The 115,343-nt window shown below is 38.7% G+C and carries 113 protein-coding genes and 4 pseudogenes (2 of these 117 running past the window's edge); 61 read left to right on the top strand and 56 right to left on the bottom strand.

What is annotated here, in order from left to right; translation table 11 throughout:
- The 3 genes from FJR09_RS12000 to FJR09_RS11990 all read left to right on the top strand — a co-directional run.
- A protein-coding gene (locus FJR09_RS12000) for a Uma2 family endonuclease (protein WP_015083653.1) crosses the window boundary here: on the top strand, nt 1-636 show its 3' portion. The gene continues 57 nt to the left of window position 1, outside the view; only the last 636 of its 693 coding nucleotides appear in the window; its start codon lies beyond the left edge, outside the window; it ends in the stop codon at nt 634-636.
- Nucleotides 637-710: 74 nt separating this feature from the next.
- The gene (locus FJR09_RS11995; protein ID WP_015083654.1) at nt 711-953 is read left to right on the top strand and encodes a type II toxin-antitoxin system HicB family antitoxin; all 243 of its coding nucleotides are present in this window, start codon (nt 711-713) and stop codon (nt 951-953) included.
- Entirely contained in the window at nt 953-1,171 is a 219-nt protein-coding gene (locus FJR09_RS11990; RefSeq protein ID WP_015083655.1) for a type II toxin-antitoxin system HicA family toxin, read from the top strand. Before FJR09_RS11995 ends, FJR09_RS11990 begins: the two co-directional genes overlap by 1 nt.
- 214 nt (nt 1,172-1,385) lie before the next feature.
- On the opposite strand, the gene FJR09_RS11985 is transcribed toward FJR09_RS11990, so the two are convergent.
- From FJR09_RS11985 to FJR09_RS11975, 3 genes are all read right to left on the bottom strand, one after another.
- Nucleotides 1,386-1,601 (bottom strand): tetratricopeptide repeat protein, encoded by a 216-nt coding sequence (locus tag FJR09_RS11985; RefSeq protein ID WP_051155257.1) that lies wholly within the window; start codon nt 1,599-1,601, stop codon nt 1,386-1,388.
- An 11-nt stretch (nt 1,602-1,612) separates the two neighbouring features.
- Nucleotides 1,613-2,161 (bottom strand): hypothetical protein, encoded by a 549-nt coding sequence (locus FJR09_RS11980; protein WP_051155258.1) that lies wholly within the window; start codon nt 2,159-2,161, stop codon nt 1,613-1,615.
- A gap of 273 nt (nt 2,162-2,434) precedes the next feature.
- Nucleotides 2,435-3,769: a TrkH family potassium uptake protein gene (locus FJR09_RS11975; protein ID WP_168653148.1), complete on the bottom strand. Its 1,335-nt coding sequence runs from the start codon at nt 3,767-3,769 to the stop codon at nt 2,435-2,437.
- Nucleotides 3,770-3,950: 181 nt separating this feature from the next.
- Here FJR09_RS11975 and FJR09_RS11970 point away from each other — a divergent pair, with 181 nt between their 5' ends.
- The 3 genes from FJR09_RS11970 to FJR09_RS11960 all read left to right on the top strand — a co-directional run bounded on the left by FJR09_RS11970 (nt 3,951) and on the right by FJR09_RS11960 (nt 6,366).
- Nucleotides 3,951-4,793, top strand: coding sequence for a methyltransferase domain-containing protein (locus FJR09_RS11970; RefSeq protein WP_041458679.1), 843 nt, complete (start codon nt 3,951-3,953; stop codon nt 4,791-4,793).
- A gap of 165 nt (nt 4,794-4,958) precedes the next feature.
- On the top strand, nt 4,959-5,900 hold the full coding sequence (locus FJR09_RS11965) for a homogentisate phytyltransferase (RefSeq protein WP_168634204.1): 942 nt from the start codon (nt 4,959-4,961) through the stop codon (nt 5,898-5,900).
- A 4-nt stretch (nt 5,901-5,904) separates the two neighbouring features.
- Nucleotides 5,905-6,366, top strand: a complete 462-nt coding sequence (locus FJR09_RS11960) for a M48 family metallopeptidase (protein ID WP_015083659.1) — start codon at nt 5,905-5,907, stop codon at nt 6,364-6,366.
- A 407-nt stretch (nt 6,367-6,773) separates the two neighbouring features.
- On the opposite strand, the gene FJR09_RS11955 is transcribed toward FJR09_RS11960, so the two are convergent.
- The gene (locus FJR09_RS11955; RefSeq protein WP_148760970.1) at nt 6,774-7,148 is read right to left on the bottom strand and encodes a hypothetical protein; all 375 of its coding nucleotides are present in this window, start codon (nt 7,146-7,148) and stop codon (nt 6,774-6,776) included.
- A gap of 119 nt (nt 7,149-7,267) precedes the next feature.
- Nucleotides 7,268-8,131, bottom strand: a complete 864-nt coding sequence (locus FJR09_RS11950; protein ID WP_015083661.1) for a M48 family metalloprotease — start codon at nt 8,129-8,131, stop codon at nt 7,268-7,270.
- Nucleotides 8,132-8,301: 170 nt separating this feature from the next.
- Between FJR09_RS11950 and crcB the strand changes: the two genes are divergently transcribed.
- The 5 genes from crcB to FJR09_RS11925 all read left to right on the top strand — a co-directional run bounded on the left by crcB (nt 8,302) and on the right by FJR09_RS11925 (nt 12,774).
- Nucleotides 8,302-8,700: a fluoride efflux transporter CrcB gene (crcB, locus tag FJR09_RS11945; protein ID WP_168652332.1), complete on the top strand. Its 399-nt coding sequence runs from the start codon at nt 8,302-8,304 to the stop codon at nt 8,698-8,700.
- 29 nt (nt 8,701-8,729) lie between these two features.
- Nucleotides 8,730-10,139, top strand: a complete 1,410-nt coding sequence (locus FJR09_RS11940; RefSeq protein WP_168653149.1) for a Rieske 2Fe-2S domain-containing protein — start codon at nt 8,730-8,732, stop codon at nt 10,137-10,139.
- 130 nt (nt 10,140-10,269) lie between these two features.
- Nucleotides 10,270-11,658, top strand: coding sequence for a serine/threonine-protein kinase (locus tag FJR09_RS11935; protein ID WP_168653150.1), 1,389 nt, complete (start codon nt 10,270-10,272; stop codon nt 11,656-11,658).
- 495 nt (nt 11,659-12,153) lie between these two features.
- Nucleotides 12,154-12,471 carry a nucleotidyltransferase domain-containing protein gene (locus FJR09_RS11930; protein ID WP_168654090.1) on the top strand — a complete coding sequence of 106 codons (318 nt, stop codon included), beginning with the start codon at nt 12,154-12,156 and terminating at the stop codon, nt 12,469-12,471.
- Nucleotides 12,472-12,540: 69 nt separating this feature from the next.
- Nucleotides 12,541-12,774, top strand: coding sequence for a hypothetical protein (locus FJR09_RS11925; protein WP_015083668.1), 234 nt, complete (start codon nt 12,541-12,543; stop codon nt 12,772-12,774).
- Nucleotides 12,775-13,213: 439 nt separating this feature from the next.
- On the opposite strand, the gene FJR09_RS11920 is transcribed toward FJR09_RS11925, so the two are convergent.
- Complete coding sequence (locus FJR09_RS11920; RefSeq protein ID WP_168653152.1) at nt 13,214-14,005, bottom strand: SDR family oxidoreductase; 792 nt, start codon at nt 14,003-14,005, stop codon at nt 13,214-13,216.
- Between the two features lie 532 nt (nt 14,006-14,537).
- Here FJR09_RS11920 and FJR09_RS24445 point away from each other — a divergent pair.
- Nucleotides 14,538-14,675 carry a hypothetical protein gene (locus FJR09_RS24445; protein ID WP_174783290.1) on the top strand — a complete coding sequence of 46 codons (138 nt, stop codon included), beginning with the start codon at nt 14,538-14,540 and terminating at the stop codon, nt 14,673-14,675.
- Between the two features lie 71 nt (nt 14,676-14,746).
- On the opposite strand, the gene FJR09_RS11910 is transcribed toward FJR09_RS24445, so the two are convergent.
- The 5 genes from FJR09_RS11910 to acs all read right to left on the bottom strand — a co-directional run bounded on the left by FJR09_RS11910 (nt 14,747) and on the right by acs (nt 18,935).
- On the bottom strand, nt 14,747-15,334 hold the full coding sequence (locus FJR09_RS11910) for a Uma2 family endonuclease (protein ID WP_015083670.1): 588 nt from the start codon (nt 15,332-15,334) through the stop codon (nt 14,747-14,749).
- Nucleotides 15,335-15,510: 176 nt separating this feature from the next.
- Nucleotides 15,511-15,675, bottom strand: coding sequence for a DUF2281 domain-containing protein (locus tag FJR09_RS25200; RefSeq protein ID WP_235082101.1), 165 nt, complete (start codon nt 15,673-15,675; stop codon nt 15,511-15,513).
- Nucleotides 15,672-16,346 (bottom strand): DUF4365 domain-containing protein, encoded by a 675-nt coding sequence (locus FJR09_RS11905; RefSeq protein WP_015083671.1) that lies wholly within the window; start codon nt 16,344-16,346, stop codon nt 15,672-15,674. The genes FJR09_RS25200 and FJR09_RS11905 overlap by 4 nt, the downstream gene beginning before the upstream one ends.
- A gap of 203 nt (nt 16,347-16,549) precedes the next feature.
- Nucleotides 16,550-16,849, bottom strand: a complete 300-nt coding sequence (locus FJR09_RS25195; protein ID WP_254433100.1) for a DUF4365 domain-containing protein — start codon at nt 16,847-16,849, stop codon at nt 16,550-16,552.
- Nucleotides 16,850-16,964: 115 nt separating this feature from the next.
- Nucleotides 16,965-18,935: an acetate--CoA ligase gene (gene acs / locus FJR09_RS11895; RefSeq protein ID WP_168654089.1), complete on the bottom strand. Its 1,971-nt coding sequence runs from the start codon at nt 18,933-18,935 to the stop codon at nt 16,965-16,967.
- Nucleotides 18,936-19,180: 245 nt separating this feature from the next.
- On the opposite strand from acs, the gene FJR09_RS11890 reads away from it, so the two are divergent.
- From FJR09_RS11890 to FJR09_RS11850, 9 genes are all read left to right on the top strand, one after another.
- Nucleotides 19,181-19,873 carry a hypothetical protein gene (locus FJR09_RS11890; protein ID WP_015083673.1) on the top strand — a complete coding sequence of 231 codons (693 nt, stop codon included), beginning with the start codon at nt 19,181-19,183 and terminating at the stop codon, nt 19,871-19,873.
- 66 nt (nt 19,874-19,939) lie between these two features.
- Complete coding sequence (locus FJR09_RS11885) at nt 19,940-20,398, top strand: hypothetical protein (protein ID WP_168634370.1); 459 nt, start codon at nt 19,940-19,942, stop codon at nt 20,396-20,398.
- Nucleotides 20,399-20,673: 275 nt separating this feature from the next.
- The gene (locus tag FJR09_RS11880; protein WP_041458610.1) at nt 20,674-20,997 is read left to right on the top strand and encodes a hypothetical protein; all 324 of its coding nucleotides are present in this window, start codon (nt 20,674-20,676) and stop codon (nt 20,995-20,997) included.
- The gene (locus FJR09_RS11875) at nt 20,958-21,458 is read left to right on the top strand and encodes a hypothetical protein (RefSeq protein WP_246863061.1); all 501 of its coding nucleotides are present in this window, start codon (nt 20,958-20,960) and stop codon (nt 21,456-21,458) included. The genes FJR09_RS11880 and FJR09_RS11875 overlap by 40 nt, the downstream gene beginning before the upstream one ends.
- A gap of 137 nt (nt 21,459-21,595) precedes the next feature.
- Nucleotides 21,596-24,223, top strand: coding sequence for a DNA polymerase III subunit alpha (locus FJR09_RS11870; protein WP_168653154.1), 2,628 nt, complete (start codon nt 21,596-21,598; stop codon nt 24,221-24,223).
- Between the two features lie 333 nt (nt 24,224-24,556).
- Nucleotides 24,557-26,734, top strand: coding sequence for a DEAD/DEAH box helicase (locus tag FJR09_RS11865; protein ID WP_015083677.1), 2,178 nt, complete (start codon nt 24,557-24,559; stop codon nt 26,732-26,734).
- Nucleotides 26,735-27,143: 409 nt separating this feature from the next.
- A complete protein-coding gene (locus tag FJR09_RS11860) occupies nt 27,144-27,968 on the top strand; it encodes a hypothetical protein (RefSeq protein ID WP_051155259.1) in 825 nt (274 codons plus the stop codon).
- 84 nt (nt 27,969-28,052) lie between these two features.
- Nucleotides 28,053-29,303 carry a hypothetical protein gene (locus tag FJR09_RS11855; protein WP_015083679.1) on the top strand — a complete coding sequence of 417 codons (1,251 nt, stop codon included), beginning with the start codon at nt 28,053-28,055 and terminating at the stop codon, nt 29,301-29,303.
- Between the two features lie 6 nt (nt 29,304-29,309).
- Entirely contained in the window at nt 29,310-29,570 is a 261-nt protein-coding gene (locus FJR09_RS11850) for a hypothetical protein (RefSeq protein ID WP_168654088.1), read from the top strand.
- A 37-nt stretch (nt 29,571-29,607) separates the two neighbouring features.
- On the opposite strand, the gene FJR09_RS25845 is transcribed toward FJR09_RS11850, so the two are convergent.
- The 3 genes from FJR09_RS25845 to FJR09_RS11840 are packed head-to-tail and all read right to left on the bottom strand — an operon-like array spanning nt 29,608 to nt 31,047.
- Nucleotides 29,608-29,739 carry a hypothetical protein gene (locus FJR09_RS25845; RefSeq protein ID WP_256370249.1) on the bottom strand — a complete coding sequence of 44 codons (132 nt, stop codon included), beginning with the start codon at nt 29,737-29,739 and terminating at the stop codon, nt 29,608-29,610.
- Entirely contained in the window at nt 29,721-30,428 is a 708-nt protein-coding gene (locus tag FJR09_RS11845) for a molybdopterin-dependent oxidoreductase (RefSeq protein ID WP_015083681.1), read from the bottom strand. Before FJR09_RS11845 ends, FJR09_RS25845 begins: the two co-directional genes overlap by 19 nt.
- A 25-nt stretch (nt 30,429-30,453) precedes the next feature.
- A complete protein-coding gene (locus FJR09_RS11840) occupies nt 30,454-31,047 on the bottom strand; it encodes a cytochrome b/b6 domain-containing protein (RefSeq protein WP_015083682.1) in 594 nt (197 codons plus the stop codon).
- 345 nt (nt 31,048-31,392) lie between these two features.
- Between FJR09_RS11840 and nblS the strand changes: the two genes are divergently transcribed.
- A complete protein-coding gene (nblS, locus tag FJR09_RS11835; protein ID WP_015083683.1) occupies nt 31,393-33,363 on the top strand; it encodes a two-component system sensor histidine kinase NblS in 1,971 nt (656 codons plus the stop codon).
- A gap of 25 nt (nt 33,364-33,388) precedes the next feature.
- Here the strand turns inward: nblS and FJR09_RS11830 are convergent, their stop codons facing one another.
- A complete protein-coding gene (locus FJR09_RS11830; protein ID WP_168632372.1) occupies nt 33,389-33,760 on the bottom strand; it encodes a zinc ribbon domain-containing protein in 372 nt (123 codons plus the stop codon).
- Between the two features lie 215 nt (nt 33,761-33,975).
- On the opposite strand from FJR09_RS11830, the gene FJR09_RS11825 reads away from it, so the two are divergent.
- Complete coding sequence (locus tag FJR09_RS11825) at nt 33,976-34,488, top strand: hypothetical protein (protein ID WP_015083685.1); 513 nt, start codon at nt 33,976-33,978, stop codon at nt 34,486-34,488.
- Nucleotides 34,489-34,538: 50 nt separating this feature from the next.
- Here FJR09_RS11825 and FJR09_RS11820 read toward each other — a convergent pair whose 3' ends face one another.
- Nucleotides 34,539-35,420 (bottom strand): alpha/beta fold hydrolase, encoded by an 882-nt coding sequence (locus FJR09_RS11820; protein WP_015083686.1) that lies wholly within the window; start codon nt 35,418-35,420, stop codon nt 34,539-34,541.
- A 254-nt stretch (nt 35,421-35,674) separates the two neighbouring features.
- Between FJR09_RS11820 and FJR09_RS11815 the strand changes: the two genes are divergently transcribed.
- From FJR09_RS11815 to FJR09_RS11790, 6 genes and pseudogenes are all read left to right on the top strand, one after another.
- Nucleotides 35,675-35,986 carry a carbon dioxide-concentrating mechanism protein CcmK gene (locus FJR09_RS11815; protein WP_015083687.1) on the top strand — a complete coding sequence of 104 codons (312 nt, stop codon included), beginning with the start codon at nt 35,675-35,677 and terminating at the stop codon, nt 35,984-35,986.
- Nucleotides 35,987-36,075: 89 nt separating this feature from the next.
- Nucleotides 36,076-36,423, top strand: coding sequence for a carbon dioxide-concentrating mechanism protein CcmK (locus tag FJR09_RS11810; RefSeq protein ID WP_015083688.1), 348 nt, complete (start codon nt 36,076-36,078; stop codon nt 36,421-36,423).
- A gap of 305 nt (nt 36,424-36,728) precedes the next feature.
- Nucleotides 36,729-37,862, top strand: a complete 1,134-nt coding sequence (locus FJR09_RS11805; protein WP_168653689.1) for a HetZ-related protein 2 — start codon at nt 36,729-36,731, stop codon at nt 37,860-37,862.
- Between the two features lie 94 nt (nt 37,863-37,956).
- Nucleotides 37,957-38,358, top strand: a pseudogene (locus tag FJR09_RS11800) (methyltransferase domain-containing protein); the annotation flags it as partial.
- Nucleotides 38,351-39,328: a PrsW family glutamic-type intramembrane protease gene (locus FJR09_RS11795; protein ID WP_168653690.1), complete on the top strand. Its 978-nt coding sequence runs from the start codon at nt 38,351-38,353 to the stop codon at nt 39,326-39,328. The pseudogene FJR09_RS11800 and the gene FJR09_RS11795, both read left to right, overlap by 8 nt.
- Nucleotides 39,329-39,360: 32 nt before the next feature.
- On the top strand, nt 39,361-39,591 hold the full coding sequence (locus FJR09_RS11790; RefSeq protein ID WP_041458611.1) for a type II toxin-antitoxin system VapB family antitoxin: 231 nt from the start codon (nt 39,361-39,363) through the stop codon (nt 39,589-39,591).
- A gap of 259 nt (nt 39,592-39,850) precedes the next feature.
- Here FJR09_RS11790 and FJR09_RS26160 read toward each other — a convergent pair.
- The 8 genes and pseudogenes from FJR09_RS26160 to FJR09_RS11745 all read right to left on the bottom strand — a co-directional run.
- A pseudogene (locus FJR09_RS26160) lies at nt 39,851-40,315 on the bottom strand (6-pyruvoyl tetrahydropterin synthase family protein); the annotation flags it as partial.
- 30 nt (nt 40,316-40,345) lie between these two features.
- Nucleotides 40,346-41,119: pseudogene (locus FJR09_RS26155) on the bottom strand (6-carboxytetrahydropterin synthase); the annotation flags it as partial.
- 439 nt (nt 41,120-41,558) lie between these two features.
- Complete coding sequence (locus FJR09_RS11770; protein ID WP_015083692.1) at nt 41,559-42,467, bottom strand: MoxR family ATPase; 909 nt, start codon at nt 42,465-42,467, stop codon at nt 41,559-41,561.
- Between the two features lie 210 nt (nt 42,468-42,677).
- Nucleotides 42,678-43,268 (bottom strand): hypothetical protein, encoded by a 591-nt coding sequence (locus tag FJR09_RS11765; protein WP_015083693.1) that lies wholly within the window; start codon nt 43,266-43,268, stop codon nt 42,678-42,680.
- The gene (locus FJR09_RS11760; RefSeq protein ID WP_015083694.1) at nt 43,265-44,683 is read right to left on the bottom strand and encodes an AAA family ATPase; all 1,419 of its coding nucleotides are present in this window, start codon (nt 44,681-44,683) and stop codon (nt 43,265-43,267) included. Before FJR09_RS11760 ends, FJR09_RS11765 begins: the two co-directional genes overlap by 4 nt.
- Nucleotides 44,684-44,836: 153 nt before the next feature.
- Nucleotides 44,837-45,835: a bifunctional riboflavin kinase/FAD synthetase gene (locus tag FJR09_RS11755; protein WP_015083695.1), complete on the bottom strand. Its 999-nt coding sequence runs from the start codon at nt 45,833-45,835 to the stop codon at nt 44,837-44,839.
- 146 nt (nt 45,836-45,981) lie between these two features.
- A complete protein-coding gene (gene rsmG / locus FJR09_RS11750) occupies nt 45,982-46,737 on the bottom strand; it encodes a 16S rRNA (guanine(527)-N(7))-methyltransferase RsmG (RefSeq protein ID WP_015083696.1) in 756 nt (251 codons plus the stop codon).
- A 235-nt stretch (nt 46,738-46,972) separates the two neighbouring features.
- On the bottom strand, nt 46,973-47,668 hold the full coding sequence (locus FJR09_RS11745; RefSeq protein WP_168632361.1) for an ABC transporter ATP-binding protein: 696 nt from the start codon (nt 47,666-47,668) through the stop codon (nt 46,973-46,975).
- Between the two features lie 121 nt (nt 47,669-47,789).
- On the opposite strand from FJR09_RS11745, the gene FJR09_RS11740 reads away from it, so the two are divergent.
- Genes FJR09_RS11740 through FJR09_RS11730 form a run of 3 tightly spaced genes read left to right on the top strand, consistent with a single transcriptional unit; the run spans nt 47,790 to nt 49,651 of the window.
- Nucleotides 47,790-48,713 carry a Sll0314/Alr1548 family TPR repeat-containing protein gene (locus FJR09_RS11740; protein WP_168654087.1) on the top strand — a complete coding sequence of 308 codons (924 nt, stop codon included), beginning with the start codon at nt 47,790-47,792 and terminating at the stop codon, nt 48,711-48,713.
- A gap of 45 nt (nt 48,714-48,758) precedes the next feature.
- Nucleotides 48,759-49,211, top strand: coding sequence for a DUF3531 family protein (locus FJR09_RS11735; RefSeq protein WP_015083699.1), 453 nt, complete (start codon nt 48,759-48,761; stop codon nt 49,209-49,211).
- 8 nt (nt 49,212-49,219) lie between these two features.
- Nucleotides 49,220-49,651 (top strand): NUDIX hydrolase, encoded by a 432-nt coding sequence (locus FJR09_RS11730; RefSeq protein ID WP_015083700.1) that lies wholly within the window; start codon nt 49,220-49,222, stop codon nt 49,649-49,651.
- A gap of 355 nt (nt 49,652-50,006) precedes the next feature.
- Here the strand turns inward: FJR09_RS11730 and FJR09_RS11725 are convergent, their stop codons facing one another.
- From FJR09_RS11725 to FJR09_RS11715, 3 genes are all read right to left on the bottom strand, one after another.
- Nucleotides 50,007-50,279: a cupin domain-containing protein gene (locus FJR09_RS11725; protein ID WP_168652183.1), complete on the bottom strand. Its 273-nt coding sequence runs from the start codon at nt 50,277-50,279 to the stop codon at nt 50,007-50,009.
- 9 nt (nt 50,280-50,288) lie between these two features.
- Nucleotides 50,289-50,627 carry a Mo-dependent nitrogenase C-terminal domain-containing protein gene (locus tag FJR09_RS11720; RefSeq protein WP_148760798.1) on the bottom strand — a complete coding sequence of 113 codons (339 nt, stop codon included), beginning with the start codon at nt 50,625-50,627 and terminating at the stop codon, nt 50,289-50,291.
- 433 nt (nt 50,628-51,060) lie between these two features.
- Complete coding sequence (locus tag FJR09_RS11715; RefSeq protein WP_168654086.1) at nt 51,061-51,876, bottom strand: HAD family hydrolase; 816 nt, start codon at nt 51,874-51,876, stop codon at nt 51,061-51,063.
- A 105-nt stretch (nt 51,877-51,981) separates the two neighbouring features.
- On the opposite strand from FJR09_RS11715, the gene FJR09_RS11710 reads away from it, so the two are divergent.
- Nucleotides 51,982-52,803 (top strand): hypothetical protein, encoded by an 822-nt coding sequence (locus tag FJR09_RS11710; protein ID WP_015083704.1) that lies wholly within the window; start codon nt 51,982-51,984, stop codon nt 52,801-52,803.
- A gap of 100 nt (nt 52,804-52,903) precedes the next feature.
- Here the strand turns inward: FJR09_RS11710 and FJR09_RS11705 are convergent, their stop codons facing one another.
- Nucleotides 52,904-53,620, bottom strand: a complete 717-nt coding sequence (locus FJR09_RS11705; RefSeq protein WP_015083705.1) for a DevA family ABC transporter ATP-binding protein — start codon at nt 53,618-53,620, stop codon at nt 52,904-52,906.
- On the opposite strand from FJR09_RS11705, the gene FJR09_RS11700 reads away from it, so the two are divergent.
- Entirely contained in the window at nt 53,610-53,753 is a 144-nt protein-coding gene (locus FJR09_RS11700) for a hypothetical protein (RefSeq protein ID WP_158310565.1), read from the top strand. The two genes, FJR09_RS11705 and FJR09_RS11700, sit on opposite strands and share 11 nt — an antisense overlap.
- Here FJR09_RS11700 and devC read toward each other — a convergent pair.
- The 3 genes from devC to FJR09_RS11685 form a co-directional block, all read right to left on the bottom strand.
- Nucleotides 53,750-54,904 (bottom strand): ABC transporter permease DevC, encoded by a 1,155-nt coding sequence (devC, locus tag FJR09_RS11695; RefSeq protein WP_015083706.1) that lies wholly within the window; start codon nt 54,902-54,904, stop codon nt 53,750-53,752. The genes FJR09_RS11700 and devC overlap by 4 nt on opposite strands.
- A gap of 69 nt (nt 54,905-54,973) precedes the next feature.
- The gene (locus FJR09_RS11690) at nt 54,974-56,392 is read right to left on the bottom strand and encodes an HlyD family efflux transporter periplasmic adaptor subunit (protein WP_015083707.1); all 1,419 of its coding nucleotides are present in this window, start codon (nt 56,390-56,392) and stop codon (nt 54,974-54,976) included.
- 561 nt (nt 56,393-56,953) lie between these two features.
- A complete protein-coding gene (locus FJR09_RS11685) occupies nt 56,954-57,694 on the bottom strand; it encodes a phycocyanobilin:ferredoxin oxidoreductase (RefSeq protein WP_015083708.1) in 741 nt (246 codons plus the stop codon).
- Nucleotides 57,695-57,958: 264 nt separating this feature from the next.
- Here FJR09_RS11685 and FJR09_RS11680 point away from each other — a divergent pair, with 264 nt between their 5' ends.
- Together FJR09_RS11680 and FJR09_RS11675 are read left to right on the top strand one after the other, a co-directional pair.
- Nucleotides 57,959-58,372, top strand: a complete 414-nt coding sequence (locus FJR09_RS11680; RefSeq protein ID WP_051155262.1) for a hypothetical protein — start codon at nt 57,959-57,961, stop codon at nt 58,370-58,372.
- Nucleotides 58,373-58,541: 169 nt separating this feature from the next.
- Nucleotides 58,542-58,958 carry a DUF4351 domain-containing protein gene (locus tag FJR09_RS11675; protein WP_051155263.1) on the top strand — a complete coding sequence of 139 codons (417 nt, stop codon included), beginning with the start codon at nt 58,542-58,544 and terminating at the stop codon, nt 58,956-58,958.
- Between the two features lie 20 nt (nt 58,959-58,978).
- Here the strand turns inward: FJR09_RS11675 and FJR09_RS11670 are convergent, their stop codons facing one another.
- Both FJR09_RS11670 and psbP read right to left on the bottom strand, forming a co-directional pair.
- A complete protein-coding gene (locus FJR09_RS11670) occupies nt 58,979-59,572 on the bottom strand; it encodes a nucleoside triphosphate pyrophosphatase (RefSeq protein WP_015083709.1) in 594 nt (197 codons plus the stop codon).
- A gap of 70 nt (nt 59,573-59,642) precedes the next feature.
- Complete coding sequence (psbP, locus tag FJR09_RS11665) at nt 59,643-60,188, bottom strand: photosystem II reaction center PsbP (protein WP_015083710.1); 546 nt, start codon at nt 60,186-60,188, stop codon at nt 59,643-59,645.
- Between the two features lie 211 nt (nt 60,189-60,399).
- On the opposite strand from psbP, the gene mnmA reads away from it, so the two are divergent.
- Entirely contained in the window at nt 60,400-61,452 is a 1,053-nt protein-coding gene (gene mnmA, locus FJR09_RS11660; RefSeq protein ID WP_015083711.1) for a tRNA 2-thiouridine(34) synthase MnmA, read from the top strand.
- Between the two features lie 299 nt (nt 61,453-61,751).
- Here mnmA and FJR09_RS11655 read toward each other — a convergent pair whose 3' ends face one another.
- The 4 genes from FJR09_RS11655 to FJR09_RS11640 all read right to left on the bottom strand — a co-directional run bounded on the left by FJR09_RS11655 (nt 61,752) and on the right by FJR09_RS11640 (nt 66,221).
- The gene (locus tag FJR09_RS11655; RefSeq protein WP_168653693.1) at nt 61,752-62,471 is read right to left on the bottom strand and encodes a class I SAM-dependent methyltransferase; all 720 of its coding nucleotides are present in this window, start codon (nt 62,469-62,471) and stop codon (nt 61,752-61,754) included.
- 576 nt (nt 62,472-63,047) lie between these two features.
- Nucleotides 63,048-64,022, bottom strand: a complete 975-nt coding sequence (arsS, locus tag FJR09_RS11650; RefSeq protein WP_168653119.1) for an arsenosugar biosynthesis radical SAM (seleno)protein ArsS — start codon at nt 64,020-64,022, stop codon at nt 63,048-63,050.
- 422 nt (nt 64,023-64,444) lie between these two features.
- Entirely contained in the window at nt 64,445-65,722 is a 1,278-nt protein-coding gene (locus FJR09_RS26150; RefSeq protein WP_168653120.1) for an SUMF1/EgtB/PvdO family nonheme iron enzyme, read from the bottom strand.
- A 1-nt stretch (nt 65,723) separates the two neighbouring features.
- Complete coding sequence (locus tag FJR09_RS11640) at nt 65,724-66,221, bottom strand: hypothetical protein (RefSeq protein WP_168653121.1); 498 nt, start codon at nt 66,219-66,221, stop codon at nt 65,724-65,726.
- A 210-nt stretch (nt 66,222-66,431) separates the two neighbouring features.
- Here FJR09_RS11640 and FJR09_RS24680 point away from each other — a divergent pair, with 210 nt between their 5' ends.
- Nucleotides 66,432-66,608, top strand: a complete 177-nt coding sequence (locus FJR09_RS24680; protein ID WP_160289948.1) for a hypothetical protein — start codon at nt 66,432-66,434, stop codon at nt 66,606-66,608.
- 357 nt (nt 66,609-66,965) lie between these two features.
- A complete protein-coding gene (locus tag FJR09_RS11635; protein WP_168653122.1) occupies nt 66,966-67,760 on the top strand; it encodes an Rpn family recombination-promoting nuclease/putative transposase in 795 nt (264 codons plus the stop codon).
- An 81-nt stretch (nt 67,761-67,841) separates the two neighbouring features.
- Here the strand turns inward: FJR09_RS11635 and arsM are convergent, their stop codons facing one another.
- Nucleotides 67,842-68,810, bottom strand: coding sequence for an arsenosugar biosynthesis arsenite methyltransferase ArsM (gene arsM, locus FJR09_RS11630; RefSeq protein ID WP_168653123.1), 969 nt, complete (start codon nt 68,808-68,810; stop codon nt 67,842-67,844).
- Between the two features lie 279 nt (nt 68,811-69,089).
- Here arsM and FJR09_RS11625 point away from each other — a divergent pair, with 279 nt between their 5' ends.
- Both FJR09_RS11625 and FJR09_RS11620 read left to right on the top strand, forming a co-directional pair.
- Nucleotides 69,090-69,707, top strand: a complete 618-nt coding sequence (locus FJR09_RS11625) for a TMEM165/GDT1 family protein (RefSeq protein ID WP_168653124.1) — start codon at nt 69,090-69,092, stop codon at nt 69,705-69,707.
- Between the two features lie 132 nt (nt 69,708-69,839).
- Nucleotides 69,840-70,181: a hypothetical protein gene (locus FJR09_RS11620; protein WP_015083718.1), complete on the top strand. Its 342-nt coding sequence runs from the start codon at nt 69,840-69,842 to the stop codon at nt 70,179-70,181.
- A 121-nt stretch (nt 70,182-70,302) separates the two neighbouring features.
- Here FJR09_RS11620 and FJR09_RS11615 read toward each other — a convergent pair whose 3' ends face one another.
- Nucleotides 70,303-71,211, bottom strand: coding sequence for a lipopolysaccharide assembly protein LapB (locus FJR09_RS11615; RefSeq protein WP_015083719.1), 909 nt, complete (start codon nt 71,209-71,211; stop codon nt 70,303-70,305).
- A gap of 391 nt (nt 71,212-71,602) precedes the next feature.
- Between FJR09_RS11615 and FJR09_RS11610 the strand changes: the two genes are divergently transcribed.
- A complete protein-coding gene (locus FJR09_RS11610) occupies nt 71,603-72,592 on the top strand; it encodes a hypothetical protein (RefSeq protein ID WP_015083720.1) in 990 nt (329 codons plus the stop codon).
- Between the two features lie 150 nt (nt 72,593-72,742).
- On the opposite strand, the gene FJR09_RS11605 is transcribed toward FJR09_RS11610, so the two are convergent.
- Both FJR09_RS11605 and hisD read right to left on the bottom strand, forming a co-directional pair.
- Complete coding sequence (locus FJR09_RS11605; protein WP_148764610.1) at nt 72,743-73,912, bottom strand: homocysteine biosynthesis protein; 1,170 nt, start codon at nt 73,910-73,912, stop codon at nt 72,743-72,745.
- Nucleotides 73,913-74,011: 99 nt separating this feature from the next.
- A complete protein-coding gene (gene hisD / locus FJR09_RS11600) occupies nt 74,012-75,307 on the bottom strand; it encodes a histidinol dehydrogenase (RefSeq protein ID WP_168652193.1) in 1,296 nt (431 codons plus the stop codon).
- Between the two features lie 645 nt (nt 75,308-75,952).
- Here hisD and rpsT point away from each other — a divergent pair.
- The 6 genes from rpsT (at nt 75,953) to FJR09_RS11570 (ending at nt 88,259) form a co-directional block, all read left to right on the top strand.
- Nucleotides 75,953-76,240: a 30S ribosomal protein S20 gene (rpsT, locus tag FJR09_RS11595; protein ID WP_168632342.1), complete on the top strand. Its 288-nt coding sequence runs from the start codon at nt 75,953-75,955 to the stop codon at nt 76,238-76,240.
- Nucleotides 76,241-76,354: 114 nt separating this feature from the next.
- A complete protein-coding gene (locus tag FJR09_RS11590; protein WP_015083022.1) occupies nt 76,355-77,140 on the top strand; it encodes a TatD family hydrolase in 786 nt (261 codons plus the stop codon).
- Between the two features lie 727 nt (nt 77,141-77,867).
- A complete protein-coding gene (gene rpoB, locus FJR09_RS11585; protein WP_015083023.1) occupies nt 77,868-81,206 on the top strand; it encodes a DNA-directed RNA polymerase subunit beta in 3,339 nt (1,112 codons plus the stop codon).
- A gap of 327 nt (nt 81,207-81,533) precedes the next feature.
- The gene (locus tag FJR09_RS11580; protein WP_015083024.1) at nt 81,534-83,426 is read left to right on the top strand and encodes a DNA-directed RNA polymerase subunit gamma; all 1,893 of its coding nucleotides are present in this window, start codon (nt 81,534-81,536) and stop codon (nt 83,424-83,426) included.
- A gap of 276 nt (nt 83,427-83,702) precedes the next feature.
- Nucleotides 83,703-87,881: a DNA-directed RNA polymerase subunit beta'' gene (locus FJR09_RS11575; protein WP_015083025.1), complete on the top strand. Its 4,179-nt coding sequence runs from the start codon at nt 83,703-83,705 to the stop codon at nt 87,879-87,881.
- Nucleotides 87,882-88,019: 138 nt separating this feature from the next.
- Nucleotides 88,020-88,259 carry a hypothetical protein gene (locus FJR09_RS11570; protein WP_168654084.1) on the top strand — a complete coding sequence of 80 codons (240 nt, stop codon included), beginning with the start codon at nt 88,020-88,022 and terminating at the stop codon, nt 88,257-88,259.
- A 65-nt stretch (nt 88,260-88,324) separates the two neighbouring features.
- Here the strand turns inward: FJR09_RS11570 and FJR09_RS11565 are convergent, their stop codons facing one another.
- Together FJR09_RS11565 and psbQ are read right to left on the bottom strand one after the other, a co-directional pair.
- Nucleotides 88,325-89,482, bottom strand: coding sequence for an FAD-binding oxidoreductase (locus tag FJR09_RS11565; RefSeq protein WP_168651362.1), 1,158 nt, complete (start codon nt 89,480-89,482; stop codon nt 88,325-88,327).
- 650 nt (nt 89,483-90,132) lie between these two features.
- Nucleotides 90,133-90,585 (bottom strand): photosystem II protein PsbQ, encoded by a 453-nt coding sequence (gene psbQ / locus FJR09_RS11560; RefSeq protein ID WP_015083028.1) that lies wholly within the window; start codon nt 90,583-90,585, stop codon nt 90,133-90,135.
- Nucleotides 90,586-90,723: 138 nt separating this feature from the next.
- On the opposite strand from psbQ, the gene FJR09_RS11555 reads away from it, so the two are divergent.
- Nucleotides 90,724-91,146, top strand: coding sequence for a hypothetical protein (locus tag FJR09_RS11555; protein ID WP_015083029.1), 423 nt, complete (start codon nt 90,724-90,726; stop codon nt 91,144-91,146).
- On the opposite strand, the gene FJR09_RS11550 is transcribed toward FJR09_RS11555, so the two are convergent.
- Nucleotides 91,143-91,553, bottom strand: coding sequence for a thiol-disulfide oxidoreductase DCC family protein (locus tag FJR09_RS11550; protein ID WP_168653528.1), 411 nt, complete (start codon nt 91,551-91,553; stop codon nt 91,143-91,145). The two genes, FJR09_RS11555 and FJR09_RS11550, sit on opposite strands and share 4 nt — an antisense overlap.
- Nucleotides 91,554-92,081: 528 nt before the next feature.
- Between FJR09_RS11550 and FJR09_RS11545 the strand changes: the two genes are divergently transcribed.
- Complete coding sequence (locus tag FJR09_RS11545; protein WP_015083031.1) at nt 92,082-92,798, top strand: pirin family protein; 717 nt, start codon at nt 92,082-92,084, stop codon at nt 92,796-92,798.
- Between the two features lie 109 nt (nt 92,799-92,907).
- On the opposite strand, the gene ureC is transcribed toward FJR09_RS11545, so the two are convergent.
- The 4 genes from ureC to FJR09_RS11525 are packed head-to-tail and all read right to left on the bottom strand — an operon-like array spanning nt 92,908 to nt 96,175.
- Complete coding sequence (gene ureC, locus FJR09_RS11540; protein WP_015083032.1) at nt 92,908-94,614, bottom strand: urease subunit alpha; 1,707 nt, start codon at nt 94,612-94,614, stop codon at nt 92,908-92,910.
- Nucleotides 94,615-94,665: 51 nt separating this feature from the next.
- Complete coding sequence (locus FJR09_RS11535; RefSeq protein ID WP_015083033.1) at nt 94,666-94,971, bottom strand: urease subunit beta; 306 nt, start codon at nt 94,969-94,971, stop codon at nt 94,666-94,668.
- Between the two features lie 22 nt (nt 94,972-94,993).
- Nucleotides 94,994-95,296 carry an urease subunit gamma gene (gene ureA / locus FJR09_RS11530; protein WP_015083034.1) on the bottom strand — a complete coding sequence of 101 codons (303 nt, stop codon included), beginning with the start codon at nt 95,294-95,296 and terminating at the stop codon, nt 94,994-94,996.
- A gap of 39 nt (nt 95,297-95,335) precedes the next feature.
- The gene (locus FJR09_RS11525) at nt 95,336-96,175 is read right to left on the bottom strand and encodes an urease accessory protein UreD (RefSeq protein ID WP_015083035.1); all 840 of its coding nucleotides are present in this window, start codon (nt 96,173-96,175) and stop codon (nt 95,336-95,338) included.
- A 298-nt stretch (nt 96,176-96,473) separates the two neighbouring features.
- On the opposite strand from FJR09_RS11525, the gene FJR09_RS11520 reads away from it, so the two are divergent.
- Nucleotides 96,474-97,346: a ParA family protein gene (locus FJR09_RS11520; protein WP_015083036.1), complete on the top strand. Its 873-nt coding sequence runs from the start codon at nt 96,474-96,476 to the stop codon at nt 97,344-97,346.
- 48 nt (nt 97,347-97,394) lie between these two features.
- On the top strand, nt 97,395-97,685 hold the full coding sequence (locus tag FJR09_RS11515) for a Uma2 family endonuclease (protein WP_015083037.1): 291 nt from the start codon (nt 97,395-97,397) through the stop codon (nt 97,683-97,685).
- Nucleotides 97,686-97,769: 84 nt separating this feature from the next.
- Here the strand turns inward: FJR09_RS11515 and FJR09_RS11510 are convergent, their stop codons facing one another.
- Nucleotides 97,770-98,447: a response regulator transcription factor gene (locus tag FJR09_RS11510; RefSeq protein ID WP_015083038.1), complete on the bottom strand. Its 678-nt coding sequence runs from the start codon at nt 98,445-98,447 to the stop codon at nt 97,770-97,772.
- A gap of 1,045 nt (nt 98,448-99,492) precedes the next feature.
- Here FJR09_RS11510 and groES point away from each other — a divergent pair.
- From groES to FJR09_RS11495, 3 genes are all read left to right on the top strand, one after another.
- Nucleotides 99,493-99,804: a co-chaperone GroES gene (gene groES / locus FJR09_RS11505; RefSeq protein ID WP_015083039.1), complete on the top strand. Its 312-nt coding sequence runs from the start codon at nt 99,493-99,495 to the stop codon at nt 99,802-99,804.
- A gap of 107 nt (nt 99,805-99,911) precedes the next feature.
- Nucleotides 99,912-101,546 (top strand): chaperonin GroEL, encoded by a 1,635-nt coding sequence (gene groL, locus FJR09_RS11500; RefSeq protein ID WP_168654083.1) that lies wholly within the window; start codon nt 99,912-99,914, stop codon nt 101,544-101,546.
- A 165-nt stretch (nt 101,547-101,711) separates the two neighbouring features.
- Nucleotides 101,712-102,413, top strand: a complete 702-nt coding sequence (locus tag FJR09_RS11495; RefSeq protein ID WP_168653529.1) for an NgoBV family restriction endonuclease — start codon at nt 101,712-101,714, stop codon at nt 102,411-102,413.
- A 24-nt stretch (nt 102,414-102,437) separates the two neighbouring features.
- Here FJR09_RS11495 and dcm read toward each other — a convergent pair whose 3' ends face one another.
- The 3 genes from dcm to FJR09_RS11480 form a co-directional block, all read right to left on the bottom strand.
- On the bottom strand, nt 102,438-103,757 hold the full coding sequence (dcm, locus tag FJR09_RS11490) for a DNA (cytosine-5-)-methyltransferase (RefSeq protein WP_168653530.1): 1,320 nt from the start codon (nt 103,755-103,757) through the stop codon (nt 102,438-102,440).
- Between the two features lie 255 nt (nt 103,758-104,012).
- Complete coding sequence (locus FJR09_RS11485; protein ID WP_254433099.1) at nt 104,013-104,486, bottom strand: hypothetical protein; 474 nt, start codon at nt 104,484-104,486, stop codon at nt 104,013-104,015.
- Between the two features lie 19 nt (nt 104,487-104,505).
- Nucleotides 104,506-104,952, bottom strand: a complete 447-nt coding sequence (locus FJR09_RS11480) for a hypothetical protein (RefSeq protein WP_168653531.1) — start codon at nt 104,950-104,952, stop codon at nt 104,506-104,508.
- A 229-nt stretch (nt 104,953-105,181) separates the two neighbouring features.
- Here FJR09_RS11480 and FJR09_RS11475 point away from each other — a divergent pair, with 229 nt between their 5' ends.
- From FJR09_RS11475 to FJR09_RS11465, 3 genes and pseudogenes are all read left to right on the top strand, one after another.
- Nucleotides 105,182-105,613, top strand: coding sequence for a hypothetical protein (locus FJR09_RS11475; RefSeq protein WP_168653532.1), 432 nt, complete (start codon nt 105,182-105,184; stop codon nt 105,611-105,613).
- 12 nt (nt 105,614-105,625) lie between these two features.
- Nucleotides 105,626-108,301, top strand: coding sequence for a P-loop ATPase, Sll1717 family (locus FJR09_RS11470; RefSeq protein WP_015083042.1), 2,676 nt, complete (start codon nt 105,626-105,628; stop codon nt 108,299-108,301).
- An 18-nt stretch (nt 108,302-108,319) separates the two neighbouring features.
- Nucleotides 108,320-108,616 (top strand): annotated as a pseudogene (locus FJR09_RS11465) (DUF4351 domain-containing protein); the annotation flags it as partial.
- A gap of 49 nt (nt 108,617-108,665) precedes the next feature.
- Here FJR09_RS11465 and asnS read toward each other — a convergent pair.
- Both asnS and FJR09_RS11455 read right to left on the bottom strand, forming a co-directional pair.
- Nucleotides 108,666-110,057, bottom strand: a complete 1,392-nt coding sequence (asnS, locus tag FJR09_RS11460; RefSeq protein ID WP_168653533.1) for an asparagine--tRNA ligase — start codon at nt 110,055-110,057, stop codon at nt 108,666-108,668.
- 84 nt (nt 110,058-110,141) lie between these two features.
- Nucleotides 110,142-110,486, bottom strand: coding sequence for a hypothetical protein (locus FJR09_RS11455; RefSeq protein ID WP_015083045.1), 345 nt, complete (start codon nt 110,484-110,486; stop codon nt 110,142-110,144).
- A gap of 66 nt (nt 110,487-110,552) precedes the next feature.
- On the opposite strand from FJR09_RS11455, the gene FJR09_RS11450 reads away from it, so the two are divergent.
- Nucleotides 110,553-110,831, top strand: a complete 279-nt coding sequence (locus FJR09_RS11450) for a DUF6439 family protein (RefSeq protein WP_015083046.1) — start codon at nt 110,553-110,555, stop codon at nt 110,829-110,831.
- Between the two features lie 122 nt (nt 110,832-110,953).
- Here the strand turns inward: FJR09_RS11450 and FJR09_RS11445 are convergent, their stop codons facing one another.
- Together FJR09_RS11445 and rlmD are read right to left on the bottom strand one after the other, a co-directional pair.
- Nucleotides 110,954-111,403 carry an anti-sigma regulatory factor gene (locus FJR09_RS11445; RefSeq protein ID WP_015083047.1) on the bottom strand — a complete coding sequence of 150 codons (450 nt, stop codon included), beginning with the start codon at nt 111,401-111,403 and terminating at the stop codon, nt 110,954-110,956.
- Between the two features lie 413 nt (nt 111,404-111,816).
- The gene (rlmD, locus tag FJR09_RS11440; protein WP_015083048.1) at nt 111,817-113,199 is read right to left on the bottom strand and encodes a 23S rRNA (uracil(1939)-C(5))-methyltransferase RlmD; all 1,383 of its coding nucleotides are present in this window, start codon (nt 113,197-113,199) and stop codon (nt 111,817-111,819) included.
- A gap of 158 nt (nt 113,200-113,357) precedes the next feature.
- Between rlmD and FJR09_RS11435 the strand changes: the two genes are divergently transcribed.
- A complete protein-coding gene (locus FJR09_RS11435; protein ID WP_015083049.1) occupies nt 113,358-113,843 on the top strand; it encodes an allophycocyanin subunit alpha-B in 486 nt (161 codons plus the stop codon).
- A 757-nt stretch (nt 113,844-114,600) separates the two neighbouring features.
- Nucleotides 114,601-115,343, top strand: partial view of an aminodeoxychorismate synthase gene (gene pabB / locus FJR09_RS11430; protein WP_168653534.1) — the beginning only. The gene runs 1,534 nt beyond the window's last position; 743 of the gene's 2,277 nt are visible here — the first part of the coding sequence; it begins with the start codon at nt 114,601-114,603; its stop codon lies beyond the right edge, outside the window.

Below are 115,343 nucleotides of genomic sequence, written 5' to 3'. Positions count from 1 at the left end.
GGCGATCGCTTATCACGCCATGAATTTGAACGTCGTTATACTGAAAGTCTCGATATTAAAAAAGCTGAATTAATCGAAGGAGTAGTTTACGTGGCTTCACCTTTACGCTTTCAACGTCATGCAGAACCCCATGCTAAATTGATGATTTGGTTAGGAAATTATCAAATTTATACCCCCGGAATTAAATTAGGAATAGAACCCACCATTAGATTAGATCAGGATAATGAACCTCAACCCGATGGAGTTTTATTAATTGATGAAAGTTTAGGTGGAAAATCTCGAATTACCGATGATGATTATATTGAAGGCGCACCGGAATTAGTCGCGGAAATTGCTGCCAGCAGTGCAGCTTATGATTTATATGATAAGAAAAAAGCCTATAAGCGGAACGGCATTCAGGAATATCTTGTTTGGCAGAGTTTAGAAAATAAATTAGATTGGTTTGGGTTACATGACAGTGAATATATATTACTGCAACCTGATACAGAGGGAATTATTAAAAGTCAAGTTATGCCCGGATTATGGTTATCTGTAACGGCATTATTAGCAGGTGATATGGTTAAGGTTTTAGAAGTATTGCAAACAGGATTAAACTCACCAGAACACAGGGAATTTTTACGGCGTTTATCAGGTTGATGATATAATTTAAGTAGGATTTTGATTTTCAGATTACAATTTAATCAGAGAAATAGGCTTATTAGACAAAACAAATGATAACAGACTACATTCAATCAGCCTTAAAACGCGCTAAATATGAACTTTTAGAAGATGGTACTTTTTACGCTGAAGTCCCTGAATTACAAGGTTTATATGCCAATGCACCTACACTGGAAAATTGTCGGGAAGAATTAAAACAATCTTTAGAAGAATGGATTGTTTTAGGATTGCAGTTAGGACATAATATACCTGAGTTAGATGGTATTTACCTTGCTTTGAAAAAGGATGTAGCTTGATGCCAAGCTTTGCACCTATTAGTCGCCGGGATTTAATTTATTACCTGAAACAAATTGGCTTTGATGGTCCATATTCAGGGACAAGACATCAATTTATGGTTAGAGATGATGTGAGGTTAATAATTCCTAATCCTCATGAAGGAGATATTAGCAAAAGCTTATTAGCAAAGATATTAAAACAAGCTCAAATTAACAGAGATGAATGGGAAGTGCTTTAAAAATTTATTATTTTTCTATTTAACGCAAAACCTTTAACCCGTCTGGGAATGAATTCCCAGTCTCATAGCAAAAGTCATCTAAAGATGACTAAATAACCTGAAAATTGTTTAGTAAACTTTAGTTTACTTTGGCTATTAGCCCTGAAATTCATTTCAGGGCGGTTGTGAAAGCAAACAAAACAACCGTATTTATTTTATCACTCTGGTAATCTCTCTAAAAATCGCCAAATTCGATTTTGATAGCTAAAGCTAGTTGATAAAAGTCCCGTGCTTGGGCATATTCCCGCATTTCTTGGGCTACTATTCCCAAATTGTGGTATGTTCTAGCTTGAGAAAAGCGATCGCCAAATTCGATAAAGATAGATAAAGCTAGTTGATAAAAGTCCCGTGCTTGGGCATATTCCCGCATTTCTTCGGCTACTATTCCCAAATTTGTAAAGTTTAAGTAATGAGATTTTCTAAAGTTTTAAATCTAAATACACCAGAACGCCAAGCCCAAAAATCAGGAGCAAATTTAGCTAATCGGTTAATAGCGTAATCTGGTAAAATGAACAAAATAGGATAAGGGACAGTTTTTTTATAAGCATCCCTGACAAAATTCAAATCTTGTAAAAATGGCGGATATTCACCAAACACACCAATAGATTTTTCTAAACCTTGAATAATTAATACTAACTTTTTATTTGCTTCTTTTTCAATTTTTGGCAATTTTTTGACAATTTCATCACGTAAAAAGCGCAAATTAGGATCAGCAAATTTGAGAATTACAAATTGAATTTCCTCACATTGGGAATTTGTTTTTAATGCCTCAATTAATAACTCTCCATCAGGAGGAAAATTAATCTCAATAAATCCCAAAGTGAACTTTTCAGAGAAATCAATAAACGTCAATAATTCCGCCAAAATATCTTGATTCAGAGCGACAAATTGCCCTAATTCGGCGTTAAAATAATGTTGTAATCTCTGCCTGTGCTTTTTGGAAGAATTCATTTTGCTTCACCACTGGGTTAGGATATCATTAATATCTGTTTCTTCATTTACTTCTAAATAAATGACATGATAGTTTTATTCCCATTGACTTTGAATCTTTTTCAACTCTGTACTTTTGCCAAATGACAAAGAACCCAGATGTGTAGGGGTAAAGCCAGAGCTAAACCCCTACGTTTAGAATCAAACAATCAAGCCGTTTTGAGTATAATAACTGGGGAATGTGGTATCTAATTTCCGTTCTTCCTGAGTTCGATATCAATTGGTAATTGGTGATTATCCAACAAGGAGATTTTCTTCGGGATAGTGGATTCTGCTAGGACGAGGATCACCTAATATAGATGACATTAATAATAAAACACCAACTCGACCAATATACATTGTGAGAATTAAAATTAATTTTGCTGCAATAGAAACAGTCCCTGTAATTCCTGTAGAAAGTCCGACTGTGCCAAAGGCTGATACTACTTCAAAAAGAATTTGAATAAAAGCCAATTTGGGGTCGGTAATACTAATTAAAACTGTGGCAACAATGACTGTAGCTAATGAACCAAACACCACCCCTACGGCTTTTAGAATTAAAGAAATGGCAATTTTGCGATTATATAATAATACCTCTTCTTTGCCTTGAAGAATTGCATTTGTACAACTGGTAAGCACTCGTAAAGTAGTGGTTTTGATTCCTCCTCCTGTACCTCCAGGACTTGCACCAATAAACATCAAAGCAATCATAATGAATAATCCAGCATTAGTCATTTTCCCAATATCAATACTATTAAAACCAGCGGTTCTGGTACTAACTGACTGAAACCAAGCGGCTAATATTTTATCAGATAAACTTAATTGTCCAAAGACACTATCGTTTCTGATTTCTACAAAGAGAATTGCAATTGTTCCTAACACTAATAATATTAAAGTTGTGCTAGTAGCAACTTTGAAATCTAGAGAGAATACTAAATAACTTGTTTTTTTGACTATGCGGTCACGTAACCACAAATACATATCCAGAATTACTTGATAACCAATACCTCCAAAGATAATTAAACAGCCAATTGTGATAATCACTAAAGGAGAAGATTGATAACTTATTAAATTGTCTTTAAATAAACTAAATCCAGCATTATTCCAAGCACTGACACTATGAAAAATAGCTAACCAAGTTCCTTCTTGCCAACCTTTTTCGGGAACAAAGACTATCATTAATAAAAATACTCCCGTGAGTTCAAATAATAAGGTAGTCGCAATAATAGAACGGATAATTTGACTGCTACCACTCATGCCTGGACGGTCTAAAGCTTGTTGAATTGCTACTTTTTGTCGCAGGTCAAATTTTCTGCCAATTAATAACATTAAAAATGTGGTAGTTGTCATATAACCCAAACCACCAATTTGGGCTAATAAGGCAATAAACAACTGACCTAAAAACGAAAAATCAGTACCAGTATCTACCACTGCTAAACCTGTGACACAAACCGCCGAAGTTGAAGTAAATAGGGCAACAATTGGGTCGTTCCAATTACCATTACCAGTAGAGAAAGGCATTGTCAAGAGAATTGCTCCCAAGAGAATGACAGCGACAAAGCCCAAACAAATTGTCCGCGCAACAGTCATAAGTAATTAAAAATGAAAAATAAATAAACTTTGTGCAATTAGGCTATTTTGACATCTTACCAAGGTAGAATTAATGAGTTATTCCCAGGCAGAAAAATATCCCTATCTAATTAAAAACATAGATGGTAGCCTAAGAATAAGTTTTTTTTCAATTTCCTGTCATTTTTTAATTATTAAATTCATGAGTCAAATACTTTACAAACAAATTCAGGAATTTTACGATGCTTCTTCCAGTCTGTGGGAACAGATTTGGGGAGAACATATGCACCACGGTTATTATGGTGTAGATGGTAAACAGGTAAAGGAACGCCGTCAGGCACAAATTGATTTAATTGAAGAGTTGCTAAAATGGGCAGATGTTAAGGGTGCTGAAAATATTCTTGATGTCGGCTGTGGAATTGGTGGTAGTTCTTTATACTTGGCGGATAAGTTTGGGGCCAATGCCACGGGAATTACATTGAGTCCTGTACAAGCCGCTAGAGCCACCGAAAGGTCTTTGGCAATGAGTTTGAGTCAAAAGACTAGATTCATGGTTGCCAATGCCCAAGAAATGCCCTTTGATGATAATTCTTTTGATTTGGTGTGGTCACTGGAAAGCGGTGAACATATGCCAGATAAAACTAAGTTTTTACAAGAGTGTTATCGCGTGTTAAAGCCCGGTGGAACTTTGATTATGGTGACATGGTGTCATCGGAATACGGATAAGTCACCACTAACAACGGATGAGCAAAAGCACTTAGAGGATATTTATCGAGTCTATTGTTTACCTTATGTGATTTCTTTAGCGGAGTATGAAGCGATCGCTTGGCAATTACCATTAAATAATATTCGCACGGCTGATTGGTCAACCGCAGTTGCACCTTTTTGGAATGTTGTCATTGATTCAGCGTTTACACCCCAAGCATTTATCGGTTTATTAATGGCTGGTTGGACTACAATTCAGGGGGCATTATCTTTAGGTTTAATGCGTCGAGGTTATGAAACTGGATTAGTTAGATTTGGATTATTACGCGGGACAAAATAAGTCCAATTCTGTTTAAAGATGTACTCAATTTAAGGATAAACGAACCACAGAGGCACAGAGGACACAGAGAAGAAAAAGATAAGGTTAGGAAATTCGGCGCAGTTTCATAAAGAAATGGTATAAGTTCAATTCCTTTAGGTGCTTACGAACAAAAAAGAGCAAAAAATGAATCAATTTTATAAACAAAGTTCTGCTATTTTTCCAGGAAGTTGGTTTTATTCTTTTTGGAAGTTTTCCCGTCCCCATACAATTATGGGAACAACTTTGAGTGTTTTGGGTTTATATTTAATTACCCTGGGTGTCACTTCGACAAAGTTTTCTGGTTTGCATATTAGTCAAATTTTAGCAACATGGATTGCTTGTATCTGTGGCAATATTTATATTGTTGGTTTGAATCAATTGGAAGATATTGACATTGATAAAATCAATAAACCAGATTTACCTTTAGCGTCGGGAGAATTTACCAGAGGACAAGGACAATTAATTGTTATTATTACTGGTATTGTGGCTTTGGCTTTAGCATGGCTAACGGGACCATTTTTAATGGGTATGGTAACGATAAGTTTAGCAATTGGTACGGCTTATTCTTTACCACCAATTCGTTTAAAACAGTTTCCATTTTGGGCTGCTTTGTGTATTTTTTCGGTGCGGGGAACGATTGTTAATTTAGGTTTGTTTTTGCATTTTAGTTGGGTATTGCAAAGAAGCCAAGGGATTCCGGGTGCAGTTTGGGCTTTAACGGTGTTTATCTTGGTATTTACATTTGCGATCGCTATTTTCAAAGATATTCCTGATATGGAAGGAGATAGATTTTATAATATCACAACTTTCACCCTCCAACTCGGACAACAAAAAGTATTTAGTCTCGCACTTTGGGTATTAACAATCTGTTATGGAGGTATGATTTTAGTAGCTTTATTCAATCTTGCGGAAGTTAACACTATCTTCATCTTAATCACTCATACAGTAGCTTTAATTGTGATGTGGTGGCAAGGTGCTGGAGTTGATTTACAAGACAAACAAGCCATTACTAATTTCTATCAATTTATCTGGAAATTGTTTTTCATTGAATATCTAATTTTTCCTGTTTCCTGTTTATTAGCTTAAACTCATGTTAGCAACATTTCCTACTTCCAATATTATCGCCATTTCCGTAGTCATTTTTGGTCTTGCCATTCTTGGTTATTTAAGTATCAAAACATTGATTACTTCTAATTTATTTCAAAAAGGCATCAATTTTTATCAAGCTAAAGATTTTGAAAATGCTGAAATAGCTTTGAGAAAAGTCATTGCTATCAACTCTACCAATGATATGGTACGTTTGCTGTTAGGAGATATTTTAAATCAGAAGGGACAAATTGCCGAAGCAAAAGCGTTATTTTGTGGAGTCATTGATAGTAGTCCCAAAAATCCTGATGCTTATTTACGTTTAGCGAATATTCTCATGCAGGAACAACAGGAAGTAGAAGCGAAAAGTAATTTAGTTCAAGCAAAGGAATTATTGCAAAAACAGCGTCAACCAGAAAGGGCTAAAAAGGTTAGTGTTTTGTTAGATAAAATGTCTAAACTGTGATTTTTAGGATTTTGATGATTTTTGTGATTATTGATGTTAAATTAATAGTCCATTTGCTTCTTTTATTACTTGAGAGATTTCAGGTTTATCAGAAGCAGATAATTATAATCACATTTTGACTATCCTTATCCATCCGATTTTTGATGAGGGATACATTTATGCTCATTGGTGTCAACTTAACGCAAAATCTTCATCCCGCAAGAAACTCAAGTTCCTTGCTAATAGCGAAAGTCATCTAAAAGATGACTAAATACTAGGAAAATTCATTAGTCCGTTTTAACGGACTTGAGCTATGAGACAGGGAATTTATTCCCTGACGGGTGTGGAAGCCAAACAAATAAGCCATCTGTAACCTAAGTTGACACCAATGAGTTATGCTATATCCCTACTTATTTTTATTATCAATCCTAATCACGAGGGGCATTGAAAGCTTCCCAAGCAGCCTTAGCAGCATTTTGGAATCTGTCGCTCAAATCTGTGACATCCTTATGCAGTAAGTTCCAATTATGCTCCAATTCTTCTTGAATTTTAGCCCAAGAATATTCTAAGCGGTCTCTTTCGATCAGTTTGTCTTTTTCAATAGCTTCTCGTACCTGACGCACAGCATTTAAATAGGTTTCACGGGTAATAGTTCCAGCCGATTCAGCTTCAGCTTGGGCGCGGTTCTTAATCGCCTCTAATAATGCTGTAGTTTCCTGTTTAACTTCATCTATTTCCCCATTTTCGCTGGTATGAAGACTAATTTCTACGATTTCTATAGATTCAATATTGTTAGTAGTCATAGTTGCCAGATCCTGTTGGTAAAGTTTACTTGTGGATGAATATTGCACCTGTAATCATCATAATTTGGTCATCAGTTAATTGGGGATTTATGAATATACTTATGACCAAAGATAGATTATTAACGACTAATCAGTTGCCGTTCTAATTGTAGTAAAGCTTCTACTCTTGCTTCAGTTGCTGGGTGACTAGAGAAAAGATTTCCCAAAAACTGCCCAGAAATGGGATGAATAATTAATAATGGTTCAAAAGCTGGGTTAGCATTCAAAGGCATTTGTCTAGCTGTAGATTCTAACCTTTGTAAAGCCCTAGCTAAGGCGCGAGGATTACCTGTTAATTTTGCCGCACCAGCGTCAGCGGAGAATTCTCTAGTGCGGGAAATAGCCAACTGAATAATTGTTGCAGCCATAGGGGCAAAAATAACTGTAGCTAATACACCCAAAGGATTGCCACCTCTTTCATTATCCCGTGAACCGCCACCAAACCACAGACTATAACTGAGCATTTGCGCGAGGAAAGAAACAGCCCCAGCCACAGTAGCCGCCACCGCTTGAGTTAAGGTATCACGATTAATAATGTGGGTAAGTTCGTGGGCAATTACGCCTTCTAATTCATCCTCTGGGAGGATGTCTAAAATCCCGGCGGTGACAGCCACAGCCGCGTGTTCAGGATCTCGTCCTGTAGCAAAAGCGTTGGCAGTGGGACTAGGAACAATGTACACTCCCGGCATGGGAATATTGGCACGGCTAGATAATTTTTGGACAATACGATACAGTGCTGGTGCTTCCGCTGCGGTGACAGGCTGGGCGTTATATACGGCTAAAGCAATCTTATCTGATTGATACCAGGAGAATAAATTAGTCGCTGCTGCTAACCCAATTCCTATAATCAAGCCCCCCGTACCACCAATTACCCAGTAACTAATTGCTATCAATAAGCCACTTAGAGTCCCTAGTAAAATAGCCGTTTTCAGTTGATTTCCCATCTTGATAACTCTCCTACTTGTGCTGTATTAATTTTTATAACTTTGTCTGGACAACAGCATCCTTTTAGCCACCTCTTGATTGTATCGAGTTCAATTTTGAGGTACAGTGATGAAAACCTGTCACCAAAGTACGGTTTTCCGTTTGAGGCTGATTCAAAAAAAGACTAATAATGTTACAACAGACAGAAATTCGTGTTCCCATTGCCATTAGTTTAGGGGCAATAGCTGGGGCTTTAAGTCGCTATTATTTAACTTTGTGGTTGACAAACCGCTTTGGTTTTGGTTTTCCCTATGGAACTTTTTTTATTAATATTAGTGGTTGTTTAGCAATGGGGTTTTTCGCAACTTTAGCTATGGAAAAAACAGCGATGATTTCCCCAGAAGTTAAGTTGATTGCCGCTACAGGATTTTTAGGTGCATATACTACTTTTTCTACTTTTGGGTTAGATACAGTTGGCTTGTTACAACGTGGTAATTGGTTAGCTGCTGCTGGTTATTTTTCAGGTAGTACAATTTTAGGAATTATCAGTGTTCAATTAGGGATGGTTCTTGCTAGAATGTTCAATTAGAAGTTATGGGAAATTAATCAATACAGAAAATGGTGCAAACACAATCTCTGATCAACGATAATTCTATCACAGAAATATTACCTGGAGGGAGTAACCCAGATGCTTTTGAATTAGCAGAAGCATGGTATCCAGTTCACTACCTTCAAGATTTAGACAAATCCAAACCCACACCTTTCACTCTTTTGGGTAAAGATATTGTGATTTGGTGGGATCAAAAAAACTCATCTTGGCAAGTATTTATAGATCAATGTCCTCACCGTCTTGCACCTCTTTCTGAAGGCAGAATTAATGAAGATGGACTATTAGAATGTCCTTATCATGGTTGGTCATTTGCTGGAGATGGAACTTGTCAAAAAATTCCCCAACAGGTTGCTGGTGGAAAAGCAGAAACTTCTCCAAGAGCTTGTGTTTCATCCTTACCAACAACAGAGAAACAAGGATTATTATTTGTCTATGCTGGTAATCCAGAAAAAGCTGTAAATACGAAAGTTCCTGTAGTTGAACCCATCGAATCAGCACCAGAAGGATGGGTAATCATGAACACTTTTCGAGATGTTCCTTATGATGCTTTAACATTATTAGAAAATATCCTTGATCCTAGTCATATTGCCTTTACGCATCATCTTACAGTGGGAAATCGTGCCAATGCTGCACCTTTAGAATTAGAAATAGTTGAATCAGGAAAACATGGTTTTGAAGGGATTTGGAAACAAGGATTAAAAGCGGGACAATCGGGAAAACTTTCCACAACATTTATTGCCCCTGGTTTAATGTGGCATGATATTAATGCGGAAAAAGGCAGAATTTTAACTGTTGTTTATGCTGTCCCCATTCGCAAAGGTGAATGTCGGATCATTGCCCGTTTTCCTTTTAAGTTCAAGTCTAAACTACCAGGATTTTTTATTAAAATTCGTCCTCGTTGGTATGTCCATATTGGACAAAATGGCGTTTTAGAAGATGATCAAATTTTTCTCCATTATCAAGAACGTTATTTAGCGGATAAAGGTGGTAGTGCTAATTTTAATAAAGCCTTTTATCTAGCGACAAAGGCAGATACTTTTGTGGCTGAGTTACGTAAATGGGTAAATCAATATCATGGGGAAACATTTCCGGGGGAATCTTTACCACCACTGTTATTGAATAAGGAAGGATTGCTAGAAAGATATCATTCCCATACAGAAAAATGTGCTAGTTGTCGTCAGGCTTTAAAAAGGATTCAACAGTTAAAATTCTGGTGTGGTGTTCTTACTATTCTGGCTTTAGCTAGTAGTCCTTTATTCGCATTTTTGGTAGAAACAAAATCAATTTTATTCGTGATAACAGAAACATTTATTCCTCTTTCATTGGGTGCAGCATGGTGGAAATTAAATCAATTAGAAAAGCAGTTTTATGAAGGAAGAATGATCCCCCCTCGTAATTTACCAGAGAAAAAAAGATAAATTGGCGGTTTCAAATTTCACTGAATACTATTCTTTTCATCTGTCTGAAGTGTGGGGTGGGTTTTTTATGGTCGTTAGATGGTAAAATGAGTCACTATAAAAATAATTATCTTTATATATTCCTCAACCGATGATAATTTGGGAACCAGGGCAAACAATCAACAAAGGTAAATATATCATTCAAGGTAAACCCTTGGGTAGTGGTGGTTTTGGTATTACCTACAAAGCTTTAGAACCCAAGACGGGTAAATTATACGCCATTAAAACTCTCAATCAGCAAATGCAATTGCGAGAGGACTTTGCAGCCCAACAAGTTAAGTTTATTAACGAAGCTTTAAAAATAGCAAGTTTTGATCATAAACACATTCTCAAAGTCCATGAAGTTATCGAAGAAGAGAAAGTAATTGAGGAGGAGAAATTTAGATTGGTTGGCGTGGTGATGGAATATATTGATGGGGTAACTTTATTTAAGTATGTCCAAAATAAAGGACAACTTTCCGAAAGTGAAGCACTACTATATATAAATCAAATTAGTCAGGCTTTAGAATATATTCACTCCAAAGGAAGTTTACACCGCGACATTAAACCCGAAAATATTCTCTTACGCCAAAATCAACAAGAAGCCGTTTTAATTGATTTTGGTTCAACTCGCAGTATGGCTAAGACAAGCATGACTATCTCATTAACAGAAGGTTATGCACCTATTGAACAATATCGGGATAAAGGCAATTTTGGACCCCATACCGATGTTTACGCTTTGGCTGCAACTTTATATTATCTTCTCACGGCTGATGGACTTAAACGAGACTCAAAATCTACTCCAGCACCCGCATACAAACGTGAACAGATTAAAACTTTTGACTTTTTAGTAAAACCAAAAGTTTATAATCAAAGTCTTAGTCAGAGGGTGAATGATGCTATTTTGGAGGGTATGGAATTAGAACCGGAAAACCGGACTCAGACAGTATTGAAGTTTCGGGAAAATTTGGGTTTAGTTAATATTGAAAAAGAGCAAGAAATACAATTAAAATCAGAAGTAGGAATCAACTACACCAAATTGCGTGACTTACTAGCAGCACGGAACTGGAAGCAAGCAGACTATGAAACCTATCTAGTAATGTTAAAGGCTGTAGGCCGTGAGAAAGACGATTTGATTAGAGAAAAAGAACTATTAAACTTTCCTTGTGCTGATCTTCGCACAATTGACAAACTATGGGTAAAATATAGCAATGGTAAATTTGGCTTTAGTGTCCAAAAGGAAATTTACTTGAGTGTCGGTGGTATAGCTGACGGCAAGTATTACGAGGAAGCCTGGAAGAAATTCGGTGACAAGGTGGGATGGAGAAGAGAAGCAACTTTTATTGGAGTAGATATCTTACCCTACCCTGAGACAGCACCCAAAGGACACTTACCCTATACTACCCTGTTCCCTACCTTGTCTAGACCTGTTCCCATGTTTCTAGTTCCCTATTCGACCCTTTGGGGTCTCTTCTCTCGCGTTGAGACTTGTAAACTGTAATATTTAAGAGTTACAGAAAATTATTAAGTCTGAATCAGGATAACCAGGATTAAAGGATTTACAGGATTTTATTTTCTGATGAAAGCTTCCCCAATTCTGAAATAATTAATTAGATGAACGAGAAAATTACTTCCTTCCCACACAAAGATGACTGATATTTTTTCTCTGTGTCCTCCGTGTCCTCTGTGGTTCGTTTAAAAAAAATTAGTAATCTAACAGTAATATCAAGAATAATTGAACGCAGATAAACACAGATAAAGATAGACAATCAAAAATCAAAATATGATACTTTCAAACAACATCCTGTAAATCCTATAATCCTGGACATCCTGATTCTGACAAATTAAAATATTAGTACACCACAAGTAAAATCAACATCCCGTAAATCCTAAAATCCTGATTCTGACAAAAAATGCTATATCTCCAAGTAGAAAATATTACTAAACGATGAGACACCCAAAACTAGAAGAAATTATGCAGGAATTGTGTAATAACTTGCTTGAAACATACCAAGATCAACTAATTGCAGTGATTCTTTTTGGTTCTCAAGCGCGTGGTGATGCTACTCCTGATTCAGATTTTGATGTATTAATTATACTTAAAGATTTAGTGCAAGCAACCAAAGAAATTGAAAAAATTGGCTTTTTTCTTAGTCCCCTTTGTTTAAAATATAGTGTAGTAATTTCTAACCTATTTTACTCCCTCAGTCGTTTTGAAAAAGAACAAACAATGCTAATCCAAAATATCAAAAAAGAAGGTATTTATTTTTATGAACAAAGAACAAGAGTTTCTAGTGCAAAAAGCTCAAGATAGTCTGCGTGCAGCTAAAATTTAGCTGGTGAAAATCTACCTGATTTTGCTGCTTATCGTGCCTATTATGCCATGTTTTATATAGCTGAAGCATTCCTGGTAAGTGAAAATCTCAGTTTTAGCAAACACTCCGCTGTAATTAGTAAATTTGGCGAACTTTTTGCCAGAACTGGTAAAATTGATCCTAAATTTCACCGTTATCTAATTGATGCAGAACAGATACGTTTAAAGGGAGATTATGATCGCTCTGAACGTTTAACTAATGGTAATCTAACAGTAATATCAAGAATAATCGAACACAGATAAACGCAGATAAACACAGATAAAAATGGACAATCAAAAATCAAAACATGATACTTTCAAACAACATCCTGTAAATCCTAAAATCCTGGACATCCTGATTCTGACAAATTAAAATATTAGTACACCACAAATAAAATCAAAATCCTGTTAATCCTAAAATCCTGGATATCCTGATTCAGACAATAATATAATTATTTCGTAGCAACTATTTTGATTATCAAGCGATCGCTACAGTAAGATCAATTATGATTCTGCACTATTATTACAGGGTTAGTGATGGTGTCATTTCTTCCTTATCATTATCAAATTTTTAGTTGGGTTGCGCTTTCGCTTAACCCAACCTACCATTTTTTAACTTTACTTTACGCAAAGACACAAAAAACACTTTGCGCCTTTGCTCCTTTGCGCCTTTGCGCGAAACAAAACTTAACTAGGTTGAACCTTATCCAGCAGCGTCAGGTAATGGTTTTTTGGGTGTTGCCAGTTGCATGATGATTTCTAGTAACCAAGGGGCGAGACGTTGGCATAATACGGCTAGGTGAGATTGCCAGCCTACTAGGATTTCTGCGGTATCGTTTTCTATGCCGATAACGAGGGCTTGGGCGACTTGTTCGGGTGTCATGGGGATCACTCCTCGAAATGATTGCAAGTCACGCACCATGTCTGTTTCCGTCAGAGAAGGGAGTAAGGCGATAACACGGACATTGTGTTGGGCAAGTTCTTGACGTAGTGCCTGGGTAAATCCGACAATGGCAAACTTAGTGGCGGAATATGTGGCCATTGTCGGGGCGGCAACTTTCCCCATTAAACTGGAGACATTGACAATGATCCCCCTTTTTTGACTAACCATGCGTTTGGCTATCAAGTTGGTGAGGGTGTACATTCCCATCAAATTGACGGAGAGTTCTTCTTGCAGTTGGGGAAGTTTTGATTGCAGAAATGAGTTTTGATGTGCGACTCCGGCACAATTTACGAGGAGATGAATGGGTCCATAACTTCGCCAAAGTTGGGCTATGGCTATGTTGACGTTGATTGAGTGAGTTAAGTCTAAGGCCATGATTGTAGTTTCTACGCCCAGGGCTTCGATTTGGGCGGCTACTTCGGCTAACTTTTGGCGATCGCGTGCTACCAATATTAACCTTTTCATGCCCTGTTTGGCTAATTCTAATGCGATCGCTTTACCAATGCCACGGGAAGCCCCGGTAATGAGTGCAACTTTTCCTTGAATCTTCATCGGTTTTCACCTCTAAATTCTTCATTTTTCATCTTCCTTTTGCCTTCTTGGCAATCAACAGGGAAGACGATTGATGAACGGTAAACAAAAATCAAATTTCAATTCAGCGACAGGAACGAAGATACTTTTTCTGCTCATCTGCAATACCCCTTTATTGCTTCTCAACAGCAGAAATTCCTCGTTGTCAGGATTGTTTAATCAACATAAAAGACTGTTGGCAGGATGGATAAAGCTCATTGATTTTACCTCTCTATTTGCTCCGAGCATTCACCAGTGCTGTCGTACCTACACACATTAGCAACTAAATCAAGTTCTGGCAATCTTTTTTAATCAGGATTTCTGAACAGTCGTTTTCCTAAAGTATATATATCGCGATCTTAATTTATATAAGTTTTTATGAATAGTGAGCAATTCATATCATGATCCCCTCACAATTGGTTGATTTTTGTGACAACGAACACATTTTGTAACTTATTCAAGACAATTAATCTGTTGCATTTATAAAGTATTAGTTATATTTTTCAGGAAAATAATGGCTAACGTCACGCTATCAGCACCAATTTATAGACATAGGAAAATAATTATTAGCAAAAGTGAATACTATATTTCTCCCTCAGAATATTTAGAAGCTGAGAAATCTAGTGAAATTAAACATGAATATATTTATTGATGATCAAGTTTACGCAATAACAGACGCTAGAGCATTAATATCAAATTATATATGCTGCGAAGGAATTTATTTTATGATTCATCAGAGTTAAAATTTACCTTGTCATAAATATCAGCCAGAGAAATTTGACAAGAAACAGAAGTTAAATTCAAAGTATCGTTAATGTCTTCATATTCTAAAAACATCCATTTTTTATGATCAGTTTTAACGTATTGTTCAACGTGCATTGTGTATTGGTCAATTAAAATATATTCTTGAAAACTAGCAATAGTCCGATAAGCTGCAAACTTTTCATCTCTATCATAACCTTTGGTAGATTTTGATAAGACTTCAGCAATCATCACTGGATTAGTAATAGTGTCATTTCTTCCTTCTGCAAACACTAGGGGAGTTTGGACAACCATGACATCAGGATAAGTATGAATCCGTCGTTTAGGAATCCAAAGCCGTTGGTCAGTATAATAGACTTCGTAAGGCTGACGCTTGAGGGCAAAATGTATGGCAACATATAAATTACCAGCTATTTTATTATGATTTGGTGTTCCGCCTGTCATGGGGATAATTAATCCATCAATATATTCGTGACGTAGTTCTGAATTTACCTCAAATTCTAGATATTCTTCAGGTGAACAGTAGCGTGTTTCTTGTGCAATAGTCATGATATTTAGATATTCAATTGTAGGTTGTTATATTTATTCAAGTTGTGTTTTTGGTTTCATCAGCTTTCACTTTTTGGTGAACCATATAAATAGTAATCTAAATTTTTTGACATATCAGATGGTAGCTTTTTCCATTCTGTTTGATGAATTTGGCTAGTAATATTATCAATTAAATTTCACAAAGATGGGGATGATAAGTTATTGGTAACATCTCCAGTTGGATTCTCGGAAGTTATTTGCTTAAACCTGTTTCTAATGAATAGTAAGAAATTTAAGACTTCTTCAATTAAAAAATCCTGTGCTTGAGTAATTTCTTTGATTAGTTCTTCTTTTGTTGTCATGACTTCACCTTGTTTACTTCATGATTTATATCATTTTTAGCTGCATAATTTTGTTTAATTCTTTGTTGAAGATCACCAAATACCTTGCGACGTTCACGTTGTGAAATTTGAGATATTTCGTAATTTATATCATCACTTGCATGATAACGTTTACGTAGTGGACGTACATAAGTTATATGAGCAGTTGGTTGATTTTCATCGCGTTGATTCTCATACCATTGATTAATCAAAGAAACAATATCATTTATTGCCTCTTTGGTTAATTCTCTAAATTCTGGACTTCTATTAAATTTTAATTTGTTACTGTTTTCGTTATTAAGAATTGGTTCGCTAATCCATTTATAGTAGCCATTATCATTGTCGAGGGTAAAGAAAAATAGACATATTGGAAAATTACACTTTTTGAATCGTGATTGCAGAACATCTACATCTGCTCCTTCTATATTGAAAACAGCATCATTTTGAATTATTTTAGGTGTGGACTTTACAGCTTTTATTTCCACACCAAAAAGCCTATTAATATCCTCACCATTTTTGCTAATTGAAACCAGAATATCTAAATCATGGTCTTTTTTATCTCTATAAACAATTAAATCATCCCGATCAGTTAAACAGACTATTGCTAAAGCTTTTGAACGTAAACCAATATACCAAAGTTGTTCAGTTTGCATTGTTTTATCTCCATTGTTGATCAGTAAATTGAGAACTTAAAATTTTCTGTGTATTCTGTGTGTAAGGTTGCCAAAAATTGTTAACTTCATCCCAAAGGATTTCTCTATTTTGTTTATTAATAGGAAAATTAGTAGATAGACTTGAGAGAGATGTTAAATTTTCACCATTAGCAGAAACTAAATAACCTTCTTTTTTAATTTCATCAATCCCTGCCTGCTATATAAGTTGGTGCTAGATAAGATGCTATACCAATTATAGATTCCTTTTCTACTTTCACCTTCAGACGTTTATCTTTTTTACTATAACCTTGCCTAGTAGTTTTGACTTGTACAAAGAAATAGGGAATATATGAACCTGCACCTACTAACTCCACAATAAAATCAACATACTGCCATTTATCTCCTAAAAACTGCGGCTTAAAAATTGGACTAGTATCAAGGTGAAATTTAGTGATTAAAACTTCAAATATCCTCTCACCTCTTTGTCCTAGTGCATCTCTCATTTTCTTATATATACCCCTATCATAATTCAAGTTATAGTTTTCTTCACACAATATAGGGTAGGCAATTTTGCCCACCCCATACAGACTTTACACAGTTATGAAAAACTAACCTAAATTAATTCCCTTCCCGCAACTTATCCAACACACTACGATCTTCCAAAGTCGAAGTATCCCCCGATATTTCCTGTCCTGATGCCAAATTCCGCAGCAAACGCCGCATAATCTTACCAGAACGGGTTTTAGGCAAAGCATCAGTAAACCTGATTTCACCAGGACGAGCGATCGCTCCAATCTCATTGACAACGTGCTTTTTCAGTTCCTTACTCAACTCCTCACTGGCTTGATAAGTCCCTTCCAAAGTCACAAAAGCCACAACTTCCTCACCCTTCAAATCATCCGGTTTACCCACCACCGCAGCCTCAGCCACCGCCGGATGAGACACTAGGGCAGATTCTACTTCCATCGTCCCCAAGCGGTGTCCAGAGACATTCAGAACATCATCCACGCGCCCCATGACCCAGAAATAGCCGTCCTCATCCTTTCTCGCCCCATCACCAGCGAAATACGTATAATTACCATTTGTGGGCGGAATATGTTCCCAGTAAGTCCGCCGGAAACGATCAGGATCACCGTACACAGTCCGCATCATTCCCGGCCAAGGATGACGAATTGCTAAATAACCACCTTCATTATCAGGGACAGAATTCCCATCTAAATCCACCACATCCGCAATAATACCGGGGAATGGGAGAGTGGCTGAACCTGGTTTAGTGGCAATTGCCCCAGGTAGAGGTGTAATCATAATCCCACCTGTCTCCGTTTGCCACCAAGTATCCACAATTGGACAGCGTTCACCACCAATGATTTTGTGATACCACATCCAAGCTTCGGGGTTAATGGGTTCACCTACACTTCCCAGTAATCGCAGAGAAGAAAGATTACGTTTTTTAGGATGATGTTCACCCATTTTGATAAAGGCGCGAATTGCCGTTGGTGCAGTATAAAAAATATTAACACCGTATTTCTCAATTACATCCCAGAAACATCCAGGATTAGAAGCACGGGGCGCACCTTCATACATGAGAGTGGTTGCCCCGTTGGAAAGGGGTCCATAAACTATATAGCTATGTCCCGTAATCCAACCGACATCGGCAGTACACCAATATACATCAGTATCTTGAAGATCAAAAATCCATTTGGTGGTGATATGGCTGTATAAGTTATAACCGCCTGTGGTATGGACTACTCCTTTCGGTTTGCCTGTACTACCGGAAGTGTAGAGAACAAACAACATATCTTCGCTGTCCATTGGTTCTGCGGGACAATCAGCAGAAACGCCTTTTTGTAAATCGTGCCACCAATGGTCACGTCCTGCTTCCATTTGTATTGTTTGATTTGTGCGCTTGACAACTAGCACATCTGTAATGCTGGGGACTGCATTGTTTTCTAAAGCCTTGTCTACCTGTTCTTTGAGGGGGACAATTGCATCTTTGCGCCAACCACCATCCGCTGTGATCACTAACTTTGCTTCCGCATCATTTAAGCGATCGCGCAAAGCTTCAGCACTAAAACCACCGAAAACAACGCTGTGAGGTGCGCCAATTCTCGCACAGGCTAACATGGCAATGGCAGCTTCGGGAATCATCGGCATATAAATCCCAATGCGATCGCCTTTTTTTGCTCCTAGCTGCTTTAATACATTTGCAAACTGGCATACTTCCCGATGCAATTGGGCATAAGTCAGCGTCCGTGAATCTCCCGGTTCTCCTTCCCAAATCAATGCAGCTTTATTTTTCCGCCAAGTAGTGAGATGTCTGTCAAGACAATTGTAAGAAATATTAATCTTACCGTTGACAAACCACTTAGCAAAAGGTGGTTGCCAATCTAGGACAGTGTCCCATTTTTGAAACCAGTGTAACTCAGTTTCCGCCAATTCTGCCCAAAATTGTTGAGGATCTGCTTTGGCTTTGTCGTAAAGTCGCTGATAATCTGCTAAACTTTTGATCTGGGCATTTTCTGAAAATTCACTGCTAGGCGGAAATAGCCGCTTTTCCTGTAAAATGGATTCTATGGTTGGTTGAGACATAATGATGGATGCAAATGATAATGATATTGTGACTGAAAACTATTTTTAACGAAGTTGTGCTGAGTGTAAAGATTATTTACTGATCTGCTCAACTAGTCCTACTCTAGTCCGACAATTAGTTAATGCTGAATTATTCAGTACACCCTAAGATAAAATAATGATCATGTTTTTAACAACCTTATTTACCGATTTAGTAGGATATCACTCTTTAGATGCTGTGTTAGTGTTTTACAATAGGGTATAGTTTGCAAGCCAGAGAAATTAAGGATAAACTAAATTTACTAATCGAGCAAGCCGCTGAAATAGATCCAAGTCTCACGATAAAATTAAGAGATATCAACCGTTGGATTAAACATATCAAGCTTGGTTCACTGATATCCAAACCCATCGTTGTCGCTTTTTTATTAGAAGTAATTACGGACTCTAAGGTTTGGTTAGCAATTAAATCTTTACCTTCAGAGGAAGAGCAAAAACTCCAGTTTGAGCAAATGACCGCCAATGAAAGATATTGGTACAGTTGTCTATTTCCTAAATGGATAAACGCCACAGATACCAAATTTTATATTTGGAAGAAAAAAATGATGGCGGGGGAATTTAATCAGGCTGATAGTGATATCATTAAATATATAGCTCAGGATGTTGTTCATCGAGAAGGGGATTTTTGGCGGCGTTATATAGCTGACCTTTCTATGGCAACAGACCTGATAGTTAGCAATCACCAAAATAAACCACTCTGTATTCAAGTTACCAGTGTCAGTGAAGAATTTCATAACACCAAGTATCAAAAGTGGCAAAATTCACTGCAATTGTGGGAAATAGAAAGAGGATTATTTCTCAGTTACAATCCCCAAGACAATGATTTTATTCATCAGCTAGTCAATGTTGCACTGTATAACAGTGATCATCTTGCGGAAGGGAAGTATATGAATTTTTCCTGATTCCCGAATATTGAAATCGAAATCTGTGTCCTAGCTAACATCATTAATCCGCTGAAAACACCATTTATGGTTAACCAACAACAGACTAATAATAGCGCTCAACTCGAAAACCTGACAGAAGCGTTAGCAGCAGCTCGGAATATGCAGCAAGATTGGTTAAATTATGGACTAAATTTTGTTCATATTTATGTCGAAGATGTGGAAGGTGATTGGCTAGAAACCTGGGGAGATGATGAAATATCTAATCCTTTATTTGATTCTATTAAAGACTTTTTAGTTAGTGATGATGATGTGGCTATAAAAATCAGAAATTATGTGGGAGATACATCATTGTTTGATTTAGCAGTAGATTTAGAAGAATGTTTGAGAATCTCTAGAGAAAATGACAAAATATCGGCTGTGAAAGATGTGTTAGTAAGTGATATTGATCTTGATATTGATAATTTGGAATTATTGGATTTAGCTAGTTATTTTGTCAACAAGTGTTGTCACAAAAATTCAGAACCTAGAATTGTTGAAGTATAGTTTTCGAGAGTTTCAGAGAGTTTCAGATCCCCGACTTCTTAGAGAAGTCGGGGATCTTGTTTGTGGTATATAATGTTTTAGCTAAAAACTGTACAAGCTAACAGTTATCGGTGTGAAAATTTTATACTATACATCTTGGCACAAAAGATGTCAAAGCTGCTATTGTTTATGCAGTACGAGTAAATAGAAAATCGGAATCACCATAAAGCGATAGGTTTAGTAATCTATAGTAACCCCATATATCCTAAAATTAAATCATGTACAGTAGCAGCAATATGGAAAAACTACAAACCGCCTCCAGACAGGCAGAAATAGAAGCAACTTTCATCACACTTGCCAATCAATGGCGGGAAGAAAATCGTGGTATATCATCAACTAACCAAATGTGTATGCACCCTGCCTATCAACAAATTATAGGCATGGGTGAAGTCGTCATACCTCTACTGCTAAGAGAGCTTGAAAAGAAATCTGGACGCTGGTTTTGGGCATTAAAATCTATTTCCAGAGAAGATCCTGTACCTCCAGAGTACAGAGGAAATACAGAAAAAATGACTAAAGCATGGCTCGAATGGGGAAAGCAAAGGGGCTACAATTGGTAAGTAATAACGCCTGGGTTAACTATGTAAAAACATTTATTGAACGAGATTTTCCTAACCTAGTCATCCACGGATACAAGCTTACAAGCCCAGATACAACAGATTACAATTGTGTTGCTTGGGCAGCAGAAGACGATCAAAATTGGTGGTGGCCAGATGCTCAAAATGAAGAATACTGGCCTCCAGATGTTCCTAGAGAGGAGACCATTAACGCTTTTGAGCAAGCATTTCAAACTCTTGGTTATGAAGTCTGTGAAGATGATACTTTAGAACCAGGATTTCAAAAAATAGCAATATACGTTAATTCCAATAAAACACCAACCCACGTTGCTAGACAATTACCTGATGGTAAATGGACAAGTAAGCTAGGTCAAGACGAAGATATAGAGCATAATAATTTACAAGGTTTAACTGGTAATCCTGGTTATGGTGAAGTTACCTGTATTATGAAAAGACCAATTTGAAACTAGAAGAATAGTTAAAAAAGCGATCGCTTACTTGACTTCAGATATATCATACTCGGTTAATTACTCCCTTCCCAGCACAAGATATTAACTAAAAACTGTTAATTTAAAATCCCCTTATTTTACCAAATACTAATATGTCATTTGTTCCTTTACATATTCACAGTGATTACAGCTTGCTTGATGGTGCTAGTCAACTACCAGAATTGGTAGATCGAGCGATCGCATTAGGAATGAAAGCGATCGCCCTCACAGATCATGGTGTCATGTATGGGGCAGTTGAACTCATTAAAATCTGCCGCAGTAAGACTATAAAGCCAATAATTGGCAACGAAATGTATATCCTAAACGGTGATATTGACAAACAAGAACGCCGTCCCAAATATCATCAAGTCGTATTAGCCAAAAACACTCAAGGCTATAAAAACTTAGTTAAAATCACCACAATTTCCCATCTTCAAGGAGTACAAGGTAAAGGCATTTTTTCCCGTCCTTGTATTAACAAAGATTTACTCAAACAATATCGTAAAGGTTTAATAGTTACTAGCGCTTGTTTAGGGGGAGAAATTCCTCAAGCAATTTTGAGTAATCGGCCAGATGCAGCCAGAAAAGTTGCTAAATGGTATAAAGAAGTATTTGGGGAAGATTTTTATTTAGAAATTCAAGATCATGGTTCTCAAGAAGACCGGATTGTGAATGTAGAAATTGTCAAAATTGCCAGAGAATTAGGGATTAAATTTATTGCTACAAATGACTCCCATTTTATTTCTTGTTTTGATGTAGAATCCCATGATGCCTTGCTATGTATTCAAACCGGCAAACTCATCAGCGAAGATAAAAGAATGCGATATAGCGGCACAGAATACCTCAAATCATCAGAGGAAATGCACCAGTTATTCCGTGACCATTTACCCGATGATGTCATTGCTGAAGCCATAGCTACAACCGAAGAAATTGCCGATAAAGTTGAACCTTATCACATCATGGGTGATCCCCAAATTCCCACACCCCAAATACCTTCAGGACATACAGCAGATACCTATGCAGAAGAAGTTGCTTGGGACGGACTTTTAGAAAGATTAAAACGCAAATCTCGCACCGAAGTAGATCCAGTCTATAAAGAAAGATTGGAATATGAATTAAAAATGATTCAACAAATGGGATTTTCCACCTACTTTTTAGTAGTGTGGGACTACATCAAATTTGCGCGAGATAATAATATTCCCGTCGGTCCAGGACGGGGTTCTGCGGCAGGTTCTTTAGTAGCTTATGCCATGAAAATTACGAATATTGACCCCGTACATCATGGCTTATTATTTGAAAGATTTCTCAATCCTGAACGCAAATCAATGCCGGATATTGATACAGATTTCTGCATTGATAAACGAGATCAAGTCATTGATTATGTAACTAATAAATATGGTGTTGATAGAGTTGCCCAAATCATCACTTTTAACCGTCTGACATCAAAAGCAGTGTTAAAAGATGTCGCTAGAGTGTTAGACATTCCCTATGGGGATTCTGACAAAATGGCGAAAATGATTCCTGTAGTTCGGGGTAAACCCACAAAACTGAAAGTGATGATTTCCGATGAAACTCCCGAACCAGAATTTAAAGCCAAATATGATAATGATCCCACTGTACGGCGCTGGATTGACATGGCCATGCGAATTGAAGGAACTAACAAAACCTTCGGGGTTCATGCTGCCGGTGTCGTTATTTCCGCAGAACCATTAGATGAACTCGTTCCTCTACAACGAAATAATGATGGTTCTGTAATTACTCAATATTTCATGGAAGATTTGGAATCATTGGGATTATTAAAAATGGACTTTTTGGGTTTGCGGAACTTAACCCTAATTCAAAAAACCATTGATTTAATTGAACAAAGTAAAGGATATCGAATTGATCCTGATGAAATTACCGGACAGGAAAGAAAAGCACAAAAAATATTAGCTAAAGGTGATCATACTAACTTACCAAAAGACGTTGCTAAAGCTTATTCATTATTAGAAGCAGGTGATTTAGAAGGGATATTTCAATTAGAATCTTCAGGAATGAAACAGATAGTCCGAGATTTAAAACCTTCAAACATTGAAGATATTTCTTCCATTCTAGCACTTTATCGCCCAGGACCATTAGATGCAGGATTAATTCCTAAATTTATTAATCGTAAACATGGTAGAGAAGAAATCGAATATGATACTCAAATTTTAGAACCAATATTAAATGAAACCTACGGAATCATGGTTTATCAAGAGCAAATTATGAAAATTGCTCAAGATATGGCTGGTTATAGCTTAGGACAAGCTGATTTACTCCGTCGGGCTATGGGTAAAAAGAAAGTATCAGAAATGGAGAAACAAAAGCAAAATTTTATTGATGGTTCGGCAAAAAATGGTGTAATACCCCAAGTTTCTGAACATTTATTTGGGGATATGTTGAAGTTTGCCGAATACTGTTTAAGTTATGACACAGAAATTTTAACCGTTGAATATGGTTTTTTAGAGATTGGGGAAATTGTTGAAAAACAGATTGAATGTAAAGTTTATACTATTGATAGTAATGGAATGCTTTATACTCAATCAATTGCCCAATGGCATAATCGGGGACAGCAAGAAGTTTATGAATATTTGTTAGAAAATGGCGCAATTATTCGCGCTACAAAAGACCATAAATTCATGACTGAAGCCGGGCAAATGTTACCAATTGATGAGATTTTTGCCCAAGGTTTGGATTTATTACAGGTGGGTGTTGCTGAATGAAAGGATGAATTTTTTTTCACGCAGAGGCGCAGAGTCGCAGAGAGTAGGAGCTTGCAAAATGTAATTGTTGACTTTTATACTTCAAAAAACAAACAAACTTAACCCGACTCAACAATACTTAAGATCAGTATTCACATCTCTTCTTTATTTACCTCTGCGCCCTCTGTGCCTCTGTGGTTCGTTAAAAATTAACTACTTAACTAACCACATATAACTATATACACATACATAGCATACTGATTATACAATTACATATCAGTATATTCTCACTGGTTTAAAGCCCATTAGTAATGGTAACTTAAAATACGTAACCATTTTAGACGGGTAAAGAAAATGGCTGTTGGCATAGAAGAACAGGGTAGCAAGTTTATCACCACCGAAGCAATCAAAAATCAAGACGGAGAACAGAAGGTTTGGGACGCTTTCCGTAGTACCTTTGCTGATAGAAACTGTATTGGATATTGGCGTTATCCCATTTTTTCCAAAGCTGGAGAAATTAGAAAAGAGCCGGATATCTTAATAGTTGATAGAGAATTTGGTGTAGTTGTAATTGAAGTCAAATCTATAAATATTGACCAAATTGCCGCTATTAATGGTCAACAATGGCAATTGCAAAATACTGATACCACAGAAATAAATCCCTACCAACAAGCAGAACATCAACTGCGAGCATTAATATCATATAGTGATAGAGAAACAGCACTTTGGCGAAAAGTTAATGGTAGAGCCATAGTTGCATTACCGCAAATTACCACAGAACAATGGCAGCAAAAAGGCTTTGACCAATTACCAGATATTCCGCCAATTATATTTCAAGACCAATTAGGAAAAGTTGCTTTAATTGAACAAATTCAACAAGCTAATATTGTCATTCCTGGAGCAGATTTAGAAGCTAAAAATTGGGAATTATTATTATCAGTGATAGGCGGTACACCTGTATTGCGGAAACCTCCCCGAAATCAAGTCAATACCACTGGGAAAACCCGTTCTAATGTCATTGATAGTTTACGAGAAAAACTCTATGAGATTGATTTACAACAAGAACATATTGGTAAAGAAATTCCCCCAGGACCTCAACGGATTCGCGGTATTGCCGGCTCAGGAAAAACTGTTTTACTATGTCAAAAAGCCGCACATATGCACCTGAAACATCCAGATTGGGATATTGCTTTAGTATTTTTTACCCGTTCCTTATATGATTTAATAACTGGTTTACTCGACCAATGGATAAAGCGTTTTAGTTGTGGTGAAATGCAGTATGACCCCAAAACTAACTCGAAGTTACGAGTCTTTCATGCTTGGGGAGCAAAGGAACAACCAGGTTTATATCGCATTATTTGTGAACATCATGGTAAAAGACCAGGAACTGTACAGAACACCAATGAAAGACAGCCAAATCGAGGTTTAATAGATTTAAGTAAACGGCTATTGGAAGAAATTACTATTGAACCAATGTTTGATGCCATCTTAATTGATGAAGGTCAAGATTTAGTAGCCGAAGATGATTTAAAATATCAGGATAAACAAGCTATTTATTGGTTAGCTTATCAATCTTTACGACCTGCTGATTCTGAACACCCAGAACAAAAACGCTTGATTTGGGCTTATGACGAAGCTCAAAGTTTAGATAGTTTAAAAATTCCTACCGCGCCAGAATTATTTGGGATAGATACTAATCTTAATAAGGCGGTAACTGGTAGCTATAAAGGTGGCATTAAAAAATCAGAAATTATGCGACGTTGCTATCGTACACCAGGTCAAATTCTCACATCTGCTCACGCTATTGGTATGGGTTTGTTACGTCCAGAAGGAATGCTGACAGGACTCACAAATCAAAAAGCATGGAAGGAAATTGGTTATGAAGTTGTCGGCGATAGTAAATTTATTTCTGGTAGACAAATTACATTGCGCCGTCCGCCAGAAAACTCACCAAATCCCATATCAGAAATCTGGGGAAAACCTGTATTAGAATTTGAAACTTATGGTTCTCGTCAGGAAGAAATGAAGGCTTTGGCTGAGAAAATTATGCACAATATTGTCCATGACGGACTTAACCCCAGCCGAGATATTTTAGTAGTAATTTTAGGATCTACCTATGAAGCAATGGAATTAGAAACCCAGATAGCTGGCTTTTTAATGGAATATGACATTGATGTTTATATCCCTACAGCTTTAAAGTTAAATGATTTAGTTCCCCAATATCCCAATCATGATCCTGATAAATTTTGGCACGAAGGTGGTGTAACGGTATCACGGATTACTCGCGCTAAAGGACATGAAGCGGATATGGTTTATGTGGTGGGTTTTGATAATGTAGCACGGAATGAAAATGATGTGAATTTCCGCAACCAGTTATTTGTGGCTTTAACCAGGGCGCGAGGTTGGGCTAATTTAAGCGGTGTTGGTAGTTATCCTATGTATGAGGAAATGCGAAAGGTCATAGCTAGTGGAGAGAGTTTTACTTTTACCTACAAGCGTCCACCTAAACGTGATATTGGAGATAGTGAGTAAGCACTATCCGAAAATATCAGGTAATTAAATTCAATGCTGTATAACTCCAGCTTGCATTTGCAAACTGGAGAGTATAAAACATCTAGTAGTGTTATTTAGGGGCTGCTGAATAAACCTAGAACTGAGATATATCAAGAGTTTGAAGGTAAAAAAGGTGAATCAGGTGCAAGGAATAAGGGTTGAAATCAGCAAAAACCTATCACTTGACCAGATTCAATACTATTCTTCTCTTCTTCTAATTCTTCCTCCTGACTCCTGACTCCTAGCCCTCACAGACAACTTTTTCAGCACCCCCTATTTAATAACAAACTCAAATTGTAACTTCCTAGGTAGGATGATCAGGTTGATTCCAATCAGGGAAGAATTGCTATGATGACTACATCTCATCTCAAACTAGATTTATCTAATCGTGAAAAAACCATCACAACCATTTACATTCTTAAAAACTGGCATATTTCCTAGATCAATCGGTAGAACTTTCAAAAAAATTTTTAGTGATATATCTCCGAATACAGATCAAGAATTTATTAAAAAATATCAAATATCCAGACAGCGGACAACTATAGCTGTCAAATTCTTATTACTGCTAATTATTGTTCCCCTTCTCACTCATCAACTATCTAAGCGGATATTTATCCTTCCCTTAGTAGAGAAGATGAGAACTGAAAACTCTCACCTGATTTTTCTCAATCAGGAAATGGAGAAAGAAGCTTTTCATGAATTAAAAATATTTAGAGCAGAATTAAAGTTTAAAAGTCTTCTGGATTCAGAATGGAAAAATTCCCCAGAAAATGTAGAATCCAAGATAAAAGAAAAAGCCATAGAACTAGCAGCAAAATTTCGAGATAAAAGTGCTAACGCTATTAGTAATATATTTGCAGACATTATAGCATTAATTACCTTTGCATTAGTAATTGTTTTTAGTGCCAAAGATATTATTTCTCTTCAACACTTTGTAGATCAAATTGTTTATGGTTTAAGCGATAGTGCTAAAGCTTTTTTAATTATCTTATCTACAGATGTATTTGTAGGCTTTCACTCACCACATGGCTGGGAAATAATTCTGGAAGGATTTGCAGAACACTTAGGTTTACCCGCGAGTAGAAATTATATATTTATGTTTATTGCCACATTTCCTGTAATTTTAGACACTATAGTTAAATATTGGATATTCCGGTATCTTAGTCGTTTATCACCTTCAGCATTAGCTACCTTAAAAGAAATGAATGATTAATCATCTTAATTGGGCAGATTTCCCATTGTCAATAATTCTGAGAATGCTAAAATGGGGGGTAATCATTGTTTATGTTCATGAATTATGCGTATCATCTTTAATCAAAAATTAAAAGTCACAGTATTTATTACTAGCTTATTAGTAGTGATTTTTCTTAATAAACAGCCAATTCAACAACAACAGATTGTTAAAAATTTATCATTATCCCAAATAGTAAATTCTCCAACTAAAGGATTTACTCATGATATATCTCCGCAGAAAATATCTAATATAAAATCCAAAAGTAATGAAAGATCCACATTTTATTCAGTCATCAATGAATGGCGAAAATATCAATATAGTGTTAATTCTAATCAAGTATTAAAAATAGGGAAATTACCAAATAATCCCATAAATTTTCATCAAGCTGATTTGTTAACCGTACTCACAAATACTAGACAATATTTTCAGAAATACTCTCAAGAAGATCCCGATATTCAACGCACAGGCATCTTAGTAACTCAAGGAGTTACCGTTAAAGATATTCTGAAAACATTAGATTTTATGATTGTCGTCTTAGAAGAAGACATTTCTAATAAGCGAACAACTCGGTTACAAAATCCTAACTTTATTAACGCCAATTTTCGCGTAATTAAATGGTCTGCTCATAACCCAGAAAATCCGCAGCAGAAACAATTAAGAATTACTAAATATGCAGCTTTTATTCATCCCGGTTCTCGACAAAAAACTTCTACATATAATACGCCAATCTACGCTATTAACGAAGAAGTAAGCCAAGAAAAATTTTACACCCAATATACAAAACAAGATGTTTTATCAGGTATTTATGAACCTGGAGGTAAAGAATTTGGTAAAGTTAAACCAATTGCTTATTTAACTCGCAGTGGTTTAGAAGCAGCACTCATGCAGGGAACAGTATTAGTTAATTTTACAGATGGAACTAAAGAGTTTTTAAACGTAGATAGAAATAATGGAATGTCCTATATTCGGGGCTTAAAAGCAACTGCACAAACACGTTATTGGTATTTTAAAGAAGTTGATGCAATTAAAGGCTATGGATATAAAATAGATGCCAAAATATCCATTAAACCAGGAGTAACATTTGCTGGGGATGTTCTCAATATTGGTTTAGGAAGAATAATTGTCATTGAAGATAATCAGAGTGGACAGAAACGTTTAAAAATGGGCATAATTGCCGATACAGGTGGAGCATTTTTACCTAATCTTTATCAACTTGATTTTTTAGCAGGAACTTTCACCAGTGAAAGAGCTTTTGAGCAATATATTCAAAAATTACCTGAATATACAAATGCCTATATTTTAGTGAAAAAATAAAGTCAGTTGTCAGTAGGGGCGAAGCATTTGGAAGATAAATTATCGGTCATTGCCAAAAATAGTTCTCCAAATGCTTCGCCCGTACAGTGGTCGCATTTGGAAGATAAATTATCCGTCATTGCCAAAAATAGTTCTCCAAATGCTTCGCCCGTACAGTGGTCGCATTTGGAAGATAAATTATCCGTCATTGCCAAAAATAGTTCTCCAAATGCTTCGCCCGTACAGTGGTCAGTTGTCAGTTGTCAGTTGTCAGTGGTAATTAGATAATTTTCTTTCTCCTGATTCCTGATAGCGAAGCGTGGCGTTAGCCATACTCCTGACTCCTGACTCCTGACTCCTGACTCCTGACTCCTGACTCCTGACTCCTGAACTCCTGACTCCTGACTCCTGACTCCTGACTCCTGACTCCTACTTTATTTACAATCCTGCAAACCATTCATAACCCAAATCCTCCCAATAACCTTGAGCATTTGATAATTTACTGGTGAGGGTAACTCGTGTCACCCATTTACTTTGTTTATAGCCAAGTTTAATGGGTGAAGCTAACCGCAAAGGCGCACCATTTTCCACAGGCAAAGCTGCACCATTTTTTTGATAAGCTAATAGGGTTTGTGGGTGTAAAGCTGAGGCTATATCCCAACTTTCATAATAACCATCTGCTGATTTAAAATAGGCATATTTAACCGAGGATTTAGGTTGAGAAAGGGCGATAATTTCCCGCAAACGAATGCCACCCCATTGCACAATTGCCGCCCAGCCTTCTACACAAACATGACGAATAATCATAGAAGTGAGAGGTAAAGCTTGAATATCTGCCATACTCAAACTCAGCGGATGATTTACTTCACCATCTACAATTAAACGATATTTTGCTAGATCAATAACTGGTGTAGATTTAAAACTATTAATTATTAACTTATTTGGTTCAATTTGATTAGGTAAAAATTCTGGAACTGGCTTTTGAGGCTGAAATATCAATTCTTCAAATTTCTGATTGAGAGGTTCAGAAAGTTTCCCTACTAAATCTGCAAATATAGGTGTACCACAACCACCAAGTAATAAACTCATACTCGATAAACCAGAAAGTTGTAAAAACCTTCTTCGGGTAAATTCATGATTATTCATTTTGATGCCTAAATTCTGCTATTTTTTACAAAAATATAGATTTTGTCAGGGGATTTCCCCCTACCTTCTGCCCTAACTTCCAATGAAGCCAGACAAATATTACCACTGTTGGTACAGCAGCAAAGTGGACAATTCTTAATGCTTGCCAACTGCCAAAAATATCAACTATCCAATAAAATTGAGCAGGTTTGTACATTCCTATGCCTGTAAATATTGCCAGTAATAAAATAGGAATGATTGCTGTATAAATAATTCGATGCCAAGCATAATTTAAACGTTGGTGATTTTGACTTTTTTGTAATGCCTTGATATCTTTTTCGCTAACAAATCTATTTTTCCAGCGTTGGGTAACGAAAATATAAATTCCATAGCAGAAAAGATTCAGAGAAAATAGCCACATGGCTGCAAAATGCCAATGTCTACCTCCAGCCAACCAACCACCTAAAGTAAACAGGGGGAAAATATATAATCCACCACGTCCGCCAAAAACAGGATTAGCATTATAAATTTGCAATCCACTGGTGATCATAATAAATAAGCTGATGAAATTACAATAGTGGAAAATTTTTGCCCCTATTGCTTGGGTGGGTGATTTACGTGGTGTTTCCGGAGAATTCATAGATAGAATAGGAAAAATTTAATTACGTTATCAGTATTTTGGGGATAATTGACTGAGTGAGAATGTTTGTTAACCCTAGAACGTTGAAATATTCTTAATTTTGGATTCTAGATGATTACGTATTTTACATTGTAATAGTCCCATCACATTACCTTTCTTGCAACTAAGTTTTTACGATTACTCCAAAAACATAGTTAAATTAGAAAAGAAGAGGTAAAAGATCAACTATATTCTTTCCTCTGTCCCCTGTCCCTCCTGCCAATTCCTAGCACGTTTGGAAAATTAACTGGCAATTTTTAGTTTTTGGGATAGAAAACAACGAACTACTAACAACCGTATTTTAAGATGCTGGCTCTTTTTACAAATTTCCGAGATGAATTCGCCTCTGGTGCATCAAAAGCACTCGCCAATTGGTGGTCAGAGTTTACCCTTCAGACCAAACTCCTAGCCGTCGCCACCCTCATGGTTTCCTTGGTCATGAGTGGTTTGACCTTCTGGGCTGTAAACACAATTCAGCAAGATGCACGTCTCAATGATACCCGCTTTGGTCGTGATTTAGGATTACTCCTGGCCGCAAATGTAGCCCCCCTAATTGCTGATCACAATTTAACTGAAGTTGCCCAATTTTCTCAACGTTTTTTCAGTGCCACTTCTAGCGTGCGTTATATGTTATACGCTGATGAAACTGGGCAAATGTTTTTTGGTCTTCCTTTTTGGGAACCAGAGGTAGAAAACTCCCTCACTATTAAGCGCCATATCCAACTACCAGAAGATTATTCTGACAATCAAGATCAACCAATGGTTAGGCAGCATAACACCCCCGATGGTGCAGTTACAGATGTATTTGTGCCTTTAATAGTAGATAAAAAATACTTAGGTGTATTAGCAGTTGGTATTAACCCTAACCAAATCGCAGTCATATCCACTAATTTCACCCGTGATGTTACCATTGCCGTTTTTATCACAATTTGGGTCATGGTGATTTTAGCAGGAGTAATTAATGCTTTAACTATTACTAAACCTATTAAAGAATTGCTAGTAGGTGTTAAACAAATTGCGGCTGGAAATTTTAAACAGCGCATAGATATCCCTCTCGGTGGTGAACTAGGAGAAGTAATTTTCAGCTTCAATGAAATGGCAGAACGGCTAGAACGTTATGAAGAACAAAATATTGAAGAATTAACTGCCGAAAAAGCTAAATTAGAAACCTTAGTCTCCACCATTGCTGATGGTGCAGTTTTGATTGATAATAATATGCAAGTAATATTAGTTAATCCCACTGCTAAACGGATTTTTAATTGGGAAAGTGTGGATGTTGTTGGTAGTAATATACTCCATCACTTACCCCATACTGTCCAAATGGAAATATCCCGGACTTTATATGAAATGGCAGCAGGTGAATGTGAAAGTGCTGAATTTCGTATCCTCCTCAAACAACCTACTCAACGCACAATTCGCATTGTTTTAACCACAGTTCTTAACCTCCAACGGGAAAGTATTAAAGGTATAGCTATCACTGTCCAAGACATTAGCCGGGAGGTGGAACTAAATGAAGCTAAAAGCCAGTTTATCAGCAATATTTCCCATGAATTAAGGACTCCTTTATTTAACATCAAAACCTATATTGAAACTTTACATGATTATGGCGAAGATTTAGGTATTGATGAACGCAAGGAATTTTTGCAAACAGTTAATAATGAAACTGATAGACTCACCCGCTTGGTTAATGATGTTTTAGATTTATCAAAACTTGAATCTGGTCGGAATTACACTTTTGATAAGGTAGATTTACCACAAGCAATAGAACAGACATTACGGACTTATCAGCTTAATGCTAAAGATAAAGGGATTGAACTGTGCCAGGAACTGACTCATGATTTACCTTTTGTTCTAGGAAATTATGACTTGTTACTGCAAGTTTTTGGGAATTTAATTGGTAATTCTCTTAAATTCAGTCTAGCTGGTGGTAAGGTAGTTATCCGTGCTTATCAACTAGATGCTAATTCTCATTCTCAGCATCATTCTGGTAAAGTGAGAATTGAAATTAGTGATACAGGAATTGGTATCGCACCAGAAGATCAACAGGCAATTTTTGACCGATTCTTTCGTGTAGAAAATAGAGTTCATACTCTAGAAGGAACAGGTTTAGGTTTATCAATTGTCAGAAACATTATGGACAGACATCATAGTCAAGTTAATTTGGTAAGTGAAGTTGGTATTGGTACTACTTTTTGGTTTGATTTAGAAATATTTGCGGAAGAGATTTCATCAACTGGGGAAATTATGCCAGAAAACTTAGAAGTAAAGACAGTTTAAGGGCAGTTTTCGTGATTCTGTTATATCAAGAGTTGAACAAGGTTATTAATAAACAAACTAATAACAAAGTTAGTATTAATAACAAAGTTTGATGGCGTTTTATCCAATTATTAACCCTTGTACTCAAGTTATAATTAGAATTTTGCTTTTGCGATTCTAATTCACTTTCTTCTATATTTTGATAGAGAGTACAATCTTGAGCATAGGGATATTGAGGAAAGTTACAGGTATGATCAAAGTGATAGCTACAACTGTCGCATAGATGATCATTTCCTTGAGCGCGGTGCAAAGGAATACCAGGATGTCCATAAGCTTTCAGCAATAGCCGACACTGAGGACAAGTAATTGCTTGACTATCAATAATTTGATGACAACGAGGACAAGATATAGTAGCCAAAACAGAAAAAGGATAGGTAATTAAACATCTTGATTTTATCTATTATCTGCACTAATATCAATAATTCATCCGTATTTATCTGCGTTTATCTGCGTTTATCTGCGGTCAATAATTCTTGAAATCTGATTTTGCAAAGAAATTGGGAATATAAGATTTTATTGTCACTTCCAGACGTATACTTAAATAATGACGGCGTAATTGGAGTTGATAAAGTAATGCCTAAAAAAAATCTCTCTAACTTAATACAAGAAGAAACCACAAAATTTATACCCTTACAAAATGAACCTGTAATTGAAGTTTCGGCTGAAGCAGTATTGGAAACCCAAGTACAAACGGATAATAATCAGTTAGAACTAGAAGCCAGTATTAAAGAATTACAGCAAACAGTTTCTACATTAAAACAAAAAGAATCTACTTTAATCAAGCAAATTAGTGATTTACAAACAGCTTTTTCAGAAAAAGAAGCATTGGTAGAACGTTTGACAAATGAACTTTACGAAACAAAACAAACCGCTTTACAACTAGCAGATTCCAACTCTCAGTTACTAGAAGAAATCAAGGGTTTAAAACAACCTAGTCAACAACCTCATTCACAACTTAGTCAACAAGCTAGTCAAATTTCCAAATCCATTCAATACAAAAAATCTCATAGGTCAATAGAACGACTTCAAGAAAAACCCAATCAAGACAGTGAGGATTTTTCCAAAAATACTTGGTTGTATGATTGAAGTTAAGAATTTAGATCCCCGACTTCTTGAAGAAGTCGGGGATCTTGTTGCTAAAACTCTAATATATGTTCAGCGACAATTTGTGATTGTTCCAAGTGAGGAATATGACCACAATCTTTAATCCAAATTAGCTGACTTTGGGGAATTGCTTTGGCAAATTTCGGAGCGTCCCCAGTTCCTAAAATTTTATCACTATCACCCCATAAAATTAAAGTTGGTTGTGCAATTTTGGCAAGTTGGGGAAATTTAAAAGCACCATAACCGCCACTTTTGGTAAAGGCAATTAAGGCTTGAGTCCAATTAGGCATTTGTAAGTGTAATTCTCCACAGCACAAAGCATCCTCGGAGATCAGATTTGGGTTTTTATATGCAGTTCGACAAATGCTTTTACGGACTTTGGGATTTCGCAAAAATTCCGTCGCCCAATAATCCAAAGGTGAAAATATATATTTACTTAATGGGGAATTACCTTTCAAACCCGCACTATCTATTAATACCAGTTGTTTTACCGCCTCTGGGTAAGTGAGGGTAAAATCTATAGCCGCAGCCCCACCCATAGACGCACCCACCAAAATCACAGGTTGGTTAATCAGGGTTTGCCAAAATGAGTAGAGATGGTTTTTAATCGTGACCGAACTGTAAGCAATCCCCGGTAATCTATCTGTAAAACCAAATCCCAATAAATCTACGGCCCAAACTGCATTTTTTTCAGCTAGTAAAGGCAAAAGTCGGCGGTATTCTAGCACCGAACTATCAAAACCATGAATTAATAAAATCGGTGTACCACCATAACCTTGTTGGACATAAGTGGTATTAATGGGTTCATTGGCGGCATGAGTAATAATCGCCTGACTTTGGATATTTTGAGCCAAAGCGATGGATGTTGGTTCTGTGAGTTGCCCAACTGCGGCAGGAAGAAAACTTGGAAACATAAACTCCAGTTTACATCAGTGCGGATCACCTTAGGGACTCCCAAATAAAAAAATGTCCCAAAACTGACGCAAAAATTCTCTCTCTGTGTTCTCTGTGCCTCTGTGGTTCGTTTATTGAGATAATTTATTTCTTGCAAGTCCCTTAGCTAATACCCAGTCACCAATTAAAAAAGAAAATTTCCGCAAAAATTAAAATAGGGACACAATCCACGTAAAATAGGAATCAATTATCCCGATAGTAGGAGATTTAAGCCATGCCAATGGCAGTTGGCGCAATTGAAACATTAGGTTTTCCTGCGGTTTTAGCATCAGCAGACGCAATGGTCAAAGCTGCTAGTGTCACGATTGTTTATTACGGTATCGCGGAAAGTGGTCGCATGATAGTTGCTGTCAGAGGCCACGTTGCGGAAGTGCAAACAGCCGTAGCCGCTGGAATTGTTGCTGGTGAAGAAGTTTATGGCGGTGAGGTTATTACCCACTACATTATTCCCAATCCCCCGGAAAATGTGGAAACAGTCTTACCTATCCACTTCACCTCCAAATCTGAACCTTTCCGTATTTTCTAAGTAAGTTCGCTATGAAAAATTGAAGCATTTCTTCATAAAAATTAACTTGTAGCAACCGATAACTTTATATTCAAAACAGGAGATTAAAAATGTCATCACAGGCAGTTGGATCATTAGAAACTAAGGGTTTTCCCGCCGTTCTCGCAGCAGCAGACGCAATGGTAAAAGCCGGTCGAGTTACCCTCGTTGGTTATATCAGAGTTGGGAGCGCTCGCTTTACCGTCAATATTCGTGGTGACGTTTCCGAAGTTAAAGCCGCTATGGCTGCTGGTGTGGATGCTGTAGAAAAAGTTCATGGTGGTACTCTCGAATCTTGGGTAATTATTGCCCGTCCCCATGAAAACGTAGAAGCTGTATTGCCAATTGCTTATACAGCAGACGTTCAACAGTATCGAGAATCTGTGGAAAATCCCATTATCGGTGCTGCTAGGATCTAATTTCATCTATTAGGTGGGCAATGGGTAATAGGTAATAAACCCCTATTCCCTCTTTCCCTAAATAGCAACTTGCATCAATAGTCCACAATATTATTATGTTCGTAATCCCATAACGTCTGAATCTTTACATCAAATCCATTAATTCATCCGTCTTAATCTGCGTTTATCTGCGGTTAATTATTCTTGAAATATTATTCAATGTAGCTTCATCTTAATTTGATATTACGGTCTATTGAACGAATCAATTAGGAGTTATTACCTGCTACTAAATCGCTAAATCTAATTTCAAGGAGCGCAATGTTGCTATGACACAAAATGGGGTAAATTTAGCTCAATATTGGCAACAGCGACTAATTACAGAATGTCCAGAACAAAGTCAGGCTACTAGACAAAGTATTCTGAATTGGCTTTTGGGAGTGGATTTAGCACGGTTTGATCTACTTAACCCCAAAGAACTAGAAATTGCTAAACAAGCAATGGAATATCGGTGGCGAATTCTGCACAAACGCTATTTAGGTATGAGCAGAGAAAAGGCTTATCGTCAACTCATTAGCCGCTTGAGTAGTGTAGTGGCGGTAAGAAACAAAATTCAGATGTGGATATCTCTCAGCCGCGATCGCCAACGAAGCGTTATTGATGTCCTGCAAGAAGTCCTCCAAGACCTGATGCAAAGTGACTCATATATCCAACAACAAATGACTCACATTACCGCAATCACAACGGACAAAAGATTGCGGGATACGTTACTATTTGCCAGCATAGAAGAATATTGTTTGCGTCCAGTTCGGAATCAACCGATATTAATGTACCGCTTTGTTAACTACCTGCGGCGAATTCAGCGAGGAGGCTTAACACAAGTACCTACTAGCGAATTAGTGAAACTTGTTTCTGAGGAAATTCTCACAGAAAATAACGACAATCCGATTAGCTTAGTTGATAATCAAGCGATCGCTCAATATCAAGAAACCCAACACTTAGAAGAACAACAAGCTAACCGTCAACTTGTACAGCAAGAATTTGAACAATACTTATTAGAAAATATTGGACAACAAGCAGTAGATTGGTTGCGCTTATATCTGCAAGGCAAATCCCAAGAAGAAATTGCCAAACAACTCAACAAACCCATTAAAGAAGTATATCGGCTGCGAGAAAAACTCAGTTATCATGCCGTGCGAGTCTTTGCCATTAAAGGCCAACCAGAACTAATTGATAACTGGTTGTCCATTTCCCTAGAAGAACATAATTTAGGGCTAACAGAAACCCAATGGCAACAACTTCCAGAAAAAATCACTCCCAGAGGACAACAAATCCTCAACCTCCGCAAAGCAGGTAACTCCATAGAAGTCATAGCCCAAGAACTACAACTGAAAACCCATCAAGTTCTAGGTGAATGGACAAAAGTTTATCTTGCAGCCCAAACCCTGAGAATTCAAAATTAGCATAAATTGAGAAAATGCCAGATTCACTAAATATAGCCTCAAATCTGGTAAATATGTCATAAGTTAAAAAGAGTGTCAAAGACAAAAATGAATTGCACAGATTTCTCACCAAGCGCAAGATATATTAGACTTAGGATGTCCAGTGGTATTAAGTACCTTCGCCTTACAGGTAGTATATCCCCAAGCCAAAATTACTGGTTTAGACTTATCTCCTTACCTTCTAGCTGTAGCTAACTATCGGACTAAACAACGTCGTCTTGCCCAAATCAACTGGGTACATGATCAATCTGAATCTACGGACATGAATCCTAAATCGGAAAATTACAAAAAAATGCCAACTTATATTTTGACGCTGCTCAAAAGTACCGAACCTTATTTAGATGAATATTTTAGTTTGGACATTGAACAAGCCCTAATTGGGGCAGGTTTCCAATCTCCTACTATTACTAGCAATAGTCCTCGTCACCGTACTATCATTGCTCAGGTGAGTGGCTAATTTATATTTAGTGCTGTGGGCAGTTATCCCCCCCCTGCTGTTTTTGTGGTTTTACTACCGCAGAACTCCTGCTGCCCCACCGTGGTTAAATTTATTGATTTTGTTCATTATTGGCGCTATCTCTGGTTTTGCTGCTCTGGGCTGGGAATGGGCTATGGAAAATGTAGCTAACCGGGTTTTAGACTGGCAACAGATCCAGCGTCATTTTTCTGGTGTCGTTTTTCGGCAAATATTAGCGATCGCTCCCATTGAAGAAGGTTGTAAATTAGTAGCAGTTATTCTGCCCATTTGCTATTTACAACGTCAGTATCATCTCCGAGCTACTACAGTTTTTTTATTTACCATAGCCGTGGCTTTAGGTTTCACTGCGGAAGAAACCTGGATTTATTTATCTCACGGCACATCTTCAATTCTAGACCGCATTATTGGTACTCCAGTTCATGCGATGTTTTCTGCTCCTTGGGGGTACGCTTTAGGGATATATATTTCTGCTAGGAGAAGGTTAAATCGAGATCGGGATTTAATTTTTATCGCTTGGTTAAATTCTGTTTGCTTTCATGCTTTAGTCAATATTTTATCTATTTCTGTGAGGTTTTCGCAGCCCACAAATTTACTCATTTATGGGTTATTTCCTTTACTATTATGGATGTTTTGGCGGTGGGAACAACTACTGCGAAAACTCCAGAGAAAACATCCTTTAGTGTTAATTTCTGGACATACATCCTCCGCTCGCACTTGGCAAAGGGGTTTAGTATTGTTAATCCTATCACTAGGCGGAAATTCTCTATTTGGATTATTGATTCTAGCCCGAAAAATTAGTCCTTTGCGGTGGGAACTTTGGTTTGATCCGAAAATTTTCTGGTTTATAGTCCAAGAACTATTATTCAATTTTGGTTTAGGACTTTTAGCTTGGTTAATTTATCGCTATTTACGCAGTTTAGCCAGTCGTCGGCATTTGTTTAACCGATAATTAGCATTATGAAAATAACGGAGAACAAAACAATGACTATTATCACAATAGATGATGAATTAATTAATGAAATTATCGCAGTCAGTCACTATGAAAATGCACAGGAAGCAGTCATTAAAATATTATCCAATTACTTGCAGCAACAAAAAAAAGAACTGCCTTTATTTGAGCGATTACGTTTTATAGATGATGAATCTGCCGAAGATGATATTGCCTCATTGTTTGAACGTGATAAAGACACAGGCAGGAATTTTGAACTATGACTTATCTAATTGATACTTGTGTAATGTCTGAGTTTGTTAAAAAAGCTCCCAACCCCCAAGTTAGTCAATGGTTTAATCAGCAACCAATGGAACAGATATTTTTAAGTAGTTAAGATCACCTGAAAACGCTAAACGTTTATTTCGGGCTTTAGAATGGACCCAAACAGAAATGGAAACTCCTCAAACATTGGCTGAATTAAAAGAGGAGTTAGGAATATAGATCCCCGACTTCTTTGAGAAGTCGGGGATCTGGATGTGTTTAAACTATTGCCAATACTGGTTGACTTACCGCTGCATTAACAGATATGGATTCAGAATCAGCCGCATAGATTTCGCAAGCGTTATTAGGACTTTCAACCAGTTTAACTTTGTAAAGAGTTGCACCCAATTCTTGAATAGGCGATCGCAAAGTATTACTAATATAAAGAGCAATATTTTCCGCAGTCGGCACAACTTGATTAAAGAAAGCAACATCCTTATTTAAGAAAGTATGATCAAATGGCTCAATCACGTAATCTGTAATTATCTGATTTAAAGCCCCCAAATCAATAACCATACCCGTAGAGGAATCAATTTCCCCAATTATCGTTACTTCCAATTGATAATTATGTCCATGTCCATTTACACGAGCGCATTTACCATAAATTTCCGTGTTTTTTGCCAAACTCAAATCAGGGTGTGCCAATCTATGAGCAGAGCTAAAATGAGTGCTAATACTCAGATAGCCTGACCTATCTTTACCCGGATAATCTGCCCAAAGTTGATGACTTTCAAACAGTTTAATGTTGGCTAGTTTCACTCCCAATTCATCAATGGGTGATTCTAAAAGACCATGAATGTAACGGGAAATATTCTCTGTAGTTGGTACAATATCGGCAAAATAAGGAATATCTTCATTCACACAAGAGTGATCAAATATTCTCACCACATAATCTTCCACCACTCGATTTAAAGCAGCTACATCCACAATCATGCCAGTACGGGAGTCTATTTCCCCTTCCACAGTCACCTCTAGATGATAATTATGACCGTGAGTCTGAGTACATCTACCATATTTATCAACACTGAGGTTAGGAGCTAGACGGTGAGCAGCACTAAAATGAGTCCTGATAGTCAAATTAGCTTTTTCTCCCTCTCCCTGATAATCAGCCCAAAGTTGAGGATGTTCAAATAACTGGACGCGCACCAAAGGTAAATGGGGTGCTAAACGTTCCCAAATCACTCGCGCCATATTTTCCGTAGTGGGGAGAGTTTGTTGAAATTCTGTCCACACATCATTCAGATAGGAAAAATCTAGTTGACTGGTAACTTCCTCTTTGATGACGTGCTTGACATCAGACAGGTTCAGCACCATACCATACTCATCTAATTCCCCAATCATGGAAATGAACAAGACATAGTTGTGTCCGTGTCCGGGAAATTTTGAGTAAGCACCAAATTTTTCTAAATTCTCAATTTGACTCAGTTCTGGGAACCAATACCGACCAACTGCTGAAAACTGATCGCGGCGATTAACAATACATTGCATGATTATACGAGGAGGAGAACTTAATATTTCTTAAACTTTCACTATTTACAGCATAAACCAATTTGTTACTTAGAGGATGTTTTAAAAGTTTTTAATGTGGAAACAGACCCCTCTCCAAACCTCTCCCCTACCAGGGGAGAGGCTTTAAAAACCCCATTCCCTTGTAGGGAAGGGGGGAAGGGGGGTTAGGTTTTTGGAGATTATGGGTTTCATATAATACTTTTCAAACAACCTCTTAGGGTTTGCTGAAAAAGTGGCAAAAGGCAAAATCAGGACTTCTTAGTTCTTCTATCAAGATGCAATTATAAGTTTTTGTTGTTTTTATCAGACAAGGTATAAGTTTTAATAATCAGAAAAAAGATGTTCTTTTCCAAAATTGACATAAAAAACCCGAAAAAATCCGCTTTTTGGGAGGCTCTACCTCCCATGATATTTTATATTAAGGGATAGGCACAGATCGCAATAACCGTTCAACTATAGTTTTGGCATTTCTTCCCCCTCTAGGAATCAGACGATGACAAAGAACGTGCGGTGCAAGAAACTTGACATCATCAGGAAGAGCATATTCTCTACCTAAGATAAAAGCCAAGGCTTGGGAAGCTTTTTGTAACGCCACAGTACCACGAGGACTCACACCAAGAGTGATTTCTTCATCCTGTCTAGTAGTTCGCACCAATTCCAAAATGTATTGTTGCAAAGATGCTTCTACCTTGACTTGGGAACAAGCTTGGCGTAATGCTTGGACTTCTTCTAAAGTAATACAAGGCTGTAAATCAGCAACTTTTAAACCTGCTTGCAGATTTTGCAGCATTTGCATTTCTTCTGATTCCGAAGGATAGCCCAAACTCAAAGACAGCATAAACCGGTCCATTTGGGCTTCTGGGAGGGGAAACGTCCCTTGATACTCAATGGGGTTTTGGGTAGCAATCACAAAGAATGGCTGAGGAACTAGACGAGAAACACCATCAACTGTTACCTGATGTTCTTCCATCACTTCCAGCAAAGCCGACTGGGTACGGGGTGTAGCCCGGTTAATTTCGTCCGCTAGGAGGACGTTAGCAAATACAGGACCTTGTAGAAATGTAAATTCCCCAGTTTTAGGATTCCAAATATTTGTGCCGGTGATATCTGTGGGGAGTAAGTCAGGGGTACATTGTAACCGTTGAAATTTACCATCTACAGAACGAGCTAGAGATTTGGCTAAGAGGGTTTTACCGACACCGGGGACATCTTCTAATAAAGCATGACCACCACCAAGTAAAGCTACTATGACTAAGCGGATGGCTTCATGTTTACCAACAATGGTACGAGCCAAATTTTGTGTTAAAGCGTCAATTTTTTCTCTCATGCAGTACCTGGGGGGAAATGGAGAAGGCTTACTTCTGAGTTTTGACTAAAAACTTGTTTAATAGTTTAGCCTTTTCTACAGTATTCCCACGTAACAAGCTTAATCCAGCATAAGAATTAAAGATTTCTGGAGTTGCTAAACCACCGACGCAAGGAGAGGAAAGTCAAAAAACAAATTTTTTGGAACTGGTTTTACTTTTAAATATATTATTTATTTACAAATTTTATTGTTTATTTCAAAAAGTTCAAAACCATACTCTTCTAAAAAATCTTTCGCAAATGCTATCCAGCTTGAATTAAATCTTGGGTAAAATTCAGGAGTACAAACATAAGCTTCTAAATTTAAACCTGCATAGTTTCTAACTAATTTATTATCAAATAAATCAATAGTATTAGTGAGTTGGTTAATAGCTTTGTCGCGGTTTTTATCTACTTTTCTTAAACTTGTTGCATCCAATTTGAACTCTACAAAACAAAAATCATTTTCATCAAAAAATACAAAATCGCAATGAGAATCACCAAATCCTAAAAGTCCTTTTTTTCCGTCAATAGGAATAAAACCAACTATTTTAGCATTAATTACATTAAATAATTTAGTGATATCAAAACCATTTTTAACAGTATCAACACCATTTAGTTTAATAGTAAATGTGTTGTCATCTGAATTTATATTGATAATAATAAAGGACTGTCCTTGATAGTCTATCATTGAAAATTCCGATCTCATTTCAATTTCCAGAACATCGGAAAAGTTATCAAAAGCAGTTGATAGAAGTTCTTTAATATCCTCAAATTTGCTCATTTTCTTTTGAAAGTTTTAGCGTGAATACTGTACAAAGCTTGAAAATCACCACCCAAAATTTCCGAAACTGTATCTAAATAATTTTGTTGAATAGTACCTTTTTCTTGATTAAAAATAGGTTCGCAATACCTAGTATCCTCACTAACAGATTGATTTCCCAAAGAATAAGCAGAAAAATCTTTAGCACTTAACCAAGAATCTTGGGGAATTATTTGTGCTACTTCTGATTCTGTTGACGGATTTTTTTCAACTACTCTATTCGCAAAGAGTAAATTATTAAAAACTGTGAGAACATAGGGACTATGGGTGGTGATAATTAGTTGATTATCATCATTTTGATTTATCATTAAAGCCAATAACTCAATCAATTGCTTTTGAGCAACAGGGAATAAATGAGCTTCTGGTTCTTCCAAGATTCTTAATACTTTTGTATTATCAAGAATATTCAGAAAAATATCTTGTAAAATTCTTATAGATTCTTGCTGTCCTGACGAAGTATTAGACAAGTAAATATATTCTTCTGTTTCTTTATTAAATAGAATTTTCTCTCCTAAATCATCAATACGGTATTCTCCCTTTAATATTTTATCTATCTTATTTTTGACTTGATATAATTTTTCTTTTATGTTGTTTTCTGAATAACTTTCGATTAGTCCTTCAAAATTTCTAAACTTTCTAAAAATGTCTTTTACCCTTACAAATTTTTCTATAAATTTTTCCAATAATATTTCATCTAAAGTTTTTGAGCTACGTTCATAATTGTCAATTGAAATATTTTGTTTTAAATTAATTTCAATACTTTGTGAGAAATATTTTTCAAATAAACTAGGATAGGCTACGGTTGCACTTCTACCAGCAACAATAAACAATAAATCTCTTTGTTTATTTTGAAATAAGTCATTGAGCAGGTCATAAAGTTGTTGAGCATATTTTATTTTTTCTTCTTCCTTAATTAATGGTTGAATATTTCTATTTTTGTTGATATTTAAATATTCTTGTCTAAGTCTAAATTTAATATCACTTGCAAGAATTGTAAATTTTTCATTTATAAAAGTATCTATAGGAGATATCTTCATTTTTTTATTTTCATCATTGCTTAGTTTCAAGAATTTATTTTCATTAAAACTGTAATAAAATGTTATTTCAAAATCAGGTAAATTATTTGTAGGTCCAAAAAAATTATAAAATTTTTGCTGAATGGGGGATAAAATATCAGAATTGATATCCAGAGATTGATTTTGTTTGTCTCGGTAAATTTGACTAAATAAATCCTCTTGTATGGTCTTGAAAAAATAAATTAATTTAGCAATAGTGCTTTTACCACTAGCTTGTTCACCAATCAAAACTAATATTTTCTTAACTTCAATTTCTGCATATTTAATTGGACCGAAGTTTTCGATGATAATTTTTTGCATAGGTAAATGTGACTTTTTTATGCTTACATAACAAATGTACCATAATAGAAATACTTTTTGGGAAGTTACACCTCCCATGATATTTCATATTACAGAAGTAGTTACCTAAAAATCGCTGTAATGTTTAGATTAACATTGAAAATCCCCCCATCATTAAGAATTAAAAATTTCTTGAGCTATTTTACAATCTAGTTGAATTTGGTTTTTCAGCGCTTCTAAGGAGGTAAATTTCTGTTCGGGACGCAAAAATTTTATTAGTTGTACCAGCAAATTTTTACCATACAAATCACCAGACCAATTTAAACAATGTACTTCTACGCTAGTATCTATACCATGAACTGTGGGACGATTGCCAATATTCATGACTCCAAAATGTTGAGTGGGAGAGTTGTCTGGAGTTTCGTTATCAATAATAACCTCCACAGCATAAACACCATGACGAGGTAAAAATTTATCTTTTGGTAGTTGAATATTGGCGGTAGGAAAGCCGATAGTTCTCCCTAATTTTTGACCTGTTACTACTATACCTGTAAGGCTGTAAGGTCTTCCCAAAAGACGATTTGCTTTTTGAATATCACCGACTTCCAAACTTTCCCGGATTAATGAGGTACTAATGCGAGTATCATCTGCTGCGGAAAAGTTTTCTATATCAGTTTTTATAGGAACTATGGTCACGGGTATATTATATTTTGCTGCGAGTATTTGCAAGTCTTGAGCAGTACCCATGCGCTTTTTGCCAAAACAAAAGTCTTGTCCAACGCTAATCTGTTGACATTGCAGTTGTTGAACCAGGATTTTATCGACAAATTCTTCAGGGGAAAGGGCAGATAGTTCTCTATCAAAAGGTAATAATACTAATTGTTCCACCCCAAGCGATCGCAATTGTGCAACTTTTTCATCCAGTGGTGTTAACAAATCACGGGGAAGTCCTGTAAAAAACTCCTGGGGATGGGGATCAAATGTGACAACGGTTGAGTACGGGCGGACTGAATTCTCCTCACTCCGTGCTGACTGCAATACTGGCTGAATCACTCTTTGATGACCAAGATGAACACCATCAAATTTGCCAAGAGCAACAGCAGTTGGTGTCAGCAGTTCTTCTGTTGCAGAAGCAACCCATACAGAACACCCATTTTGAGACAAATTTAACACTTGGATTTTGGGATTTTAGGTTTGTTTTCGCTATCAGCGGTTAGCTACTGTTGAACCTTTGGTTCAGCCATTTATAACGATGTTGACGCTCTCGCGCTGTTAGATATCTAATCACCAATCTAATCTAAAATCGAGAAATCAGTTGATTAAATTGGTTTTTGACTGGGTATACCAACCGCACGGGGAAAACTAATTGGTGTGTTTGCTACTTTTCGTAAATAAAGACAATGACGAATACTATTACTCAAGGGAGTAGAAAATTCTTCAATTAGTTCAATTACCCCACCTAATTGGGTAACAGCCATTTCTAAACTTTCATTTTCGGCTTGAGTCCAAGTACCGCGATAAATTACCGCTAAACCGCCTTTTTTTACTAAAGGTAAAGAATATTCAGCACAAGCAGAAACATTACCCACAGCCCTAATTACAGCTAGATCATACTGTTGTCTGTGTTGAATTTGCTGACCAACTTCTTCGGCTCTCCCCAGTAAAGTTTTGGCATTATTCAGAGCAAGTGCTGATAAAATTGTCTCAATAAAACTAATTTTCTTCCCTGTAGAATCTAAAAGCGTAACTTGAGAATTAGGAAAAACTAGAGAAATTGGGATACCAGGAAAACCTGCACCCGTACCAATATCAATTATCCGCTTACCCTTTTCAATACCGGGAATAAATAATTGTTTAGGTGCAATTCCTCGCAAAGAATCCCAAAGATGTTTTTCCCAAAATTCTTCAGGTTCAGTAATGCGAGTTAAGTTAAGTTGACGATTTCCTGCCAAGATTAATTGATAAAGTTGTTGAAATTGGTTTTCTTCCCAGTTTGTTGGTTGCCAATTCAGAGTTTTTTGCCATATTTCCCCCATTTCTGGCAAAATAGTTATAGGTAAAGATTCTAAATTCATTGGTTAAAATTAATTTTTTTAAGTTATTTTGGCGTTACTGATTCAGGGTATGAATTTTAGTCTCACCCCAAGGCGCAATCACGCAAAGGAAAGAGTTTTAAAGGTTCAATTTGGGAATTTCATACCTAATTTTATGTGAAGCTACATAACATCATCAAATCCATGAATTCATCCCTCCTTATCTGTGTTCATCTGCGTTCATCTGCGTTCAATTACTCTGAAGATTAATTTAGAATTAAGCAGATTTTACCTCTTCTCCCTGACTTCTGACTCCTGACTGGTCACTGAGCGAAGCCGAAGTGCTGACTCCTGATGTTAAGACCCCATGATCTAAAGTCCAACAATAATCAGCTATTGGTAACATATCACCAGCGTCGTGTGTTACAACTAACAATGTCCAATCTTTTTTGAGTTTGGCTAATAAATTCACCAATTGGCGACGCATTGACCAATCTAAACCCGCTGTAGGTTCATCTAATAATAGTAAATTTGGTTGACGAATTAACTGCACCGCTAAAGCTAACCGTCGCTGTTGTCCACCACTTAAAGCATGAGGTGACGCAGATAAAGATAAATGATCTAATCCAACCTCTGTTAATGCTTGTTTAACCCTGTCCGCTCCCAGTTCAGGATGTCCTAAGCGCAATTCTTCTAAAATTGTCCCCCCGCAAAAGTGTCTTTCTGGAAATTGAAATACTAAACCGGCTAATTGTTGTAGTTCTTCGGCTATGAGTCCCTGTTCTCTCCAGAAAACTCCACCAGCAGTGGGATCAGCCAATCCAGATAAAATTTCTAATAAGGTGCTTTTACCCGAACCGCTAGGACCAATAATTAAACCCAGTTTCTGGGGTGGTAATTCTAAATTTATAGCTTGAAGAATTGCTTTTGGGCAGGCTGTGGGGTGATAAGTTAGATTTCTGAGATAGAGCATTTGTGAAGATTACCAAGTTATGAGAAATTTTTGATGGAAATAGACGTAATTTATATTCACTATTTTTGCATTTTAGGTAATAGACACAACAATTTCAACTGTAATTATTCTGAGGGTTATCATGTTTAAACAGGTTTTAATGCCTCAATTTAGGATATTCTGGCGATTTGCTCCATTTTTCAAGGTGACTGTAACTACTTCCATCCTTTTAAATATTTTAGTAAATCCATCCTTTGCGGGTGATCCATTTCGCTCTCGTGAACCTCATAAAATTGGCGATCGCACGGAAGCTGTTTTTAATGCTATTTTTCAGCAAGGAAATTACCCAGCAGCCAAAGATGCTTTACAAAAAGCCGTCTCTAGCGAACCCAATGAACCTTTAATTTACGCCATTCAGGCTTCTTTAGCATATCAAAATCAAGATCAAACTAATTTAGCAAAATACAGCCGAAAAACCCTGGAAACTGGACAAAATCTCATCGCTAGTGACCCATTACGTGGTAATTTATACACTGCGGTTGGTCATTTTTTAGAGGGGGCGGTAATTTTAAAGCGGGAAGGAACTGTAAATGGTGCGCCCCTCGCTTTTAGTCGGTTGCGGAAAGTCTATACATATCTTGACAGAGCCGAAGAGATTTCTGCTAATGATCCAGAGTTAAACTTAATTCGCGGCTATATGGATTTAATGTTAGCTGTGAATTTACCTTTTACTAGTCCAGATGATGCAATTAACCGATTGGAAAAAAATGCAGCACCTGGTTATTTAGTAGATAGAGGTATTGCTTTAGCATATCGAGATTTAAAACAACATTCCCAGGCTTTAGATTATGTCAACCGCGCCTTAAAAACAACTGCTGACAACCCAGAAATTTACTATCTCAAAGCCCAAATTCTCCATGAAAAAGGAAAAAAAGAAAAAAGTCAGGATTTAATCAAGGAAGCAATAATTCATTTTGATAAAGCATTAGCCAAAAAGTCTCAACTTCCTGCTAACTTAGTTAAACAAATTGAATATGAACGCAATCAGGCTGTCAGTGGTCAGTAGTCAGTGGTCAGTTGTTACAAAATTCTAGTTTTACCCATTACAAAAATGGAAATTCAATTCCGCGAGTTTAATCCTTTTGATGCTTGGATTTGGTTGAAGTTTAGCAATGTTCCCTCCCAACGGGAAAAACAATATGTAGAAGAAGTATTCAATTCCTGGTTTTATCTAGGTAAATTGGGGGGATTTAATGCGGAAAATCTGCAAATCCAAGATACAGGACTTGATATCAGCCACATGGACTATGATGCAAGAGGCTATGATAAAAGCTTAATGGCTTTGATGCACAACATGGGTGAATTTGAATATGAAGGAGAATGGGGACGTTGTTGGTTTGATTTAGGTACAAGTGATGCGATCGCCTTAGACATTCTTATCAACGCCCTCACCCAACTAACTGAAGAATACGTCACAATTGAAGAACTATACATTGGTGGTGAAAATCCAGATTGGCCTACAGAAGATAGCGAAAGTCGTCCCTCTTCAATTTACGATAATTAATTGTCATCATGAATAAAGAAGGTCAAATCCGGGTAATTGTTTTAGCCCTAATTCGAGATGGTAATCGAATATTTGTTTCTGAAGGATTCGATCCTAAAAAACAATCAATATTCTACCGGGCTTTAGGTGGTGGCGTAGAATTTGGCGAAACTAGCCGCATAGCCTTAGCTAGAGAATTTCAAGAAGAAATTCAAGCCGAATTAACAAATATTCGCTATCTAAGTTGTATTGAGAACTTATTTACTTTTGACGGTAGACAAGGACATGAAATCATTCAACTTTATGAATGCGACTTTGCTGATTCCCAGTTTTATCAAATTGAAAGTTTAACTTTTGCGGAAACACCAGAACGTCAACATCGCGCATTGTGGATAGATATTTCTCGATTCAAATCTGGTGAATTAAGATTAGTTCCCGAAGTCTTTTTTGATTATTTGTAAATCTAGATCCCCGACTTATTTGTTATATCTTGTTAATAAATAATCAATTGAGTTGAGAAGTCGGGGATCTGATTGCTTCTTTGTTATATCTTGTTAATAAATAATCAATTGAGTTGAGAAGTCGGGGATCTGATTGCTTCTTTGTTATATCTTGTATTATTGTTTATCGCTACCCTAGCGAAAATGGTTATAGCGACATTCAAAAACTAAGTCGAGGAGAAAAAATGTCAATTCAAGCATTCCCCGAAATTAATTTAGTTGTAGATGATATTTTGGGATCAATAGTTTCATAGCCAACCTCTAAATAACATCCAATTCACATCTTCAGATATTGGTTATTGAGATTGCAAAAATATTAATCAAAGCAATAATGTTTTTTTACGTCGCTGGTAATTTCCCATTTACAAGACATCCCAGCGGGAAAAGTTACTAAGTCTCCCTTACCCATTTGTACCGCTTGTCCTCCATCAGGAGTGACAACAACATTACCTTCTAAAAAGTAGCAAGTTTCTTGATCATCGTAAGTCCAGGAAAATTGGGATATTTCCTTTTCCCAAATTGGCCAGTTGAATACATCTAACTCATTGAGATGTGCAAGATTTGGTTGATGTACGACTTTAATTTCCATGAGTTTTATTTAACAATAAGATTGGATGTCTTCTCCACACTTATCTACTAAATAACATAATGCGCGAAAACGCAAGCCGACAAACTGATCATACAGTGGGTTTAGTTTGCACATAGGTGGAATATGAGCAATTGTTCGTCCAAAAACCACGATATCACGCTCAAAGGGACATTGGGCAGGAATTACTTTAGCAATCAATTTGGCAACTCGACGATTATCAATTTCAATGTCGTCTAGACGTTGACGGATTTTTTGCAATAAATCAAACTTATTTTTAACTGAATGGTTTTCTTCGATAGGGTTGACAAAACTGGAGAGAATCATCGGTTCACTATTTGTTTTTAGCATTATTGTAAATCCTATGTAGATGAGATTGATAGAAACTGGAGAATGTGGCAATTTGGACTGAACTTGAAGAACGGTAAAGTAGTTGAACTAATTTTTATTAAAACTGGCTTTGTGTTGAATAACTGTTCAGTTGAATACAAAATAACAAAGAAAATATAAAAATGGTATAGTTTTAGCTTATGGATTCCTGATATTGAATATAGTAATTTTATATATGAAATTACTATGGGAATTGCCAAAAACACTGATGTATATAGCTTTCTCCTCCAGCTAGACTGCATAACCATTAGGAAACGATGACATTAATTTTAGGTGATAGAAGATCAATAAAAAAGCTATGCAAGTCACTTTATCGCAGGGAATAGGGAACAGGTAATTTTCTTCTGACTCGGTGACTCCTAACTGGGCCTAGTCCCTGCGTCCCTACCTCCTGCTAACGCTGGCAATTTTGCAAAATATAACTACACAACTCGCAAAAACCATCTCCTTCGGCTGCTGTAGTTATATATGTAGGTTGATGCTGTAACTGATTTGTATACTCCTGGATATTTGCCACACCTACGGACATAGGAAAATAACGCTGGTTAAATAAACTTTCATCATTGGGACTGTCACCAACAGTGATAACCTGTTCTGGCAAGTATGTGGGAAAATATTGATCTAAGACTTTTAATAAACCAGCAGCTTTATTTTGTCCTTGGGGTTTAATATGGCACTGAATATTGCTGTAAGTAAATCCCCAACCCATCTGTTTACAAAGATCACTTATATTTTTTAGTTGATCAGTCGTTAGTGAGGTAAGATCAAATGTCCAGTCTGTGACTCGAAATAAATTATCAGCAGATGCTCGGATTTGCGGAAAATAAGTTTGTAAGTTCACAAAGGTTCTAGCTAAATCTTGACGATGGTTAGCCAAATCAGGAATATGCGTGAGTGTAACTGGATCAGAATTACCTGATGGATAAAATAAACCACCATTTTCGGCAATTGCACCGACAATGGGCATTAAACTACTAATAGCACTTACCCACCCTGCCGAACGTCCAGTCACAATCAAGACCGGAATTTTGGCTGCTGATAGACTCTCTAAAGTATTTAGCAGTTGAGATGTAAATCTGCCATCTTTAGTTAGTGTCCCATCCATATCTGTTGCTAACAGGCAAATATGAGATGAATGCGTAGATGTTATATTAGACAATGGCTGTATATTGATAAAATGCTGATCCAAGTGACTAATAGGTTTGTACATATGACATGATCAAGACAATCTAAAAAATACTTATACCACAGCCAACTACTAAATAAGATTTGGGTATTATAAACATCAGGAGTTAAAAGGTTCAAATTGTGAATTATGGTTAGTACAATTTTTCTGGCTCAATCGTCTAGATTGAAAACAACAAAAACGAATACAGAAGTTTCTAGCAATGAATTACCAGCTATACCATTGCTATTGTGTGCTAGTGGAGGACTGGTTTTAGCTCTGGTTGCTGTAATTATTTATGGCAAAATTTTAGTGCAAAAGGGGGAGAAAAAACTAACTTTTGAAAAATTCCGCACACGAGAATTAGAGAGAAAGCTGAAGTTAGCTTTAGAAACTATTCGCAAAATGGAAACTAATCCAGATTTACTTCACTCACGGGACTTTAACTTAGATTATCTGCGAATGCGGATGTCAGAGGAGGTATTCTATTTTGCCCTAGTTAATCAAATTAAAATTAAGGTTAAAGATAAGATATCTCAAGTCCTACGTCCTGCTCAAGCTAACCAAGGATCTATAGGAGTTGCTAGTAATACTGGTAAGGAAATAGATGAAACTTTCGATATTGAGTATGAAACTGGTGTAGCACCCAACATTGTGAAACGGGTGCTGTTTAGAGCGCAAATTCGATTAATGAAGTTGCCAACTCAAGCTACTTCTTCTACAATTAGTGAAATTATGAATTGTATAGAAACATACCTTAGACCCAAGGAAGATGATGATACCTGGCAACCGACTATTCAAGGTAGGATTGTTTATATGCACTGGGATCAAAAGGCTAAACCTACCGCGTTGCTGATACTAGAACAATCAAATGAAGGCGTGAATGTGACATTTAGAACTAGCCGTCAAACCCCTCTGACAAAAAACAATAGGACAGCAAATTCACATCATGCAGACACTATTCAGAAATAATCACAACTTGAAATTACGAATAAATACCGAAAAATTCAAACCGGAAAAAAATTTTGGTTTGGAATACATCACTTGTATTGAAGAAGACGGATCATCAAAATTAGGAGTTGTGATTAGAAGCAACATTTTGAGCGTCACGGGTTAGAAGACCATCTTCCATTTCGACAATGCGATCAGCGATATCTAAAATCCGGTTATCATGGGTGACTAATAAGATAGCAGTTCCCTGTTCTTTAGCCAAACGCTGCATGATTTCGACTACATCACGTCCTGATTGTTTATCTAATGCGGCTGTTGGTTCATCTGCTAATACTAAAGGAGGATGATTAACTAAAGCGCGAGCGATCGCTATTCTTTGTTTTTGTCCACCAGATAAATTATCTGGATAGTAGTTAACCCGTTCTTGTAAACCTACAGATGCCAGCATATCTTCTGATTGGGAAATAGCTGTTGATTGGGAAATATTATTATTTAATTCCACAGCCATTTGCACATTTTGCCGAGCAGTTAAAAAACCCAATAAATTATGAGCTTGGAAAATATAACCAATCTTCCGTCTCATGTGTACCAGTTTGTTTTGACTAGCACCACACAATTCATCACCTAAGAATTTTAAACTTCCCTCTTGTACCGATCTTAACCCACCAATCAAACTTAATAAAGTCGTTTTCCCTGAACCAGATGGTCCAGTCATAATCACGATTTCTCCAGCATATATTTCCAAACTAATATCAAATAGGATCTGTTTTTTCAGCGATCCTTTACCGTAGTAGTGATTGATATTTTTAATAGATATTACAGGTTCTTTGTTGATCATAATAAAAGGATTCAGGAGTTCAGGAGTCAGGAGTCAGGAGTCAGGAGTCAGGAGTCAGGATAAAGAAGGAAGAAGAAAGAAGGAAGAAGGAAGAATAAATATTGTTTTTTCCAATGACCAAGAACTAAGCTAAAAAATATCGGCTGGATCAGCAGAACTTAATTTCCGAATAGCAATCATTCCCGAAATAAAGCACATTAAAATAGTTAACATGATTACCATAATGGCGCGATTATAACTCATAAATATAGGCAAAAGTGTAGCATCTCTAGCAACATTGTAAAGAACAAGAGCGCAGCCAAATCCAGGTAAATAACCAACAACAGCTAATAAAAAAGCCTCTTGAAGAATTACAGTTAGTAAATAATTTTGAGTGTAACCTATAGCTTTGAGCGTAGCATATTCAGATAAATGGTCATTGACTTCTGTATACAAAATTTGATAAACAATTACAGTTCCTACAATAAAACCCATAATTGTTCCCAAGGTAAAAATAAAGCCAATAGCTGTACTACTTGCCCAATAATTTCTTTCAAATTCAATAAATTCTTCCTTAGTTAAAACATTGATATCTGTAGGTAGATAACTTCGCAATTCTTGAGCTACTAGGATGGGATCTGCACCAGGCTTTAACTTAATAATGCCAATATCAATTAATCCCCTTTGACGGTTATTAAAAATTCGCAAAAAGTTAACATCACTGGTAATTAAATTTCCATCTGCACCAAAAGATGCCCCTAATGTAAATAATCCACCCACCTGAACTTTTCTTCTGCGTACTTCTGCTGTGACAACTTTTCCGGCATTAAAACTATCAGCGATCGGACCATATTCTACTCTGGAAGAACGGTCATATAAAACAACATCAGGAAGTTTGAGTTTATTTAAATTTTCGTCTACTCCAGGTAAATCAAAAAGATTAACTTCTGGATTTATGCCGAAAATTAAGATACTGCGAGGGCGACCTGTAACAGGATTTCTCCAGCTTGTATAGTCTAAATATATAGGATGTACTGACTGAACTGTAGGCAAGTCTAATGCCTTATATAAACGGCGTTGGGAAAAGGTTTTCATTGCTAAAACAGCATTAGATTGACTGTTAATTAAAACCACTTCTCCGGCTAAACTGCTGTGCATTCTCACGTTACTGTAATAGAGTGCATCCCGAAAACCTAGCTGCATGAACATTAAAATATCAGCAAAGGCAATACCTGACAAAGCCACTGCTAGGCGAGTTTTTTCTCTTGTCAGTTGCAGCCAAGATAAAGGTATTTTTACTGCCATTTTTTATTTTTTTTGATCTCGATACTAATTAAGTAGTTGAACATGAATATTTGGCGTAGAAATAGGAAGTTAATTCTCATTAATTTCTACGGTGACTTTAGCATTTGTTAAACCGGAAACTTGCTTGGTAAATTCTGGAGATAGGGCAATTTTCACTTCGACAACTCTGGCATCAATATCTGCCGCTGGATCATTATTGAGGACATCTTTCTTGCCAATTTTTCTACCAATTGATGTAATTCTGCCTTTTAATTGACCATTAAATGCACCGTTGTCACTAGAGATAGTAGCACTTTGACCCAAACGGACTTTATTAATACTATCTTCAGGAACTTCTGCAACTACAAACATCTGATCTGTTTGTCCGATTTCCGCAATTCCATTTGCTCCCATGATTTCCCCTGATTTAGTGTGAATTTTTAATATTTCACCAGAACTAGGAGCTTTAACATAGCTTTGCTGAAGTTCTACTTGAGCTTTTCTCATTAAAGCAATGGCATTAGTAACTTGTGCTTGAGCAACTTGGACATTTAGCGGACTAACTACTAATATTCTGCTCAATCTTTCTCTTTCTTCGTCTATTTGTCTTTGTAAAGTGGAGACAGTTTTGTTACGGTTGGCTGTGGCTTCAATTAACTGCTGTTGTAAGGTCGCTAGGGTTTTAATTTGATTAGCTCTAGCTTCGGAAACTTGCTGTTGAATAGTATCTATTGCCCGTTTTAAACTAGCTTCACTTTCAATTAACTGTTGATTTGTAGTTAACGCACTTAAGCGACGGCGATCGCGTTCTTGCTGAGAAATAGCACCTTGTTTGTATAAAAAATCATAGCGCCCATAATCTACTTGAGCATTTCGTTGTTCGGCTCTAATCCGCTCCATATTGGCTTTTAAAGAATTTCTTTGTCCCAGTAGTTCCGCTTCCAAACGGTTAACTGTGGCTTGTTGGGCAACTTTATCACCACTTAACTGGGCAGCAATTCGGCTAATTGTTGCCTGTTGAGCCTCTTTTTCTCCAGCTAGTTGGGCTTGCAACCGAGAAATAATGAATCTTTGAGCTTGAGCATCTCTTGGTGGACCAGCACTAACTTGGGCTAAATTCGCACGGGATTCTTGCAATTTAGCTTTGGCTTCTTCTACTACTGCCATACTGGTATCGCGGCTGTCTAAAATGGCCACAATCTGTCCTTGCTGTACTCGTTGCCCTTCTCTGACTAAAAGTTGTTGTACTCGTGAACTACCTGATAAACCCGCTGGAGCAGAAAGTTTAACTACTTCTCCTCTTGGTTCTAAGCGTCCTATGGCAGTAATACTATTGGGAACTGGAGCAACAGATACAGTAGAAGTCAGTTTTTTTAATTGTTCCATTCTCGCTGTAGCTAAGAAACCGGCAGCTATAGCTACTGGTAAAGCTACGGCAATACTCAACCAAATTTTTGGCTGCTCAAGTGCCTTTTCTGGGGATTTTGATTTTTCATTCACCCTTGACATGATATTTAACCTATTTATCTGAATTGTGGTGATGAAACTAAAAAAGTAAATTAGCTGTAATTAAAATCCACAGCAAACTTTATCCAAGATTTACACCTCTTTAGGTTTTTGTTTTGGCAATTTTATAACTATTGTTGGGTATGATTAACTTTGGATAAACTACACTCTGTGATTATTCAGGTGTATTATCTTTACATGAAAATTTCTATCTCAAAGCAACCTGGGATACAATTGGTAGATTTTATAAATCATTAGTAGTTGAGATTCCACACTTCATTTTTAAGAAGATGTGCGAAACTTCAAAACTTGCAGTTTACAAGAGAAAATAAAACTTTTGAGCAAATAGGTAAGAATTTTAACAATTAATAATTACTAATTATCAGCCAAAACCAGATAACTAGGAATTTTAGTGATTAACGTTAGTTTTCCCTCCCAAAAGTATCAGTGGTGATGACTTCATATAAATTCTACATTTATCAGTTGAGGGAAAACGTAACGCATTTTACAGATAAGGTAATAGCAATTTTTAATTGCTGACACTTTTGGTAATATTTTCTCAGATTATTCTGGTAACTCTGGCAAGTCAAATAAAACTTTAGTCATATAATTTTCTGCCCAATCTACACCAAAAGCCTTTTCTAAAACTCTACGGGTTTTATCATTTTGTTGCTGTTTGGTACAATAATTATGTTGTCCAGCAATAATTTGAGCTACTTTTTCCGGTGCAACTGGACTAGATGCGATGGCTTGTGTACAATGGATATCTAAAAATGATTCTACGTGAGAAATAAACATTGTTTCTTCTTGGGGGGAACTAGGACGAATAAATAGACAAAAATCGGAAAAAATATTTCCCCATTCTGGTAAATCACGAGGTTGAGAAAAGTTGGCTGTGGTTAATTTACTAAGTTGCGAATTATAACCATCTGGTAAAATCCGCTCTAAGTTTACCGGCGAAAGATCGGCAATTGCTGCACTAATTTGACCTCTACCTCCGACTAAATCACAACCAAACATGGGAATATCATATTCTGGACGGGGAAACATCACACAGTGCAGAATATCTAACATATTCCCTACTCTTGCTAGTTCCAAGTGTATTTTGCGAAACTGGGGACTTTGATAACAGCGATTTTCGATAATTAGTTTTTCCCCTTCTAATTTACCTTCTACATATCCCAATTCCGCTGGTAAATGGTATGGTGATAAGTCTAGGTGTTTATGCCAAACTGCTTCAATACAATCAGCTAGTTGACGAATCAGAGGATGTTGTTGTTCACGAAGAGAAGGAGTAGAAGACATATTATGTAAGAGGGACAATTTATTTGTTAGTTTACAATTATTTGTACCATTTTTTCTGCCTGGAAATATAAACAAAGAGTTATAGTATGGGCTGATCATGAAAATAAATTTATGTAACAAAAAGTGCAATTGTATTCTGTAATATGATTAATTATCTGGGATACTGAATTGTAAGATATTAATATATGACTACTGACTCAAATAATAATTTCAAAAACCAAATTATGATAATTCTTTACAAATAAATAACGACCATAAAAAAATATGAGCTATGACAGTACGCTGAAATACTTAATTGAAGAATATCCCCAAGCCATTGTTCAATGGTTGTTGAATACAGAAATTACAGAAAATCCAGAATTACTAAAAACAGAATTAAACTTAGAACCAATTCGTGTTGATGGACTTTTTTTATTAAAAACCAACAACAATATCATTCATTTAGAATTTCAAACAGTTCATCAATCAAAACCCCCGCTACCATTACGAATGCTAGATTATTGGGTGAGATTATATCGCCAATATGATACTAACATTGAACAAATTATTATCTTTTTAAAACCCACCACATCAGAGGAGGTTTTTATCAATGAATTTAAAACAGCTAATACTTTTCATCGCTATCGAGTCATCAGAATTTGGGAATGTGATCCTCAGAGGATGTTTGAAAAGTTTTAGGTTGTGATTTTAGGCACTTACAGATCCCCCCTAACCCCCCTTGTTAAGGGGGGAACTAGAGTCAAAGTCCCCCTTTTTAAGGGGGATTTAGGGGGATCTAAAAATATTCGATACACCATGAGGGACTTTTCAAACACCCTCTCAACCATTATTAGCAACGACCGAACTTTTGCCCTTAGCTGTATTAGCCAAAGTTGATAATCCCAGAGCAATATTAGAACAAGTTGCAGCTAAAGTAAATATAATAGAAGATAGAAGACAGCAAATCAACGTCTCAGCCTGTGTGCAACTTCTAGCTGGAATTAGATTTGATGCGGATTTGATTAACGCTTATTTTCGGGAGGATATTATGCAAGAATCTGTCGTTTATCAAAAAATCGTTCGAGAAGGTTTAGAACAGGGAAGACGTTCTGAAATTAGATTAATTGTTCGTCAACTTCAACGTCATTTAGGAAAAATAGGGACTGAAACTCAAAATAAAATTCAAGACTTATCTTTTCTGCAATTAGAGGATTTAGGAGAAGCTTTATTAGATTTTAAAACTGAAACTGATCTAATTAACTGGTTAACTGAACATTGTGATTGAAAAAATCATAATTTTACAAATTATCCCCAAAAATCTATAACTTCATATCCCAATTCCCCGATCATCTGCCGCAATAAGGGTAAACTCAAACCAATGACATTACTGTGGCAACCCTCGATTTTCTCCACAAATAAACTCCCAAAACCTTCTAAAGCAAAAGCCCCAGCGCATTGAAGAGGTTCACCTGTAGCTACATAGGCAAGAATAGCGCGATCGCTCATTTTTGCAAAATACACCCTAGTAACTTGACATTTAACCACAGTTTGATTTTTAGTGGTATCAATCAAAACATGACCAGTGTACAAGTCACCAAAATTACCTTGCATCAATTGCCACCGAGCGATCGCTTCCTCAGCATTTTCTGGTTTACCATAAATCCCCCCACCCATAGCCAAAACAGAATCACAACCCATCACCAAAGCTGATGGAAATTGGGAAACCACAGTTTCCGCCTTACACTGAGCCAGCGTTTTCACCAATTCCCCAGGTTCAGTCAGTTGTATTTGTGACTCATCAAAATCACTCGCACAAACCATTGGTTCAATTCCCACAGTTTGCAATAACCGACGACGGGCAACAGAAGCAGAAGCAAGGACAAATTGCGGAATTTTCATAAATTGCTGTATAAGTAATTTTTTGGGTAATTGATCATAGTTAATTCTCAATTACCACCATTTCTAATTATTAATAAACAGTGAAAGAACTCACAACTTCATCAATAATTCGTTGCAGTTTCTTCCAACGTTTCTCAGGAACAGAAGCATTAAACGTAAACAGCTTACCACGACTGATAGCCACACTAGAAATATTATGTCTTTCCTGTCCATTAGGAAATTTAACTCCATATTCTAGAAAGTAGTAAATTTTCCCATTTACTTCCCTTTCAGCCGCATTGATTAACTCAGCAGTCCGATCAGAACCGACAGGAGCAAGAGCCACCTTTCCTAACTTATAACCGACTTCTGTTGGTGTTCCCAATTCCGCTAAAGTTTTACCAGAGGGAACAGGACTAATTACCACAGACACATTTTCTGATACTTCAATTAAATCATGAAACACCACATCAGGCCCATCACCAACTTTAACTTGTAACCAACCATTAGGATAATCAAATTGATAACCGTCAGCACTATCTACAAACCGATTTAGTCCAGCCGCATTAGCCACACCAACACTACTCAAGCTGAAGCTCAACACCAATAATAAGATCAACGTAATTCTTTGCCACATTTTTTCCAATTCCTTTGGTCAGTCAAGAATACAAGGTAAAGATAATTGCAAGTTCTTATTTTCTCACTAATCTGGACAATCTGGAGACTTTACTTTTGTTATCCCCTTCAGGCTTGATAAGTATGTGTGCTATAATTGGACAGTCTCGCACCTTGTGGTCAAATAAAAATCTCTTTGTGGCAACAATTAAGCCCCAAAGACTTTGAAAAATATGAAAAAAGTTGTCGTTGGTCTTTCCGGTGGCGTTGATAGTTCCGTAGCCGCCGCTATGCTGCATAATCAGGGCTATGATGTAATTGGTTTAACTCTTTGGCTGATGAAAGGCAAAGGGCAATGTTGCTCTGAAGGAATGATCGACGCGGCTGATATTTGTGAACAATTGGGTATACCCCATGAAGTTGTTGATATTCGGGATGTCTTTCAAACAGAAATTATTGATTTTTTAGTGACAGGTTATAGTGTGGGAATTACACCTTTGCCTTGTTCCCAATGTAACAAAACGGTGAAATTCGGTCCAATGGTGGAATATGCTCGGGAAAAATTGGCATCAACGAAAATCGCCACAGGTCATTATGCCCAAATCCGCTACGATGACACTACTAACCGTTACCAATTGTTACGAGCCGTAGACCGCAACAAAGATCAATCTTATTTCCTCTATGACTTATCCCAAGACTTATTAGGGGCAACAATTTTTCCTCTGGGTGAACTGAATAAAACTGATACTCGGAGAATTGCTACTGAATACAACTTAAAAACCGCCGATAAACCAGAAAGTCAAGATTTATGCTTGGTAGAAAGCAATGGTTCTATGCGGGCATTTTTAGATAAATATTTAGCCCCCAAACCCGGTGATATTGTTGATGAAACTGGTAAAGTTCTGGGACAACATGATGGTGTTCATCATTACACTATTGGTCAGCGAAAAGGCTTAGGTATCGCCGCCGCCGCACCCTTGTATGTGATCGAATTAGATGCAGCTAATAACAGGGTAATTGTAGGCGATCGCACCAAAGGATCTCAGTCAGAATGTACAATAAATCGAGTAAATTGGGTTTCCATAGCTGAACCCGTTGCCCCCATTCGCGCCGAAGTTCAAATCCGTTATCGTTCCCAACCCGTACCCGTCACAGTCATTCCCCTACCAGATTCCCGCGTCCGGTTAGTATTTGATGAACCACAATTCAGCATCACCCCTGGACAAGCAGCGGTTTGGTACGACGAAGATACGGTATTAGGTGGCGGAATCATCGAACAATCGTAGGGGCGCAGGGCCTGCGCCCTGTCTTTCTGGGGAGAGAACCACCTCTGGCTTAAATACCGCAAGGGGTCTAAATTAAGGGACTTCCAAGAAATAAATTATCCTGATTAACGAACCACAGAGGCGCAGAGGACACAGAGGAATAAGGGTTTGAGAGATTTTTGCGTTAGGTGGTTGAGTATTTTTTTATTTGGAAGTCCCTAAGTGGACTCGTTGAACCAAGAATCTCAGTGGCTAAAGCCAGTAAGAGTGTCAAAGTCATGATAGTTTCGATCCGTATCTTTACCCCTGAGAGTGTAAAATCACTTGTATAGGCATAAAAATTGTGCAGATTCAGGAGTATCTTTGTATAAGCATTCAAAACGAACAAAATTGTGCTTTTGTGCAATTTGGTACAAAGTAGTTTGAGTTTCGGGCAAATCATAAGTAGATATATGATTTTCAATCATGGACATATCTTGAGACGAGAGTGCAGTCCAGTTTTGACGCATATTTTCTAAGTAGCGATTAACAAATTTTTCTCGGTCTTCCCCTTGTTTACAAACTATGTCAATCAAAACAAATACACCCTTGGGTTTCAAAAGATGGAATACTTGCTCAATAACTTTATCTTTTTGTGCCAAACTTAGATGATGTAAAACAAAGGAAGTCGTAACTATATCAAAGCTTTGCTTTCGGTTTTCAGCTAGTTCCTCAACAACTTTCGATATGTCGTCTTCAATAAAAGTTTGTTCACAGTTAATTTGTGCCATGTTGCCTTGGGCAATTTCCAAAGCAGCCGCAGATAAGTCAATTCCGGTATAGGAGGCAACGGTAGTATTTAATAAAGCTTGAACTGATGAACTAGCATCACCGCATCCAAGTTCAAGTAAGGAAAATGGTGTTGGCAAGTAATCAGTTAATAATTTATGCAAAACACCATAAATTTCTCGGTGTTCCATGTAATTATTGACTAGGACTTTTTGATATGTTTCCCAATTCTTCTTAAAGTAATTATCTGATTGAGTTTTCAGAGTATTCATGGAAGCATTCCCATAACTGACAATATATTGAAAATAATAGCAGTATAAGAGGATGTTTGAAAAGTATCAGAATTAATCGAGATCCCCCCAACCCCCCTTACAAAAGGGGGCTAAATTCCTCAAAGTCCCCCTTTTCAAGGGGGATTTAGAGGGATCTGCGGGTGTCAGATCCCACACGAAAAAGTTTTCAAACAACCTCTTAGGAATGTGAATTAAATAAGGTGCAAAAGTAGGGTGTGTTAGCGACAGCGTAACGCACCATTCCAGGTTACATCAGAATTGCAGGTTATTAAATTTGCGTTCCTTAGTTTCATTGGGTTGTTAATTAGCTGTTCCCCAGCACAAACAAAACCACCCGTTAAAAATTTTATCAATGCGTAAGTCATAATTATTTTTTTGTCCATAAAAAAATAAAAACCGTGAAAAAATAAATTCACGGCTTTAATAAAAAATGTGGTGTGAGGAGACTTAACTCACTTCATCATACTTCATCTAAAAATTAGAAGTTCAACTACCGCAAATTTCTTTACAAAGTAATTCTTTGATGACATATATATATTCTTAATATTTGTCACCTTATACTATAGCACCACCACAACTAGAACCACACCCCGCAGTACAACCATAGCAATATTCAGCAGTTTGGACTTCTTGAATTATATCTAAACTACCAATTTCTAATAATTTGCTCACCGTCAATTTTTCACCATTGCTAGTTTTTGCAGGTAAATTCATCATTTGATTAAAGTCACAATCATAAATATTCCCTAAATAGTCAACAGAAATCTGCTCACGACACATTAAACCATCAATTGTTTTTGGGTTAAAATGAGACTCTAAAAAATGTAAATAGCTAAAATAAAGTTGCTTTCTTTCTAAATGAAATTTTGTTCTTCCTACCGGGATATTAGTAATTGTGAAAAGATGATTAAATCGAATATCAAATTTTTCCATCAAAAAGGTTTTATAAGCCTTTTCTAAATTTTTCTGTTCAGGAGTGAGAGAAAAATTTTCACTATTTGGTAATGGAGGATTATAAACCAAATCTAACACTAAATCTGGATTTTGACCATAACCAATTTTATTCAACCATTGCAAAGCCTTAATTGATTGATCAAAAACACCATTTCCCCGCATTTTATCCACATTATCTGCTAAATAACAGGGAAGAGAAGCCACAATCCTTACCTTATTCTCAGCAAAAAAATCTGGTAAATCCTCAAATCCCTCCACAAAATAAATTGTCAAGTTTGATCTCACAATTACCTGTTTACCTGCCTTTCTAGCAGCTTCTACCAATGACTTAAAACCATAATTCATTTCTGGAGCGCCACCAGTTAAATCCACCGTTTTAATTTGCGGAAACTTACTAATTAAAGTAATTAACTGTTGACAAATTTCTGGTGTTAATTCCTCAGTTCTCTTGGGACTAGCTTCTACATGGCAATGGTTACAAGCTAAATTACAACGCTTTCCCAAATTAATTTGTAAAACGTTAATTTGCTTTTTTGTTAGAGGTGAATTTAGCTGTTGAAAAAAAGGTGTAATCATAGAAGCATCTCTAGCACGAATTTCTATAAGAGGATATTTTAAAGGTCATTCAACCTAAGAGGATGTTTGAAAAGTTTTGAATATATAGACTGACCCCTCTCCAAACCTCTCCCCTGCAAGGGGAGAGGCTTTAAAACCCCCATTCCCTTGCAGGGAAGGGGGGTAGGGGGGTTAGGTTTTTGGAGATTACGGGTTTGATATAATACTTTTCAAACACCCTCTAAGAGACAGGGGGAAGTGGCAGACTATTGATAATTGGAACATACCACTTGACTAAATCGAAAGTTTCCTATATTATGGATAAACAACCCATCAATCATTCCCGAAATCTAAATAAAATATTTTTGATCGCTCCACTCCGTTACGCTAGGGAAGTGAAAAGAATAAGAGCGCAGAGCACAAAAGAGCAAGAGTATAAAGGGCTACCGAAGAATTCTCCCAACAACGCAGACAACACGAAAACCAATATTGTTGCAGTGGTTGACGCGGCCGTCGTAGTTGCGATACGCGGAACGGCAGGCTTGAGGATTGTAGATCCAAGACCCGCCCCGCAGCATAACTTCACTGCTTAGACTTGTCCAAGCACTGCCATCTGTAGGCGCATTTATATAGTTTTCATGCCACCCATCCTCACACCATTCCCACACATTCCCACACATATCATATAAACCAAAAGGATTGGCGGGAAAAATTCCTACCTCTGTGGTTTTTTCTCGAAATTGTCCTTTTTGTCCCTGCCCATAAGTGTAGTTACCATTATAATTAGCTAAATCCGTAGAAATTGTTTCCCCACAATAAAACGGGGTAGTAGTTCCTCCACGACAAGCATATTCCCATTCAGCTTCGCTAGGTAAACGATAGGTTTTATTTGCCATTCGGGAAAGTCTGTCACAAAATTCTCGAGCATCATTCCATGATACACACTCAACTGGCAGATTATCACCTTTAAAACGAGATGGATCAGATTTTAAATCAATGTTAACCTTTCCTAGTGCAGCTACAGCCCGCCATTGTTTTTGCGTAACTGGATATTTACCCATGAAAAAGGGGGGAACAGTAACTTGATGTTGTGGACTTTCATCCGAAGTTCGGCCTTCCTCATTTTCTGGAGAACCCATGATAAAAGTCCCTCCGGGAATAGCTACCATTTCCAGAATTACACCATTTCCCAAGTCTTGGGCAAAATACTCTGCTGTTTTGGGAATGGGTTTAATTTCCGGATTAATTATCGGGTCTGGTTGCGGCGTTAGAATAACTTCTTTCCGTCCTCTGATACCACGGATTAAATCCTGTAATGCTTCTTCATCTTCTTCAACATTTGAATTAGTAAATCTAATCCAAGCCCACTGTTTTAAATGATATAATTCATCTGGAATATCGCTAATATCAGGAAGTAAAATAGGAATCACACGAAAACCTTTTTCTTTTTTTTCCAGAAAAAATTGTATTATTGCACCAAGTTCTAAATTCCTCTGAAAAGCTCCCAATCTATTTTGGCTAATAAAAAAAGCACCTACTTTAGACTGCGAAATTCCTTGAAAAACAACTTCTTGAATATTGTCTCCAGCAAAAATTTGCTCCTTATCTAACCAAGGATTTAAACCACCTTGTCGTAGTTTGTTGGCAATTTTTATAACTTCGGGTTTATCTTTACTATTGTGAGCAAGGAAAACATCAAATTGTAGTCGGTTATCAGACATTTTACTCCTCCACACCAGCAATAATCGCCAAAGCCTTCGCATACTCTTCTAAATCGCCTCGCAAAGCAGCCAACTCGCTTCGCAACTTTCCTTCCTCAGACCAACTCACCTCGTGTTCCTTCACACTTACCCCCATAGGTCGTCTTGCTTCCCAAGCTTGTAAAATAGGATGCCATTTAGCTAAAAATGGTCGTAACCCATTATTCAACACCGCAATAGCAATACCCCCAACTGAGTTCTTAGCAGCACCCACATCAGGTCCAGCCGCTTTGAGAATTTCGCGGGTAGTTCCGAATAAACTATACAAAGAATTTAACGCTTCCCGCACTAACCCCTGGTCAACTTCTAAGGACTGCACAGCAACCCGTGTCACCAGTTCCACATACAACGACCAAGCCGCTTTCCGTTCCGTTGTGTCCGCTTCCCATTCCGCAGCACCAATACCAAAGGGAAGACTAATAGATACTTTTTTTAACTTTGCGGGATCTTGTTTAGGCATAAAAGCCATTTTAATAAAATTAATTATTTATTCCATCTAAATTAAACCATACTGAACTTAGAAATAAAAGCAAGAGAATTTATAATTTGGGGAAATCTTGCTGTTTGAGCGAGTTACACGCATTTATTTAGACATCTCGTTCCCATGCTCTGCGTGGGAATGTAGTTAAGAGGCTCTGCCTCTATTATACCTGAAGGTAGAACCTCTAAGATGACATTCCCAGTCAGAGACTGGGAACGAGAGTTTTCTGGCTTTGCGTCTACAGAAGCATCTGCAACAGGTAAATTAAAAGCATCTCCCGGACGAATTTCGACAAAGCCATCTCGTTCCCATGCTCTGCGTGGGAATGTAGTTAAGAGGCTCTGCCTCTATTGTACCTGGAGGTAGAACCTCTAAGATGACATTCCCAGTCAGAGACTGGGAACGAGGAAATTGCGTCGTTTGGGAATAACTTATTGAGTAGGGTGCGTCAGATAGAAGAAATCTGTTTTTTGTCAAAATATCCTCTCTGACGCACCTGAGAACGAGGAAATTGCGTCGTTTGGGAATAACTTATTGAGTAGGGTGCGTCAGATAGAAGAAATCTGTTTTTTGTCAAAATATCCTCTCTGACGCACCCTACAAGAGATAAAATTCACTAGCGTCAGATAGAAGAAATCTGTTTTTTGTCAAAATATCCTCTCTGACGCACCCTACAAGAGATAAAATTCACTAGAGTTTAGATATAAGAATTACTCAATTACCGTGAAAACCGATACAATTTTCTATAGCTTATTTCAAGCATTTCCTAGCATCTTTTTTGAATTAATTAATAATTCTCCCACAGAAGCAGATGTTTATGAATTTACCTCTCGTGAAGTTAAACAACTGGCTTTTCGTTTAGACGGTTTATTTTTACCAACCACCAAAGATCCTAAAAAACCATTTTATATTGTCGAGGTTCAATTTCAACCCGATGATAATTTATATTATCGTCTCTTTGCAGAACTTTTTCTCTACCTACGACAATACAAAACTCCTCATCCTTGGCAAGCTGTAATCATCTATCCTAGTCGTAATATAGAAAGAGAACAGAATTTACAATTTGGCGAAATCTTGCTGCTTGAAAGAGTTACACGCATTTATTTAGATGAGTTGGGAGAGAGTTCTTTAGGGGTGGGAGTTGTTAAACTAGTAATAGAAACAGAGAAGGCTGCACCAGCATTAGCAAGACGCTTAATTGCACAAGCAACCCAACAACTAACTGATATCAAAATTAAACGGGATTTAATTAATCTGATTGAGACAATTATCGTCTACAAATTACCCAAAAAAAGCAGAGAGGAGATTGAAGCTATGTTAGGTTTAAGTGAGTTGAAACAAACCAGAGTTTATCAAGAAGCTTTAGAAGAAGGTAAAGCTGAAGGTGAAGCAGAAGCAACCAGAAAGTTTGCTTTAAAATTGTTACGAACTGGCATGAGTTTAGAACAAATTGCCGAAATTACGGAATTATCTCTTCAGCAAATTCAGGCTTTACAAAAAGAAATTCAAGAATCATAGTTTTAATTAGAACTTGCTGATAGCGTGGCGGATGACTCTTGCATCGTCACGCAAGCTATAACAATATAAACATACATAAAATTAACAACATCCCCCACCATCGTAATACCATGTAGAATTAGTAATAATGATTTCTTCAGGATTTGAATTTGCTAAATTTCCCGCTGTTTTATCACAAACCGCCGCAGGAATTCCTCTTTGTAAAATATGCCCATTCTTATCATCAAAAAATGCTTCCTTACCTGCATAAATCGCTGTTTTACCAGTAAAAATACAAGCTCCGTCTGCGGGAATATCTACCTTAAAAGCCACAGAATCCAGACTTTCTAAAAGCAGATTTTCCTGTAGTTGATAAGTTTGTTTATCTAATAACCGATAAGGACGACGAGCGCGAATTTCAATTTGTCCAAAACCAGCATTAATAATTAATTGAGTATATTCTTGATATGTAATAGCACCAGATAAACATAAAGCGCGTAAATTTTCATTTTGTTGTAAATGAGCAGGAATTGGACTTGTTGCAATTGGGTCACTCATCTGCAAGCGTCCACCTGGTTTCAATACCCGATATGCTTCCTTTAAAGCACGAGTTAAATCTGCTGGTTCAAAAATATTAAACAGGCAATTTTGCGCTACTACATCTACAGAAGCATCCACAACAGGTAAATTAAAAGCATCTCCCGGACGAATTTCGACAAAGCTAGGATCAAACCAAGGGTTTTCTGTTGCAGCAATTTCTAAATTACGCATTGCAGCTTCTCGCATAGCTTCCACAGGTTCAATAGCAATCACCGCACTAGGACGACGAGAAAAATAAGCAAATTGCAAAGCTTCTAAACCACCACCAACACCAATATATAAGACTGTTGGTTCATTATTAAGTTCGTTGTGATGAACCGTAGTTCCACAACCATAGTTCATTTCCTGCATAGCCAGAGGAATTTTTAGCCCTGGTAATTGTAAAGGTGTACTTTGAACACAACAAAGACCTATTTCTGGTGTTTGGGCAACTTGGCTGTAAAATTGGGCTGCGGTTTCTAAATAGGTCATAATCTCAAATTAGGGTTTATGGCTTGACTTTTGTGGTCAAAAAGAGTATTATACATAACTAATAGAAGGGGAGTAGCTGCTGGCAGTAAATCAAAGTTTTCTGTTCAGTATATCTAAGTCAACATACTGGTGATGAGCCTGGTTTAGATAGCGAATAAATAAAGTATTTGAAAGCGAGACCTTCACTGACTACACATTTAACTATGTGGAGTTCAGTGAGGTTTGATTGCTCTCATTGATACTCCACACAGGTAAAAAATCCTTTAGGAGTTTGAGAGAGTGTTAACAGCTTTTACCGCAGGTTTATTACTAATTACCATTTCCGAACTAGGTGATAAAACATTTTTTATTGCTGTGATTCTTTCCATGCACCACTCGCGGCGCTTGGTATTCACTGGTGTAGTAGCTGCTTTAGCGGCTATGACTGTCTTATCAGTTGCATTTGGGCAGGTAGTATCTTTATTACCAAAAGTCTATATTCATTACGCCGAAATAGTTTTGTTTATTGCCTTTGGTTTGAAGTTAATTTATGATGCCAATAAAATGGCTATATCTGCTACCGAAGAAGTCGCAGAAGAGGCACAAGAAGCGGTAGAAAAAGCAGATTTAGATAATTCCCAGCAAAAAAGTGTTTGGTCAATTTTACTGAAATCCTTCGTATTAACATTTATAGCAGAATGGGGCGATCGCACACAAATAGCTACAATAGCCTTAGCAGCCGGGAATAACCCCATTGGTGTGACAATGGGAGCAATATTAGGACACGCAATTTGTGCAGCGATCGCCGTCATCGGTGGTAGATTAATTGCAGGTAAAATTTCTGAAAGACAAATTACCTTTTTAGGCGGCTTTCTATTTATCATCTTCGGCATAGTGGCCGCCATAGAAGGAAAATAAATTCAATACCCCTGTATGCACCTGAGTGAGATACCGTGATAAAATTACAAAACCTGTAGGTGCGTGGTTTCCCCGCCCTCAGTTGTACTTTTAAGTCTTAGTCAGATGTAAATTTTTTTATAGGGGTACATTATGGGCTTTTTACTGAGAATTGTCGGCTTTGGGTTGCTAATTTTGGGTATTTACCTTGTAGGAGAAAATATCTTTTTTACAACCAATGTTTATCCTTATTGGTGGCGAGGAATTTCTGCTGATATTTCAGTATTAGCATTAACATCAGGTGTACTCTTGCTAGTTTTTGCTCCAGGAAGTATGAAAGATTTGGGATGGACTGCTGTTGCCGTTGGTATTATGGCCATATTTATTAGCAGTCGTGCAATTCTTAACCCTACTAGTTTATGGCAGTTTTTTCTCTCACTAATTTGCATCGCCTCTGGTTATAAAATGCTTACAACAGGATACTTACCCTTTTAATTTCAGCATCCTGATCAAAAAATAATTTATTGATCAGGAGTTGAATTATTTTTTGCTCAACTCCTATTTTATTGCTAAAAAACTCAGAGACTTTTATCAGTTTACCTCTCCTCCCTACACCTTACGGAGTAGCCGTAGGTGATGCCGTAGGTGATTCTGTGGATGAAGGCGTAGGTGATGCCGTAGGAGTAGGATTAGAAGCTGCGGCTTTATTTATTTCATCCTTATACTGAGCCGGTGCTAAAGCCGTCGCACTATCAAATAAAGGTTTTGCTTTATCAAGCTTACCTTGTTCCTTAAACAGCATTGCCTTTGCTAAAACGGGGCGAAAATCTTGAGCATCTTTCTTAATTGCTTGATCATAAGCAGAGATAGCTTTATTATCATTCTTTTGAAAAGCGTATACACTACCTAAAAGCACCTGCACAGCAACCACATCCACACTACCCGGCTGAATAGTATTAGCTTGAGTCGCAGCAGCTAAACTTTCTTGTAATAAGCCAATAGCTGCTTCTGGACGCTTTTCACTTAATTGCAAATTCACCATGCCCTGCAAAGCTTTCAAATCACCAGGTTTTTTAGTTAAAATAGAGCGATAAGTTTGGGCAGCCCCCTCCTTATCACCAATTTGTTGTTTAGCTTGTGCCAGTAAAACCCCATACTCCGACTGTTGGGGATTGAGTTTAGCGAGTTTTTCTAAAGGTTCAATCACAGCTTGAATATCCGCTGGTTTCACTTCCCCTTGGCTTTTTTGACTCAACAAACCTAAACGCGCTTGCAAAAGTCCCTTGAGTGCAGTTTGATTTTCTGCATCTTTTTGTAAAACTAATTCATAACCCCGAACTTGATCTTCCAGTTTTGACTTTTGCTCCGATGAAGATATTTTAGGGTCAGCAGTGGGCTGATTTTGTGGAGATGATTGGGGTTTATTAACCGCTGTAATGATAGGCATAATAGAAACACCCAAAAAAGCAACAACAGCGAAAGCTAAAACTACTCGGACTATCCAGCGATTACGCGATTCAGACACAATATTATTCTGCTCCTAAATGGGAATGAGATAAATTGCAAAGTTAAAAATTTCCAAAACTTTGCGGAATACGGTCATTTGTCTGTGAATTTTATAACAAATAAATATCTATCCTGCTAAAGTAAGTGATGACTTTAGGAAGATCCGTCCGAATTATCGGTATGCTATGCTTCCGATAGCGTAGCTTGGCGTAAGCCATAACTGGATTAAGGACGCTAAATTACACATTTAGTGTATAAATGTGATATCTGGCGTTTTGATTTTCGTACAGAGCATCAAGGGACTGACCAGATTAAAAAGAAATATACTCTGATCAGTCACACACTTGCTCTTTTCCTTTGTTTTTATTAAATCCCACAATGGGGTATGTCTTGTGCCGTAAGGAGTTTTTATGAATTCCGACCTGATGCCGTCTTCTGAATCCGCAAATTTAACAGCCTCTAACCAAGGCATAAAAGAGATTGAATCCCCTGTTAATGCTAATACATTAGCAGACCAATCCTCTAAACTGGAAAAATCCCTGACTGACTCTAATGGGCATTTGCCTAATCGAGAACAACCAATTCCACCTCCTAGCGAACCGACTCAATACCGAGCTATTGGGTTAATTCGCGGATGTTACCATGCTAGTGATGAACAGTTCACCCAGGGGACACTAATCACAAAAGATGGGGTTGAACTTAATGCCGTCCTCTTAGGTCGGATTATGAGTTTAGTCAAAAATCACTTAGACCTAGAAACAGAACATCTATGGGTAGTTTATCCCCGCACTAGACAAGAAAATGACGCATTGCACCTGCAAATTGTTGGTGTTTGGGAACCAGAAAATCTGGCCAAATATGAACTAGATGAAGCTGGTACAGATTCGACAGCAGTTTCTAATAACGGTAGTGTAGCGTTAAGCATTCATCCAAAACCTTCATCAGCAGTTCCTGATGGTGGCTTTTCTGTGCGTGGTGAGGTAGTTTACCAGTCTTTTGACGAAAAGAGTTTGGTTGTGAAAATCAAACAAGCTCCCCGTAAACCTACTGATAAAGCTAAATATTTTAAGTTGAAACTCAAGGGCGTATTAACTACCAAAGCTGTAGGTAAGTTCTGGGACTTCAATGTTAAACGGGAAAATGACGCATTAGTAGTAGTTAATGCCGAAGCGATCGCCGATTTACCCAAAAAACGCCGACCACCGTTCAAAGGAGCGCCTCGTGGTGGTGGTGGTGGTGGTGGTGGTGATAGAAGGCCATTCCCTCCCAGACGCAATGGCAATGGAGATGCCCCACGTCCCATTAAAAAGACAGCAGGTGATCCCACCGTCATCACCAAACCCATACCAAAAGCCCCCACTCCTATGCCAGTTAAAAAGCCTAAACCAAGTCCGGATTAGGTGATTGGTCAGTTGTCAGTTGTCAGTTGTTAATTGCCAAGAAGCTTAAACTCAATGGGGATTAATTTTGAGGGAACAGGTAAAGAATTTTATTCTTTCTTATTCCCTCTTTCTCCTGACTCCTGACTCCTGACTCCTGACTCCTTCTTCTTAAAACTCCGTCCAACGGTCTTGGGGTAAAAAAGAACGCTCCATAGGAATTGGGGCTACTGGTTCAGTTAGGGTAAATATCCCTTCTTTAATCCACTGTTTCAACTCTTGGGCTACTTGTCGGGAAAGAAATAAACTGGCTAAAGAGGCTACTCGTACCGTCCTACCTTCAATAGTGATACGTCCAGATTTAAGTTGTGCGTAACTCACTAAACCGAAGGTAGGACGGACACGACGAGGAATCGAAAAATCTACAATTGGTGCTACTAAATCCTTGTCTTGCACAGCACAGCGTTCTACCACACCAGCATTTAAAACTGGCAATGGTACACCCACACCCATCATTAAAGATGGTCCATAGCTTTTAAAATAACAGCCTCGTATCCATCGCGCATCCATTTGTTTAGCATCACCAATTAACGCCAAAGTTGCCGAAGGTCCAATAGGTGTGCGATTTTCTAACCGCTTTTGCAAGGGAAAATGTTGTGTCCCTTCCCAAGCCACATAACCAACACCCCCAGCCAAAAAAATCTTTGTCCCAATTCCCACAAGTTGTAAATCGGGGTCATTCAGGAGGGGGGAAAGCGAACCGGGGTTAGAATAAACCGCATTTCCTAAGCGGGGTTGCAATGGTCCTAGATAGGTATGTAGTGGGCGATCGCCTCCATTCACACCAACAATAAAATTTTGATAAAGATTGCGCGGATTAAATAAATAAAACTGATTGATAGTGTCACGGGTAACGGTGGTTTCAAATGTGGCTCTAGGGTAGCAATCGGTAACTTGTCCCACAGCGCGAACTTGGATAGATTTACCGGCAATTAAATCCTCAATCACATGACCACCACCACGTTCCCGCACATCTTCCCCATCCAGAGAGTCAACTGGACAACTAGCACCTAAGTATAAATCCACAGCCCCAAAACCCGCATAAGCCGGGACTCCATCTAACCAGCAACGCCGAATTTTAATGGGTGGGTCAGTATGTCCTAAGTTAATAATTGCACCACTTGATTCCATTGGTTCAAATGTGCCAGTGGTAATTACATCTACTTCTTTGGCAGCTTTACTAACACCAATTTCCGCAACTCGGGCTTTTAACTCTTCAGCAGTCCAGACTACCGCCCGTTTTCGGGTGATTTTCTCATTAATTTCCGCAATTGTTCGCATTTTAAATTTATTTGAAGGACTATCGGTACACTGGGGGCGTTGACGATAGCCTGCTTACGGGGGAGTCATTTTTAAGACCGTATTTTCAACCTCAGAGTGTCAATCCTCTACCCTGAGTTTAACGGAATCAGCATGAGAAGGTAAACCCTCCGTAGTTGCTAAGATGTCAATGGCAGATGCCACTTTTTCCAAAGCAGTTTGTGAGTATTGGATAATACTTGAGTGTTTTAAAAATGTTTCTACCCCTAAAGCTGAAGCATAACGGGCTGCACCGGAAGTAGGTAAGGTATGGTTAGGACCGGCTAAATAGTCTCCTACAGCTTCAGGTGTGGAACTACCCAAGAAAATTGCCCCAGCATGGCGAATTTGGTTCATTAAAGCCCAAGGATCAGCAACTTCTAATTCTAAGTGTTCTGGTGCAAACTCGTTGGCAAGTTCGGCGGCGGCTTCCAGGGATTCCACCACGACGATTAAACCATAATGGGCGATCGCTTTTTCGGTATCTATCCGGCGCGGGTGATCTACCAATTGTCTTTCCACCGCCATTTGTACTTTTTTTGCCAACCCAGCATCTGTTGTCAGCAAAATTGCGGCCGCCATAGGATCATGTTCTGCTTGAGCTAACAAGTCAGCCGCTACATAGGCAGGATTAGCTGTTTCATCAGCAATTACCAGCACTTCGCTAGGACCTGCTAAAGAATCAATTCCCACCGTTCCGTAAACCAACTTTTTCGCCAAGGTGACATAAATATTCCCTGGTCCTGTAATGACATTAACCTTGGGAATGGTTTCTGTGCCATAGGCTAAAGCCGCGATAGCTTGAGCGCCACCCACACGGTAAATTTCCTGAACTCCTGCTTCTTGGGCCGCTACCAAAACCGCAGGATTCACCATTTTACCGCCTCTAGCAGGTGTCACCATCACCACACGAGGGACACCAGCCACTTTTGCCGGAATGGCGTTCATTAACACTGTACTGGGGTAACAAGCCCGACCGCCTGGGATATATAAACCTGCTCGGTCTACGGGGGTATAGCGTTTGCCTAAAACTACTTGATCATCACCAAACTGTACCCAGCTTTTGGGAACTCGCTGACGGTGAAAAGCTTCTATTTTTTGGCAAGCGAGGCGAATCGCCTGGAGGAAATCCTTGGATACCTGTTGGTAAGCTGCATCCAGTTCTGAGCCTGTTACTTTGAGTTCTTCTGGTTTGAGGATTTGGTGATCAAATTCCGCTGTATAATGTAGTACAGCTTTGTCACCTTGGCGCTTCACCGCTTGCAACACTTCGCGGACTGTTGCTTCTTTATGAAGTACCTGTTCATCCTGGGTGCGATCGCAGATCCGTTGCAGTTCTGATCTAACGTCTGCCTGCTGAGTAATAATTCGCAGCATGGAGTAATGACAATGCCAAATTTTACAATATTTTGATCTTCAGAACCATTTGGGCTTTTTACTTGCTACTACAACATTGCGTCAGTAGAAAAACCATTCAAAATAGCTAAAAAGCCTAACATATAAGCTTTTTGACCTTTGATTTTTGACTTTTGACTTCCGCTCTGCGGTGTTAGGGTCTAAAGCTGGATATGATTCTCTTCTCTAGCTTAACCTGGATTTTTTCTGATACTACTTTATAAAACTCGGACAACCGTTCTATAAAACTTACCCAAAATTACCAAAGTCTAGACACATCTGGACAGCGATAACCTTAGTGTTTACTTCCTGCTTCATCACGGTCTTAGAATGGCTTCTAAGAGGTTTTTCCGCTCCACAGGCAATCTCGGTAGAACTTACCGTTTCTGACCGTAGTTCCTAAAAGGAACCCCAGAAATTTAATATTCCCTCTGTCTGAATTGAGGTAACTGGTCTGTTTTCCTTGTCAGTAAACCATTCTAATCTATTTTTTTAGCCGTAAGCATCAGCTTTTACGCCCAAATAAAATATTTTTTTTCAAAAATTATCACATCAGCAAAAATAATGCTATATTTATTAAACCTAGTAGTGTGTGTACATAATTAATAGTCTTTTTTTGGAATTACTGTGGCGAATACAAAATCTGCTCTTAAACGCGCTCAAATCGGAGAACGAAACCGACTGCGTAACAAAGCTTATAAATCAGCAGTTAAAACGCTGATGAAGAAATACTTTAGTTCTGTGGAAGCTTTTGCTGCCAACCCGACAACAGAACTCAAGCAGGAAGTGGAAACGAGAATGTCCGAAGCTTACAGCAAAATTGATAAAGCTGTAAAGACTGGTGTGCTTCATGCCAACAATGGAGCTAGAAAAAAGTCAAGTTTAGCTCGTAAACACAAAACCCTTACTGCTTAGTCAATAGTCAGTGGTTTGTTGACAACTCACCCTCTCCGGGGTTAGTCATTTGTTCATTGGGGAAACCTTCAAGACCGCGCTAACTCACCACTGACCATTGATTAATGACAAGCTATGCAACTTATAGATACCCACGTACACATTAACTTTGACACTTTCCAGCCAGATTTAGCAGCCGTTCGCACTCGGTGGCAAGAAGCAGGAGTAGTCCGATTAGTCCACTCCTGTGTTCACCCCCAGGAATTTGCGAGCATTAGCCGCATAGCCGAGCAGTTTCCTGAACTTAGCTTTGCTGTGGGGCTGCATCCTCTGGATGCTCATAAATGGGATGACCAAACAGCCGCCCAAATCAAGTCTTTAGCCAGTTCTCATTCTCAAGTGGTAGCCATTGGGGAAATGGGGTTGGATTTTTACAAAGCAGATAATTATGAGCTTCAGCATGAAGTATTTGCATCACAATTAGCGATCGCTTGTGAACTGAATTTACCAGTGATCATCCATTGTCGTGATGCTGCACCAGCAGTCAGGGATGTATTGCAAAAATGGCGGAATTGGCATGGGGAAAAGGTACGGGGTGTCATGCACTGCTGGGGAGGGACACCAGAAGAAACTCAATGGTTTCTAGATTTAGGTTTCTATATTAGCTTTAGCGGCACAGTGACATTCAAGAATGCCAAAACTATTCAAGAGTCTGCCGCAATGGTGAATAGCGATCGCTTACTGATAGAAACAGATTGTCCATTTCTGTCACCCGTTCCCAAACGTGGCGAAAAGCGGAATGAACCCGCCAATGTTCGCTATGTAGCGGAGCAATTAGCAAAACTACGAGAAGAAACAATAGAGGAAATTGCCCAGAAAACCACCCAAAATGCCTGTAGATTATTTGGTCTAGCGTTGTAGATCAGCATCAAGTCCCAAAGAATTAGCGCTGATTTCATCAAGAAGATACTTCTATTGAATGAAAATGTGCTAAAATTATTCCCTCTAAAACATTTAGGTTAAGCCATAATGGTAAAGGAAGGATAATAACTCCTAAAACTCAATTTGTGCTGTTATCAAAATGATATTAGCCAGTTTGGGAATTTGTGGTTTTAGCCAGCTTGATCAATCGCAACGACCCCAATCTAAAATCCAAAATTGTCTGCCCATCCACTTAAATCTCTACAAACGGATGCTCTCAATAGATAACAAACCGTGGCAACCTAGGTTGACTAAAAAAAACTTGAAACCTGAAAACAGCAATCCTTCAATATATCAAACAATAAAGAAAATCGTTAAAAATAATTGTCTAGTCCAGACAATCATATCCATATCAAATCCATAGTGCAGGCTCTTATGCCATATTGCGCTATCGAATTCGACTCTTGCGGAACTCCCAGTTTGGGGATCTTACAGCAAGGATAAAGTATCAGGCATAAGGTGTGAGGGGTGAAGTATGAAGAAGTGTGAAGTAAAAAAAATCTTATAGCCAACGCCACGCTATCAGCTAAATTGTCGGTGGAGCAGGCTGTTACCAAGTAAATAGACTTCAACACTCACCAATTCATATTTTATGCAGAAAAGCCTTCATGGCAGAACTCCACCAATACCTCTTTGAAAGTTTAACCAGGTTGATAAAGGTAAAGGCATGACTAACGACGATAAATACATGGAATCCGCCTTTCTATTACCCGACTTGATTGAAATTCAGCGTTCTAGTTTTCGCTGGTTTCTAGAAGAAGGGCTAATCGAAGAACTGAACTCCTTTAGTCCAATTACAGACTACACTGGCAAACTAGAACTGCACTTTTTAGGCAATAACTATAAACTTAAAGAACCTAAATACAGTGTTGAAGAATCCAAGCGGAGAGATAGCACTTATGCAGTGCAAATGTATGTCCCCACCCGGTTGCTAAACAAAGAAACAGGAGACATTAAAGAACAAGAAGTATTTATTGGCGATTTGCCATTGATGACAGATAGAGGCACATTTATTATTAACGGTGCTGAACGCGTCATTGTCAATCAAATTGTGCGATCGCCTGGAGTTTACTATAAATCAGAAATTGATAAAAACGGACGACGGACTTATTCTGCCAGCTTAATTCCGAACCGGGGGGCATGGCTGAAATTTGAAACAGATCGTAATGACTTAGTTTGGGTACGGATAGACAAAACCCGGAAACTGTCAGCCCAGGTACTGTTGAAAGCCCTGGGATTATCAGATAACGAGATATTTGATGCACTGCGCCATCCAGAATACTTCCAAAAAACCATCGAAAAAGAAGGGCAATTTTCCGAAGAAGAAGCCCTAATGGAATTATATCGGAAACTTCGTCCCGGTGAACCGCCCACAGTTTTAGGTGGACAACAGCTTTTAGACTCCCGCTTCTTTGATCCTAAACGCTATGACCTGGGTAAAGTTGGACGTTATAAACTCAACAAAAAACTTCGTCTTTCCGCCCCCGACACCATGCGCGTCCTCACCCCTGGGGACATCTTAGCCGCCATTGATTACCTCATAAATCTAGAATACGACATCGGTAGTATTGATGACATTGACCACCTCGGAAATCGCCGAGTCAGAAGCGTTGGGGAATTGCTGCAAAACCAGGTCAGAGTAGGGTTAAATCGCTTAGAAAGAATTATTCGAGAACGGATGACCGTATCCGATGCCGAATCTCTCACTCCCGCATCTCTAGTTAACCCCAAACCCTTAGTAGCAGCTATCAAAGAATTCTTTGGTTCGAGCCAACTCAGTCAATTCATGGATCAAACTAATCCCTTGGCAGAATTGACCCATAAACGCCGCCTCAGTGCCTTGGGACCAGGTGGTTTGACCAGAGAAAGAGCCGGGTTTGCAGTTCGAGATATTCACCCCAGCCACTACGGACGGATTTGCCCCATTGAAACACCAGAAGGACCAAATGCCGGACTCATCGGTTCATTAGCCACCCATGCCCGCGTTAACCTCTATGGTTTTCTAGAAACACCCTTCCGACCAGTAGAAAATGGCAAAGTCCTCTTTGATGTGCTGCCTGTTTACATGACAGCAGACGAAGAAGACGACCTGCGGACAGCCACAGGTGACGTTCCCCTCGATGAAAATGGTTACATCAAAGGACCCCACGTGCCAGTGCGCTATCGCCAAGACTGGACAACCACAGGACCCGAACAGGTGGATTATGTGGCAGTTTCTCCAGTGCAGATTGTCTCAGTAGCCACCAGCATGATTCCCTTCTTGGAACATGACGACGCTAACCGAGCGCTCATGGGTTCTAATATGCAGCGCCAAGCTGTACCCCTACTCAGACCAGAACGCCCCTTGGTGGGAACCGGTTTGGAAGCCCAAGCCGCCAGAGACTCCGGCATGGTGATAGTTTCCCGCACCGATGGCGATGTGGTCTATGTTGATGCCACAGAAATTCGTGTCCGCGCCAGTGGTCAGTTGTCCGCAGCCAGTGGTAGCCAAGTTATTGAAAAAGGCCAAGAACTTAAATACAAACTTTCCAAATATCAACGTTCCAATCAAGACACCTGTTTAAACCAAAAACCATTGGTGAGAATTGGCGAAAAAGTCGTAGCAGGTCAAGTATTGGCAGATGGTTCTTCCACAGAAGGGGGAGAACTGGCACTAGGACAAAATATAGTTGTCGCCTATATGCCCTGGGAAGGCTACAACTACGAGGACGCAATTCTCATTTCCGAGCGCCTGGTACAGGAAGATGTCTATACTTCCATTCACATCGAAAAATACGAAATCGAAGCCAGACAAACCAAACTCGGACCCGAAGAAATAACCAGAGAAATTCCCAACGTTGGTGAAGATGCCCTCAGACAATTGGATGAACAAGGCATTATCCGCATTGGGGCGTGGGTAGATGCTGGGGATATTCTCGTGGGAAAAGTTACTCCCAAGGGTGAATCTGACCAACCCCCCGAAGAAAAACTCCTCCGCGCCATCTTTGGTGAAAAAGCCCGTGATGTCCGCGACAACTCCCTGCGAGTTCCCAATGGTGAAAAAGGTCGGGTAGTTGATGTCCGGTTGTTCACCCGTGAACAAGGTGATGAACTGCCACCTGGGGCAAATATGGTAGTCCGGGTTTATGTGGCTCAAAAGCGCAAAATCCAAGTGGGCGACAAAATGGCAGGGAGACATGGCAACAAGGGGATTATTTCCCGGATTCTGGCTGCTGAAGATATGCCCTACTTAGCTGACGGTTCACCCGTGGATATTGTTCTCAATCCCTTGGGTGTACCCAGCCGGATGAATGTGGGTCAGGTGTTTGAATGTTTACTGGGTTGGGCTGGTCATAATTTGGGAGTCAGGTTCAAGATTACTCCCTTCGATGAAATGTATGGCGAAGAAACTTCCCGGCGGCTAGTGCATGGCAAACTCCAAGAAGCCAGAGACGAAACCACTAAAGACTGGATCTATAACCCCGACAATGCCGGTAAAATCATGGTCTATGATGGTCGCACTGGTGAACCCTTTGACCGGGCTATTACCGTCGGTGTGGCCTATATGCTCAAGCTGGTGCATTTGGTTGATGACAAAATTCACGCCCGTTCCACTGGACCCTATTCTCTGGTGACTCAGCAACCTTTGGGCGGTAAGGCTCAACAGGGTGGGCAAAGATTTGGAGAAATGGAAGTTTGGGCGTTGGAAGCTTTCGGCGCTGCTTATACTTTGCAAGAATTGTTAACTGTCAAATCCGATGATATGCAGGGACGGAATGAAGCCCTCAACGCCATTGTCAAGGGTAAGGCTATTCCCCGTCCTGGTACTCCTGAATCTTTCAAAGTATTGATGCGCGAGTTGCAATCTTTGGGTTTGGATATTGCCGTGCATAAGGTGGAAACCCAAGCAGATGGTAGTTCCCTAGATGTGGAAGTAGACCTAATGGCAGACCAAGCTGCCCGGCGCACACCTCCTAGACCGACTTATGAGTCACTCTCTCGTGAGTCTCTGGAAGGGGAAGAGTAAGTGAGGCAGGGGGCAGAGGGAGTAGGGGAAGTAGGGGAAGTAGGGGAAGTAGGGGAAGTAGGGGGAGTAGGGGAAGCAGGGGGAGTAGGGGAGAAATTTCTTCCTTCTCCCCAACCTCCTCAACCTCCTCAACCTCCCCAACCTCCTCAACCTCCTCAACCTCCCCAACCTCCTCAACCTCCTCAACCTCCTCAACCTCCCGAACCTCCTCAACCTCCCCAACCTCCCCAACCTCCTCAACCTCCTCAACCTCCTCAACCTCCCCAACCTCCTCAACCTCCCCAACCTCCCCAACCTCCCCAACCTCCTGAACTCCTATTTATTGCTATGAGATCCCCCCAAACTAATCAATTTGACTACGTAAAAATTGGCATAGCTTCACCAGAACGCATCCGTCAATGGGGTGAACGGACTTTACCCAATGGACAACTTGTAGGTGAAGTTACCAAGCCAGAAACTATTAATTACCGCACCCTCAAACCAGAAATGGATGGTTTGTTTTGCGAGCGCATCTTTGGCCCAGCTAAGGATTGGGAATGCCATTGTGGTAAGTACAAACGGGTGCGCCATAGAGGGATTGTCTGCGAGCGCTGTGGTGTAGAAGTTACAGAGTCCCGCGTCCGTCGTCACAGGATGGGTTTTATTAAGTTGGCTGCCCCTGTGGCTCATGTTTGGTATCTCAAAGGGATTCCTAGCTATATTGCTATTCTCCTAGATATGCCGTTGCGGGATGTGGAGCAGATTGTTTATTTCAACTCCTACTGCGTTTTAGCACCGGGCAACGCTGATACTCTCAGTTACAAACAACTGTTGAGCGAAGACCAATGGTTAGAAATCGAAGATGCTATCTACAGCGAAGATTCCCAGTTAGAGGGTGTGGAAGTTGGCATTGGTGCTGAAGCTCTGTTGCGGCTGTTGGCAGATATTAATTTGGAGCAAGAAGCCGAAACCCTGCGGGATGAAATCGAAAAGGCCAAGGGTCAGAAACGGGCAAAATTAATTAAACGGCTGCGGGTAATTGATAATTTCATCGCTACCGGTTCTCAGCCAGAATGGATGGTAATGGAAATTATTCCCGTCATTCCCCCAGATTTGCGCCCCATGGTGCAGCTAGATGGAGGCAGATTTGCCACCAGCGATTTAAATGATTTGTACCGCCGGGTGATTAATCGCAACAACCGTTTGGCTAGACTTCAGGAAATTCTCGCGCCGGAGATTATTGTCCGCAACGAGAAACGGATGCTGCAAGAGGCTGTGGATGCCTTGATTGACAATGGTCGGCGGGGACGGACTGTGGTGGGGGCTAATAACCGGCCGCTGAAATCCTTGTCCGATATTATTGAGGGAAAACAAGGACGTTTCCGCCAAAACCTTCTGGGTAAACGGGTGGACTATTCGGGACGGTCGGTAATTGTGGTCGGTCCGAATCTGAAGATTCACCAGTGCGGTCTACCCAGAGAAATGGCCATTGAGTTGTTTCAGCCCTTTGTGATCAATCGTCTGATTCGTTCCGGCATGGTGAACAATATCAAGGCAGCGAAAAAGCTGATTTCTCGCAATGATGCCAGTGTTTGGGATGTGTTGCAGGAAGTAATTGAGGGGCATCCAGTGATGCTAAACCGAGCGCCCACGTTGCACCGATTGGGGATTCAGGCCTTTGAACCGATTTTGGTAGAAGGGAGAGCCATTCAACTCCATCCTTTAGTCTGTCCCGCCTTTAATGCTGACTTTGACGGTGACCAAATGGCGGTTCATGTTCCCTTGTCCTTAGAGAGTCAAGCTGAAGCCCGGCTGTTGATGCTGGCTTCTAATAATATTTTGTCACCAGCGACGGGCAAACCGATTGTGACTCCTAGCCAAGATATGGTCTTGGGAGCATATTATTTGACAGCGGAAAACCCCAAGGCAACCAAGGGGGCGGGTAAGTATTTCTCCTCTTTGGACGATGTAATTATGGCCTATGAGGCGAAACAGGTAGAGCTTCATGCCTATATTTATGTGCGTTTTGATGGGGAAATTGATTCGGGTGAACCGGATACTGAACCTGTGGAGGTAATTGAGGACAAAGACGCTAAGGGCAGGCTGATGAGTCGGACTCTGATTTATAAGTTCCGACGGGTGCGGGAAGATGGGGAAGGGAATTTGATTTCTCAGTATATTTATACGACTCCAGGACGAGCAATTTATAACCAGGCAATTCAGGAAGCGATAGATGCGTAGAGAAAGGAGTCAGGAGTCAGAATGAAGAAGGAGTCAGAATGAAGAAGGAGGTAGGAGTCAGGAGTCAGGAGAAATGAAGAAGAAAGAAAGAAAGAAAGAAAGAAAGAAGAAGTAAAAAATTCCTTCCTCTTTCTGCTTTCTCCTTCCTCTTTCTGCTTTCTCCTTCTGACTCCTTCCCTCTTCTGACTCCTGACTCCTGACTCCTGACTCCTTCCCTCTTCTGACTCCTGACTTCTGACTCCTTCAACTAACTAAGACTAATGACTAATAAAAATTATGACTAAAGCAGTTTTTCGGAATCTGGTAGTAAACAAAGCTAAGTTGAGAGACCTGATTTCTTGGTCTTTTACTCATTATGGAACAGCGCGGACGGCAGTAATGGCCGATAAACTCAAGGAATTGGGTTTTCGCTACGCTACCAGAGCCGGAGTATCTATTAGTGTGGATGATTTGATGATTCCTCCGGCTAAGAAAGAGATGCTGGAAGCAGCAGAGATGGAAATTTTAGTAACGGAGGAACGCTATCAACGGGGGGAAATTACCGAGGTTGAACGTTTTCAGAAGGTAATTGATACTTGGAACAGTACCTCAGAAGCACTCAAGGATGAGGTGGTGGTGCATTTCCAGAAAACAGATCCCCTCAACTCCGTGTATATGATGGCCTTTTCCGGGGCGCGGGGGAATATTTCCCAGGTGCGGCAGTTGGTGGGGATGCGGGGACTAATGGCAGATCCCCAGGGGGAAATTATTGATTTACCAATTAAAACCAACTTCCGAGAAGGTTTGACAGTTACCGAATATATTATTTCTAGTTATGGAGCGCGGAAGGGGCTGGTGGATACGGCGCTGCGGACTGCTGACTCTGGGTACTTGACCCGGCGGTTGGTGGATGTGTCCCAGGACGTGATTGTGCGAGAGTTTGACTGTGGCACAAATAAGGGCTTGACCATTGGGGCAATGGTCGAAGGGAATAAAATCTTAATTAAACTAGCAACGCGGTTGATGGGTCGGGTTGTGGGTGAGGACGTGGTGCATCCCGTCACAGGGGAAATCATTGCCCTGCGGAATACGCCCATTGATGATGATTTAGCGATCGCTATCCAAAAATCCGGAGTCCAAAAGGTGACTGTCCGCAGTCCCTTGACCTGTGAAGCTGCCCGGTCAGTGTGTCAGCATTGCTACGGTTGGAGTTTAGCCCATGCCAAGATGGTAGATTTGGGTGAAGCTGTGGGGATTATTGCCGCCCAAAGTATTGGCGAACCAGGGACGCAGTTGACCATGCGGACATTCCACACTGGAGGCGTATTCACCGGGGAAGTTGCCCAACAGGTGCGGTCTAAGGTGGCAGGAACAGTGAAGATTCCTCGCAAATTGCAAACCCGTCCCTACCGCACTCGTCATGGTGAAGATGCCCTGTATGTGGAAGCCAACGGGACCTTGACGATTGAGGGCGATAAGAAGTCGGGAACGGGGGAAAGCCAGGAAATTGCTGTTACCCAGGGTTCAACTCTATATATTCACAATGGTCAGCAGGTATTGGCAGAGCATTTGGTGGCTGAAGTGGCGCTGGGAGGTAGAACCACCAGAACCAATACAGAAAAAGCCGTGAAAGACGTAGCTTCTGACTTGGCTGGTGAAGTGAAATTTGCGGATCTGGTGGCAGAACCAAAGACTGACCGCCAGGGGAATACCACTACTACTGCTTCTAGAGGCGGTTTGATTTGGATTCTATCGGGGGACGTATATAACTTGCTGCCAGGGGCGGAGTTGATTGTCAAGAATGGGGATGCGATCGCTACCAATGGAGTATTGGCGCAAACCAAGCTGACAACGGTACATGGAGGCGTAGTGCGATTACCAGAGGCCATTCCCGGGAAAGGGACGCGGGAAATCGAGATTATTACCGCTTCTGTGGTATTGGATCAGGCAGCGATTACCGTCCAGAGTTCCCAAGGGCGAAATAGCTACTTGATTACAACCACGAATAATCAGGTATTTAATTTGCGGGCGACTCCAGGGACTAAGGTGCAGAATGGTCAGGTAGTGGCAGAATTGATTGATGACCAGTACCGGACGACCACCGGGGGCTTATTGAAATTTGCCCAAGTGGAAGTACAGAAGAAAGGGAAAGCCAAATTAGGCTATGAGGTGGTGCAGGGGGGGACGCTGCTGTGGATACCGGAAGAAACCCATGAAGTGAACAAGGATATTTCCTTGCTGCTGGTAGAGGATGGCCAGTATGTGGAAGCGGGAACGGAAGTGGTCAAAGACATTTTCTGTCAAACCGGTGGGGTGGTAGAAGTTACCCAAAAGAATGACATTTTGCGAGAAGTGGTAGTGAAACCGGGTGAGTTGTTGATGGTAGATGATCCGGAAACTGCGATCGCCCATGACAATACATTTTTGCAGCCCGGTGAAGAATTGCAAGGAATGGTGGCGACGGAGTTGCGGTATATCCAGTATGTGGAGACTCCCGAAGGTCCGGCATTGCTGAGTCGTCCGGTGGTAGAATTTGCTGTGCCAACCCACCCTGATGTCCCAGCGACAACGACGGTGAGTCAGGATACAGGGCGTTCGATTCAGTTACGAGCGGTGCAAAGGATTCCTTATAAGGATTCAGAGCGGGTGAAGTCGGTGGAGGGTGTGGAACTGCTGCGGACACAGATAGTATTGGAGATTGAGCAGGAGACGGAGGGGGAACACGGGGCTTCGCCTTTGGCTGCGGACATTGAATTGATTACTGATGCTGAAAATGAGGAAATTCAGCGGTTACAGTTGGTGATTTTGGAGTCTTTGGTAGTGCGGCGCGACATTACAGCGGATGCGACCCAAGGCAGTACAGAAACTAATTTGGAAGTTGCGGACGGTGACACCATTGAGCCGGGGGCTGTGGTAGCACGGACGAAGATTTTGTGTAAGGAAGGGGGAATTGTTCGCGGTGTGCAGCAGGGGGCGGAAACGGTGCGCCGTTGTTTGGTGCTGCGTCCCAATGATTTGGTAACTATAGGTACCAATGTGCTGCCGAATATCAAGAAGGGCGATTTGGTAGTGGAAGGTAGCGAAATTGCTCCTGGTATATTTGCCGCAGAATCGGGACAGGTAGTAGAAGTCGTCAGTGGTCAGTCGTCAGTGGTGAGTCAGCGCGGTCTTGGGGGTTTCCCCCATGAGCGACTGACGAACCCCGAAGGGGTCAGTGACAAAACAACGGACAACGGACAACACTTCGACAAGCTCAGTGCATCGCTGACAAAGGACAATTCAGCCCACTCTATTACTCTCCGCGTTGGTCGTCCTTACCGAGTCAGTCCTGGGGCGGTGCTACAGGTCGAAGATGGGGATTTGGTGCAACGGGGTGATAATTTGGTGTTGTTGGTGTTTGAACGAGCCAAGACTGGGGACATTATCCAAGGTTTGCCCCGGATTGAGGAACTGCTAGAAGCCCGCAAACCCAAGGAAGGCTGTATTTTGGCGCGTCGTCCGGGGGAAGTGAAGATTGTCTATGGGGATGGCGATGAGGTGACATCTGTTACTCGTGAAGCCTACTCTATTAAGATTGTGGAAGCCAATGGGACAGTGACCGACTATCCCCTCGGACCGGGGCAGAATTTGATTGTTCCTGACGGGGCGCAGATTGTGGCTGGACAACCAATGACTGATGGCCCTTCTAATCCCCATGAAATTTTGGAGATATTCTTCAGCTTGGGGTCAGAGGATGGGGTCTATGCTTGTGCGAGTCATGCGTTGCAGAAGGTGCAGACCTTTTTGGTGAATGAAGTGCAGATGGTGTATCAGTCCCAAGGGATTGAGATATCTGACAAACACATTGAGGTGATTGTCCGCCAAATGACCAATAAGGTGCGGATTGATGACGGTGGCGACACAACCATGCTACCAGGTGAGTTGGTGGAATTGCGGCAGGTGGAACAGGTGAATGAGGCGATGTCCATTACTGGTGGGGCGCGGGCGGAATATACTCCCATGCTGCTAGGGATTACCAAGGCATCGTTGAATACTGACAGTTTCATCTCTGCGGCTTCGTTCCAGGAAACCACGCGGGTACTAACGGAAGCTGCCATTGAGGGCAAATCGGATTGGCTGCGCGGACTCAAGGAAAACGTGATCATTGGGCGCTTGATTCCCGCTGGGACTGGGTACAACACCTATGAGGAAGCGGGAGTGATTGATGATTACGTGATAGAGCCAGGTAGTGGGGTGCTGGATGAGGTTGATGACCCATTGGATATGGTGTTAGATGACCGGACAGCGAAACTCTATAATTTGGATGCACCGGGAATGGGAGATGGTGCTTTTGGTAGCAAGATAGGGGAAAGACTGATTTTAGATGATGATGATGATTTAATTGCTGATGAAATTAGCGATATCGTTGTTGAAGATGATGAAGATTTTGAGGAAGATGATGATGAGGAAGATGATGATGACTTTGATGATGAATAAAATCTAGTACCGCACAGCGGAATTAAAAATTAACAATTAAAAATTAAAAAAGCAGATTACACAAGCTTTTTGTGGAATTTTTAATTGTTGGTTGATTTGCGCCGCAGTGTACTAGTCATCAGGTAATGGTTCAGGAGTATGGCTAACGCCACGCTTCGCTATCAGAAGGAAGGAGTCAGGAGTTCAGGAGTCAGGAGTTCAGGAGGAAGAAGAGGTAGGGGAGGTAGGGGAGGTACGGGAGGTACGGGAGGTACGGGAGGTAGGGAAGAAGGAAGAAGGAAGAAGGAAGAAGGAAGAAGGAAGAAGGAAGAAGGAAGAAGGAAGAAGGAAGAAATTTCTCCCCTACTCCCCCTACTCACCCTACTCCCCCTACGGTAATGGGTAATGGGTACTGATGAATTGGCAGATCCCCGACTTCTTTAAGAAGTCGGGGATCTTAATTATTATTGGGGTACAATCATTTCCCGAATCGCTGTGGCTGTGGCTGGTGCGAGTAAAACACCATTGCGATAGTGTCCCGTAGCCAGAAGAATGTTCGTAAAACCCGGTAACTTATCAATTACTGGCGCTGGTCTGCCTTCGGGACGAGGGCGCAATCCTGACCAAGTGCGGAGAACCTTAGCTGCGGCTAAATCTGGGATAAATGCGATCGCTTGTTGTCTGACAGCATCCAATAATTCTTGACTTGGAGATATTTGATCTTCATCATCAGGAAATTCTACCGTTGCTCCTATCCAATAATCACCATTTCCCATTGGTACAATATGCACATCATTACCAGTAATCACCGGTTGAAAATCAGGATTTCCTAAAGTCCGTCCTAAACTTAAATATAAAGCTTGTCCCAGCACCGGACGGATATTCACCATTTGATCTAATTGTGCAGTTAAGTCCGTTGAACCTAAACCCGCAGACATGATAAACCAATCAGCGGCAACTTCGCCCTCTGTAGTTTCAATAAAATTACATTTATGTGGTTCTCCCAATCCTTTTTTGATGTGTAAAGGAGTTGGGGGTGGTGGAGGTGGGGTTTCTGTTCCCGTCACAGATACACCAAATTTGAACTTTACCCCATTGCGTTGGGCTGCATCTACTAAGGCTAAAGTTAAAGCTGTGGCATTTAGTTGTAAATCTTGGGGAGAATAGACAGCACCAATAATTTGCGGATCACTAACTTGGGGACAATATTTTTGCAGTTGTTTTTGATCCCAAACTTGCAATTCCCAACCTTGAGATTGGCGAATTTCTCGCAGTTGTTCCCATTCTGAAAGCACCTCAACCCCACTTTCTAAGGGGTGTTCTAAATTTTCTGACAACAGCATCACGATTCCTTGACGGTTACAAGGGATTTTTCGCCCTGTAATCCCTTCTAATTCAGGAATCAAAGTTTCATAGCGTTGGATGCTATTTTGTCGCATTCGCCAAGCAATACCCTTGGTTTTACTACTGATTATGCCCATTAAAACACCGAGGGCAGCGCTGGTAGAACCTTGTGCAGGTTGTTTTTGCTCGAAAACGGTGATGTTTAAACCTTTAACTTGGCTGAGTTCATAGGCGATCGCCGCCCCAACCACACCACAGCCGATAATTACTATATTCATAAGAATACCCGGTAAGTGGGAAACTCAGACACTTCAGTGCTGAGAGGAAAGCGACACGAGCGGTTTTAACCACCTTGAATATTTTTTCATTACCGCCTTGGAGTTGGGAAATTCGGGGTACTCTTGTGATGTACTTTCAACGGGACAATTACCGATTCAAAATTCCCAACTCTGTACGCATAATGTTTTGCTCCAAAGAGCCTCCCATTTCTGGGGTAATGTTAGCTAGATGCCTCCGGCACGCTGCGCGAACGACCAGTTATAAGAGCTTGCTTGAGCTTGCAACACTGTTCCAGTGACCTTAGAACTGTTTAATCACAAGCGACAGAGCGGGGAACTAGCAACGCATTCCCAGGTGTCGTGACTCAAATAACGGCTACCATGAGACTAAGCTCAGGGTGGTCTGGTCAGTACAGCTTGTTTGATTACTCTTGCAAGCTCAGTCCCTTCAGGGCTGGGTTACTGACGGTTTTTGCTAGGAGTCAGAGGTGAAGAATCAAAAGTCTTCTTTTCCACCCTATCACTCCATCACCCTAGCATTTTGTGATTCAAGACTCGAAATGAAGCAGGGAACAGGGAACAGGGGAGAAATTTCTTTCTTCTTCTTTCTTCCTCCTGACTCGGTGACTCCTGACTCGGTGACTCCTCTCTTAGCTACTCTTTTCAGGAACTAGTTCTAAGAATTTGTCAATATCTGCAAAAGCTTCCTTGTATTTACTCGCAGCTAGGCTAGTATTGCTCGCAGTAGCAGCTTGATCAATTCTTACTAAGTCATTCAACAAATCTTTGCTGATTTGTCGAGCTTTGGCTTGGTTTTGTTTGGCTAGATTAGGAATGATATAAGTCATATTTAACCTAGCTTCTGTCATTGGTCCGTGGATAAAATTACCCACTTTCACCCATTCACCCTTAGAAATGAGGTTTTTCAGTTCTGAAGAGCGATCGCGCACCATCTGAATTCCGGGAACATATTCCTGAATTTTGGCAACTTCCGCTGCTGTATAAGATGGTGGTACAGTAGCAACAGTAGGACTACCACAACTAATCAAAAATGTGGCCAATAATCCAAAAATCAGTGAAAAAATAGAACGTTGACGCACCATAGATGAAAATTAATTTTTTATTTGTTTACAGATTAACAGTGTTATTTTAGATCGCTATGTAATGAACCGTTACAATTAACTTAGGTTTTTCTGTCTTGATCTTCCCCACAGACCAAGCGAATAGAGGAGTATTATTGAGTGAACGCAGCCGAACAAGCCACAAACCTAGAATTTGCCAGCAAAATTGCTACAGTAGTAAATTTATTTAAATATGAATTTCCTGATGTCAAATCCGATCTTAAACCCTGGCACAATGACCCAGAAACCAGAGAATTAGTAGATCCAGATTCCATAGACATTGGTTTTCACTTTCCTGGTATCAGCAAATCTTGGCGCTGTCGCAGTATTTTAATTCAAATCCGATTTTATCAAGATCCCATCACTCATCACCGTCGCGCCATTGGTGTCGAAGCTGCTGGATTTGACCACAGTGGGGAAGTTTGGCGACTTTCTACCGTTGAAACTTGGAGTTTTGTTGGTGATTCCACACCCTCGGCTGTTGTTGGGGAAAAGCTAAAACAGGTTTGTCGGCAAATTTTAGAGGTGTTTAATGGAAACTAAGGATTGTTAATACAACTACTATCTACACAGTATGCTGATTGATAGGTTTGGGAACGCTTACCAAACAATGTATAACGATTATCCCGAATTTGTTCATAAAACCTATCTCCTGCCCATTTCATCCCCGGTAACGTCCGATAAGCCTCGACAAACAGGCTTCCTAGAGGTAATAGTCGCCCAATTTCCTCAGCCGCATTACTACCTTGCCAACGTCTTTCTGTAGCATTACCATCAATTAAAATCATCCCCTGTTGACAATCTGTCGAGGTAATCCCCCATTGAGATAATGTCTCCTCATCTTGCATAGAAACGTAGCGAAACAGTTTCCTTTGGTCTAAATTTTCCAACAACTGCACTAAAGTCACACAAAGATTGCAGTTGCCATCATAGATCACGTAGTAATTCATAAAATTATTGGCTATATAGCGTTATGCACTTGAACGAGAGACATCATAGCACCCTCCTCGCTTGCGGGGGGGTTGGGGTTCTTGTATCTTACTTTTTAGTGCGTATTTGTGAATTTATCTGTAAGTAGGTTGGCGTTAAAAATTGTCGTTATGACAAGGGAACAGGGAACTCTTAACTGGGAACAGGGAAGAGGTTTTGGGCAACTTTACTTTTCGTTACATATTTCGGTTTTTTTTCCGTTCACCTACTTATCTACTTTACTATATAAACAGTGAAAAAACTAATTCTGCTTTGGCAATTTCCCAGGACAACTAACTATTAAATAGCAAATTCAGAGGGAACAGGGAACGGGCAACTTTCTAACAGGAGAAACTCATGTTTTTAAACATGAGATTGAAATAATGACACTGTTTTTTCGGGCTACGCATCTTTTAAAAACATCTTTTTTTTTGACAGAAGCTCTAAACTGGTGCAAATGAGTGTTTCTTATCTGTTCCCTGTTCCCTGTTCCCTTTTTTTGTAAAATCATGACTCAAAATACCATTAATTATGTAATTCATGATGGCAATTCCCGTGGACATAATCATATTGATTGGCTGAATAGTTATCATACATTTTCCTTTAGCGGTTTTTATGATCCCAACCGGATGGGATTCCGTTCTTTGCGAGTGATTAATGATGATCGCATTGCTGCTGGTGCAGGATTTCCGACTCATGGACATAAAGATATGGAAATTCTCACTTATGTTTTATCAGGTGCGGTTGAACATAAAGATAGTTTAGGTACAGGTTCGGTAATTCTTCCCGGTGAAGCACAAGTTATGAGTGCAGGAACTGGAATTATGCACAGCGAATTTAATCCTTCTCAAACTGAAGAATTACACCTACTACAAATCTGGATTTTACCAAATCAGCAAGGACTAAAACCTAGATATGAACAAAAAGCTTTTCCTAGGTCAGAGAAGCAGGGAAAACTGCGTTTAATTGCGGCAGAAGATGGACGAGATGGGGCTGTAACTATTCACCAAGATGTCTCTTTCTATGCGGGAATTTTAGCACAAGGTGATGTGGTAAATTATCATGTCCAAAACCATCGTTATGCTTGGTTGCAAATAGCTAAAGGTGAAGTAATTTTCAATAATCACGAATTGAAAGCTGGAGATGGAGTAGAAATTACAGGAGAAGAGAAATTAACAATTAGCAGTAATTCAAATGCAGAAATATTACTGTTTGATTTAGGTTAAGTATTCAGTTATAGCAATCGTTCATATCCAGATCCCCGACTTCTTTTATTTATTGTGTCCACAAATTATAAATTGATGTCAGAAGTCGGGGATCTTATCTTCATCTATTCTAAAAGAGAAAGTATCTTTGTGCCATTGGTAAAACGGTTGCTGGTTCACAAGTTAATAATTCACCATCTGCGCGAACTTCGTAGGTTTCTGGATCTACTTCAATATGAGGTAAAGCATCATTTAATTTCATATCTCGCTTAGTAATTTGACGAGTTCCTGAAACTGCGATCGCTAATTTCCCTAATTTTAATTGTTGAGGAATTTCTCTGGACAAAGCAGCTTGAGACACAAAAGTTAATGATGTTGCATTTCTAGCACCAGCAAAACTGCCAAACATCGGTCGCATATATACAGGTTGGGGTGTGGGAATACTAGCATTAGCATCACCCATCTGTGACCAAGCAATCATGCCGCCTTTAATGACAATTTCCGGTTTGACACCAAAAAAAGCAGGTTTCCACAAACACAAATCGGCTAATTTCCCCGCTTCTACTGATCCCACATATTCAGAAATACCATGGGTGATTGCCGGATTAATTGTATATTTAGCAACATAACGTTTAGCTCGTAAATTATCGGCATGACTATCACCAGCAAGGCTTCCCCGTTGCACCTTCATTTTATGTGCTGTCTGCCAAGTCCTAATTATTACTTCACCGACACGCCCCATTGCTTGGGAGTCAGAAGCAATCATACTAAACGCACCTAAATCGTGCAGAATATCTTCCGCAGCAATAGTTTCTCGACGGATACGGGATTCAGCAAAAGATACATCTTCAGGAATAGCTGCATCTAAATGATGACATACCATCAACATATCCAAATGTTCATCTAGAGTGTTGACGGTGTAAGGACGGGTAGGATTAGTGGAAGATGGTAAAACGTTACTTTGTCCGCAAACTTTAATAATGTCTGGTGCATGACCACCTCCAGCCCCTTCTGTGTGATAAGTGTGAATAGCACGATGTTTAAAAGCGGCAATTGTATCTTCCACAAAGCCGGCTTCGTTTAAAGTATCAGTATGAATTGCTACTTGCACATCATATTCATCAGCAACGGTCAAACAAGTATCAATTGTGGCTGGATTTGTTCCCCAATCTTCATGGAGTTTTAACCCCATTGCCCCGGCTTCGATTTGTTCTATCAGTCCTTGGGGTTGACTGGTGTTACCTTTGCCCAAAAATCCTAAATTGACAGGGAATGCGTCAGCAGCTTGCAACATTCGGTACATATTCCAGGGACCAGGGGTACAAGTTGTGGCATTTGTTCCCGTAGCTGGGCCTGTCCCACCACCAATCATGGTGGTAATACCGGAAGCAATAGCGACTTCAATTTGTTGGGGACAGATAAAATGGATGTGGGTATCTATTCCCCCCGCAGTGAGAATCATTCCTTCGCCGGCTAAAGCTTCTGTTCCCGGTCCAATAATAATATCTATATTGTCTTGAATATAGGGATTTCCGGCTTTACCAATTTTATAAATTTTGCCGTCTTTAATGCCAATATCTGCTTTGACAATTCCCCACCAATCGAGAATTAAAGCATTAGTAATAACTAAATCTACTGCACCATCATGATTAGAAATTGGGGATTGTCCCATCCCATCTCTAATGACTTTTCCCCCACCAAATTTCACTTCATCACCGTAGGTTGTAAAGTCTCTTTCTACTTCTATAAATAGTTCTGTATCGGCTAATCTAATTCTGTCTCCTACTGTTGGTCCGAAGGTATCGGCGTAGGCTTGGCGGTTCATTTTGTAGGGCATATTTTTATCCTTTTTTTATCACGCTTTAGAGGCAGAGAGACAGAGAGAATTTTAGAGGTCTCCGTCAATTTTGTTGTTGAAGCCGTAGATTTGGCGTGTCCCAACGAGAGGAACTAGAGTAACTTCTTTTTCGTCTCCTGGTTCAAATCTGACGGCTGTGCCGGCGGGAATATCTAATCTCATTCCTCGTGTTTTTTCTCTGTCGAAGTTTAAAGCGGTATTGACTTCGTAAAAGTGAAAGTGTGATCCTATTTGAATTGGTCTGTCTCCTGTATTTGCGACTATTATTTTAGTAGTTGGACGACCTGCATTCAATTCTATTTCACCATTGGGTGTGATGATTTCGCCTGGTATCATAATTTTTTCCCTTGCGTAAAATTTATCTAATAGGATTATGTACAGTTACCAACTTTGTACCATCAGGAAAAGTGGCTTCCACTTGAACATCATGAATCATTTCAGGAATCCCTTCCATAACATCATCACGAGTTAATAAAGTCGTACCATAACTCATTAAATCTGCTACAGTTTGACCATCTCTTGCACCTTCCAAAATCGCCGCAGAAATAAAGGCAACTGCTTCAGGATAATTTAATTTTAACCCTCTATTTTTACGTCTTTCTGCCACTAAAGCAGCGGTGAAAATTAATAATTTATCTTTCTCTTGGGGTGTAAGCTGCATTGTTCCCTCCTCTGCGTTCTCTGCGTCTCTGTGGTTCGTTTAAATTTGCCATACTCTAGGAATACAATTACCACGATTTAGACAAGATACTCGTAACATTTGCCAAATATTTGTAAACCAACTTCTGACTTGGGATGTAGAATTACCACGATATCGGCACAAAAATCCATGTTGTAAGCGAGTTACTCCAGCATCAGAGTTTTGAATAATTAAAGAACGTGCTTGATTGATGATTTCTGGAGATATGGGGAAACCAACGCCAACAAAACTACCAACAACGGGATTGTCTCTTAAACCATGAGGACTGTGAAACACTTCTTCGCTACCGGGAACGATTTGTCTATCAATCCATAGGGGTATACCATTTTGCCAGATTTCCGTGTGCGATCGCATCTCTCCCTGTACAAATTTTTCTCCCCTAGCACTGCGTCCAAACCGCGTAATTTCCCAAGCTAAATAACTCGCATCCGTAGCTAATTCTACTCGTAAATCTTGCCGATAAATCCCACCATTAAATAAAATCGTTTCTTGGGGCAAATATTCTAAACAAGCGTGACTATCAACTTGGATATTTACGGTTTGTCTTGCTGGTAAGCCATTACTACGATATATTTTACCAGCAGCGGCTGTAGTAATCAAGGCGTTTGTATCGGGTTGGAGGTGAATATGAGAGGATAGGCGATCGCCCCCCACAATGCCCCCAGCCGTATGTAAAATCACACTATGGCAAATTTCTTGTCCTTCCGGGTAAAAGGGGCGTTGTACCTTTAATGGGGCTTGATGGTGGTTATAAATTAACTGAGTGGAATCTTGGCGATTAGCATAGACTAAGTTAAGTAAGCCATGCCAACCTTGTATTGTTTGGGTGTTCTCAATCATTTATGGGGTAAAGTAAAAATTAATCACCTGATTTGTACGGTTTAACATATTGTGCTAAATAGATTTAAATAATTTTGGGATAAAAATTCAAGAATTACAGATTATTACTTTTCTGTCAACTCGTTATCTCCTTTGTAATGTTCAGTGGAATCCTAATTTTATGGCAGCAAGGAGAATTATTAGTTTTTTTGTGAAAATCACTTTTAATTTAATTTTGATCTTTTTTAGTTGTTAATTTTGTACCATTTTCGGTCAAAATAGAACAGCATTTCCATCAATACAGCATCTACTAAAAAATATGACAGCCAAAGTAATTAGCGTTTGTAACCTTAAGGGTGGAGTTGGCAAAACTACTCTTGTTATGGCCTTAGCAGAGTATTTAGCAGGGGATACAATGTATGGTCAGCGTGTTCTTGCTATTGACTTAGACCCCCAAAGTAACTTAACTACTGGCTTAATGTCTGAGGAAGTTTGGGAATGGCAATATAATAATCGAGGGTTGACATTGCCTTTTTTGTTTAAAAATGCTGAATATTTTTTAGCAAATGGTAATTATGATAAATTTATAGTCAAAGAAGAAGTTTCTAATGTCAGAAATAAAAACTCTTTTAATTGCCTACATCTAATTCCTAGCAGTCCAAGATTATTTGAAGTGCAAGAGTATTTACCAGAAAGTTCTGTTTCTATTTTGCGGCAAATTATCACTCCATTGCTAGCAGAGTATGACTACATTTTAATAGACTGTCCACCCAGTATTAATAATATTATCAAAAGCGCGTTTTATGCCAGTGATTTTTGTCTTACTCCCTGTGTCCCTAGCAGAATGTCAATTCATGGTTTAGAACTATTACTCAAACAGATTGAGAAGTTTAATCAAGATTATGAACATCACCTCAACCCGATAGGAACTTTAATTTCTCGTTATAACGGAACGGTTGCCCAAACACAGAATTTAAATTTTATTATTGTGAATCCTTTCTTTCCACCAACTTTCTCCAATAAAATCCCGGAAAGAGCAAAAGTTGCTGAAAGTTTAGATTTTAGTATGCAGCTAACATACAAACAAAAATACGGTGATACCCATGATGCAATGGTAAAATTAACTAAGGAATTTATGCAAAGACTAAATCAGAATTCTGTTAATCTCTTACAGATGGTTAGTTTACCATGACTAGCAGGTGTTAACCCTACATCTTATCTTATTTGTGAGGTTTTGAATATGTTTGCTTCTTCCCAAATTTACATCACCCCAGAAGAATATTTAGAATTAGAAGAAAATAGCCCCATTAAGTATGAATACATTGATGGATATATCATAGAAACTTTACAAGAATATATTTTAATTAATCCGAAAAAACCGAGAGTTGAATGTTTCCGCCGCAATGAAGATGGACTTTGGGTATTACAGTCTTATGTAGGAGAAGAAACTTCATTTCAATTACAAAGCATTAACTTTGCAGGAACAATGACGCAACTTTATGAAGATGTAGATTTTCCGTCTCCAGCGTAATTTTCCCAAATCCAAAATCAAAAATTTTGGACTTTAGACCTTAGATAAATCATCCAAAATCCAAAATCCAAAATCTAAAATTGTTTAAGCCATTTGATTTTCAATCGCCCACCGTGCTAATTCAGTCCGGTTGTGGAGATTGGTTTTGCCCAACATATTGGACACATGGCTTTCAACAGTCCGCTGGCTGACATTTAATTCTTCAGCGATTTCGCGGTTTGCTAAACCCCTAGCGACAAACTGGACTACTTTCAGTTCAGTGGGGGTTAACTGGACATCGAAAGGAACTTGGATACGAGAACTGCTGTCCCCACCCTTGGTTTGATGTTCTTTCCAACGTACAGTTTGCTTGAGTGAGGATTCTACTTGTGCTACGAGTTCTTCCGGTTCAAAGGGCTTGATCATATATACGTCAGCACCTTTATTTAACCCCTTAACTCGGTCTGCACTTTGACCTTTAGCTGAGAGGAAAAGAACGGGAATCCAACTAGTTCGTTCAGTCTTGCGGACTTCTTCGACAAAAGTGTATCCGTCCATTTCCGGCATAATCACATCACAGATGATCATATCTGGAACTTCGGTTTCTAGAAGATCCAGGGCTTCTCTGCCATTGGCGGACGTGATGACTTCGTAGCCCCGGAACTCTAAGTAATCCTTCACCAGCAAGATGAGGTTAGGGTCATCATCAATGAATAGAAGTCTTTTGTGGTCTTTCATGCTGGGTTCTTTCATAACAGTGGCACTTCTCGCGCTTCGATCCATTAAGGTATTGATATAGTTATCCCGTATGGTGGATGACTTAGGATGTTGTCTTTTTTCCCACTTAACTTACTTTAACTCCCCTAAGTCTTAAAAGTGTTAGTTACTTTCAACAGACTTGCAGGTGAATGGAAAAAGTCTAGTAAGGATACGTATAGCAGTAGTCTTTATAATGCGCTATTATAGATCCATTTGAAAGTTGCAGGCTGAAAACCCTGATTAAATTATCGTCCTTGTGAATCACAAGTCGGTATTTTTCAAGATGACCTTAGTTCAAAACTCACCTGCGCTTTCATTGGCATACTGCTGCTCTACTTATCCTTAGGATGTGAAGCCTCTATCAGAGGTTCAAAATCAGCCGGGAAGTTTTTTTTGGCAAAGCATGGGTTAAAAATACAGATTTTTTCACCATCCTCATGGCCAATTTACTGGTCTTGGATGACCTGCTCTCATGACTTCTGGATTTAATTGGCGATACCAGACCCCATCTAGGTAAACTACCATTATCGTTCTAGAACAACAAACACGCAAGTTTTTGGCTTTGGCTGTGAAGATGCCTATGGAATAACTGTGTGCTAACTGATGGGTTGATCGCTCCCCCAGTCCTTGTTAACAGCATTACCAAGTTCTAGACTAGCCGATTTGTAACAGAATTGAGCATTTATCTGTTTTGGGCAATAGGTAATTGGTAATGGGTAATTGGTAATTGGTAATGTCACCTGTTCCCTGTTACCTGTTCCCAGTTCCCTAGTAGTTTTAGGGATGAGATGCCTGTTCGTGGATCACGGTGCTGTTACTCATTGAGTAGATCCCTGATTACAGTTCTATAACAATTTCCCAAGTTTGCAAATAAAGTTGTCCATATCAAAATATTCATTACCTACGCAACAAACCCTGACAACTAAAATAATTGGATATTTGCACTTAAGTATTGCTACCCTAGCCCTAGTTCGGAAACCCGTACACCAGTCATGATTGCTATTATGTCCTATATAAAGCTAGATTAGCACTCATGAGTCGAGAGTGCTAATTTAGCAAAAAATTTTGTATGGCAGCCGTATCTTTAAGCGTTTCCACCGTTAAGCCCCTGGGCGATCGCGTTTTCATCAAAGTGAGCGCCCCCCAAGAAAAAACCGCAGGCGGTTTGTTTTTGCCCGATAATGCTCAGGAAAAACCCCAAGTTGGCGAAATAGCCGCTGTTGGACCTGGCAAGCGCAATGACGACGGGACTCGTCAAACAATGGACATTAATGTTGGCGATAAAGTGTTGTACTCCAAGTATGCTGGCACCGATATCAAGTTGGCTACAGAAGAATATGTATTGCTTTCTGAAAAAGACATTTTAGCAATCGTCAGCTAATTGGGCATGGGTGATGGGTAAGGATTTTTCCGAATTACCTGTTCACCACTCACCAATTTCTTTGAAAATCAGAAAAATTTAATTTACTACCGGGATTTAGACTTATTATGGCAAAGCGCATTATTTACAACGAAAACGCCCGTCGCGCTCTAGAGCGTGGTATTGATATTCTCGCTGAAGCTGTAGCTGTTACCCTTGGACCCAAAGGTCGTAACGTAGTTTTAGAAAAGAAATTTGGCGCACCACAAATCGTTAATGATGGTGTCACCATCGCTAAAGAAATTGAATTAGAAGACCACATCGAAAATACTGGTGTAGCTCTAATTCGTCAAGCTGCTTCCAAAACCAATGACGCTGCTGGTGATGGTACAACCACAGCTACCGTTTTGGCTCACGCCATTGTTAAAGAAGGCTTGCGGAACGTTGCTGCTGGTGCTAATGCGATTTTATTGAAGCGCGGTATTGACAAAGCATCTGCCTTTTTAGTCGAAAAAATTGCTGAACACGCTCGCCCTGTAGAAGATTCTAAAGCGATCGCTCAAGTTGCGGCAATTTCTGCTGGTAACGACGAAGAAGTCGGGGCTATGATTGCTCAAGCTATGGACAAGGTGGGCAAAGAAGGCGTAATTTCCCTAGAAGAAGGGAAGTCTATGACCACCGAATTGGAAATCACCGAAGGGATGCGCTTTGATAAGGGTTATATTTCCCCTTACTTCGCTACTGATGCAGAACGGATGGAAACCGTTTTCGATGAGCCTTTCATCTTGTTGACTGACAAGAAGATTGCTTTGGTACAAGATTTAGTTCCTGTCCTCGAACAAGTAGCTCGTTCCGGTCGTCCTTTGGTAATTATTGCTGAAGACATCGAAAAAGAAGCTTTGGCAACTTTGGTAGTTAACCGTTTACGCGGTGTCCTCAACGTGGCTGCTGTGAAAGCTCCTGGTTTTGGCGATCGCCGTAAGGCTATGCTAGAAGATATCGCTGTCTTAACTGGTGGTCAACTTGTCACCGAAGACGCTGGTTTGAAACTAGATACCACTAAGCTAGAAAGCTTAGGTAAAGCCCGCCGCATCACCATCACCAAAGACAGCACCACAATTGTGGCTGAAGGTAATGAAGTTGGTGTGAAGGCTCGTGTTGAGCAAATCCGTCGTCAGATGGAAGAAACCGAATCTTCCTACGACAAAGAAAAACTGCAAGAGCGTTTGGCTAAATTGTCCGGTGGTGTTGCTGTAGTTAAAGTTGGTGCAGCTACCGAAACCGAAATGAAGGACAAGAAACTCCGCTTGGAAGATGCTATCAACGCTACCAAGGCTGCTGTAGAAGAAGGTATTGTTCCCGGTGGTGGTACAACCTTGGCTCACCTCGCTCCTCAATTGGAAGCTTGGGCGCACAGCAACCTCAAAGATGAAGAGTTGACTGGTGCTTTAATCGTTGTTCGGGCTTTACCTGCTCCTCTGAAGAGAATTGCCGAAAACGCTGGTCAAAATGGCGCTGTAATTGCTGAAAGAGTGAAAGAAAAAGATTTCAACATTGGTTTCAATGCTTCTACCAACGAATTCGTTGATATGTTAGCTGCTGGTATTGTTGACCCTGCTAAAGTAACTCGTTCTGCTCTGCAAAACGCTGCTTCTATCGCTGGTATGGTGTTGACAACCGAATGTATCATTGTTGATAAGCCTGAAGCGAAAGACGGCGCTCCTGCTGCTGGCGCTGGTATGGGTGGAGATTACGATTACTAAAATCTTTTCGTAGTTTTCCTAGTTTGAATAATGGCCGCCTCCTTACGGAAGCGGCTGTTTTTTATATGGCTAAATTTTATTTTTAGTATAAAGACAATCTTAATAAATTAAGTTAATTCTTATACCGATGATATGTTGAGTCGAGATTATTAATTAATACTGTCTATGTCGTATCATCCTATTGCTAATCAAATTTATAATTTATTGATTCAAGATAAAATTACGGAACAAAAAGGAGAAATTACTTTTGATTTTCTTCAAATGCCTATTAAAATTAATCGAAAAGATGGTATTGGTAATTTATTTGAAGAATGGTTTTCTGGGTGGATGAAAGTAAAAGGTATTTATTTTACAACAAAATCACAAAAGTTTCCTGATTTTCTGCTAGAGGAATATTCTAAAACAAAAGGGTTACTTGAAGTCAAAACATTTAGCGATAGTCCAGCTTTTGATGTGGGAAACTTTAAAGCCTATTGTCATGGTTTAACTACAGAAGCTTACATATTAGATGCGGATTACTTAATTTTTGAATATCAATTAAAAAACTACAAATTTAAAATTGAAAATATTTGGCTGAAAAAGATTTGGGAAATTACCGGAAAATCAAAAGATGGTACTATTACTCACCAAAAAAGAGGTAACAAAAATGATAAAAATGAAAAACCAGAAGATAAGCGAATTGTTACTATTAGGCCAAATTCAACATCTAATTGGGACTCTGAAACAAAAGACTTTAAATCTAGATTAGATTTTGTAGAAACATTATACGATACATTAATGCAATATTATGAGACAAAAAATAATAGTGTGAATTGGCTACAAACAGTCAAAAATAACTATTTGTATCATACAGGAAATGAACTATAAGACTTACAGTAAGGTTTATTAGTCTTATCTAGTCAATACATAAACCTTATTAGGAACTGACAGCATTTTTTGAATAACTATTCTTTCCGAAATTTCTCTTACCACAGTAACTACTACAGTATTTCCCAATAAATCAAATGCTTTATTGATAGGTAAATTAATGTGATAATCTTCAGGAAAGCCAAATAATCTTAATCCCTCTCTAATTGTTAAACATCTTAACCCTTTACCATCAACTACTGCTAATCTTTGCATATCAGTAGCTACTAAAGTTGGTGAAATATCATGAGGATCAAGTATTTTATTAATTGGAAAACTGAGTTTACCAACTACAATATTATAGCCTTTTGGTAAATCAAGTCTATATTCTCTTTTCTTTACTGTTTTACCATCTTTATTTACTACTTCTTGAATATCTTTAGGATGTTCATATTTTAAATAACCTTTATTGGCTAAATCATCTAATATTTGTTTTAAATTTTTATGTTGATAAAAAGTCTCAATTTCATCTAAACTTAACGGTATTCCATCCATCCACTGAATACCCTTTTTAGCAGACCAATTTTTTCTTCTTCTTTGTTTTAGTAATAAATTTAGTAATTCTCTTTGTTCTCTACTAACATTTCCTTTTAATTCTAAATCCCAACTGTGAATATTATCTTCTCCTCCTCTTTTATCTCTAATAGATTTACCATAAAGTTCATCAAGAGAATATTGTGCTAATAATTTCTTAACAAAATTTGTTTGTAAAGTCGGACAACCTGTTTCTAAAATATTTAATAATACAGATTTATTATTTCTAGGAAAATTTAAAGAAATAGGGTTTGTCTTAGTTCCAGTTATATAAACTCTTTTTCTATCTTGAGGAACACCAAAATCTCTAGCATTCAAAACATCACATTTAACTTGATAACCTAATTGTTCTAATTTATTTATAATAGTTGTTAATGTTCTACCGTCATCATGTTGAACTAAACCTTCAACATTTTCTAATAAAAATCCAAAAGGTGATTTATCTTTTAAAATACGTTCAATTTCAAAAAATAAAGTTCCTCTAGTATCTAAAAATCCTTGTCTTGTTCCTGCACTACTAAAAGGTTGACAGGGAAATCCAGCTAATAAAATATCAAAATCAGGTATTTTTTGACTTGATATTTCAGTGATATCACCCCAGATTTTATCTTCATTAAAATTTTGTTGATAAACTTTAATTGCTGTAGATTTAATTTCGGAAGTTAAAACACATTCGCTGTGAATTCCTAAAGATTTACAGGCTTTTTCTAAGCCTAATCTCATTCCCCCAATTCCTGCAAATAAATCAATAAATTTAATAGTGGTAGACATTGTTAGCTATTAATATTAACAAACAATTTATATATTAACATAGTATGTATGTTTTTAGTAACGATAATTATTTTTTATAAACGGTACTGTAACTGCTGAAAGAGTGAAAGAAAAAGATTTCAATGTTCCGCAAGGATGTGGCTTTTTTTGCACGCAGAGGCACACAAGAGAATATTGAGTTTCAATTCAACTTACAGCTAAAAGTTTATCAAGCTTATTTTTTAATTCTGGAGATACCATTAATGGATTATAAATTTACCCCTTGTAGGGTTGCCAAACATAACCAGAATTAAAAAACGGTTGGAAACCTGGTAATGTTTCTACTTCCTGTGCAAGTGCTGTAGATAAAACTAATCCTGGAATAGATAAATTAGGTAAATCTTCTATTAGTTCACTATGGGTTCTAAATTCATCAACTTCTAAACCAACTAAAGCATAACGAAACGAAGGAGCAAATTCTAGAGTTGAATAGAGTTTGAGACCTAAATCCGTCATTAAATAAGCACTTTCAGGATTGTCTATTCCTAGTTCACTAAGATTATTTGGGCAAACCCGACACCACCAGTTTTTTTCTATATCCTGAAAAGTATCTGTACGAATTTGGAATTGGCTACCATTTGAAAGTATCCATAGGTTTCCCATTATTATTTGGTCAAAATGTTGAGCAAATTCCTTAGCACTGCTTTCATCAGAGCCGCACTCTGCTGATAAACTAAATATCCACGCCATACCTTCCTCCTATTTAGTTCTAATCAATTCTTTCCCAATCATCTTGGGTGTTTGCCAAGGCTAATTCGTACCTTTCTAGTGACATTGTAACTCTTGGCGAAATGCTAACGTGGGTTGGGTTATCCTGAACAGCTTGTAAATCTCCAGTGATGTTACTGTCATCAATTTGCCATAGGGGATCTTTTCCATATCCACCAAATTTAGCAGGTTTACGAGGTGCTGGTAAAGCTTCAATGGACAGGGAAACGGACATTCCCCCTGTATTTCTAATAGCAACATCAACAAGCTCACCTTGAAACTCATGCTCTGACTCTGGTAATAAATAGCCTTGCTCATCTAGACTATTTACGGGCATTTGCTTGATATTTATATCAATACCCAGTCTAACTCCTAATAGTCTGGCACTTCGACCGATTTTGGGCTTACCATTTTCGTCTACCATGCCGCGATAGTAGAATTTTACCATTAACTAATATTACTATATTCGGACAAAATGAATATTATCATGTCATTTCAGAGATTTTTCACCAATTTACTGATCCTAAAACTCAGGTTTTGTTCGGGTTTTTCGAGTTTGAATAATCGCTGTTTCTGGAAAAGGTTGGCTGTTTTTTGTTGTTAATGCTTAATTTTTAGCTCAAAAATCCCAATTTAATAATATACTGAATCAAGCTTGAACTTTAAGTTTAATAAGTATGGAAGATTACCAGGCAGCTTTTATGGAGCGCCATACTGATACTGAAACACTAAACCCTGTTAGGAAAGTTGGAGCTATGCACTTTGGCGGTGTAACCATCGAATGTTTACTAAAAGCAATGATTTTTGCTACTTTACCAAATGGCGCGAGTCGAGAATGGAAAACAAGTTCTAATAATCCTGGACATACAATCAAAAATCCGGGACACAAATACGATGCGGCGTTGAGACGACATAATCGACTTCGATCTAGAATTGAAAGGTTTCCAGATGTTATGGAATGGCTTAACACAGTTGAGAACCCAATGAGCCAACATTTCATAGATCTGCGCTATTCTGGACTTGAGCCTGATGATGAAAGTTATGAACTTTGGTTCCAAGCATATCAGAATCTTATTCTTTGGTTACAGGAGCAAATCGCTACACTTTAAAGAGGTGATCAAATGCAGGAAAATTGGCAGGTTTTACTAAAACAGAAAATTACAAACCAGTATGTACAGAAGTCACAGGAATGGGTTGATGTAAATATTTCTACATCTGGTTTATTGAATTTGACTATTGTAAGCGATCGCTTTATAGGTTTATCTATTCCTCAACGTAAAGAACAAATTTCTAACTTACTTAAATCACAAGTTCCTCATTTATCTCCTGGTTTTCTCTCCCTATATACACTTCAAGAAGCTGAATCACTTAATCTTTCACCACCACAGATTTTTGATCCAGCATCAATACATACTTGGCAAGATTTAGCTATCCAAGCTGCAAACCCACAAAATCAACCAACAACACCTCAGCGCGAACTTAGTCTACCCAGAACAGTGACATTTTATTCCTTTAAAGGAGGAGTAGGACGCACTACAGCATTAACTCATGTTGCTTGGATTTTAGCAATGCGGGGACGTAAAGTTGTGGCTGTAGATTTAGATTTAGAAGCACCTGGTCTAAGTACGGCATTTAACCTACAACCACAACCAAAATATGGAATTGTTGACTATTTTTATGAACGTTCCTATTTACCAGAAGGAATAAAAGCGAGTATTTCCATTACTGAAATATTTGGTGAAGTGAAAATACAAAACGCTAAAGGAAGATTATTTGTTGTTCCTGCTGGTTGTCTTAGTCTTGATTATATTTCTAAGGTTGATGATCTTCATGCTAATACTGTTATTGATGGGAATCAAAATCTTTGGTCTGTGTTCAAGCGGGAAATTGACGAACAATTAAAACCTGATGTTATATTAGTTGATTCGAGAACGGGAATTAATCAATGGGGAGCTTTATCATTAATTCAAGCTGCTGATGAAGCAATTATTTTTCTTTTTCCTAATGAACAAAATAAACAAGGAATAGAATTACTATTGCGCTCACTAAACACCCTAAAAAATCTATCAATTAATTTTGTTTTTTCTCCTGTTCCTGATGTTAGCAAACTTGATAAGGTAAACGAAATTTATAAATCTTTTGTAGATCAAATAAAAATAGCCACAGAGGAAGAATCTGAAATAGATGATAATGATCAATTAGAAATACCAGAACCTTTAGTAATTCCCTATCTTCAACCCATTGCTTTAGCTGATAATTACCCTGTAAGAGCCTTACTAGATTACTATAATAAAATTGTCAATTTAATTGATGAAGAAACTGATGAAATTGACAGAACAAATATTTTAACTAATTCAGAAACACGCTGGAAAATTATCAAAAGCTTGCAATTTCCTGAAGTAAATGCTGCGGATACAGATCAAAAACAGGATTTCACCCTCCTATTCCAGCGTACCAATGATTTTGAGAAATTTTTAGATCATGCAACTTGTTTAATTAGAGGTAGAAAAGGAACAGGTAAAACTGCTCTATATTGGCTTTTTCTCAAATATAAAAGTGATGCTCAAAAACTAGCTCGTGGTAGATTAGATAATACTGTATTTTTGTCTGCACATGGTAGATATCAGGAAAGTCGTCCGACTCGTGGACAATTCCAATTTATTCATGAAAATTTACAGCAGCAGGGTGGCACATGGGAGGCTTTCTGGAGAGCTTATTTACTCCTTAGATGTCATCAGGAAAATTTATGTAATTTTCCTAAAAATAGGAAAGGTGAAAAATTTAGTGAACTGAAAAATATTATCAATAATTTACCTAAAGGAAAATGGCAATTTGAGTACAATCAAGTTTTGTTAGAATTATCTACTAACTCTATACTAAGTGAAATAGTCAATGATACCATTAACATTATCATTCATGAAGAAGCCAAAAATAAATCTCAGAAAATCTGGTTTCTTTATGATGATTTAGATGAAGATTTTCCTGAAGCAGGAGAAGTAAGACAATCAGCATTATCGGGATTATTTCAATTAGTTCAATCTTGTGATGCAAATCGCCTAACAGAAATTAGATTTAAGATTTTCTTGAGAGAAGATATATGGAATCGTTTAATTTTTGACAATAAAAGTCATTTTACTGGACGCGATATTATTTTACAATGGACTAGGGTTGACTTTTTAAGATTAGCTTTGCGTCAATCAATACAATCTCCAGATTTTAAGGATTTGGTAAATAGATTTTCTCCTATTGCTGAAGATGCAATTGATCAAACTACTGAAGATGCAATTGATAAAGCTTTAGAATTGCTTTGGGGAAGTCGTCGCAGAAGAGGAGACAAAGCTAAATATTTATCCAGATGGGTTTATGAAAGATTAACTGATTCTAGTGGTACTACTTTTCCTCGTAGTTTAAGTATATTATTAACAGGTGCAAAAGAACAAGAATTAAGCTATCAAGGAAAATCATCAATTCAAACACCAACAGATCGTTTATTACGCAGTAAATCTTTAGAAATGGGATTGAAAAAAGCATCAGAAAAACGTTGTGATGAAATCAAAGAAGAATATCGTCATTTGACTAAATTTTTTGACTCTCTCAAGCAGAAACCAGCTCTTTTACCTAAAGAAGAATTACATAGCATATGGCAAGAATCAGCACATGATATAGCAGACTTTGAAGAATTTGCTTCTTTTTTAACTGAAATCGGTATTATTCAATTGCGCGAGAAAGATCAACGCTATAAATTTGCGGATATCTATGTATATGGATTTGAGATGATTCGTAAAGGTGCTGTATGAAAATATTTTTGACTTTATATCGCTGGTTGTGTGGAAGTTCTCGCAGGTTTACGGTTTGAAAAAGATTTAGTTCGTCAATTTCTCCGGGAGGATATTATGAAAGAGTCTGTCATTTATCAAGATATCGTGCAAAAAGAAGCACTGAAAATGATTAATCGTCAAATAAAAAAACGTTTTGGAGATGTTAATGATCCATTAATGACCAAAATTAGAAATTTATCTGCTGACGATTTAGAAGATTTGGGAGAAGCGTTATTTGATTTTTATGAAGTTGCTGATTTGGTAACTTGGTTAAATCAAAAAGTTAGTAATTAGAAAGATAAGATTTTTAAAAGAGACGTTGTAAATAACGTCTCTAAAGTCCTTAAAACTCCGCGTTTTCTGGTGTGCGAGGGAACGGAATCACATCCCGAATATTCCCCATACCCGTCATAAATTGCACCAATCTTTCAAACCCCAAACCAAAACCAGCATGGGGAACAGTACCATAACGACGCAAATCTAAATACCACCACAAATCTTCCGGGTTCATACCTTGTGCTAATACCCGTTTTTCTAACACATCTAACCGTTCTTCCCGTTGTGAACCACCAATAATTTCCCCTATTTTCGGTGCGAGAATATCCATAGCGCGGACGGTTTTTTCATCGTCACTCAACCGCATATAAAAAGCTTTGATTTGTGCGGGATAATCTGTCACAATTACTGGCTTTTTAAACAGTTGTTCGGCTAAATAGCGTTCATGTTCTGATTGTAAATCTGCACCCCAACTCACAGGATAATCAAATTTAACATCGGCTTTTTCTAAAAGTTTGACTGCTTCTGTATAAGTCAATCGTTCAAATTGATTGTTAATAATGTTATTTGCAGTTTCTAAAACAGTATTATCAATTCGTTCATTGAAAAATTCCATGTCTTCAGGACAGGTTTCCATTACATATTTAAAAATGTGTTTGAGAAACTCCTCAGCCAAATCCATATCACCTTCTAAATCACAAAAAGCCATTTCTGGTTCAACCATCCAAAATTCGGCTAAGTGACGCGAAGTATTAGAATTTTCCGCCCGGAATGTAGGACCAAAAGTATAGACATTAGTAAAAGCCATAGCCATGATTTCGGCTTCTAATTGGCCACTTACTGTTAAATATGCAGGTTTACTAAAGAAGTCTTGGCTATAATCAATTTCCTGATTTTCAGTTTTGGGAACATTCTTTAAATTGAAATTGGTAACACTAAATAATTCACCTGCACCTTCACAATCACTAGCGGTAATAATGGGAGTATGCACCCATAAAAAACCCCGTTGTTGAAAAAATTGGTGAATTGCAGTCGCGCAAGCATTTCTCACCCGAAATACTGCACCAAAGGAGTTTGTTCGAGGACGCAAATGGGCAATTGTTCGCAGAAACTCAAAGGAATGACGTTTCTTTTGCAGAGGATAGGTATCAGGATCAGCGTCTCCGTATACTTTTACTGTATCTGCTTTTAATTCTATTCTTTGTCCTTTTCCTTGAGAAGCTACCAGCACTCCTGATACTTCTATAGAAGCACCTGTATTGATTTGTTTTAATATTCCTTGATAGTCTGGTAAGTTTTGATTAATGACAACTTGCAAATTCCCCAAAGATGAACCATCATTAACTTCCAGAAACGCAAATCCTTTCAATTCGCGTTTTGTTCTTACCCAACCTTGGACTACCAAAGTTTCTTCGGGTTTACCACTTCTTAATATTTCCGTAATCCGAGGATTTAGCATTTTCTACAATTTGTATTTTTTAAAGGATCAGATCCCCGACTTCTTCAAGAAGTCGGGGATCTTAGAAGTCGGGGATATTTTAAATCACCCCACCCAAGATTTTAATAACCAACCTATAATAACCCCTAAACCTCCAAAACGGACAGCTTGCCAAAAAGGTCTTTTCAGACTAGTCCAAGAAAACAACTGGCTTTCTAAGTTGATTTCTAAGGTTTCTAACTGTTTTTGCAGGCGGCTTAGTTCGTTCTTAATTTCTGGAGTCTGCTTTCTATTTTGCTTTAAATTTTTTAATTCCTGTTGCCATTGTGCCTGTTGTTGTTGATCATTTTGCACTTGGGTATATCTATCTTTCAAGAATCGCAGTGAAGTTTCTACCTCCTCTAATTCCTGTGCAAAATCTGGCTGGGGATTTTCGTCTAAATTAGTCATTGGTGATTAGTCATTGGCTATGATGATTAAATCATAACTTTTACTCTTAACTCAACACTTAGTCTTATGTCACAAACTAGCCAACTAAATGAAATTAGCACTCTAGAACTAGCACAGGCACTCATGGAAAGGCTGAGTATCTCTCCTGATGATTGGCATCGTCTCAAGTCTAACCGCAATTCCCGCGCTAGTGAACAGGCAGCCGCCGCAATGGTATTTTTGGTCAAAAATGAACCCCAAGAGGCACAGGCAAGGCTACAACAGGCTGTAGGCTGGCTAGATAAATCAATTTCCGCCCCTCCCTGCCCAACTCACGGACACAATCGTGAGACTATAAAGGAATAACTCTCACCTGTAGCCGAGTAAAAAAATTTTTTCTCTGTGTCCTCTGTGCCTCTGTGGTTAGATAAATTACTTTAAAACCGCAGACGCGCAAAGTAAAAAAAAGAACTTTTTCGAGTCACCTCTCACCGTCGCAAAGATAATAAACGACGGCTTTCTAATTGCTTACAAAGCGTGAGTTCTGTACCTTTGCGATTCCATTCTACTTGATCAAAAATCTGATGCAGTAAAGACATACCCCGTCCACTTTCCGCTTCGTCTGGTGGTAAATAGTCATCAGGATCACTATCACCTTCGAGGGAGGGAGTGAAGCCGCTACCCTGATCTGAGATAATCCACCAATACTGATTATCTATTAATGAGAACCGAACGACGACGAATTTGCCGGGATCAAGATTATTCCCATGTTTAGCGGCATTTACTAGGGCTTCTTGGAGTCCTAGTCGCAGTTCAGATTGTAATTTTGCCGGAATATCAGTCAAGAGTAAATCTAGGATTGGACAAAGATAAAGGGTGGAGGCAAAACTAATTGTCCCCCAATAACGCCCAACTGGACGAAGAGAAATGGTAATCACAAGAGAAACCCCGTAGCTTTATATTTAGCTAGACATCAGTTTGCTTTTTTGGGCATTCTGATCAAAATTAGGTAGTCATGCTGCCTTCAAACTTGCCTCTGTAAAACTAAATTTATAAAAATGCTAGAGCATAGCAATTCAGTGGGAGAATTCATATTGCTTATTTACAATTTGCTTAAGTTAATCTGTTCATTTAGCAGATGAGTAAAAACTGCTATTTTTGAACAAGAGGAGAAAGATATTCTCGTTAACTGCTCATTTTGTAATTAACACAATTTTATTCACCTTTATTAAGAGTCTATGCAGCTTCGATTTCTTTAAAACAAAATGAGTTTCTATTTTTATGTAATTTCATTCTAGCATTATGAGTATCCACTAGACTACAAATTTCTGATTTTTATTTTTGTGAAGAATTAACTATCCTGATCATTGTCCGATAACACCAGAAAAGCGGCTGCTTCTACATGAGCCGTTTGCGGAAAAAAGTCCGCAGGTTGCACCCTTGTGAGTTTATATAGCCCATCTTCACAAAGCAATTTTAGGTCACGGGCAAGAGTAGCTACTTTACAACTGACGTAAACAATGCGAGATGGTTTCAGGTTTCTTAATGTTTTGATAACGTTAGCTTCACATCCTTTCCGGGGCGGATCAAGTAAGACCACATCTGGTACAATTTCCAAATTCTGGAGAATTTTTTCCACTGGGCCGACTTGGAAAGTCACATTATTAATTCCATTCTGTTGGGCATTAACAATTGCCTGTTCTACTGCTGTTGATTGCAATTCTAACCCGGTGACGTGCCGTGCTTGTTTGGCCAGGGGCAAAGTTAAAGTTCCTATACCACAATAGGCATCTACTAGGACTTCATGACCTTGTAAATTTAGTTCTGACTGAATCACCTCTAAAAGTGCTTCGGCTGTTTCTGTGTACACTTGGAAAAAGGTATCTGGTCCGATTTGAAAATCCAGTCCGGCGAATTTTTCTCGCAGGTAAGGAATTCCAGCTAGACAACGGGTTTCTGATCCAAATATAGCATTTGTGCGATCGCTATTGCGGTTGAGTGACACGCAGACCAATTGAGGATAACGCTGTAACCATTGCTGTGCCTGGGTTTCGATTCCTGGCAAATTCCAATCTTTGACGACCAAAGTTAGCAGCATTTCTCCTGTGCGGCGGCCAATGCGTAAACCCAAATGGCGAATTAAGCCTTTGTGTCGGGTTTCGTCATAAATTGGCCAACCCTGCTTTTGAATATCTAATTTTATTTCAGCTAATAAAGGATTTAACTGCTGGTCTTGCACAGGGCATTGATTCAAGTTAATTAATTTATGGCTACCTTTTTGATAATATCCAGCTTGGACATGACCTGTAGCGGACATACCAATAGGATAAGTAACTTTGTTGCGATAACCAAAGGATGCAGCAGCCACTAAAACTGGATCTATTGGTGGATTTACAAAACCGCCAATTCTTTCTAAAGCTTGGGTTACTTGATTTCGTTTGGCTGATAACTGGTAATCATATTTAATATGTTGCCATTGACAACCACCACATTTATCAGCGACAATACAACTTGGACGCACCCGTTGAGGCGAAGCTTGCAATAATTCCTGCACCTGTCCATGAGCATATTTTGGCTTAACATTGAATAATTTGACAAGTAGGATATCTCCTGGTACTGTATCAGGAACAAAAACCACCCGCTGTTCAAAGCGTCCCACACCATCACCCGTGTCGCTTAAATCAGTAATTTCCAGTTCGATAATTTCATCTTGTCGCCACATTGTATTAGTCATTAGTCAGTTATAAGGGAAGAGGGAACTTTTTCACAGGGAAGGGAGTTGCCAATGTAGAATTGTAAATTCATTTATCCCTATCTTCCCATACACTTCACGAATGTCCCTCTAAGTCGGTAAACTAGCAGATATAAATATTTCAGGTCATTTAGATAATCATGACTGTAATTAGCCAAGTTATTCTCCAAGCTGACGACGAACTGCGTTACCCCAGCAGTGGCGAACTCAAAAACATCAAAGCATTTTTGGAAACAGGTGTAAAGCGGACAAGAATCGCTGCTACCCTTTCAGAAAACGAGAAAAAGATCGTTCAAGAAGCTACCAAAAAACTTTGGCAAAAACGCCCTGACTTTATCTCCCCTGGTGGTAATGCTTACGGCGAAAAACAACGGGCTTTGTGTATTCGGGACTTTGGCTGGTATTTACGCCTAATTACCTACGGTGTACTTGCTGGTGACAAAGAACCCATTGAAAAAATTGGTTTGGTTGGTGTGCGGGAAATGTACAACTCTCTAGGTGTTCCTGTTCCTGGAATGGTAGAAGCTATCACTTCCCTCAAACAAGCGTCTTTGGATTTATTGAATGCAGAAGACGCTGGGGAAACCGCACCTTACTTTGATTACATCATTCAAGCGATGTCTTAAAGGTCTTTAATTCCCCACAATTGGTAGTGGCTATGGTAATATCTATCAAGTTATTAACCAGTTGTGGGGATATGTTATGATTATCATCAGTTTTTACGTTACTAATAGCAAAAAAAACGACAGACTGGTTGCAGACTGTCGGCAGTTAGTGTGTTCCCTATTAATGACTCGGCTAGAGTTCATACTATTAATTATACCAACATGGCGATTTCTATGGGAGGATCTAAATCATATATATATGTGATTTACGTCACTTAATAGGAACAACTGAAATCGAAGTTGGGTTTTTAGTCGGTAAAAACAAAGAATATCCACAATACTAATAAGCTTGATATTATTAAGATTAGCTACACCTAGCGTAGCTTCAATGAATCGAAAAGAATATAAATATTGTGAAAACTGATACTATATTCTATCAACTATTTCAAACTTTATCTAGTATCTTTTTTAACTAAATAGGTGGCCGTAAAATAACCAAAATGTGTGAAGAAAAGTAAAATCTCTCAAAACTTCTTCACTCTTGCCTCTGGCCTTGCCATAACGACAATTTTTAACGCCAACCTACTTAATTGGCAAACCATTATACAGCACTTTTCGGAGACATATTTTAGTTACAAAGATATTCAATCAATGCTGCAAAATTATGTTGAAATCTTAAAAGATAGAGTTTATGGATAAAAATTGCTGGCAACCTATCAAACTTTTATATGTAGTTGGACTTTAGCCCTTTCGACGAGTTAATTAGGAAGATTTAAACATGAAAACCCTGATTATTGATAACTACGACTCTTATACTTTTAACCTTTACCAATTGATTGCAGAAGTTAATGGAGAGTATCCCACTGTAATTTATAATGATCAAGTTATATGGGATGAACTGAAACAATGGGAATTTGATAACATCGTAATTTCACCAGGTCCTGGTCGTCCAGAAAAATCAAAAGATTTTGGTATTTGTCGTCAAATGATTGAAAATGCCCAAGTACCACTTCTAGGCGTTTGCTTGGGACATCAGGGACTAGGATTTGGCTATGGAGGAAAAGTTATTCACGCACCTGAAGTTCGGCATGGTCGGCTCAGTGAGGTTTATCATACTGCTACTGATTTGTTTGCGGGAATACCTTCTCCTTTTTCTGTGGTGCGCTACCATTCTTTGCTGGTTGCAGATGACCTACCGGACTGTTTAGAAAAAATAGCGTGGACAGAGGACAACCTGATTATGGGAATGCGCCATCGCTCTTTACCAATGTGGGGTGTGCAGTTTCATCCAGAGTCCATCTGTACTGAGTATGGACATACTTTGTTTGAGAATTTTCAAGAAATTACTCGAAAATTTGCCCAAGAGCAAGGCAAAAGCCTGAAAAAACACTATTGGACAGAAAATAACGGGAATGGGAACTTACCCACAAATTCTCCTCACAAAAAACAGCAACAGGAATTTGAACTTTGTACCCGCAAATTGAATTTGTTTACAGTGAGCGAAGCCGAACTGTGTCCCGA

The sequence above is a fragment of the Dolichospermum sp. UHCC 0406 genome, assembly GCF_009712025.1.
Lineage (GTDB): Bacteria > Cyanobacteriota > Cyanobacteriia > Cyanobacteriales > Nostocaceae > Dolichospermum > Dolichospermum lemmermannii.
The sequence above is the reverse complement of the archived record's forward strand: the minus strand, read 5'-3'. Positions and strand labels throughout refer to the sequence as shown.

Coding starts and splice junctions, on each gene's coding strand:
- FJR09_RS11995 (WP_015083654.1), top strand. CDS start 711: ATGATAACAGACTACATTCAATCAGCCTTAAAACGCGCTAAATATGAA.
- FJR09_RS11990 (WP_015083655.1), top strand. CDS start 953: ATGCCAAGCTTTGCACCTATTAGTCGCCGGGATTTAATTTATTACCTG.
- FJR09_RS11980 (WP_051155258.1), bottom strand. CDS start 2,161: ATGAATTCTTCCAAAAAGCACAGGCAGAGATTACAACATTATTTTAAC.
- FJR09_RS11975 (WP_168653148.1), bottom strand. CDS start 3,769: ATGACTGTTGCGCGGACAATTTGTTTGGGCTTTGTCGCTGTCATTCTC.
- FJR09_RS11970 (WP_041458679.1), top strand. CDS start 3,951: ATGAGTCAAATACTTTACAAACAAATTCAGGAATTTTACGATGCTTCT.
- FJR09_RS11965 (WP_168634204.1), top strand. CDS start 4,959: ATGAATCAATTTTATAAACAAAGTTCTGCTATTTTTCCAGGAAGTTGG.
- FJR09_RS11960 (WP_015083659.1), top strand. CDS start 5,905: ATGTTAGCAACATTTCCTACTTCCAATATTATCGCCATTTCCGTAGTC.
- FJR09_RS11955 (WP_148760970.1), bottom strand. CDS start 7,148: ATGACTACTAACAATATTGAATCTATAGAAATCGTAGAAATTAGTCTT.
- FJR09_RS11950 (WP_015083661.1), bottom strand. CDS start 8,131: ATGGGAAATCAACTGAAAACGGCTATTTTACTAGGGACTCTAAGTGGC.
- crcB (WP_168652332.1), top strand. CDS start 8,302: ATGTTACAACAGACAGAAATTCGTGTTCCCATTGCCATTAGTTTAGGG.
- FJR09_RS11940 (WP_168653149.1), top strand. CDS start 8,730: ATGGTGCAAACACAATCTCTGATCAACGATAATTCTATCACAGAAATA.
- FJR09_RS11935 (WP_168653150.1), top strand. CDS start 10,270: ATGATAATTTGGGAACCAGGGCAAACAATCAACAAAGGTAAATATATC.
- FJR09_RS11925 (WP_015083668.1), top strand. CDS start 12,541: ATGTTTTATATAGCTGAAGCATTCCTGGTAAGTGAAAATCTCAGTTTT.
- FJR09_RS11920 (WP_168653152.1), bottom strand. CDS start 14,005: ATGAAGATTCAAGGAAAAGTTGCACTCATTACCGGGGCTTCCCGTGGC.
- FJR09_RS24445 (WP_174783290.1), top strand. CDS start 14,538: ATGGCTAACGTCACGCTATCAGCACCAATTTATAGACATAGGAAAATA.
- FJR09_RS11910 (WP_015083670.1), bottom strand. CDS start 15,334: ATGACTATTGCACAAGAAACACGCTACTGTTCACCTGAAGAATATCTA.
- FJR09_RS25200 (WP_235082101.1), bottom strand. CDS start 15,675: ATGACAACAAAAGAAGAACTAATCAAAGAAATTACTCAAGCACAGGAT.
- FJR09_RS11905 (WP_015083671.1), bottom strand. CDS start 16,346: ATGCAAACTGAACAACTTTGGTATATTGGTTTACGTTCAAAAGCTTTA.
- FJR09_RS25195 (WP_254433100.1), bottom strand. CDS start 16,849: ATGAGAGATGCACTAGGACAAAGAGGTGAGAGGATATTTGAAGTTTTA.
- acs (WP_168654089.1), bottom strand. CDS start 18,935: ATGTCTCAACCAACCATAGAATCCATTTTACAGGAAAAGCGGCTATTT.
- FJR09_RS11885 (WP_168634370.1), top strand. CDS start 19,940: ATGGTTAACCAACAACAGACTAATAATAGCGCTCAACTCGAAAACCTG.
- FJR09_RS11880 (WP_041458610.1), top strand. CDS start 20,674: ATGGAAAAACTACAAACCGCCTCCAGACAGGCAGAAATAGAAGCAACT.
- FJR09_RS11875 (WP_246863061.1), top strand. CDS start 20,958: ATGGCTCGAATGGGGAAAGCAAAGGGGCTACAATTGGTAAGTAATAAC.
- FJR09_RS11870 (WP_168653154.1), top strand. CDS start 21,596: ATGTCATTTGTTCCTTTACATATTCACAGTGATTACAGCTTGCTTGAT.
- FJR09_RS11865 (WP_015083677.1), top strand. CDS start 24,557: ATGGCTGTTGGCATAGAAGAACAGGGTAGCAAGTTTATCACCACCGAA.
- FJR09_RS11855 (WP_015083679.1), top strand. CDS start 28,053: ATGCGTATCATCTTTAATCAAAAATTAAAAGTCACAGTATTTATTACT.
- FJR09_RS25845 (WP_256370249.1), bottom strand. CDS start 29,739: ATGGTTTGCAGGATTGTAAATAAAGTAGGAGTCAGGAGTCAGGAGTCA.
- FJR09_RS11845 (WP_015083681.1), bottom strand. CDS start 30,428: ATGAATAATCATGAATTTACCCGAAGAAGGTTTTTACAACTTTCTGGT.
- FJR09_RS11840 (WP_015083682.1), bottom strand. CDS start 31,047: ATGAATTCTCCGGAAACACCACGTAAATCACCCACCCAAGCAATAGGG.
- nblS (WP_015083683.1), top strand. CDS start 31,393: ATGCTGGCTCTTTTTACAAATTTCCGAGATGAATTCGCCTCTGGTGCA.
- FJR09_RS11825 (WP_015083685.1), top strand. CDS start 33,976: ATGCCTAAAAAAAATCTCTCTAACTTAATACAAGAAGAAACCACAAAA.
- FJR09_RS11820 (WP_015083686.1), bottom strand. CDS start 35,420: ATGTTTCCAAGTTTTCTTCCTGCCGCAGTTGGGCAACTCACAGAACCA.
- FJR09_RS11815 (WP_015083687.1), top strand. CDS start 35,675: ATGCCAATGGCAGTTGGCGCAATTGAAACATTAGGTTTTCCTGCGGTT.
- FJR09_RS11810 (WP_015083688.1), top strand. CDS start 36,076: ATGTCATCACAGGCAGTTGGATCATTAGAAACTAAGGGTTTTCCCGCC.
- FJR09_RS11805 (WP_168653689.1), top strand. CDS start 36,729: ATGACACAAAATGGGGTAAATTTAGCTCAATATTGGCAACAGCGACTA.
- FJR09_RS11790 (WP_041458611.1), top strand. CDS start 39,361: ATGACTATTATCACAATAGATGATGAATTAATTAATGAAATTATCGCA.
- FJR09_RS11770 (WP_015083692.1), bottom strand. CDS start 42,467: ATGAGAGAAAAAATTGACGCTTTAACACAAAATTTGGCTCGTACCATT.
- FJR09_RS11765 (WP_015083693.1), bottom strand. CDS start 43,268: ATGAGCAAATTTGAGGATATTAAAGAACTTCTATCAACTGCTTTTGAT.
- FJR09_RS11760 (WP_015083694.1), bottom strand. CDS start 44,683: ATGCAAAAAATTATCATCGAAAACTTCGGTCCAATTAAATATGCAGAA.
- rsmG (WP_015083696.1), bottom strand. CDS start 46,737: ATGAATTTAGAATCTTTACCTATAACTATTTTGCCAGAAATGGGGGAA.
- FJR09_RS11745 (WP_168632361.1), bottom strand. CDS start 47,668: ATGCTCTATCTCAGAAATCTAACTTATCACCCCACAGCCTGCCCAAAA.
- FJR09_RS11740 (WP_168654087.1), top strand. CDS start 47,790: ATGTTTAAACAGGTTTTAATGCCTCAATTTAGGATATTCTGGCGATTT.
- FJR09_RS11735 (WP_015083699.1), top strand. CDS start 48,759: ATGGAAATTCAATTCCGCGAGTTTAATCCTTTTGATGCTTGGATTTGG.
- FJR09_RS11730 (WP_015083700.1), top strand. CDS start 49,220: ATGAATAAAGAAGGTCAAATCCGGGTAATTGTTTTAGCCCTAATTCGA.
- FJR09_RS11725 (WP_168652183.1), bottom strand. CDS start 50,279: ATGGAAATTAAAGTCGTACATCAACCAAATCTTGCACATCTCAATGAG.
- FJR09_RS11720 (WP_148760798.1), bottom strand. CDS start 50,627: ATGCTAAAAACAAATAGTGAACCGATGATTCTCTCCAGTTTTGTCAAC.
- FJR09_RS11715 (WP_168654086.1), bottom strand. CDS start 51,876: ATGTACAAACCTATTAGTCACTTGGATCAGCATTTTATCAATATACAG.
- FJR09_RS11710 (WP_015083704.1), top strand. CDS start 51,982: ATGGTTAGTACAATTTTTCTGGCTCAATCGTCTAGATTGAAAACAACA.
- FJR09_RS11705 (WP_015083705.1), bottom strand. CDS start 53,620: ATGATCAACAAAGAACCTGTAATATCTATTAAAAATATCAATCACTAC.
- devC (WP_015083706.1), bottom strand. CDS start 54,904: ATGGCAGTAAAAATACCTTTATCTTGGCTGCAACTGACAAGAGAAAAA.
- FJR09_RS11690 (WP_015083707.1), bottom strand. CDS start 56,392: ATGTCAAGGGTGAATGAAAAATCAAAATCCCCAGAAAAGGCACTTGAG.
- FJR09_RS11685 (WP_015083708.1), bottom strand. CDS start 57,694: ATGTCTTCTACTCCTTCTCTTCGTGAACAACAACATCCTCTGATTCGT.
- FJR09_RS11680 (WP_051155262.1), top strand. CDS start 57,959: ATGAGCTATGACAGTACGCTGAAATACTTAATTGAAGAATATCCCCAA.
- FJR09_RS11670 (WP_015083709.1), bottom strand. CDS start 59,572: ATGAAAATTCCGCAATTTGTCCTTGCTTCTGCTTCTGTTGCCCGTCGT.
- psbP (WP_015083710.1), bottom strand. CDS start 60,188: ATGTGGCAAAGAATTACGTTGATCTTATTATTGGTGTTGAGCTTCAGC.
- mnmA (WP_015083711.1), top strand. CDS start 60,400: ATGAAAAAAGTTGTCGTTGGTCTTTCCGGTGGCGTTGATAGTTCCGTA.
- FJR09_RS11655 (WP_168653693.1), bottom strand. CDS start 62,471: ATGAATACTCTGAAAACTCAATCAGATAATTACTTTAAGAAGAATTGG.
- arsS (WP_168653119.1), bottom strand. CDS start 64,022: ATGATTACACCTTTTTTTCAACAGCTAAATTCACCTCTAACAAAAAAG.
- FJR09_RS26150 (WP_168653120.1), bottom strand. CDS start 65,722: ATGTCTGATAACCGACTACAATTTGATGTTTTCCTTGCTCACAATAGT.
- FJR09_RS11640 (WP_168653121.1), bottom strand. CDS start 66,221: ATGCCTAAACAAGATCCCGCAAAGTTAAAAAAAGTATCTATTAGTCTT.
- FJR09_RS24680 (WP_160289948.1), top strand. CDS start 66,432: ATGACATTCCCAGTCAGAGACTGGGAACGAGAGTTTTCTGGCTTTGCG.
- arsM (WP_168653123.1), bottom strand. CDS start 68,810: ATGACCTATTTAGAAACCGCAGCCCAATTTTACAGCCAAGTTGCCCAA.
- FJR09_RS11620 (WP_015083718.1), top strand. CDS start 69,840: ATGGGCTTTTTACTGAGAATTGTCGGCTTTGGGTTGCTAATTTTGGGT.
- FJR09_RS11610 (WP_015083720.1), top strand. CDS start 71,603: ATGAATTCCGACCTGATGCCGTCTTCTGAATCCGCAAATTTAACAGCC.
- FJR09_RS11605 (WP_148764610.1), bottom strand. CDS start 73,912: ATGCGAACAATTGCGGAAATTAATGAGAAAATCACCCGAAAACGGGCG.
- hisD (WP_168652193.1), bottom strand. CDS start 75,307: ATGCTGCGAATTATTACTCAGCAGGCAGACGTTAGATCAGAACTGCAA.
- FJR09_RS11590 (WP_015083022.1), top strand. CDS start 76,355: ATGCAACTTATAGATACCCACGTACACATTAACTTTGACACTTTCCAG.
- rpoB (WP_015083023.1), top strand. CDS start 77,868: ATGACTAACGACGATAAATACATGGAATCCGCCTTTCTATTACCCGAC.
- FJR09_RS11580 (WP_015083024.1), top strand. CDS start 81,534: ATGAGATCCCCCCAAACTAATCAATTTGACTACGTAAAAATTGGCATA.
- FJR09_RS11575 (WP_015083025.1), top strand. CDS start 83,703: ATGACTAAAGCAGTTTTTCGGAATCTGGTAGTAAACAAAGCTAAGTTG.
- FJR09_RS11570 (WP_168654084.1), top strand. CDS start 88,020: ATGGCTAACGCCACGCTTCGCTATCAGAAGGAAGGAGTCAGGAGTTCA.
- FJR09_RS11565 (WP_168651362.1), bottom strand. CDS start 89,482: ATGAATATAGTAATTATCGGCTGTGGTGTGGTTGGGGCGGCGATCGCC.
- psbQ (WP_015083028.1), bottom strand. CDS start 90,585: ATGGTGCGTCAACGTTCTATTTTTTCACTGATTTTTGGATTATTGGCC.
- FJR09_RS11550 (WP_168653528.1), bottom strand. CDS start 91,553: ATGAATTACTACGTGATCTATGATGGCAACTGCAATCTTTGTGTGACT.
- FJR09_RS11545 (WP_015083031.1), top strand. CDS start 92,082: ATGACTCAAAATACCATTAATTATGTAATTCATGATGGCAATTCCCGT.
- ureC (WP_015083032.1), bottom strand. CDS start 94,614: ATGCCCTACAAAATGAACCGCCAAGCCTACGCCGATACCTTCGGACCA.
- FJR09_RS11535 (WP_015083033.1), bottom strand. CDS start 94,971: ATGATACCAGGCGAAATCATCACACCCAATGGTGAAATAGAATTGAAT.
- ureA (WP_015083034.1), bottom strand. CDS start 95,296: ATGCAGCTTACACCCCAAGAGAAAGATAAATTATTAATTTTCACCGCT.
- FJR09_RS11525 (WP_015083035.1), bottom strand. CDS start 96,175: ATGATTGAGAACACCCAAACAATACAAGGTTGGCATGGCTTACTTAAC.
- FJR09_RS11520 (WP_015083036.1), top strand. CDS start 96,474: ATGACAGCCAAAGTAATTAGCGTTTGTAACCTTAAGGGTGGAGTTGGC.
- FJR09_RS11515 (WP_015083037.1), top strand. CDS start 97,395: ATGTTTGCTTCTTCCCAAATTTACATCACCCCAGAAGAATATTTAGAA.
- FJR09_RS11510 (WP_015083038.1), bottom strand. CDS start 98,447: ATGGATCGAAGCGCGAGAAGTGCCACTGTTATGAAAGAACCCAGCATG.
- groES (WP_015083039.1), top strand. CDS start 99,493: ATGGCAGCCGTATCTTTAAGCGTTTCCACCGTTAAGCCCCTGGGCGAT.
- groL (WP_168654083.1), top strand. CDS start 99,912: ATGGCAAAGCGCATTATTTACAACGAAAACGCCCGTCGCGCTCTAGAG.
- FJR09_RS11495 (WP_168653529.1), top strand. CDS start 101,712: ATGTCGTATCATCCTATTGCTAATCAAATTTATAATTTATTGATTCAA.
- dcm (WP_168653530.1), bottom strand. CDS start 103,757: ATGTCTACCACTATTAAATTTATTGATTTATTTGCAGGAATTGGGGGA.
- FJR09_RS11485 (WP_254433099.1), bottom strand. CDS start 104,486: ATGGCGTGGATATTTAGTTTATCAGCAGAGTGCGGCTCTGATGAAAGC.
- FJR09_RS11480 (WP_168653531.1), bottom strand. CDS start 104,952: ATGGTAAAATTCTACTATCGCGGCATGGTAGACGAAAATGGTAAGCCC.
- FJR09_RS11475 (WP_168653532.1), top strand. CDS start 105,182: ATGGAAGATTACCAGGCAGCTTTTATGGAGCGCCATACTGATACTGAA.
- FJR09_RS11470 (WP_015083042.1), top strand. CDS start 105,626: ATGCAGGAAAATTGGCAGGTTTTACTAAAACAGAAAATTACAAACCAG.
- asnS (WP_168653533.1), bottom strand. CDS start 110,057: ATGCTAAATCCTCGGATTACGGAAATATTAAGAAGTGGTAAACCCGAA.
- FJR09_RS11455 (WP_015083045.1), bottom strand. CDS start 110,486: ATGACTAATTTAGACGAAAATCCCCAGCCAGATTTTGCACAGGAATTA.
- FJR09_RS11450 (WP_015083046.1), top strand. CDS start 110,553: ATGTCACAAACTAGCCAACTAAATGAAATTAGCACTCTAGAACTAGCA.
- rlmD (WP_015083048.1), bottom strand. CDS start 113,199: ATGACTAATACAATGTGGCGACAAGATGAAATTATCGAACTGGAAATT.
- FJR09_RS11435 (WP_015083049.1), top strand. CDS start 113,358: ATGACTGTAATTAGCCAAGTTATTCTCCAAGCTGACGACGAACTGCGT.